This is a genomic window from Halorubrum cibi, assembly GCF_900182635.1.
GTDB lineage: Archaea > Halobacteriota > Halobacteria > Halobacteriales > Haloferacaceae > Halorubrum > Halorubrum cibi.
Genome location: NZ_FXTD01000002.1, coordinates 167,789 through 278,965, shown reverse-complemented (window position 1 = coordinate 278,965; position 111,177 = coordinate 167,789). Strand labels below are relative to the sequence as shown.

The window sequence follows — 111,177 nt, the reverse complement described above, 5'->3', positions numbered from 1 at the left end:
TCGGCGCGTCCTCGAGCAGGTCGCCCTCCGGCGTCAACGGGATCTGCCCGGCCGTGAACACGAGCTCGCCGTTCGTCGTCGCCTGGCTGTACGCGCCGACCGCCTCCGGGGCCGCGTTCGTGTGAATGATGTCCGTCATGCGTCCGCCCTTCGGCCCGGACCACTAAGTGTGTCGGGGACGCGGCCGATCCGACCGCCGAGCATAATAGCGTTGAATGTTAACTATTATTACATGTCGGTGGTACTGCTCGCCGCGCTGCTGGCGGGGATGCTCCTGATCAACGTGGCGGTCGCGTGGACGCTCGCCCGCCGGAACCGCGGACCCGACGACGCGCCCGACGCGGAGGGGAGGCCGTCGAACGACGGTCACACCGGATTCGACGCACTCCTCGCCGAGGGGACCGCCCGAGACCCCTCCCCCGACGGCGACGACGCGTCGAGGCACGACCGTTCGCCGGCCGCCGCTCGCCCGTCGGCCGACGACCCGCCGCCGCTCGAGACCGACGAGGAGACGGTCGTCTGCGGGAACTGCGGCGCGAGAAACCGGACGGGGTACCGCTACTGCCGCTGGTGTGTGCGGTCCGCCCTCGTCGAGGACGGACGGGGTCGCGGTGACGCCGCCGGAGCCGCGCGTCGGCCGCTTTGAGCCGGCCGGCGCTACCTCACCGCTCCCGCTACCTCACCGCTCCCGCTTCGCCTCGCGCCCGAGGTGCTCCTCGACGGCCTCGACCTTCCGGTCGGCGGTCGTCTCGACGGTCCGCTTGTCGTCGATCTTCAGGAACGTGGAGACGCGGTCGCCCTCGACCGCTCGGTGTGCGGCCCCGACGGCGTCGAGGAGCGTGTCGACGTCGTCGGCCTCGATGGTGGTCCCCATCGGGTTCGTCTCGTAGCTCACGTCGAAGTCGTCGAGGGCGGCCACCGCCTCCGCGACCTCCTCGGCCATGCTCCCTTCGATCACCGGTGCGACGCTCAACAGGGCGACGACGGTCATGTGCGAGCGTACGTGCCTCGATGGAATAAAGGCCGCACCCGACTGCCGCGAAAACCGCATCCGCCCGCCACCGTCGGCGGCCCGCCTTCTCGCGCCCGCTTCGGCTACCCCTCGAGGGCGTCCCGCAGGAACGAGAGCTGATGGCCGACCGCCGGCTCGAAGTCCGCCCCGAACGGCGAGAAGTGGTCGGCGGGCATCGAGACGACGGTGCCGCGTCGGAGGTCCTCAGCCGCATCGCGGACCGACTCGATCGGGACGATCGAGTCGTCGGTGCCGGCCAGAAGCAGCGTCGGCGCGTGGATCTCCGCGAGCCGCTCGCCCGGTCGGTAGTTGACGAGCCGGAGGAGCGACCGGGCGGGCGTCTCGTTCCGCCAGGCCGACTCCCGGTCGACGAGGTCGAGGTAGCCGCGTTTCGTTCCCGGCTCGGTGATAGCCGCGAGTTCCGCGGTTTCGCCGACGATCGGGACGGATCGGCCGCGACCGACACGATGACCGAGCAGGTCTCGGAGGCCCGCGAGACCCGCGCGTGCGAGGTACTTGCCGCCGCGGTCGACGGCGGTCGACCGCGCGTCGAGAAGCGGCGTCACCGCGATCGCGGCGTCGACGTCCCGGCGCTCGGCCGCGAGCGTCAGGACGTGTCCCGCCGACAGCGACGCGCCCCAGAGGACCCGATCCCGACCGAGCGCGTCGACGCGGTCGAGGCGCTCGAGCGCGCCCGCGTAGTCGGCCCGCTGGCGGCCCGAATGGACCAGTTGGGAGTCGCCCTCGGAGTCGCCGAACCCGCGGTAATCGAAGCTGAACGCGGCGTAGCCGGCGTCCGCGAACCGCTCGGCGATCGCCGGGTAACCGAAGCTCCGCTCCGCACCGAGCCCCGGTCCCATGACGATCGCCGGCGGATCGTCGTCCTCGCCGCTCGGGAGGTACAGGGTCCCCCGGCAGGTCTCGCCGCCGACGTCGAAGGCGAGCCCACGCGTCGAGAAGCGTTCTCTCGGCGGCCGGGCGAGCCGCCGCTGGGCGCGGTTCATCGGGTCGCGTCGAGTCACGGCGTCCGGTCCCCCTCGGATCCCTCGCCGTTTCGGTCGTCGCCGCCGTCCGCCTCGGCGACGTGCGTGAGCGTTTCGAGAACGCGCGTCGAGAACTCGGTCTCGGTCAGCTCGTCCGCGAGGAGCCCCTCGAACCAGGCGGGCTCGGCGCTCCACGTCCCGAGCGGGTCCCCGGGTGACCGAACCACGGTCGCCTCAACGCGGACGGGGTCCCACGCGTCCGCCTCCGCGCGGTCGATGAGCGCGTTGAGCGCCCGACCGATCTCGCGGCGGTGGACCTCGCGTCCCGGAAACGCGGTCATGTACGTCACCTCGAGGGGGTCGCCGACGTCGATCGACTCGACGCTTACGCCGTAGCTCCGGAGGGTCGGTTCGACCCCGCTCGTCGGCTCGTCGTCGCTCATACCTGACGGTCGTCGGGGCGGGATAAATCGGTACCGGCGCGCCGCTCCGGGATCGATTCGGACGAGAGGTCCGTCGGAAAGCCGCTGGCGGGGGTCGTCGGTTACGACGACCGATATCGGGTCTGTCAGAGGCACACGATTGTCCCGTGCGGCCGAGTTCGAGTACTCGATCCCGGGGGATAAACGCTCGGTGAACGATGTTTCAGTCATCCGCCTTACAGGCGGGAGCCCCCCGATCGACGCGGCCGCCGGCGAGCGCCCGTCCGCGAGATCGCCGTCGAGTGCGCCCGTGTGTCTCCGACATGATTTATACTCCTTCCGGGGGAACGGCCGGTATGCTCCGGGCCGCGCTGGCGACGCCGCTTCGATCCGAGGACGCGGCCGGAACGCTGGTCATCGGGACGGTACTGACGCTTCTCGCGTGGACTCTCACACCGATTTGGGTGATCGGGACGCTCTCCGCGCCCGTTCTCGTCCTGGCCGCGCCGCTCGCGCTCGCGCCGACGTTCGTCGGTCGCGGATACCTCCTGCGAGTGGTCGCCGTCGGGATCGAGACGGTCGACGAGACCGAGACCGTGACCGGGTCTAGGATCGGGTCCGCGGCGGACGTCTCCCCGCAGGCCCCGCCCTTCGTTCGCTGGGGGCGACTCTACCGCGACGGGGTCGCGTCCGCGCTGCTCACCGTCGCGTACCTCCTCCCGCTCGTCGTCGGGCTGGCCGCCGTCGGGGTCGCGGGCGCGTTCGTCGAACTCGGTCGCGTGGATCCGACGCCGCTCGCGGAGTCGATCGCGGGGGCCGACTCGGGGGGCACCGCCGGCGTCGAAGCGGGCGTGCCGACCGTCGCCCCGGTCTACGGGATCGTCGGCGCGTTCGTCGCCGTCGTCTCGCTCGCGTACCTCGTCGCGTTCGCGTACGTCAGGCCGGCGGCGCTCGCCGCACTCGCCGCGGGGGGCCGGCTCCGCGACGGACTCCGACCGACCGCGGTCGGCCGCGTCGCGCTTTCGGGCGAGTACGCGGTCGCGTGGTCGCTGGCGATGGTCACGCTGCTCACGGGGTACGTCCTCGCGGGGCCGTTCGTCCCCCTTCTCGTCGGGATCGGCGGCGTCTTCGCGGTTCGGATCGTCGTCCACACGTTGTACGGACTCGGGGCGGGGGACGTGGTCAACCACGCTCGATTACGGACTCCCGTCGACGACGAGGACGGCGTCGCCGATTCGGAGGCCTCGATCGAGCCGAGCGCTGTATTCGCCGAGCCGTCGGAGGGACGCGGATCGGTCCGTCCGGAGGCCGATCCGGCGGTCCAGACCGGACGGTCCGTTCCCCGGGGGATCGCGACCCCGCCTCCCGAGGAAGTCGGCACGGTCGCTCTCGATTCCCTGGTTGAGGGTGCCGGCGACGGCAACGGTGACGGCAAAGGGGGCGACCCCCTCGCCGACCGCGACGACGACGATCTCCCGGACGACGGTACGGTCGACGAGTTTGACTGGGGGACGTGACTCGTCGTCGTCGCGGTCCCGCTGGCGATCCGTCGAGAACGGAAGCCAAGAGTTGATACCGTCCCGATCGAACCCCGGGTATGCGAATCTCCGAGCGGGGCTACGGCGAGGAGGGCCGGGAACGGCTCACGCTCGTCCCCGAGAACGTCGACGACCTCTGGCACCTCGCGCACGTCCTCGAACCGGGCGACCGGGTCGAGGGCGACACCACCCGGCGGATCCAGCGGGACGACGACCGGATGCGGGACACGGGCGGCCAGCGCGAGCACATCTTCGTGACGCTGGAGGTCGACGACGTCGAGTTCGCGCGCTTCGCCAACCGGCTCCGCGTCTCGGGCGTCATCGTCGCCTGCTCGCGGGAGGACCAGCTCAACGCCCACCACACGATAAACGTCGAGGAACACGACGAGATCACGGTCGAGAAGCACTTCAAGCCGGACCAGACCGAGCGGCTGGAGGAGGCGACCGAGGCCGCGGAGAACCCCGACGTCGCCATCGCGACCGTCGAGGAGGGCGCGGCGTACGTCCACACGGTCCAACAGTACGGCACCGAGGAGTACGCCTCGTTCACGAAGCCGACGGGCAAAGGAGAGTTCTCCCGGCCGCGCGAGGAGCTGTTCGCCGAACTCGCCGAGGCGCTCTCGCACCTTGACGCCGACGCCGTGATCCTCGCGGGTCCGGGGTTCACGAAGCAGGACGCCCGTGACTACATCGCCGAGGAGTACCGCGACCTCGCCGACCGGATCAGCGTCGTCGACACGTCGGCGGCCGGCGACCGCGGCGTCCACGAGGTACTCAAACGGGGCGCGGTCGACGAGGTACAAAAGGAGACGCGGATCTCCAAGGAGGCGAACCTCATCGACGAGCTCACGGAGAACATCGCCACGGGGGCGAAGGCCACCTACGGCCCCGAGGACGTGGCGGAGGCCGCGGAGTTCGGCGCGATCGAGACGCTGCTCGTCGTCGACGACCGGCTCCGGACCGAACGTCAGGGAGAGGGCGACTGGGGGATCGACGTCAACGAGGTGATCGAGTCCGTCGAGCGACAGGGCGGCGACGTGGTCGTCTTCTCGGCGGAGTTCGGTCCGGGCGAGCAGCTCTCGAACCTCGGTGGTATCGCCGCCGTCCTCCGGTACCGGCTCCAGTAGCGGCCGCGGGCGGCGCGGTTCCCTATCGTCCCGTGAGCGCCTCGCTCGCCGGCGCGAACTCGATCGTCTCCCCGAGCCCGTCCTCGCGTGCGCGCTCGTAGAGCATGTGGGCGGCCGCGACAGTCTCGATGCCCGTCCCGCCGGAGTCGAAGACGGTCACCTCCTCGTCTCCCGTCCGGCCCGGACGGGTACCGGCGACGACGTCGCCGAGTTCGACGGCGGCGTGTCCCTCGTCGACGAGCCCGGCCTCCCGCGCCGCGAGGAACGAGCCGGCGTCGCGCGTGGCACGGTCGGACAGGTCGGGAATGTACGTCGCACGCGCGACCAGCTCGGGCGGGAGCTCGTTCTTTCCCGGAGCGTACTGGCCCATCGCCGTGACGTGGGTACCGGCCTCCACGTCGTTGTCGTCGATGACCGGGTCGCTCGAGGTCGTCGCCGTGATCACCACGTCCGCATCCGAGAGCGCCTCGCTCGCGCTCGCGACCGCGCGCACGTCGGCGTCGAGCCGGTCGTCGAACTCCGCCGCGAACGACTCGCGGTTCTCGGCCGTCGGTGAGAAGACCCGGACCGCCTCGAACGGGCGGACGGTGGCGGCCGCGCGGAGCTGACCGCGCGCCTGCGACCCACTCCCGATCACGGCGATCTCCGTCGCGTCCTCGCGGGCGAGCGCGTCGACGGCGACCGCGCCCGCGGCGCCCGTCTTGAACGGGTTCATCGACGCGCCGTCGATCAGCGCGAGCGGCTCGCCGGAGTCCGCGTCGAAGAGCGGCGTCATGAACCACGCGTCCCGCTCGCCGAAGCCGGCCGAGTAGGTGTACCCGCCCATCGCGCCCGTCTCGGGGAGGAGCGCGACGTAGGTCGTGAGCATTCCCGGCGGGTCCTCGCTGCCGAGTTTCGTCCGCGGTTCCGCCGGCGCGCCCTCGCCGATCTGTCGGTACCCCTCCCGGACGGCCGCGACGTAGTCGGCCGGCTCAGCGAGGTCGTCCACGTCGTCGCTCGTGAGAAACAGCGTATCGGTCACGTCCCACCCGTGGGGCGGGAGCAACTAAACGATACAGGACGCGGTGATCAGTCCGAGCCCGGTCCGGCGAGGGGACTGGTATCGGACGGCGATCCGGTTCCGGAGGGCGAACCGGTCGCGGTCCGGGTCGCGTCGCCGAGGGGAGCCCGCACGAACATCGCGTGGCCCATGAGCGCCAGCGCGACGCCCGCGCCCACGGGGACGGCCGCCGTCAACGACAGTCCGACCAGATTCAGGAAGGCAGTCACGCCGATCAGGGCGGCCGGGATCAGTCCGAGGACGTAGTCATAGTACCTACTCATAATCCGCGTGGGCGTACGAACCAGATCGACATAATTCTTTGGTGTGCCCAAGGCGTGACACCTCTCGTGAAACGAGAGAACCACTCTATAACTTATCGGAGGCGACAACGACCGCGGCTCCGCGGGCGCTTCCGAAGCCCCGGCCGCGGCCCCTTCCGAAGCCCCGGCCGCGGCCCCTTCCGTTCGCCCGCAACCACGCGGTACCGCTCTCTCACCTCGGGCCATTCGTGTCGATACCCACTCACGTCCCGCCGATCCCCGTTTCGTTTTAGAATATCCGAACGAATATTTATAGATCCGAAAACGAGGTTGTTATTGCCGAATCTCTCCCCGGACAGTAGCCACTTTTTTATTTGTGCTCGAGAACGTGATCGTGAAGCCGAATGCCTGAAGACTCTACTCACGAAACGGGTATCTCCGACGTCGTCGCGTCGGAATCTCCCGTGACGACGAACTCCGGAGCGTCCGCGTTCGACGACCAGAACCGAACGGAGGTTGCTCGATAATGGCGGACACCACGCAGGATTGGTGGCCGAACCAGTTGGAGCTGGATCTCCTCGACGAGCACGCCGGCAACCCCGGGCCGCTCGACGAGGAGTTCGACTACGCCGAGGCGTTCGAGGAACTCGACCTCGACGCGGTGAAGGCGGACATCGAGGAGGTAATGACCACGTCACAGGACTGGTGGCCGGCCGACTACGGCCACTACGGGCCGCTCTTCATCCGGATGGCGTGGCACAGCGCCGGCACCTACAGAACGCACGACGGCCGCGGCGGCGCGGCCGGCGGACGACAGCGGCTCCCCCCGCTCAACAGCTGGCCGGACAACGTCAACCTCGACAAGGCACGGCGACTGCTCTGGCCGGTCAAACGGAAGTACGGTCGAAAGCTCTCGTGGGCCGACCTGATCGTCCTCACCGGGAACGTCGCCCTCGAGTCGATGGGCTTCGAGACGTTCGGCTTCGCCGGCGGCCGCGAGGACGAGTTCAAGCCCGACGACGCCGTCGACTGGGGTCCAGAGGACGAGTGGGAATCGACCTCGGCGGAGCGCTTCGAGGAGGACGGCCGCCTCGACGACGCCCTCGGGAACACCGTCATGGGGCTGATCTACGTGAACCCGGAGGGCCCGAACGGCGAACCGGACCTCGAGGGGTCCGCGGCGAACATCCGCGACACCTTCAGCCACATGGCGATGGACGACAAGGAGACGGTCGCGCTCATCGCCGGCGGCCACACCTTCGGGAAGGTCCACGGCGCCGACTCCGGCGACAACCTCGGACTGGAGCCCGAGGACGCCCCGATCGACCTCCAGGGACTCGGGTGGGACAACGAGTTCGGTGAGGGGAAAGGTCCCGACACGATCACCAGCGGGATCGAGGGGCCGTGGAACGCCACGCCGACTTCGTGGGACCTGAGCTACGTCAACAACCTGCTCAGCTACGAGTGGGAACCGGAGAAGGGTCCCGGCGGCGCGTGGCAGTGGACCACGAAGAACGACGAGCTCGACGACGCCGCCCCCGGCGTTCAGGACCCCGCGGACAAGGAGGACGTGATGATGCTGACGACGGACGTCGCGTTGAAACACGACGACGACTTCCGGGCCGTCTTGGAGGAGTTCCGTGACGACCCCGATGAGTTCCAGGCGTCGTTCGCGCGGGCGTGGTACAAGCTCATCCACCGCGACATGGGTCCGCCGGAGCGGTTCCTCGGCCCCGAGGTCCCCGACGAGACGATGCTCTGGCAGGACCCGCTTCCCGACGTCGACTACGAGGTCGTCGGCGAGGCGGAGGTCGCCGAGCTCGAGGACCTGATCGCCGACTCCGACCTCTCGGTCTCCGAGCGGGTCGAGACCGCGTGGGCGTCCGCGTCCACGTTCCGCCACAGCGACAAGCGCGGCGGCGCGAACGGTGCGCGGGTCCGCCTCGAGCCCCAGCGGAGCTGGGAGGTCAACGACCCCGACGGGCTGGAATCCGTACTGGAGACGTACGAGGAGATCCGGGCGGAGTTCAACGACTCGCGCGACGACGACGTGCGGGTGTCGCTCGCCGACCTGATCGTCCTCGGCGGCAATCTCGCGGTCGAGGAGGCCGCCGCGGCCGCCGGCCACGACGTCGACGTCCCGTTCGAGCCGGGGCGCGTCGACGCCACGCAGGAGGAGACGGACGAGGAGTCCTTCGAGGTGCTCGAACCGAAGGTCGACGCCGTCCGCAACTACCTCGGCGAGGACCTGCCTCACGAGCCGGAACACGAGATGGTCGACAGAGCGGAGCTGCTGAAGCTGTCCGTCCCCGAGCTGACGGCGCTCGTCGGCGGCATGCGCGTCCTCGACGCGAACTACGACGGCTCCGACCGCGGCGTGTTCACCGACGAGCCGGAGACGCTGACGAACGACTTCTTCGTCAACCTGCTCGACTTCGACCGCGACTGGGTGCCCGTCGACGAGGAGGAGGAGGTCTTCGAGCTTCGCGACCCCGAGACCGGCGAGGTCGACTGGACCGCGACCCGGCTCGACCTGATCTTCGGGTCGAACTCCCGTCTCCGCGCCGTATCCGAGGTCTACGGTGCCGAGGACGGTGAGGAGCAGTTCGTTCGGGACTTCGCCGACGCGTGGAGCGAGGTCATGAAGCTCGACCGCTTCGACCTCGAGTGAGGGGTCCGTAGCCGACGGGGCCACTCCTCGGCAACGCCGGCCGATTGACGTACCGTTTTCCCCGGATCTCGCGATGGACCGATAGATGTTCGAACGCCTCGGGTTCGATTCCGTGCCGCGTGAGACCGCCCTCGTGGTCGGGCTCGTGAGCGGGTCGCACGTCGTGAATCACCTGTATCTCGTGTTGTTCCCGCCGATCCTGGGGACGCTGGCCGCCGACTTCGACGTGGGGTTAGCCGCGTTAGGGGTCGCGATGGGCGTCCAGGCGTTCGTCAACACCGCCTTACAGCTTCCGTACGGCTACCTCTCCGACAACTACGACCGCGTGGTCACGCTCGCGCTCTGTCTCGGTCTCGGCGCGCTCGGCGCGGGGGTCCTCGCGATCGCGCCCACCTTCGAGGTCCTCCTGGTCGGGCAGGCGGTACTGGGTGCGGGGATCGCCGGTCACCACCCGTCACACTTCCCGCTGCTTTCCGACGCCAGCAGCGCCGAGTTGCGCGGGAAGGCCTACAGCGCCCACGGCTTCGCCGGGAATATCGGGTTCGCCGCGCCGCCCGTGGTCATCCTCGGCGTCACGGCGCTGCCGGGCGCGACGTGGCGACACGCCTTCGGGCTCATCGCCGTGTTCGGGGCGGTTTACGGAGCGATCGCCTGCTACGTGCTCGCCAGACACGTGAGCGACGAGGTGACGCGGCCGAACACCGGAGCCATCGACGCCGACGACGCGCGAACGGAGGCGACGTCCCGCGTCGGCCGCGTTCGAGAGGAGATCCGGGCTCTCGGCGCGTCGCGGCCGATCCTCGGGCTCGGCGTGATCGCGCTTCTCGCCTCGACGGCGTTCTGGGGCGTCTCCTCGTACCTCGTGGTGTTCTTGGAGGAGGGATACGGCGTCGCCTCCGGGATCGCGAGCCTCTCGCTCACGGCGATGTTCGTCGCGGGTGCGGCCCTGATCATCGCCGGCGGCGTGTTGGCCGACCGGTTTCGGCCGGGCCCGATCCTCGCGGTCGCGTACCTGCTCGTCGGCGTCGCCGTCTTCGCGCTGGCGTCGATGGCCGCGCCGCCGCTCGTCGCGCTCGGGATCGGCGTGCTCGCCGGAAGCCTCGGCAGCCTCGGGCTGCCCGCCCGCGACAAGCTCGCCGACCTGCTGTCGTCGCGGGGCGACATCGGCCGGAACTTCGCGGTCGTGACGATCGGGATCATGATCGGGAACACGGTCGCACCGCCCCTCTTCGGCGCCCTCATCGAGTCGAGCGGCTACCGCGGAACGTTCGCGCTCGTCGGCGTCTTCGCCGTGCTCGCGGCGGTCGCGACGGTCGCGATCGTGGCTCGCTACCGCGACGGGATCCGGGACGGCGCGGCGGCGGCCGCGGCGGGGGAGTGACCCGCGGGTCGGCGTCGTCGACGGCAGCGGCGCACCGCCTCACCACGCCGGAACGAGAAGCAGCGCGACGGTGAGCGAGATGAAGACCAGTTTCAACGCCGTGTTGACCGCGATCACCTTCGTCCCGAACGACGCCCCCCAGATCCCGTACTGGAACGGGATCGAGCGCCGGAACGTCGAGACGGCGAAGGAGAGAATGCCGCCGATGAGCAGGGTCGCGACCGCGGTCCGCGGCGTGAACGTCCCGTCGAGCAGCGGCTGGATGGCGACCGCGCCGGCGGTCGTGTCGAGGGTGTACACCGCGATCACGGGGACCGCCGCGCTCGGCAGACCGAGCGCCCCCGTGATCGGCTCCGCGACCGCCGTCAGCGACTCCACGTCGTAGTTGGCCACGAACGCGATCACGAGCGTGTACACGACCGCCAGCCGGGGGACGATCCGCCGGAGCGTCGACCACGACTTCACGGCGGCCTCGCGGACGCGCTCGCGGCTCGGTCGGTCGTCCTCGTCGGGGCCGGCGGCGTCGACGTCGGCGAGCGCCGACCGGTCCACGTTGCGCTCGGAGACGAGGACCCCTCCGAGGAGCACGCCCGTGACCGTGATCGCGAGCGCGATTCCGGCGCGCGCGGAGACGTACAGGACGCCCGTGGTCGCCCCGAGGATCGGGATCAGGACGGGGACGTAGTAGGTGAACACGTGCTGGACGAACCCGAAGAACGTGTTGATGACGACGGCGACGAGCGTCGCGCGGTCGTCGAGCAGCCCCGACTCGCGGTACTCCGCGAGCGTGGCGTAGCCCGCGGTCGTCGACGCCGCGGTCGTGAGGATCGCGGTTCCCACCTCGTCCGGGAGGTTCGCGGGCCGCGTGAGGTACCCCGAGAGCCCGGCCACGTACCGGATCAGCCCGAACGCGACCGCGACGTTCGCGGCGAACACCCCGGCGGCGATGAACGCGGCGATCCGCGCGAGCCGCGGCAGAACTTCGGCGAACAGCCCCGCGAATTCGGCGACGACCGATTGCACTCGCGGGGGTACGTCCCGGTCGGGCAAATGACCGTCGGAAGTGCCGCCGATCGACGACGGTTCATCGAACCGATCCTCCGCGCGGCTTATGGTTCCCCGCCGAGAAGCCCCCCGCGATGGCACCCGCCGAGGACGACATCTCGATCGAGGAGAAACGCGTGTACGCGGGTTCCGCAGGCCGAACGGACGCCTACGTCGCGACCGAAACCGGCGTCGTCCGGGTCGCGATCTCCGGCGACAAGGTCGGCGAGTTCGAGCTGGCGACCCGCGACCCCGCCCGCGACGTCGCCGTCCTCGCGCGGACCGACGCCGCCGACGTTCTCGCGGTCGCGACCGAGGACGGCCTCCTCGTCGCCTCGATGGACGGTGACCGCGCCGGCGACGGCTCCGCCCCCTCGCCCGCCGGAGTCGGCTCCGCAGTCGCGGTCGGCGTCCACGACGGGGCGTTCCTCGCGGCCGACGCGGAGGGGGAGATCCACCGGATCGCCCTCGACGGCGCCCCCGACGCCGATCTCGACGCGGCTGCGGGACTCGACGCGACCCGGATCGGTGACGTGAACGACCCGCGCGCGATCGACGGGCCGCTGGTCGCCGCGAGCGACGGGGTTCACCGGGTCGTCGGGGCGCCGAACCGCGGGAGCGACGCTCTCACGCTCGAGTCCGTCGGGCTCGAGGACGCTCGCGACGTCGCGGGCGCGGGGGTCCCGCTGGCCGCGACCGCGGACGGGCTCTACTGGCTCGGGAACGGTTGGATGTCGGCGAGCGACGGGGACGCGACCGGCGTCGCCGCCGACGGGGACGGCCACGCCCTCGCGGTGGTCGACGGCGACCTCCTCGTTCGCGACGGTACGAGAGACGGTGAAGACGGAAGCGCCGGCGACGCCGGCTGGGACGCCGATTCCTGGCGCGTCACGGACCTTCCGGTCGAGGAGCGACCCGTCGCGCTCGGGTACGGACCCGGCGTGTCGATCGCGGTCACCGACGCCGGGACGCTGTGTGTCGACGCGGGCGACGGGTGGCGACACCAGGTCCTCGGCGTTCGCGGGGTCGCGGGCGTCGCGCTGGCGGCCGTGGAATGAACTCGACGACGCTCGTTCAGGGGGTCGGCAGCGCGACCTCCTCGCCGTCGGCGTAGACGGTCGGGTCCCTGATGATCCCGTCGAGGTGGAGCGGCGCGTCGGTCTCCCCGCCGATCCCGGCGTCGTCGCCGATGGCGACGTGGACCGTTCCGGCCGCCTTCTCGTCGAGGAGGACGGAGCCGACCAGCGCCTCGACGCCGACGTTGGTGCCGATCCCGAGTTCCGCGAGGTTGTAGGCGGCGTCGCCGACTTCCTCGGCGGCGGCCTCCACGTCGGCGCGGATCGCGTCGTCCTCGATGACGGTGACCAGTCCGTCCTCGACCTCGAAGGCGAGTTCCTGGCCCTCCTCGAGCAGCCCGTGGGGCATCATCGTCCCGTCGACGACGTAGGTGCCGGTCGCGGTCTCGGGCGCGATGAACACCTCGCCGGCCGGCAGGTTCGAGAAGTCGCCGGGCTCGTGGACCATCCCCGTGTCCGCATGCCACTCGCGGTCGCCGAGCCCGAACGTGACGTCGGTCCCTGACGGCGACGTGACCCGGACTTCCTCGGCGTCGCCGACCGCGTCGAGCACGCGGTCGCAGGCCTCGTCGATGGCGGCGTAGTCGGCGTCGAGCCCGGTGACGAACACGCCCTCCGTGATCCCCGGAAGCGTCGCGCCGCGGGAGCCGGCCTCGCAGGCCGCCCCGCGGGCGCGGGTGTGGCTCAGGCTCTTCGTCGTCGGCGCACAGAAGACGTCGCTTTCGCGCATCGCGGCGGCGACGGGGGCGGGGGGCTCGGTCCCGTGCTGCTCGCTCGGCGGGTACCGAAGCAGCGTCGCGTCGTCGGTCGCCGCGGTCGCGGCCGCGTACAGCGCCTCGCCGATCGGCTCGCGCTCGTCGTCGGTGACGACGACGACCGACTCGTCCGCGCCGACGTTCAGACACTGTCCGATGGCGGTTCGAGCCGCCTCCGCGAGGTGTTCGCTCATGTCCCGTCATGAGTCGGCGCGGGCGTTAGTCCTTGTCATCCGGGTCGAGAACGACCGCGGCGATTACTCTATTATTACTCGATTACGTAACAAGGTTGTATTGCTTCGTCGTCCCGAATTAACGGAGTCGTTACTCACGGCGTAGTTAATTTCTATAGAAAAACCTCGAAACAATTATAGCGCCACACGGTGGACGTAAAGATATGATACGCGTGGGCGTCAACGGCTACGGGACGATCGGGAAACGCGTCGCGGACGCGGTCACGGCCCAGCCCGACATGGAACTCGTGGGCGTCACGAAGACCAAACCGAACTACGAGGCGGAGGCCGCGATCCGCCGCGGATACGACCTCTACGCTGCGATCGCCGACCGCGCGACCGAGTTCGAGGCCGCGGGCGTCGAGACCGCCGGCACCCTCTCCGATCTCCTCGAGGCCGTCGACGTCGTCGTCGACTGTACGCCCTCCGGGATCGGCGCACGGAACCGCTCGGTCTACGCGGCACACGACACGCCCGCGATCTTCCAGGGCGGCGAGGACGCCGACGTCGCCGACGCCTCCTTCAACGCCCGGACGAGTTTCGAGGCGGCTCGCGGGGCCGACACCCTGCGCGTCGTCTCGTGTAACACCACGGGGCTCGCTCGTCTGCTCGCGCCGCTGGACGAAGCGTACGGGGTCGAGAAGGCCCGCGTCACGTTGGTCCGACGCGGTGGCGACCCGAGCGAGACCGGCCGCGGCCCGATAAACGACGTGGTGCCCGACCCGACGACGGTCCCCTCTCACCACGGTCCGGACGTGAACACCGTCCTGCCGGGCGTCGCCGTCGACACCGCCGCGTTGAAGGTGCCGGTGACCGCGATGCACACCCACAGCGTCAACGTCACGCTCCGCCAGGCTCCCACCACCGAGGCGGTCCGCGACCTGCTCGCCGACGAATCCCGGATCTTCACCATCCCCGAGGCGGCCGGCATCGACGGGGCCGGAAAACTGAAGGAGTACGCGATGGACCGCGGTCGCCCCCGCGGTGACCTCTGGGAGAACTGCGTCTGGGAGGAGTCGATCAACGTCTCCGGACGCGACTTGTACCTCTTCGAGAACGTCCACCAGGAGGCGGACGTGGTCCCCGAGAACGTCGACGCGATCCGCGCGCTGACCACGGACCTCTCCGCGTCGGAATCGGTGGAACGAACGAACGAGGCGCTCGGCGTCGGGCTGGAGAGCCTCCTCTCGTCCGGCGACGACGCCCGCGATCCGATCACCGCTGACGACTGACGCCCGCGATCTCCCGTTTCGGTTCCGCCCTCTCGTTTCGGCCCCCTACCGCGACCGCTTTGACTCCCCGTCCGTCGGCGTCGCCACGAGGTACGTCCGGCCGCCGCGACGCTCGAGGTGGACCTCGCCACCGGCGACCCGGTTCGACCGGATCCGGTCGGCGATGCGGTCGGTTCGACACTCCGTGACGTCCACGCGCGTCGGCGACGCGTACCGCGGCCGATCCTCCGATGACACGCTCATACCTCCGAGTTCGCACGCGACGCCCCTATAACCGAGCCAACCGCGGAGTGAAACTGAAAGTGAAGCGCTCTCGGACGGTCGCGGCCGGGAAACCGGTTCGACGGTCGGGTCGCCTAGCCGCCTACGCGAACCGCTCCGGCGGCCAGCGGGGTTCGGCCGCCCGCTCGTAGGCGTACCCGAGCTCGAGGAGCCGGGGTTCGGCGAACGGCCGGCCGAGGAGTTCGAACCCGACCGGGAGCTCCTCGCCGTCGGCGGCGGCGAACCCGGCGGGCAACACGATCGAGGGGAGCCCAGTGTGTGCCGAGAGCTCACAGCGCATCTCCGAGAAGGGCTGGTGGTCGGGCATCTCGACCGGCAGCGCCATCGAGGGCGGGTACAACAGCGCGTCGAGGTCCTCGGCGACCAGCCGGTTCACCGTCTCGGTCCGGATCGTCTCGCGCCGCGCGAGCGCCCGCTGGTACTCGAGGTCGTCGTCCACCCCCTCGGCCACGCCGAGGATCCCCCCGTCCAGCACGCGCTCCTCGACGCTCGGGGCCATCGTCCCGCTCTCGGCCAGCTCCCGCAGCGAGTCGACGGGCGTCCCGTCGCGCGCCGCGAGGTACGCGTCGTAGTCGCGCTCGAACTCCTTGCCGACGACCCGCGCGGAGTCGAGGAACTCGCCGTCGACGACCTCGACGGGGTCGACGAGGGTCGCGCCCGCCGCCTCGAGTTCTCCCATCGCGGACTCGATCACGGTCTCGATCGCCTCGGCGGTGTCCGCCGCCGGGTTTCCCGGATCGGACACCTCGAAGAGGTCGCGCGCGACGCCGATCCGCGCGCCCTCCAACCCCTCCGCGTCGAGGTGCGCCGCGTACCCCTCCTCCGGCACCTCGCCGACGCCGAGTGCGGTGACCGGATCGGCCGGGTCGTACCCGACCATCGTCTCGAGCGTCCGCGCCGCGTCGGCGACCGTTCGGGTGATCGGTCCCGCGGTGTCCTGCGTCGCCGACAGCGGAACGATCCCGGTGCGGCTCACCAACCCCCGCGTGGGTCGGAGCCCGACGAGGCTCGTGAACGCCGGCGGCGAACGCACCGACGAACAGGTGTCAGTCCCGGTGCCCACCGCCGCGAGGTTGCTCGCGATCGCCGCGGCGGTCCCGCCGCTCGAGCCCGAGGGCCGCCGGTCGAGCGCGTAGGGGTTCCGCGTCTCGCCGCCGAGCGAGCTCACGGAGTCGACCCCGAAGGAGAGCTCCTGGAGGTTCGTCTTCGCGAGGATCACCGCGCCGGCCTCCCGGAGCCGCTCGACGACGAACGCGTCCTCGTCGGGGACGAACTCCGCGAAGAGTTCCGATCCCGCCGTCGTCGGCATGTCGGCCGTGTCGTGGTTGTCCTTGATCGCCGTCGGGACCCCGTGGAGCGGCCCGACGGCCCCGTCAGCCTCGAATCGGTCATCCAACTCTCGAGCGCGTTCGAGCGCGTCCTCGTTCACCGTCAGGACGGCGTTGAGGTCGTCGGCGTGTTCTTCGATCCGGTCGAGGTACGCCTCGGCCAGTTCCTCGGCCGTCAGCGTCTCCGCCTCGAAGGCGTCGTGTATCTCAGCGACCGTCGCCTCCAGCAGGTCGAAGTCGTCGTCGGTCGGTCGGTCGGTCATCCCCTGAAGCCGACTGATCGAGCACGGATAGTGTTTTCGCCGATTCGTTCGATCGGCTCACACACTCTCCGGGGTTCTATTACGATCCCGAACGCGCCGAGGAACTCCTCGATGACGCCGGCTACACCGGCGATCCGCGGTTCGAAGCGACGATCCTGGCGCTTCCGGAAGACCAGCGTGAACTCACGGTCGTTCAGGAACAGCTCAGCGAGGTCGGCATCGAGATCGAACTCGACATCCAACAGCAGTCGTCCTACTGGGACAACACCTACCGGTACGAGCAGCTCCTGACGGCGTACGGCGGCGCGTCGGACGTCGACCCGTGGATGTCCGATTTCAAACAGTTCGGCTACCCGAACGAGGAGACGACGGAGGGCGCCTGGCAGCGTGGACTCTACTTCAACGAGGAGTACAGCGAACTGCTCAACGAGGCGAACGCGACGCCGGACCTCGAGGGACGCGCGGAGGTGTATCAGGACGTCAACGAGAAGTTCATCGAGGACGCCGTGTTCATCACGACGGTGTTCCCGCTGAACCCGAAGGCGCTCGGTGAGGGCGTCTCGGGAGTGGGAACCCAGGGAGGGCTGAGTAACTTCCATTACGCCTCGCTGGATGGATGAGTAGCGCACCACCCGTGACGCCCGCAGACGTCCCTACCGTGACTCGAAACGAATCGGAGGACATCGAGGGAGGTGACCGCTCGTGGGGTTGAAACAATACCTGCTCAAGCGGTTGATACACTCCGTGTTCGTCATGTTCTTCGTCGTCACGGTGGTGTTCTTCGCGGTCCGATCGGTCCCGGGCGATCCGGCCCGGCTGATGCTCGGCGGCGACGCGGATCCGGCGGCTCTCGAAGCGCTTCGACAGGAGTTGGGACTGAATCAGCCGCTGTACGTCCAGTACTTCCAGTGGCTTCGACGACTCCTCACGGGTAACTTCGGCGAGTCTATCCGGACGGGAGAGCCCGTTCTCGGTTCTCTCAGCCAGGTCGCGGGACCGACGCTCAGCATCGCGGCACTCGGCATGGCGATCGCGCTCATGATAGCGATCCCGACGGGGATCCTCAGCTCGGTCAAGCGCTACGAGATAGAGGACTACGTGTCGACGACGATCGCGTTCTTCGGGATCAGCATGCCCGCGTTCTGGATCGGCATCGTCCTGATCCTCGTGATCGGCGTGAACGTCGATCCCATACCGACCTTCGGATACACGCCGATCGAGGAGGGAATCAGTCCCTGGTTCAGATCGATCATCCTACCCGCGTTCGCCGTCGGCTTCCCGTACGGCGGGATCTTGATGCGGATGATGCGCTCGTCGATGCTCGAAGTGCTCAACGAGGACTACATGCGGACCGCGCGCGCGAAGGGGCTCACCTCGAACCTCGTGCTGTTCAAACACGAGCTACAGAACGCGTTGAGCCCGGTCGTCACGCTCGCGGGCATCTTCCTCGCTGTCGTCCTCGGCGGCGTCGTCGCCGTCGAGATCGTCTTCGGGATCCGCGGGCTCGGCCGCCTCCTCATCGGATCGATCAACCGGCGGGACTTCCCGCTGATCCAGGGTACGGTGCTGATTATCTCCTTCGTGTTCGTTCTCGCGAACATCGTCGTCGACCTCCTGTATACGATGATCAACCCACGAATCAAGTACGGCGGTGATGAGTAACGATGTCGAGCCGTTTCGACACCGATGGCGGTCGCGTGTTCGGTATTCGAACCGACCTCATCGAACAGTTCATCGACACGGTCAACCGGGACCTGAAGGCCAAGATCGGCGTGGTGATCGTCACGCTGTTCGTCATCGCGGCGATCTTCGCGCCGGAGCTGGCGCCGTACGACCCGATGGCACAGGACTTCACTCCGCTTCAGGCGCCCGCGCTCTCGAGCGAGACGCCCCTCGGGACCGACTCGTTCGGCCGGGACCTGCTGTCCCGGTTGATGTACGGCGCGCGGATCAGCCTCGGCGTCGGATTGGGTGCCGTCCTGTTCGGCGCGGTCACCGGCGTCCTCCTCGGACTGGTCGCCGGGTTCTACGGCGGCTGGATCGACGACCTCCTGATGCGGAGCGTCGACGTCATGTGGGCGTTCCCGTGGCTGCTCATCGCCATCATGCTCGTCGCGATCTTCGGACAGGGAGTCTGGAACGTCATCATCGCGGTCGGGTTCGCGTACATCGACGACTTCGCGCGGATCACCCGCGGTGAGGTCCTCTCCATCCGCGAGGAGGAGTACGTGCTCGCCGCGGAGAGCATCGGACTCGGAAACTCCGAGATCATCTTCGAGGAGGTGTTCCCGAACACCGTCGCCCCGATCATCGTCCAGTTCACCGTGCTCGTGGCTCGCGCCATGCTGGCGGAAGCGACGCTCTCGTTCCTCGGACTCGGCGTGAAACCGTCGACGCCGACGTGGGGTGCGCTGTTGGGCCAGGGTCGTGACTTCATCACGACGGCGTGGTGGATCTCGATACTCCTTGGACTTCTAATCATGATAACTGTACTTGGCATAAACCTCTTCGGAGACGCGTTGCGGGACGCATTCGACGTCAGGGAGGTGGATAGCGAATGAACCAGTCGCTGTTGGACGTGCGCGGACTCACGACGTCCTTCGAGACCGGGCAGGGACGGCTCACCGCCGTCGACGACGTCTCCTTCAGCATCGAGGAGGGAGAGGTGTTCGGCGTCGTGGGCGAGTCCGGCTCCGGAAAGAGCGTCACGGCGTTGTCGGTGATGCGACTCCTCGACGACGCCGGAACGGTCGAGGCGGACGAGGTGCGGTTCGACGGCACCGACCTGCTCTCGTTGAGCGAGTCCGAGATGCGCTCGGTCCGCGGCGGGGAGATCAGCATGATCTTCCAAGACCCGATGACGAGTCTGAACCCGGTGATGACGATCGGCGAGCAGATCGCCGAGGTCGTCCGCCACCACGGCGACACCGGCGAGCGGGCCGGATTCTGGAGCGAGATGCGCCGGAAGTACGTCACCGGCACCTCGACGGAGAGCCGTTCCTGGCAGCGCGCGATCGAGCTCTTAGAGACCGTCGGGATCCCCGAGCCCGAACAGCGGGCGACGGAGTATCCCCACCAGCTCTCGGGCGGAATGCGCCAGCGCGTCGTCATCGCGCAGGCGCTCGCGGTCGAACCGGATCTGATCATCGCCGACGAGCCCGTCTCAGCGCTGGACGTGAGCGTTCAAGCGCAGATCATCAACCTGATGAAGCGCTCCAGGACAAGTACGGTCTCTCGTACGTGTTCATCGCGCACGACCTCAGCGTCGTCAAACACATCAGCGACCGTGTCGCCGTGATGTACCTGGGAAAGATCGTCGAGCAGGGGCGGAAGGAGGACATCTTCGGGAACCCCCAACACCCGTACACCCGGGCGCTCCTCCACTCGATCCCTCGAGTGGACGGAAAACGGAAACGCCACGAGTCGCTGTTGGAGGGGAACCCGCCGAGTCCGATCGACCCGCCGTCCGGGTGTCGGTTCCGCACCCGTTGTCCGGAGTATCTCGGGGACGAGTGTGCCGACACGGAACCCGAACTCCGGGCGGTCGCGGGCGAATCGGGTACCGTCGCTCCACCGGAACGCGTCGAGGCGATATCCACCGACGGGGAGTCCTCCGACGAGCACGCGATCGCCTGTCACTGGCTGGGGAAATCCAGCGAACGACGCGCGGATCAAGACCCGATGTCGTGACTCCGTCTCCGCTCTGAAGTCGGCGACCGGAGACGCCGCGTCACTTTTCGCGCCCGCTATCGCCGGAGTCCGGCCTCCTCGTCGTCCTCGACGAACCGGACGGTGAAGTAGTCGTAGCCGCCGTAAGCCGCCTCCAGCGCGCCCATCCACCAGTTCCAGCGTTCGACGAGCGAGGAGCCCTCGGGCGCGTCCGAGAGGTGCCGGATCACGCCGGGGACGCTCAGCGCGTGTCCGCGATCGGTGGAGGGCTTCCCGGCGTCGGCGAGGTCGTTGGCGGCCCGGGCGATCACGCGCCGCTCTGCGGGAGTCCCCCCGAACTCCTCGGCCAACGTCCGTTCCAACCGCTTGCGATCCATGGTTTCGGTACGGTGTGCGGCTATTTGAGTCGTCCGGTGAGGGTGATCTCCCGCGTCGTCGTCCCTGTTCCGTCGACGGGTCACAGCCGCGCCGCGAGCGCCAAGAACAGCAGGGTGAACGGCGCGGAGAGCAGACCCAACGCGATCCCACCGCCGTCCGCGCCGGCGATCGACATCGCCAGCCCGACGACGAGCGAGCTGCTCCCGAGGATCGCGAGTGTGACCCGCTCGGGCACACTCGCCCGATCGGGGCCCGGAGAGCGGGCGAGAACGCCGTCGAGTGCGTCCTCGACCGCGTCGGCCCGCTCCCTCGGGACGAACAGCCACGGTGTCGACCGATACCAGGCATTCCCCCGGTACGCCAACAGGAACAGCGTCGTCCACGGCAGGTCGATCCGGCGGGTCCGGACCACGGATTCGAGGTCGTCGGACCGGGTCCGATCGTGCGTGTGGTCCGTCCGCTCGACGACGCGCTCTGCGGGATCGAGTCGGACCGACGTTCCCTTCGACCCGGCGAGGGTCGGCAGGAACCAGATCAGGGGAAAGAGGTAGAACAGCCCGATCTCGGCCGGCGAGGGTCCCCACACCCAGAGCGCGCCGAACGGGACCGCACCCGCGAGCACCCACGCGGGCCGGATCGACTCCCGCGAGAGCGAGTAGTCGCCGACCGCCGACCGGACCTTCGATCGAGCCTCTTCAGTCGACTGGTCGTAGGCGATCAGCAGGTAGAGAAGCGAGAACGGGCCGCCGACGAGGAGGAGCACCGCGAGCACCCACAGATCGCTTCCCCCGCCGAACCCGCCGCCGGTCGCCGCGGTCCAGACCGCCTCCGTCACGCCGACGGCGACGATCCCGGCGACGAGGAGGATTCCGACCGCGACGACGAGACTCACGCCGAGCGCGACCGACCGGAGCCGATCGTGTCGTACCGGTCCCCACTCGATCGGGTCGGATACCGGATCCGGTTCGGTCGTCGTCCGGGAGTCCGCACCACTGGTCGACTCGACGACCGCGTCGGTCGCGTCCGCCGTGTCGGTCGATTCGGCCGACTCGACCGTCTCGACCGACTCCCCGGCGGAACCGCTCTCGGAGGGCATCTCGGGTCTCGGTAGACGTGGCGCGCTGTTAAACCTGACCGCCGGACGGGCCGGCGACGGCTATTCGACCGTCTCGGCGGGCGCGGTCGCCTCTGGCGGCTCCGCCGGCTCGACGTTCCCGAGCCGGAGCGCGTTGCCGGTGACGCCGAGGCTCATCCCCATGTCGCCGACGATGACCGCCATCGCGACGGTGACGTAGCCGAACGGCGCGCCCGCGGCGAGCAGCGCCTTCACGGCCAGTGACGCGCCGATGTTCGTCCGGATCGTCCGCCCGGCGCGCACCGAGAGGTCGATCACGTACGGGAGCCGGGTCAGGTCGTCGGCCATGAGCGCCACGTCCGCGGTCTCGAGGGCGGTGTCGGTGCCGGCCGCGCCCATCGCGATCCCGACGTCGGCGGCCGCCAGCGCGGGGGCGTCGTTGATCCCGTCGCCGACCATCGCGACCCCGCCGTCGCTCTCCGCGCCGATCTCGCGGACCGCATCGACTTTCTCCTCCGGGAGCAGTTCGGCGCGAACCTCGTCGACGCCGACCGCCTCGCCGATCGCGCGGGCGGTCCGCTCGTTGTCGCCGGTGAGCATCACGACGCGCTCGATCCCGAGCGCGTGGAGCCGGTCGACCGCCCACGCCGCCTCCGGTCGGACGGTGTCGGCGACCGCGATGACGCCCTCCAGCCGCTCCTCGGTGCCGACGAGGACGACCGTCTTGCCCGCGGCCTGGAGCCGCGGGATCGTCTCGCCGGCGAGATCGAGGTACTCCCCGTGCTCGCAGGGCTCGGGCTCGTCGATCCCGTCGGTATCGCTCGTCTCCGCAACCCTCTCGAGGACCCCGCCGTCGGTCCTGACGTGGGCGTGACCCAGATCGAAGCCGAGGTCCTCGAACAGCGACGGATTGCCGGCGTAGTGGGCCACTCCGTCGATCTCGGCTCGAACGCCCTTCCCGGCGAGCGCCTCGAAACCGGTCACATCTCGGTCGGCGTCGTCTCTCTCGGCGTCGATCTCGTCGCGCTCCTCGCCGTACGCCACGATCGCCTCCGCGACGGGGTGTTCGCTCCGTCGCTCCAGAGCGGTCGCACGCGCGAGGAGGTCGTCGGTGTCGGTCCCGCCGAGCGGGACGGCGTCGGTGACCGCGAGGTCGCCGGTCGTGAGCGTCCCCGTCTTGTCGACGGCGACGGCGTCGACGTCGCCCGCGGCCTCCAGGTGTTCGCCGCCCTTGATCAGGACGCCGTTGCGCGCGGCGGCGGTGACCCCCGAAACGACGCTGACGGGCGTCGAGATGACGAACGCGCACGGACACGCGATCACGAGCAGGGTGAGCCCGCGGACGAACCACGTCTCGGCGGGGCCGCCGACGAAGACGGTGCCGAGGACGATCGTCGCGATCGCGGCGGTCACGACGAGCGGGGTGTAGACGCCCGCGAACCGGTCGACGAACCTCTCGGCGCGGGTCTCCTCGCCGTCCGCGGCCTCGACGAGTTCGACCACCTTCGCGATGGTGGACTCCTCGGCGGGCACGGTCGCCTCGACCTCGAGGTAGCCCGCCTCGTTGATCGAGCCGGCGTACACCTCGTCGCCCGGCTCCTTCTCCGCGGGTACCGACTCGCCCGTGATCGGTGACTCGTCGACGGCTCCCGATCCCTCGCGGACGACCCCGTCGAGGGGGACGCGCTCGCCGGGCCGGACGGCGAGTCGCTCGCCGACCGCGACCGCCGCGGTCGGCACGGTCTCCTCCGCGCCGTTCCGGATCACGACCGCCTCGTCGGGCGAGAGCTCCATCAGCTCGCGCAACGAGGTGCGCGCGCGGTCGATCGAGAAGCGCTCCAACAGCTCCGCGGTCGAGAACAGCACCGCCAGCGTCGCCGCCTCGAACGGGAGGTCGATGAGCAGCGCCGCGACCACCCCGATCGACATCAGGAGGTCGATGTCGAGGCTCAGTCCTCGCAGCGAGTAGTAGCCGTTCCGGAGGATCGGCGGGGCCGCGGCCGCGATCCCGAGCAGGTACGCGATCGACGCGCCGGAGGCCTCCCACGGGCCGACGACGCCGACGCCCTCGCCGACCGTCGCGAAGACGGGGTTCACTCCGGGGAGGAGCCACTCGAGGACGAGCCCGACCGCGAGGAAGACGCCGCCGATCGCGGTCGCGATCGCACGGGGACTCCGCCACAGGTCGTCGGCGACCGCGTCGGCGTCCGCGTCGGCGACGGCGTAGCCCGCGCCCTCGACCGCCGCGACGATCGCGTCGGCGTCGAGGACCGCCGGGTCGTGGGTTACGACCACGACCCCGGTGGTCGGCCGCGTGTCGACCGCGAGGACGCCCGCGCGGTCGAGCGCCCCCTCGACTTTCCCCGCACAGGACGCACAGTCCATGTCGGGGACGGTGAGTCGGAGTTCGGCGCCGGTGGCGTCGGAACCGGTGGCGCCGGCGGCGTCGGCTTCGGGCTCGTCGCCCTCGGAGCCGGCCGTCCCGTTTCGTTCGTTCATTGGTGACGCCTAACCGACCGACGGTTATTAATCCACCTGCCATCCTACGCCATTTATTTATAAGTAGTTCACAATTATCGGTGATGTTTTAATAAATTAGGCACGGCGACCGCGAGTATTTATTCGTCGGTCGGCTATCGTCGGACATGACCGATTGGCGCGCGGTCGGCTACGGGTTCGTCGTCATGGTGATCGCCGGGTTGCTGGCGACGTTCGCGCCCGTGGTCGGGCACGTGGGTGCGGGACTGATCGGCGGCTTCGTCGCGGGCTACGTCGCCGGCGGCGGCCTGCTCTCCGGCACGTGGCACGGCCTGCTCGCCGGCTCCGTGAGCGGGATCGTGGTCACGCTGCTGCTCGCGGCGTTCGGGGGCCTCGTCGGGCTCGCCGGCGGCCCGCTCGGCGGACTGCTCGGCGGCGCTGGCGTTCTCGTCGTCGGGCTCTTCCTCACGTTCCTGTTCGCGATCGACTCCGCGCTCGCGGGCGCGATCGGCGGCGTCCTCGGGGAGTGAAGTCCGGAACGGTGCTCCGTCGGATCTTTCGAGAATTGATTCATGCGGTGGCGTGAGGTGCGGATGCGGGGCGGTCGAGAGGGGTGGGACGCAAAGGGGCAGCCGGGAGGCGGGGGCTTCGGAGATGCCCCCTCGTACCCACGTCTCTCGCTTCGTCCCGTCGAGCGACGTCGAATACTCTACCGTCTCACTCCCGGTCGAGGTACTCCTGTTGGATCGCGACGACCTCGCTTGAGTCCTCGCAGTCGGCGTACCGCCGGAGGGGTTCCTCGTTGAGTTCGAGGAACGTCTCACCCCACGTGAACTTCGCCATGACCCGCTCGGCGTGATCCGGTTCGCCGAGGATCGAGAGCGCGGCCGCGAACGCCTCGACGGTCGTGAGCCGCATCGGCCGGCCGAAGTTCACGGGGTTTCCGGCGACGAGGTACGGGAGCGCGCGGTGCTCGCCCGGTAGGGTGAACTGCTTCTCGCCCGCCGACTCCCACGAGCAGTCGAGCGCGACGAGCGCCTCCTCGCGGGCGAGGTCGGCGTCCGCCGGCGAGAGCGCCCGCTCGGCGTGCGGGTTGAGGACGACCCCGTACGGGGTGGAACGGTCCGATCGATGGAGTTCCGCGAGATCGAAGCGCGCGAGCTTCCGGGCCGTACACTTGTCGGGGTCGTCGTCACCCTCGTACCGGACGTGGAGGTCCACAAGTACGAGATCGGCGGAGTCGTTTATAAGGTGTGCGGAGCGGGAGAGCACGGTCACATCTCGAGAGGGAGACGAGGGTGAGAGACACGTCTAAAGCCCCAACCGCTCGGCTGTACACGAGTGCTAGCGCGGTGACGATCTCCAAAGCCCCAGCCGTGAGGCGGGCGCACGCTCGCTGTGCGCTTCGGTCGTTCGCTTCGCTCACTCTCTCCAGTGCTTGCGTCGCCTGCGCCCGCCTCACGGCTGCCCCTTCGAGTCCCACCCCGCACAGCACCGCCCCGCACAGCACCGCCCCGCACCTCACGCCTCCCCAGCCTCGTCGACTGTCCTCCGCTTCGCTCCGGCCAGTCGACTCCCTCGTGCGGGCGGCTCGCACCGCTTCGCGGTGCTCGCCGGCGCACGCCACCGCGTCTGTTTGTATGTTCTTCTGTCGCCGGATCCGGTTCACTGGGTACCGTCAAGCGCCCCCGGTACCGGCGGGGTTTTTCTTCGCCGACGCGCAGGATGGCGTATGGAGCTGTTCGCCGTCCCGGACCTCCCGGAGATCCGGAAGGGAGACGACCTCGCGGCCATGGTCGACGAGCGCGTCGACCTCCGCGAGGACGACGTCGTCGTCGTGGCCAGCACCGTCGTCTCCAAGGCCGAGGGGCGCACCTTCGACCTCGACGACTTCCTGGCGAGCCCGCGGGCCCGAGAGATCGCGGACCGGCTCTCCGAGATATCCGGCGAGGAGAAGGACCCCCGGTTCGCGCAGGCCGTCCTCGAGGAGTCGACGGAGCTGATCATGGAGGCCCCGTTCCTGCTCACGGCGACCCGCTTCGGCCACGTCGGCGTCAACGCGGGCATCGACCGGTCGAACGTCCCCGGCGGCGACCTGCTGTTGCTCCCGGAGCGTCCCTCCGAGAGCGCGGCGCGGATACGCGAGGGGCTCGCGGCCGACCGCGTGATCGTCACCGACACCTGCGGCCGACCGTTCCGCCACGGCCAGCGCGGGGTCGCGATCGGCTGGGACGGCATGCCGGCGAGCCGCGACTGGCGCGGCGAGCACGACCGCGACGGCCGCGAGATGGGCGTCACCGTCCAGAACGTGATCGACGAGCTCGCGTCGGCCGCCAACCTCGTGGCCGGCGAGGGCGACGGCGGCACCCCCGTGATCGTCGTCCGCGACTGGGCGTTCGGCGACCACGACGGCTCGGACAGTCACTTCCGCGAGGTCGAGGGCGACTTCGTCCGGCAGGCACTGCGCGACTGGAACTACGAGGCGTAGCCACGCGACACCACCAATGCTCGGCATCGAACTCACCCCCGAACACGACCCGAACCGCATCGTCGACCTCGGCGTCCGCGCCGAGGACGCCGGCTACGACGCCGTCTACTCGACGTGTCACTACAACAACCGCGACCCGTGGGCGGTCCTCTCGCGGCTCGCGACCGCCACGGAGTCAGTCCGGCTCGGCCCCGGCGTCGCCAACCCCTACGAGACCCATCCCGTGACGCTCGCCTCGCAGGTCGCCACCCTCGACGAACTGTCAGATGGGCGCGCCGTCTTCGGGATCGGACCCGGCGACCCCTCGACGCTGCGGAACCTCGGCCTCGAGGACGAGCGCGGGCTCCGCTCCGTCCTGGAGGCGTTCAAGACCGCTCAAAAATTATGGGCCGGCGAGCGCGTCGACCACGAGGGGACCTTCGACGCCAGCGAGGCGGGACTCAACTACGAGCCCCCGCAGGGCGCGTCGATTCCGGTCCACGTCGGCGGCGAGGGGCCGCACATGTGTCGGATGGCGGCGAAACACGCCGACGGCCTGCTGTACAACGGCTCGCACCCGAAGGACCTCGCGTGGGCCCGCGAGCAGGTCGACGACGGGCTCTCCGACCGGCCCGACTCGCGGGGCGACTTCGATCTGATCGCCTACGCCGCCGTCTCGGTCGCCGAGGACGGCGAGGCGGCCCGCGAGGCGGCCCGTCCCCCGGTCGCGTTCATCGCCGGCGGCGCGGCCCCGCCCGTCCTGAAGCGCCACGGGATCGACCGCGACGCCGCCGCGGCGATCGGCGAGCACGTCTCCGCCGGCGACTTCTCCGCCGCCTTCGAGCGGGTGACCCCCGAGATGATCGACGCGTTCTGTATGGCGGGGACGCCCGAAACCGTCCACGATCGTGCGAGCGCGGTGGCAGAACACGCGGACGGACTGGTCGTCGGGTCGCCGCTCGGCCCGGACCTCGAGGCCGGCGTCGACCTCGCCGCAGACGCCGTCGGCGGCCCGTTTTGACCCCGCCGGATTCTCACGGTTCGAAAATCGAGAATCGAGCCTGATAACCTCGGGGTGAGGTTCATTACCCGGTTCCGTCGAACGTCCCGTATGTCGACCGCACGACAGCGACGCGCCGGGATCCGGGACCGGTACGAGTCGCTCCTCTGGGGAACGATGGACCGGCTGGGGATCTCGAAGTCGATGGAGCGGAAGATCGTCACCGCGGTCGGGATCCAGTTCCTCGTCACCGTCGCGATCTTCCTCACGCCGTTCCTGTTCGCCGGCCCGCTCTCGTACGTCGTCTCGGGAGCCCTGTTCCTCGGCGCGATCGTGGCGATCTACAACACCCTCCTCATCGTGCGACGCGACTTCGTCGCTCCGCTCCGAGAGCTGGAGACCGGCGCGGACGCGATAGCGGCCGGGGACGTCGGCGGTGGCGGAGGTGAGGCGGGAGCCGGAACTATCGGAGACGCCGGCACCGCGCTCGCCGGCAGCGATCAGCCCGACGAGATCGGCAGCCTCGTGAACTCCTTCACCGAGGTCCAGCGCTACCTCGGAACCGTGTCGTCGCAGGCGGAGGCGCTCGCCGCTCAGGCGTTCGACGACCCCGCGCTCGAGGAGGAGGTTCCCGGCTCCTTCGGCGAGTCGCTCTCGGAGATGGCAGCGAACCTCGAGGCGTACACGACGGAGCTCGAGTCGCTCGTCGACGCCTTCGGAGATGCCGCGGAGCGCGCACAGGACGGAGACCTCACGGCGACGATCGACGCCGACGCGCTGGCGACCGACCGGCAGCGCTACGCCGAGCTCGTCGGGAACTACAACCGGCTCGTCGCCACGCTCGGCGGGACCGTCGGCGACGTCCAGTCGTTCACCGGCGACGTCGCGGCCGCGAGCGACGACGTCCGGGCGAGCATGGACGAGGTAGACCGCGCGAGCGAGGAGGTCGCCCGCTCGGTCCAGGAGATATCGGACGGCGCGGCCGCCCAGACCGACCAGTTGGAGGCGGTCTCCGGCGAGATGAGCACGCTGTCGGCGACCGTCGAGGAGATCGCGGCGTCGGCGGACGACGCCGCCGAAACCGCCCGCGGCGCGGCCGACCGCGGGCGCGCGGGCCGAGAGGAGGCCGCGGAGGCGATCGCGGAGCTGGAGACGCTCGAGACGCGGATCGCGGCGGTGTCCGCCGCGGTGGCGGACCTCGTCGACCGGGTCGGCGAGATCGACGAGATAGCCTCCGTGATAGACGGGATCGCGGAGGAGACGAACCTGCTCGCGCTCAACGCCTCGATCGAGGCCGCGCGGGCGAACGGCTCCGGGAACGGGTTCGCGGTCGTCGCCGACGAGGTAAAGTCGCTCGCGGAGGAGACCCGCGGGGAGGCGGCCGAGATCTCCGGGCGGATCGAGGAGGTCCAGGCGGCCTCCGAGGAGGCCGCCGGCGACGTGGAGGCGATGGAGTCGCAGGTGGCGGAAAGCGTCGACACGATCGAGTCCACCCTCCGCGAGTTCGAGGAGGTCGTCGAGGGCGTGACGACGGTCGACGAGACGGTCCAGGAGATAAGCGACGCGACCGACGACCAGGCTCGGACGACACAGGAGGTCGTGGACATGGTCGACGACATCGCGGCGGTCAGCGGGCAGACCGCGACGGAGGCAGAAACCGTCGCGGCTGCGGCCGAGGAACAGACGGCGACGGTCTCGGAAGTGACCCGACACGTCCACGCACTCGCCGATCGGTCCGCCGAACTGCTGGCGACGCTCGACGAGTTCACGGTGCCCACGGAGACGACGGAACCGGAGACGAAGATCGCGGCGGCGGAGGGGGAGACGACGGAACCGGAGACGAAGATCGCGGCGGCGGAGGGGGAGACGACGAAACGGGCGGAACCGCAGTCGACCTCGAGCGACGACTGATCGCGGAGCAGTCGAAAACGGACCGGACGTCAAAAACGGACCGGACGTCGAAAACGGACCGATTCGACGCCAGCGGATCGCCCGGTCTCGGCGATCCGGACGCTTCCCGACGTCTACTCGCTCCGCCCGCGGCCGCCGAGCGACGGGAGTTTCACGCCGATCTCGCCGAGGAGCGCGCCGACCGCCGCGTAGCCGAACGCGGCCACGGAGGCGACGATCAATACCTGTCCGACGACGACGAGAAGCGCCGAGAGCGGGTCGCCTGCGCCGAGGATCAGGTCGTTCGCGAAGATGTCGACGAACCGGCCGACGTCGCCGACCAGCCGGGAGACGAAGTCGATGAGCGCGATCATGGCCGGACGTTGGTCGGGGGGGTACTTGGGGTTTTAGTTCGCGAGTCGAGCCCGCACGGACCGACACCGATCGCCCTCGGCTCGTCAGTCGAGCCGGATTCACCGAACCGAACGCCTTACACCCGGCCGACTCTGACGGGTTCGACATGAACACGGTGCTGTGGGTCCTGACGGGGGTCCTCGCGTACACGGCGGCCATGACGTGGCTCCGGAACCGGGGGATCCTCCCGGACTCCGTGCGGGTCTCCGGCCCGCTCACGACCCTCCACACCCGTCGCGGGCGGATGTTCCTCGAGCGACTGGCCCGACCGCGGCGGTTCTGGCGCGCGGTCGCGAACCTCGGGCTCGGCGGCGCGCTCGTCGCGATGGTCGGCTCGTTCGTCCTCATCGTCTCCTCGGGGCTCTCCGCGCTGTCGGCCACGCAGCCGTCGGCGATCCAGCAGCCGCAGAACTTCCTCATCATCCCCGGCGTCAACGACTTCCTCCCGCTGTCGGTCGCGCCCGAGATCGTCGGCGGGCTCGCGATCGCCATGGTCGTCCACGAGGGGGCACACGGACTGCTCTGTCGGGTCGAGGACATCGAGATCGACTCGATGGGGCTCGTCTTCCTCGCGGTCCTCCCCGTCGGCGCGTTCGTCGAGCCGGACGAGGAGGCGACCCGGGAGGCGTCCCGCGGCGCGCGCGCCCGGATGTTCGCCGCCGGCGTCACCGCGAACGTCGTCCTCACGGTCGTCGTCTTCGCGCTGCTCTTCGGTCCGGTCGTCGGCGCGATGGGCGTCGCGCCCGGCTACGCGGTCGGCGAGGTGAACCCCGGATCGCCGGCCGCGGCTGCCGACCTGACGCGGGGCGACCGGATCGTTGAGGTCGCCGGCGAGCCGGTCGCGGACGCCGCCGAGTTCGAGTCCGCGCTCTCGGACGCCGACGCGGACGTCTCGATGCTCGTCGACGACGGCGACGGGGAGCGCGAGGTCACCGTCGAACGGGAGCTACAGGCGATCGGGTCCGCCGGCGGCAACCCCTTCGGCGTCACGGTGGCGGAGGACCCGACCGTCGTCACCGCCGTGAACGGCGAGCCGGTGCGGACCGAGGGCGAATTCCTCGCCGCGGTCGGCGACGACGAGCGTGCGACCGTGGAACTCGAGGGGGTCGACGGCTCGAACGCCACCGAGGTGGAGGCTCCGATCGGCGCGTACGCCGTCGGCGTCCAGGAGGACGGCCCGATCCACGACGCGGGTGCGGCGGTCGGCGAGCCGCTCACGATCGTGGAGATCGACGGCGACCGGATCCGCGACGACGACGCGCTCGCGTCGACGCTTCGGGAACGAGAGCCCGGAACGACCGTCGAGGTGGTCGCGTACACCGCCGACGACGAGCGCGTCCCCTACGACGTGGAACTCGACGCCCACCCGAACCGCGAGGGCGGGTTCATCGGGGTGAGCGTCTTCCCGGGCACGAGCGGGCTCGCGCTCGACGACGTCGGCGTCTCGGAGTACCCTGCCGGCGCGTACCTCGAATTGCTCGGGGGCGACGGCGGCGAGGGCGCGCTCGACGGCGTCGCGCTCGGCGGACTCGCGGACTCCGCGCTCGGGCTCGTCTTCGTCACGCTGATCCTCCCGCTCGGCAGCCTGTTCGGGCTGCCGTTCAACTTCGCCGGGTTCGCCGGCGGGATCACCAACTTCTACGTCCTCGAGGGCGGGCTCGCGTTCCTCGGCGGCGGGGCGTTCCTGCTCGCGAACCTGCTGTTCTGGACCGGCTGGATCAACATCCAGCTCGCGCTGTTCAACTGCCTCCCGGCGTTCCCGCTCGACGGCGGCCGGATCCTCCGGATGGTCGCGGAGGCGGTCGTGAGCCGGCTCCCGATCGGCGACCGGCACGCGGCAGTCCGGACGATCACGGTCTCCTCCGGGCTGGTCATGCTCTTCGGGCTGGTGTCGATGGTGTTCGGCAACCAGATCCTCTCGGCGCTCGGGCTGATCTGACCGGCCGCCGCGGGGACCGTCGGCCCGTTTCGAAGCCCCGTCGCCGACGAGGTCAACAGCAACGTCGGCCGCAGGGGAAACCGGTTTCTCCGCGGGGGGACACGGTGGCGTATGAGCCACTCGCGAACCGTCGAGATCGAGGGACACATCATCGACAGCGGGACGATGCAGCGGTGTTTCGGCGCGGTGATGGACCTCGGTGGGTCCTTCGACGTCGAGCAGTTCGACGTGGGGACCCACGAGGAGGCCGAGTCGTACTGCCGGATGCGCGTCTCCGCCGACGACGAGGGGACGCTCCAGGCCATCCTCCACGAGCTCCACCAGAACGGCGCGGTGTTGGAGGACCCCTCGGACGTGGCGCTCGTCGCCGCCCCCGACGACAAGGTCGTCCCCCCGGACTTCTACTCGACGACGAACCACCCGACCGAGGTGCGGTACGACGGCGAGTGGATCGACGTCGAGCAGATCGAGATGGACTGCGCGCTGATCGTCGACCCCGACGGTCCCGACGGGGAGCCGCGGGCGTACACCAAGGTGCTCAACGCCGTCGAGGAGGGCGACCTCGTCGCGACCGACGAGTCGGGCATCCGGGTGAACCCGCCGGAGCGTCCCCGCGGGTCCGGCGGCGCGTTCGGGTTCATGCAAGGGGGCGTCTCCTCCGAGCGCCCCTCGGAGTCGACGATCCGCGAGGTGGCCGCGGAGCTGCGTGAGGTGAAGGCGGCGGGCGGGAACGTGATGGTCGTCGCCGGGCCCGCGGTGATCCACTCGGGCGCGGGCGACGCGCTCGCGGACCTCGTCGAGGCCGGCTACGTCGACTCGCTGTCGGCGGGCAACGGCTTCGCGACCCACGACCTGGAACGCTCCCTGTACGGCACCTCGCTCGGGATGGACGTCGAGACGCTCGAACACCCGCGGAAGGGGCACAAACACCACATCTGGACCATCTCGGAGATAATCCGCGCCGGCGGGATCGAGGCCGCGGTCGAGGAGGGGATCGTCACGGAGGGCGTGATGTATCAGTGCGTGCGAAACGACGTCGACACCGTGCTCGCGGGGTCGATCCGCGACGACGGCCCGCTGCCCGACACGGTCACGGACGCGGTGGAGGCCCAGGACGCGATCCGCGACCAGGCCCACGACGCCGACATCGTGTTGATGCTCGCGACCCTGCTCCACTCGGTCGCGGTCGGGAACTGTCTCCCGTCGACGACGAAGACCGTCTGCGTCGACATCAACCCCGCCACCGTCACGCAGCTTCTCGATCGCGGCTCCGCGCAGGCGGTCGGCATGGTCACCGACATCGGCACGTTCGTGCCCACGCTCGCGGAGTTCGTGCTGGAGGGCGACGAGGACGCGGCGGTCGCGGAGGCGGGTGAGAACGCGTGAGCATCGAGCTCCGCCCCTACGACGCGACGACCGACGCCGACGCGCTCTACGAGCTGAAGGTCGCCTTCGAGCGCGGGCTCGGCGAGAACACCGGCGGCGACGACAAGGCGGCGACGTATGCGGGAAAGCTCACCGACGAGTACCGCGAGGCGTGGCTCGCGTGGGTCGACCGCTGCGTCGCAGACGAGCCGCGCTGCGTGACCGTCGCGGTGGACGGATCGAGTGACTCCTCCCTCGTCGGCTACGTCTTCTGTCTCCCCGAGCGGCTGGCGTTCATATGGGACGCCGCCGTCATCAACGAGCTCTACCTCGCTCCCGATCACCGGGGAACCGGCGTCGCCGACGACCTCATGGACGCCGCGCTCGAGCTCGCCGCCGACCAGGACCTCCCGCTCGACCGGCTCGTACTCGACGTCGACCCGAAAAACGAGCGCGCACAGGCATTCTACGCGCGCCACGGCTTCGAGTCGTGGGGAGAGATGGTCGCCCGGCCGGTCGGGGAGAACGTCGACTGAGCGGCGTGGACGGAGCGCGGTCGTGACCGATCGCCGCCGCCCGAAGGCTATTGGCTCGCGACCGCGAAGAACGGGCGTGACCGACACCACGCGCGAGTGGACCCTGGCCGAACGGCCCCGCGGCGAGCCGGACCTCGACTGTTTCGACCTCCGAGAGCGCGATCGCCCGGAGCCGGACCCCGGCGACCTCCTCGTCCGCGTCCGCTACCTCTCCGTCGACCCGTACATGCGCGGTCGGATGCGCGACGCGGAGTCGTACGCGGAGCCGTGGGCGGTCGGCGACGCGCTGAAGGGCGGGATCGTCGGCGAGGTCGTTTCGAGCGCCGACGACCGCTACGACGCCGGTGACCTCGTCACCGGCAACGGGACGTGGGGCGACCACGCACTCTTAGACGCCGACGAGGTCGCCCCCGTCGACCCGTCGGTGGCGGACCCGCCGGCGTACCTCGGCGTGCTGGGGATGCCCGGGCGGACGGCGTACTTCGGCCTGCTCGAGGTGGGCGAGCCGAAGCCGGGCGACACGGTCGTCGTCTCCGGCGCGGCGGGCGCGGTCGGCTCCGTCGTGGGCCAGATCGCGAAGCTGAACGGCTGTCGGGTCGTCGGCTTCGCGGGCTCCGACGAGAAGACGGAGTGGCTCACGGAGGACCTCGGCTTCGACGCCGCGATCAACTACCGGACCGCCGAGGACTACGGCGCGGCGCTCGCCGAGGCCGCCCCCGACGGCGTGGACGTCTACTTCGACAACGTCGGCGGCCCGATCACGGACGCCGTGTTCGGGGAACTCAACCTCGACGCGCGGGTCGCCGTCTGCGGCCAGATCGCCCACTACAACGACGAGGAGACGCCGACGGGGCCGCGGAAGCTCCCCCTCCTCATCGCCCCGCGCGCGAGGGTCCAGGGGCTCTTGGTGAGCGACTACGCCACCCGGTTCGGCGAGGCCGCGGAGCGGCTCGCGGGCTGGGTCGCCGACGGCGATATTGAGCACCGCGAGACCGTCGTCGAGGGACTGGAGAACGCTCCGGACGCCTTCCTCGGGCTCTTCTCCGGGGACAACGTCGGGAAGCAGGTCGTGCGGGTCTCGTCGCCGGAGTGATCAGGCGAAGGGCTCCCGATCGGGCCGCGATCGTCCACGTATCGATGGCTTCGCGGGGCCCTCCGTGGGAGAAGTGCTGCTTCAGTTACTCAGGTCTGCCCGATTCACATGCGGTGGCGTCGCCGGCTTCAAGCGAGAGCTTCGCTCTCGCCCTGCGCCTGCGAGCGCCCGAGAGGGCGCGAGCAGCACGCGAGGGACGCGGTGAGCGCTCGGAGAGCGCGAACCGCGAGGCTGGGGAGGCGTGAGGTGCGGTGCTGTGCTGGGCGGGATTCAAAGGGGCAGCCGCGAGGACGAACTCCGCCGACGTAAGCACTGGAGGGAGCGAACGAAGTGAGCGACCGAAGCGCGCAGCGAGGCGCAGGAGTCCTCGCGGCTGGGGCTTTGGAGGAGTTCCCCGCGCAGGCACCAGAGTATAGCCGAGCGGCTGGGCTTTGGCGGTGTTCACCGCGTCAACGACGACCTCCGAGCGAACTGCTCCGCCGGGCACACACTCACGCCGCGATCGCCCACAGTCCGACGGCGACGAACACGGCCGCAGCGAGGAGCGGGAACGTGGCCCGCCACAGCCGCGAGAGCGCGAGCCCACGAACCGACCGGTCGGTGATCATGAGATCACCCGTGAGCCCGAGGCTCCCTCCCTCCTCACGCTCGACCCGTCCCGCGACGAGGTACGTCTCCCCGGGATCGATCCGGCGTTCGACGTAGCGACGAGCGCCGAAGAAGGGGATCGCCGCGATCCAGCCGGCGACGGGACCGAGCCCTTCGCGGGCGTCGACGAACTGGCGGATCCGGTCCGGAAGCGTTTCCTTCGCGCCGACGCCGACGACCGTCGACGCCGTGTCGAGCGCGAACCGCCGCGGCGACGGGCGGACGGCGAGACGCCCGTTCGACCCGTCCGGGCCCTCCAGCGCGAACGACCTCGTCGCGACCCCGTCGTCGAGGCGGGCGTCGAGCCACGGGATCCCGACCGCGAACGGCTGTCGTTCGGTCACCTCGAACTCGAATCCGAGGCAGTCGGATCCGGTGAACGGTGCCGAGACCGTCTCTCCCGCGGCGCGGGCGGTTCCGCGGACCGCCACGAACTCCCCGTCGTCGGCGTCCGTCACCGCCTCGGGTCGCCGAACCTCGGCTCGAAGGAGCCGCGGGAGCACCGCGAGCGGCCGGAGCCCGTACCACGCCATCGCGAGGCCGAGCCCGGCGAAGAGGGCCCCGAGGAGAGTTAGATACATCGGCTGGTGGCGGGGGAGTGCGGGAGCGTCGTAGCGGACGCGCGTGTGGATCGTCGATTCGTGGGTCGAGTCGTGGAGGGGATCACGTCGAGCGGTTCGGACGGGTCGGTGATAAACATCCACGACGCCGTGTCGGTTTTTCCCCCCGAAACTATTGCGTCCGGTTCCGTTGACGGACCATGGGACGCGTCAACGAGGCCGAGTTGGAGTGGACCGAGACCGATCGCGGCGAGGCACGGTTCAAGCGGAAACAGTTGGGCGAAGCGGCCGGCGGCGACGCACTCGGATGTAGCCTGTACGAGTTGCCCGCGGGTCACAAGTCGTGGCCGTTCCACTACCACACCGCGAACGAGGAGGCGATCTACGTCCTCGAGGGAACCGGATCGATCCGGCTGGCGACGGGGACCGACGATCCGGACGACGAGGTCCACGACCTCACGCCGGGTACGTACGTCGCGCTCCCGGCCGACGAGTCCGGGGGCCACCGGGTGATCAACGACTCCGAGGGGGTCCTCCGCTACCTCGCCGTCTCGACGATGGTCGAGCCGGACGTAACTGTCTATCCCGACTCGGAGACGTTCGGCGTGTTCGTGGGATCGCCGCCGGGCGGGCGGGAGGAACGCTCGCTGGAGGGGTACTACGACGCCGACGCGGACGTCGGCTACTGGGACGGAGAGTAGCGGAAGGTGGAACGCGACCTGGGGAGAGCGACGACCCGCGGAGAGTCACGACACGGGAACGCTCGACAGGAGTTATGTCGGTCGCGGCGGAACCTCCGGATATGCGTTACCTCATAGCCACCGACGGGTCCACGCTGGGTGACGAAGCGGTCCGGTACGCCGCGCGTCAGGCGGTCGCGTTCGACGCCACGCTCGTGATCGCGCACGTGCTGACGCCGGACTCCGAACTGATCGACGGCATGCTCGTCCTCCCGGGCGAGGAGGCGGCCGTCGAGGAGGGCGAGCGCGTCCTCGAGAACGCGCGGTCGGTCGCAGTCGACGTCGCCGACGGAGAAGGCGCCGAGATCGACGTCGAGACGCAGTTACTCACCGGCCGCCCGGCGGACGCGATCACGGAGTTCGCGGACGAGACCGCTGCCGACGCGATCTACGTCGGTCACCGCGGCCTCTCCGAGGAGCGCGAACAGGTCGTCGGCAGCGTCGCGAAGAGCGTCGTCGACAAGGCGGTCGTCCCGGTGACGGTCATACGATGACGGTCCTCCGATGACGGCCCTCCGGTGATCTCCGAAGGGCCGCCTCGAGTCTCCGAAACCGAAATCTACACCGACGCCACCGTGAGGACCGTCGATAGGCTTTAGTCCGTGGCGTCGGTAATGTACGGTATGGACAAGAACGTCGGCAGCACGGACAAGCTCGTCAGGACGCTCATCGGTGCTGTGCTGGGAACGGCCTCGCTCGCGACGGTCGCCGGAGCCGGACCGCTTCCGGCGATCGCGTCGCCGGTCCTCGGCGTCGTCTCGCTCGTCATGCTCGCCACCGCCGCGACCGGAACGTGCGGGTTGTACTCACTTCTCGGGATCGACACCTGTTCCGTTTCGCCCGGCGAGACGCGCTGATCGTCTCGCCCGCCGAACCGTTCACTCCCAGGCGTCGGGACCGAAATCCGGGTGGACCCGCCGGTCGTACCGCTCGATCCCGTCGATCCGTTCGAGTTCCTCGTCGGTTAGATCGAGGCCGCGGCTCGCCCAGTTGTCGGCGATGTGGTCCGCGCTCGTGGCCTTCGGGATCGCCGTTACGCCCCTCTCGCGGAGCCACGCCAGGCTGACCTGCGCCGCGCTCGCGCCGTGATCGGCGGCTATCTCCCCGATCACGTCGTCGTCGAACACCGCGCCGCGCGCGAGCGGTGAGTAGCCGACGATCTCGTATCCGTGCTCTTCAGCGTGCTCGCGAAGCTCCGTCTGTTTACAGAACGGGTGCGTCTCGACCTGGTTCGCGAACACCGGCGCGTCGAGGACGTCCATGGCCCGCTCGACGTGGTCGGGCTCGAAGTTCGAGACGCCGATCCGGTCTATCAGCCCGCGGTCGCGAAGCTCGTCGAACGCCGGGAGCGTCTCCTCGGGGTCGTACGCGCCGGCCGGCCAGTGGACGTACAGGAGATCGACGGCGTCGACGCCGAGCTTCTCGAGGCTCTCCTCGGTCGTCTCGATGACGTCCTCGTACGCGAGATTGGAGATCCACACCTTGGTGGCGAGGAAGACGTCCTCGCGGTCGACGTCGGCGGCGGCGATCCCCTCGCCGACGGCCGCCTCGTTGCCGTACGCCTGCGCGGTGTCGACGTGTCGGTACCCCGCCTCGAGGGCAGTCTCGACGCTGTCGGCGCACTGCTCGGGGTTCTCGTTCTCCCAGGTGCCGAGCCCGAGGACCGGCATCCCGTTCGTTCGAGTCACGCCGTCGGCCGACTGCTCCGAAGAAGGCATGGATCGAGGTGGGTGCCCGAGCGACTAATGGGTTCGGAAACCGGCTCGAAGTCCGCCTCGAACCGCGAGATCACGCCCCGATCTCGACCTCCTCGGGGACGAACGACTCGAGGTCCAGCCGCTCTATCGTGGCCGCCTCCGGGACGCCCGCCTCGGTCCAGCCGCGGATGTCGTAGTACTCCTCGAGCATCGTCTCGAACTCCGCCTCGGTGACCCGGTTGCCGTCGGCGGGACCGCCCGACTCCAGCGGCCGCGTCAGCCGTTCGGGGAGGCTGTCGTCGTCCCGTCCGAACCCCTCGCGCAGGTTGAACAGTCGAGTCATCGTCCACGCCCGCTCGCCGACCGTCTCGAGGTCGTCGACGGTCAGGTCGTAGCCGAACCGCTGGAGCCACTCGGCGACGCGCTCGTAGTCGTAGGCGGTGAAGTCGCACGCGACCATGCTGAACGAGAGCGCGCCCTCGTTCTGTTCGTCGACGACGGCCGCCGCGTGGCCCTCGGTGTCGAACGGGTCGCGCTCCCCGCCGAGCGCGTCCGACCCGATCGGGAAGGCGCGCTGGTGACACCCGCCGCGGTCGGAGGTCGCGTACGCGAGCGCCATGCTGAGCGAGGCGCGCGGGTCGTACGCCGGCAGCTCCATCCCCTTCACCTCGACCGCGGCCTCGCGGGCCTCGGGGGCGTCCGGGCAGAGGCGCTCGGCCGCGCCGACGGTCCCCTCCGCGAGCGCGTCGCCGATCCCCTCGCGGTGGGCGACCTGCTCGACCACCCGTGCGGCCGTCTCGGCGTCGCCGAACTCGATGTCGAAGTCGACGAGTCCCCGCTCGCTCGCCTCCATCAGCCACGAGATCACGTTCCCCAGCGTGATCGTGTCCATCCCGAGTCGATCGGCGCGATCCGCGAGCTCCGTCACGCCGGTCACGTCGGTCACGTCGGTGTTCGCGCCCATCATCCCGATCGTCTCGTACTCCGGGCCCCACGCGACGCTGGCGTCTGGGAACGCCCCGTCGACGTCCGTACCGGCGAAGTCGGTGACGTGCCCGCAGGCGACCGGACAGTTGTAACAGGAGTCGGGCCGCCGGTGGCCCGGCTCGAAGGCGTCGATGTTGAGCGTCTCGACGTCGTCTATCGTCCCCTCCGTCCAGTTGTGCGAGGGGAGCGCGCCGACCTCTTGGGTCCAGTCGACGATGAGCTGGGTGCCGCCCTCCCGCGCCCACTCGACCTCCGCGTCGTTGCCGAGCCGTCGCATGTGATCGATCCGGAGGTCCTGGAGCGCCCCGTCGTCCGGCTTCGTCCCGCTCGCGACCACCGCCTTGAGGTTCTTGCTGCCCATCACCGCGCCGACGCCGCCGCGGCCGGCGTGGTGTGAGGCCTCGTCGCTCGAGATCGTCGCGAACTTCACCTCGTTCTCGCCCGCCGGCCCGATCGCGGCGACCTTGGTGTCGCGGTCGGCGAACTCCCGGGCCGTCTCGCGAGCGTCGTGGCTCCCCCACAGGTGGTCGGCGTCCTCGATCGAGACCTCCCCGTCGTCGACGCGGAGCAGGACCGGCTCGTCGGCGCTACCCTCGAAGACGACGCCGAGGTAACTCGGCATCGCGAACCGGAACATCGAGGGGAAGTGCCCGCCGGAGTACGAGTCGACGAACGCGCCCGTCAGCGGCGACTTGGTCACCACGCCGTACCGCGAGGTGCCGGGCGCGTGTCCCGTGAGCGGACCGAACATGAAAAAGAGGGGATTCTCCGGGGAGAGCGGATCCGTTCCGGGCGGCAGCTCGTCGAGGAGCATCGCGGCCCCGAGCCCCTTCCCGGAGACGAACGCGTTCCGGTACGTCTCGGGGACCTCCTCGGTCTCGACGGTTCGTTCCGAGAGGTTCACCCGGAGCAGGTGACGCATCTCGCTCGGTACGCTGCCGGTCGTGGCCCCGTCCGTCGTGGTTGCCATTGACACGACATCAGCCCGATCGTACAAAAACGTGTGCGGCGAGGCGGTTCGGGCCGGTACCTCGTTGCGGTCCCGAAGGCCTCCGCTCGCGTTCCACGTGAAGACTCCGCTCACGGACCGTGTGAACCGTGTTCATGGGCGCTGAGCGCGATGAATCACAAAGCCCTTCTTCATCGCACCCGGTATCGTAAGCGAATGAGCGACTTCCCCGAGGCGATCGACGTCGACTACGCGGACGGCGAGGGCGAGGACCCGAGCGACTACCCGTCGCTCCAGCACAAGATCGAGAAGGCGATCGAGGTCACCCGGCGCGGCCTCGAGCAGTACGACAACCCCGCGGTCATGTGGACCGGCGGGAAGGACTCGACGCTCACGCTGTACTTCATCAACGAGGTGGCCGAGCAGTTCGGCTACGACAAGCCCACCGCGGTGTTCATCGACCACTTCCAGCACTTCGAGGAGATCACCGACTTCGTCGAGCACTGGGCCGACGAGTGGGATATCGACTTAGTGTACGCCCGAAACGACGACGTCGGGGCGTACGTCGATGAACACGGCCTCGAGCCGGGCGACGACGTTCCGGTCTCGGCGCTCTCAGAGCACAACCAACGCCACGTCCGGGAGATCCTCGAGTACGAGGAGGAGACGTTCCCGTTCCTGCTCGACACCTACGTCGGCAACCACCTGCTGAAGACGGTCGCGCTCAACGACGCCTTAGAGGAGTACGACATCGACGGCGTGATCTCGGGAGTCCGCTGGGACGAACAGGAGGCGCGCGCGGACGAGACGTTCTTCTCGCCGCGACACGACCCCGACATCTACCCGCCGCACGACCGGATCCAGCCCATCCTCCAGTTCGACGAGCGCGACGTGTGGGACGCGTTCTGGCAGGTCGTCGTCCCCGAGACGGTCGAGGGCTTCCCCGAGGAGGGGTACGTCCCGGAGTCCGCCGACGACCTCCCCGAGGGCGTCGAGCAGTCCGACGTGCCGATCTCGCCGAAGTACTTCGCCGGGTTCCGCTCGCTCGGCAGCGAGGTCAGCACGGAGAAGACCACCGAGGAGCCCGCCTGGCTCCAGGACCTCGAGAACACCACCGAGCGCGCCGGCCGCGCCCAGGACAAGGAGGACCTGATGGAGCGGCTCCGCGACCTCGGCTACATGTAGGACAGCCGGCGATCGATATCGCGCCGTCGGACGCACGACGCCGTCACAGGTCTCCGCCGTCCGTGCCGTCTCCGACGTGTTTTTCCACCGTGAGGGCGACTCTCGGGTATCATGGGCCTGTTCGATCGACTCCGCGGCGACGACGACCCGCGCGTCGTCTTCCTCGGCATCGACGGCGTACCGTACGACCTCGTCGCCGACCACCCCGACGTCTTCGAGAACCTCCACCGCATCGCCGACGAGGGAACCGGCGGCCGGATCTCCAGTATCGTTCCGCCCGAATCGAGCGCCTGCTGGCCGAGCCTCACCACCGGCGTCAACCCCGGAAAGACGGGCGTGTACGGCTTCCAGGACCGCGAGATCGGCTCCGATGAGACGTACGTTCCGATGGGCAAACACGTCCGGGCGACCCGGGTCTGGGACCGCGTGACCGCGGACGGCGGCGACGCGACCGTGCTCAACGTCCCCGTGACGTTCCCGCCGCAGGAGGACGTACAGCGGATGGTCTCGGGCTTCCTCTCGCCCTCCATCGAGCACGCCTCGAGCGACGCCGAGGTCCAGTCCGTCTTAGAGGACCACGACTACGTCATCGACGTCGACGCGAAGCTCGGCCACGACGAGGACAAGTCAGCGTTCCTCGAGAACGCCCACGACACGCTCGACGCCCGCTACGAGGTCTTCGACCACTACCTCTCCGCGGACGACTGGGACCTGTTTTTCGGCGTGTTCATGACGACCGACAGGATCAACCACTTCCTCTTCGGCGACTACGCGAACGACACCGACGACGCGGACGCGTTCCTCGAGTTCTACCGCTCGCTCGACGACTACGTCGGTCGGATCTACGACGACCTCCCCGAGGACGTCTCGCTCGTGATCGCCTCCGACCACGGGTTCACGGAGCTGGTCCACGAGGTGAACTGTAACGAGTGGCTCGCGCGGAACGGTTACTTGGATTACGACGGCGACGACCCCGACGAGCTCGCCGACATCTCTCCCGACACCGAGGTCTTCTCCTTCATTCCCGGTCGGTTCTTCGTCAACCTCGAAGGCCGGGAACCGGACGGTGCGGTGCCGGACGAGGAGTACGAGGCGGTCCGCGACCGGCTGATCGACGACTTGGAGTCGATGACCGGCCCCGACGGCTCGCCCGTCTGCGCGCAGATCCACAGGGGCGAGGACGTCTTCGACGGCCCGGCCGACGACATCGCGCCCGACGTGGTCGTCGTTCCCGAGGACGGCTTCGACCTGAAGTCCGGGTTCGGGCGCAAGGAGTCGGTGTTCAGTCAGGGGCCGCGAAACGGGATGCATAAGTTCTCGAACGCGTGCCTGTTCACCGACGACGACCGGGTCGCGATCGACGACGTGGACCTCTTCGATCTGACGCCGACGCTGCTCGAGATGCTCGAGGTCGACGCGGAGTCGGCCGACTTCGACGGGCGGAGCCTGCTCCGCTCGTAGACTCTCGAGACGTTCGGAACGCCTCGCCGACCGGGAGTCACCGGAGGTCGTCGAGCAGGTCGCGAACCCGTCGCTCTCCCTCCGCCGGGTCGTACCCCTCCATTCGGAGGTGTGCGAGCGGGGCGACGTACGGGTTTCGCTCCCAGTGTGCCCACACTTCCGTGGTTCCATCGGACGCGGGAAACAGCCGCACGTGGAGCTGGTGGTCGCCGGTCAGCCCGTCCGGCCGCCGGACGAAGCTGCCCACCTCGTGGACGCGATCGCCGTCGCGGTCGTACGCGTGAAAGTACGCGCGCACGAGCTCCGAGAAGCCGGCGCGGGGCAGTCGTCGTCGCGCCACCGCGGGCGGAACCGGAAGCGTTCCGACGTACTCGTCGGCGGGCGGCGGGAGGACCCGGACGTGGTTCGGAACGTCGTCGGGGAGCCGTGCGAGGAGCCGCCCCGCGGCGAGTCTGACGCGCCAGAAGCCGACGGCACGCCCCGCCAGAAACGCGACGACGGGAACGACGGCCGCCACGAACGCGAGCAGGGGTCGGCGTCGCGGGCGCATCGGACTCAGTTGTATCCGCGCCAGCGGCGGCCGCACTCCTTGCATTTAAAGAACCGAGTCGGCGGCTCGTCGGCCGCGCCGGTCTGTTTGATGGTGTACCACGCCTCGTCGTGGCCGCACGCCTCACAGACGACGTCGGTGGCGGTGGGTTTCCCCTCGAAGTTCGCCCCCTCCTCCGTCTCGATCAGCTCCTCGCCGGTCTGTTCGGTCGTCGACTCGAACCGTTCGGCGAGCTCCTCGTCGCGCTCGGTCGTCGCCCCGCAGTCGTCGTTTCGACACACCATCACGCCGTCCCGCGAGACCATCATCGAGCCGCAGTCGTCACAGAACTGCATTTCCTCGCGATACGCCCCCGACGGCCTTATGCTCCCCGTTGGTCGCCCGGCTTCCCGCGTCACTCGTCGAGCCGTCCGTGCCGATCGAAGCGAGGACCGTCGTCGGTCACCATCGGGCAGTCGCGGACCCGGAACTCCTCGAAGCCGAGCGCCTCGAGTATCGAGGCGTCCTCGTGGGTACAGGCGGTCTCAGGCGGGTCCGCGAAGTACGGACAGCGGTGACAGTACGTCCGCTTGTCGACGACGCGGTCGGTCGCTTCGCGCGGGGCCGCGGCCGACGCTCCGTCGGTTCCGTCGAGGTCGCTCACGTCCTCGTCCAGCGCCTCCCAGACGCCGTCGACGTCGACCTCGTCGACCTCCATCCGGTCGAAGAGGTCGGCGTCGTCCGCCGGGGACGCCCCCTCGCCTTCGAGCGCCGAGAAGGGGTCCGCGCCGACCCCGTCCGCCTCGTCGGGCCGAGTAAAGGGGTCCGTCTCGTGCTCGTCGTCGATCTCCTCGAAGGGATCGGCGTCCGTCCGATCGGTCGAGTCGTCCGTTCGATCGCCGGGACCGTCGCTCATCGTTCGCCCCGGTCACGTTCGTTGCCCTCCGGATCCTCGCGGATCCCCTCTCCCTCACGGCGGATCCCCTCCCCGTCACGACCATCTTCCTTTCCATCCCGGCGAGTCTCCTCTCCATCCCGTTCTCCCTCGTCGGCGTTCGAGGCGACGTCGCCCTCGAGCGCCGGCCTGTCGTCGACGGTCAGCGTCGACCGCCGGAAGAACCGATCCGCCGGGTCGAGGTCGTCGAACCGGGCCTCACAGTAGGGGCATTCGGGCTCCGAGAGCAGCGAGAGTCGGACCCCGTTCCCGCACTCGGCGCAATCGGCCTTTTTGACCCCGTGGCGGTTCGCCGTCCGGCGGATCGAATCAAGCCGCTCGCGGTCGGCGCGCTCGCGTCGAACCGTCCGGAGTTCCCGCTGTGCCCTGACGACCGCGCTCGCGACCCGCGAGAGCTTCTCCGAGCGGTCCTCGCCCGCCGCCGCGAGGTCCTCGAGACGGTCTTCGGCCGTGGAGAGGCGTTCCTCGGTAGTCGAGAGCCGGTCCTCCGCGTCCGCGACTCGATCGTCGGTATCCGAGATCCGGCCTTCGGCGCTCGCGACGCGGTCGTCGATCGCCCCGACGTTCGTCTCGAGGTCCGTCACCGTCGCGTCGACCCGATCGAGGGCCTCCTCGACCGACTCGACCCGCGTCTCCACGCCGTCGAGCCGCTCGGCGGCGGCCGTCACGTCGGCCGCGACCGTCTCCAGCCGGTCGGCCGTTTCGGGGTGTTCGTGGTCCGTCCCGGCCTTCCCTTCCAGATCACGGTAGAGTCGGACGAACCGCTCCCGGAGGTCCTCGACGTCCTCGTCGACGGCCGAGTCGAGTGACTCGAGGTCCGATCGCAGCGATCCGACGGATTCCTCCAGTCGATCGGTCGTCTCCCGGAGGTCGGCGAGCGCCGTGCGGACCTCCTCGACCTCCTCGGCGGTCGTCACGCCGCGGCCGTCGACCTCGGTGTCCTCGGCGTCCTCGGCGTCGACTTCGGGATCTCCGATGTCGACTTCCGAACTCCCGTCGGTGGCGCTCTCGATCGCGTCCTCGACGGCCCCCCCTCCGTCGGAGTCACTCATCGCGATACCCCTGCATCTACGCCACGTTCGGCGGCGAGACTTAAGTAACCTGTCGCGTGGTTCTCCGGATCGATACTCGCCGCTCACCGGATCTTCCGGACGTCGCTGATGTCGAACCCGCCGTCGTGGACCTCCGTCTCGAACCGGACGATGTTCTCCTCCTCGAGCCGCGAGAGGACGCCGCGGAACTCCCGGACGAACATGGTCCGGGCGCGTTTCGACCCGCCGCTCTCCCAGGTGAACTGGAGGGTCCCGCCCGCGGCGTCCATCAGCGTCCCGAACTCGCGGTCGGTGAGCGCGTCCTCGTTGACCAACACCAGTATCAGCCCCTGCCACCCGGTGGCGGCCTTCTTCAGTCCCTTCATCACCATCGCGACGTCGCTCCACTCCATGTCGTCGGAGGCGGCGGAGACGAGGTCGGTCACGGAGTCGATACAGACCACGTTGCCGGCGGCGTGTTCGGTCAGGTAATCGCCGAAGGCGGTGAGCACGTCGTCGTAGCGCCCGTGATCGCTCAGGTCCGCGATCGTCGTCGTCTCGCCCTCGTACCACTCCCGCGGGATCGGGCTGAGTTGGAAGAACTCCGGCGAGAGGTCGCGGAACTCGATCCCCTCGGCGGCGGCGTCGACGACCTCCTCGGCCAGCGTGTACCCCATCTCCCTCGTCAGCGCCGCCTCGCCGGCGGTAAACGAGAGGTAGTGGACCTCCGGCGGTATCGTCGCGTCGCCGGGGAGGTCGCCGTAGTAGAGGTCGAACAGCTCCTCGTCGGTCCGCCCGAGGGCGTTCATCGCCGCGCTCGTGTAGAGGAACTCCCGAGCGCCGGCCCCCGACTCGCCGGCGAGCAGCACCACGCTTCCGGGCGGCGCGCCGCCTTCCAGGATCGAATCCAGTCGGGCGACGCCGAACGGGACACTCGACATACCTCGGTACCGGTCGCGGGCCCGCTTAGTGTTGTCCCTCGTGGCGGCCGCGACCGGAGCCGTCCGGATCGCCGGCCGCGCCATCCGGACCGTCCGCGTCGCCCGCTCCCGCCCGAACTCGCGCCCCCTCGTTCTCGGCTCGGACGACGGCGACGCTTCCGCCGACGCCCGCCGCCTCGAGCGCGCGTTCGCCGGCCTCCCTCGCCGCGTCGACGCGGTCCGCGTCGGTGACCCCGTAGACCGCGGGTCCCCAGGAGGACTGCCCGGCCCCGAAGACCGCCGGCGACGCCGACAGCGACGCCACCACGTCGCCGACGGGCGGGCGGTAGACGCCGCCCTGCTCGTCGGCGTACCACGCGCCGTTGAGCCGCCCGACGGACGCGACGGCCGCGCCGAACGCCTCCGCGCGCCCCCTCGCGATAGCGGGCAGCACCCGACGGGTGACGATCCCGGCGATCCGGTCGGCGAGTCCCGGCTCCGCTCGCTCGACCGCCGTCCGCATCGAGGCGTCCTCGCTCTCCCCGTTCCGGCCCGGCTCCGCGTCCGGTCGGACGAGCAGGAACCGCCAGTCCTCGGGAACCGCGTGGCGCGCGGCGACCGGCGGGACGGTCCACTCCCCGTCGGCCGGCCGGTCCGTCGTGAACCGTGCGGTCGGGTGTCCGGCGTCGAGGACGAACCCGCCCGACTCGAAGGCCGCGACGCCGATCCCCGAGCGACCGCCCCGGCCCAGCGCCGGGGCGCGCTCGCGGATCGCGGGATCCCGACCGTGCGCCCGCGAGATCGCCGCGAGCGTCGTCGCGGCCAGTTGCGTGCCGCTTCCCAGCCCCGCGTGTCGCGGGAGCGACGACCGCACCGTGACCGCCGCTCCCGGAACGTCGAGGAGGCTCGCGGCGGTCGCGGCGTACTCGCGGACGTCGGCGCGAACGTCGTCTCGGACGCCGTCGCGGGTCTCCACGCTGCTCGCCGTCGCGCCGACTCCGTCGCCGAGCGCGCCCTCCTCGACCGTCACCGTCACCGACTCCGCAGGAACCGCCTCGACGGTCACTCGCGGCTCCGCGAGCGCCAGCCCGAGCGCGCCGTACAGGCGCTCGTGTGAGAGACTGAGGTTACAGAAGCCGAAGTGGAGCCGCGCCCCGGCGCTCGCGAGTGCCATCGTCGTCCCCGCTTCGATCCGGACGTATAAAAGGAACCGAGACGGGGGCGAAAACCGCCTTCTCGATCACGAATCGACCGTGCGGTGGCGCGTGCCCCCGAGCGCCCGACGGGGCGCGAGGGGACCGCGCGAGGGAGGTCGAGGTGACCCGCCAGCGGTTTCGGCGGGTCGCCGAGACCGAGGCTGGGGAGGCGTGAGGCGCGGTTGTGGTTGCGGCGAGCGTTCACCGCGGCGAGCGTTCACCGCGGCGAGTGCTTCACTCCTCCCAGTCCGGGTTCGGTCGCGGCGGCGCGAACACGTCGAACCCCTCGACAGGAACGTCGCCCTCGTTGACCGCCGCGTGCGGCTCTCCGCCGGGGATCGCGAACGTGTCGCCGGCGTGGACCGTCCGCTCCTCGCCGTCGACGACGAAGGTGAGCGCGCCGGCCGTGACCGTCCCCACCTGCTCGTGCGGGTGGTCGTGTTCGGGGACCTCCGCGCCCGGTTCGATGTAGAAGCGCTGGATGCTCGCCTCCTCGCCCGCGGCCCCCTGCGTGAGGTGAACGCCCGGGACCGCCTCCGTCGACTCGACCTCGTCGGATGACGCGATGTCCATACGACCCACCGCGACGCGGCGTCACTTAAACACGCGGGGCGGAGGGGCGAACGAGAGGAGCGGATGAGACGGGGGTTCCCGCCGGATCGCTCGGGGACGTTCACGGGAACGGGTGGTACTCCCGGTCGATCGCCGGCTCGAATCCCATCGACCGGGGGACTTCGCGGGCACGCTCGCCGAAGAACGGGTCGCCGGTGAAGAGCGGCTGCGCGCCGGGAACGAGGACGCGGACCGCCTCGAAGCCGAGCACCGCCACGTCGCGGGGGGTCGTGCGCGCGACGACGGGGTCGAGCCCGACCGATCGTACGCGGTCGACGACCGCCTCGAGTTCGTCGACGCCGCCGTCACCGCTTCCGGAGTCGGATTCGCCGTCCGCCCCGCTCCCGAGGTCGGGCTCGTCCAGGGTCGCAGCCGGAACAGTCGCATCGGGGTCGAAGAACTCCCGGGTCGCGTCCGGGAAGTCGGCGTGGCGGCCGATCGCGGCCCCCTGCTCGCCGGCGGTCTCCCGTCCCATCGATCGGAGCTCCGTCCAGTTCTGAAGCGCCTCCGCGACCGCGTTCCGAGTCGCGGCGACCGGGTCGAGGTTCGCGCCGGACCCGGCGGCGAAGCGCGGCCACTCGCCGTCGCGGTGGACGGCGGCGGCGACGACGGGGACGTCGACGTCGGTCGTGACGAGCAGCGTCGACACCGAGAGCGACTCCGCGCGGGCGCGCTTCTCGAGCCGATCGACGACCGGGTCGTCGACCTCGAGTCCGAGCGGCTCCGTCGTCGAGTACCAGGTCGTCATCGTGGCGTCCCGTTCGATCGTCTCGTACAGCCCCGACAGCGCCGCCTCCGCACCGGTGTTGCCGAGGCCGAGCCCGGTCGTGATCGCGGGGCGGTACCGGCGTTCCGGCGGCGGGAAGTGAACGAACTCCGCGGGGAGGCTGACGAGGGTCTCGGAGCCCGGCGACGGATCGCCGTTCCCCGGCGTCGACCTCGTCGACCCGATCAACCGCTCTCCCTTCGTCCACGCGAGCTCGTCCCCCGACGAGTACGCCTCGGCGTCGTCGGGGCGGACGAACGCGTCCGGCGTCACCGGATTCGGAACGTCGGCCTCGGTCGCGGTCGCGAACGACGCCGCCCGGTAGACGCCCGCGGCGTAGCGCTCGAGCCCCTCGCCGAGCGCCTTCATGAACGCGGCGTCCCAGTCGTCGTCGGCCCCGGCGGCGAACTCCGCGGCGCGGACGTCCGAAAAGGACGTGGTGTCCGCGACGTGCGAGACGTAGTATGGAACCGGGAACGACTCGCGTTCGCCCACTTCGCCGATCGGTCCGATCCGGGGATCGACCCCCCGCTCCGCGCGCTCTAACGCCGCCGACACCGACCGGGTCTCGCCGCCGAGCGGGAGCGCCGCGCCGGGTTCGGAGCCGCAGCCACAGCCGGGGACCGGGAGCAGGGACCGGGTCGGCCCGGGGACCTCCCGGACCGTGTCGCCGACCGGCTCACCTGCGAGCAGCCGGATCGCCGTCCGGCCGGCGACGGCGCCGGCGTACCGCACCGCGGAGCGCGTCCCCTGCGGCGCGTCCGTCGCCTCCGGGCCGCCGCTTTCGACCCGCTTCCTGAGGCAGTCGTAACACACGTCCTCGAGGACCGTCACCGCGGCGTCGACGTCAGCGAGCGGGGTCCCGCCGACTCCGCCCACCTCGACGGCGATCCAGCGGTCGAGCAGGTCGTTCGCGGCGTCGAACGCCGCCGACCCGGTCGTGTCGACGACGACGGCGAGGTCGAACCCGTCGAGCAGCGACGGCTCGACCGACATCACGTTCACGTCGACGTCGGCGAGCGCGGCCTCGACCGCCTCGACCGCGGGGCCGTCGCCGACCAGTCCGATGTCCATGTGCGGTCGACGGGAAGGAAGGAAAAAAAGCCCGCGGGGACGGGGATGACGGGAGAACGGCGAAGGGGCGAGGACGTGATCGCGGCGGGGAAGACAGTGACGACTACGCGAGCAGTTCGGCGGCCACGGCGGCGAACTCCTCGGCGTCGACGCCGACCAGCCGGTCGTCGCCGAGCTTGAGTCGGAGTCGCGGTCGGCCGACGTCGATCGGGACCTTCTCGGTGTCGATGACGCCGACGTCCTCGAGCCGCGTTTTCGTCCGGGAGAACGTCGCCTTCGAGGCGATCCCCACGTCCTCGCCCCACTTCGAGATGTCGTACAACAGGACGTCGTTGCGCGCGGCGACGAGGAGCGAGACGGTCACCTCGTCGAGCCCGACGTCGTTCCCGCTCGCGCTCTCCAGGGACGCGAGCACGTCGTCGAAGTCGTCGCGAACGTCCTCACCGATGTCCGCCGCCATCGTCTCGCGAACGCGGCTGATCGACGGCGTGCGGAGCGCGTACTCCTCGGCGTCCTCGAACGCGGCGCGGTGCGTCTCGAACACCTCGGAGACGAACGTCTCGTCCGTCGTCGAGAGGGCGGCGACGCGGTCGCCGGCGCTCACGAGCGCGACGACCTTCGACTCGGAGACGAAGAGCGCGTTCTCGACGTCCTCGGGGAGAACGCGGAGCGTCAACGCTCCGGATTCGAGGAGGTCCGCGGCCTTCGACGCGACGAGGAAGTCGTCCATGACGTCCTTCAGGACGCGCTCGTGGGCGAGCATCGACATCTCCGGGAGGTCGTCTCGATCGACGGCCGCGTCCACGAGCGAGACGATCGTCGACGCCGGCGGGTCGATCACGAACAGTTCCTCGTCCGAACCCGCGAACGCCGCGTCGAGGACGTCTTCCACGTCCGATTCCAATAAATTCGACACCATCTATCTCCTCGTATACAATCCGGATATCTATTTAATATTAACGGGATTTAGAGAGCGAACAACGCGTCCTGGGGGCTTCTACCCGATGAAATCGACTGATCCGGTGATATGGACGATCCTGGCGCTCCCGATCGCGGACGAACAGGCTTAATGTGTCGTCGGACGCGACGAGGAGTATGGACAACGAGAACCTCCGGGCGGTCGACCCGGCGGTGGCGGACGCGCTGGACGGCGAGCGAACGAGACAGGAGGAGACCCTCGCGATGATCGCGAGCGAGAACCACGTCAGTGAGGCCGTCCTGGAGGCGCAGGGGAGCGTCCTCACGAACAAGTACGCCGAGGGGTACCCCGGCGCGCGCTACTACGCCGGCTGTGAGTACGCCGACGAGGTCGAGGAGCTCGCGATCGAGCGGGCGACGGAGCTGTGGGGGGCCGACCACGTCAACGTCCAGCCCCACTCGGGGACGCAGGCGAACCAGGCGGTGTACTACTCGGTGCTCGAGCCGGGCGACAAGATCCTCTCGCTCGATCTGAACCACGGCGGGCACCTCTCGCACGGCCACCCGGCGAACTTCACCGGCCAGATCTACGAGGTCGAGCAGTACGAGGTCGACCCCGAGACCGGCTACATCGACTACGAGGACCTGCGCGAGACCGCGGAGGCGTTCGATCCCGACATCGTCGTCTCCGGCTACTCCGCGTACCCGCGGACGGTCGACTGGGAGGCGATCCAGGCCGCGGCCGACGCCGTCGACGCCTACCACCTCGCCGACATCGCGCACATCACCGGGCTCGTCGCCGCCGGCGTCCACCCCTCGCCGGTCGGGATCGCCGACTTCGTCACCGGCTCGACCCACAAGACGATCCGCGCCGGCCGCGGCGGGATCGTGATGTGCGACGAGGAGTTCGCCGACGACGTCGACAAGGCCGTCTTCCCCGGCGGGCAGGGCGGGCCGCTGATGCACAATGTCGCCGGGAAGGCCGTCGGGTTCAAGGAGGCGCTCGAGCCCGAGTTCGAGGAGTACGCGCAAGCCGTCATCGACAACGCCGAGACCCTCGCGGAGACGCTTCAGGGCCACGGGCTCTCCTTGGTCTCCGGCGGCACCGACAACCACCTCGTGTTGGTCGACCTCCGCGAGTCGCACCCCGATCTCTCGGGCGGCGACGCAGAGGACGCGCTCGCGGCCGCGAACATCGTGCTCAACGGGAACACGGTGCCCGACGAGACGCGCTCGCCCTTCGACCCCTCCGGGATCCGCGCCGGCACCGCCGGCCTCACGACCCGCGGATTCGACGCCGACGCGATGGAGGAGGTCGGCGACCTGATCTACCGCGTGATCGACGACGCCGACAGCGAGGACGTGATCTACGAGGTCGGCGAGCGCGTCGTCGAGCTCTGTCGGGAGTACCCGCTGTACGAGTGAGCCGCCGGTCGGACGGGGGAGCGGCGGTTTCGCCCGGCCGACGCGGATCCGTACGTACAAAGTAGGGTCGGTTCCGACGGGGTCGTATGGACGACCAGTCGTTTCTGGCCCGGCGTCTCGATCGCGCGGCCGCGCCGCTTGCGGTCGGCGACGTCCTCGTGTTGCTGGCGCTTCTGACCGTCGGAACGCTCAGTCACAGGTCGGCCGAATTCCTCGCGAACGAGCCGACCTACCTGCTCGGCGTGTGGGCTCCCTTCCTGATCGGGTGGGTCCTCCTCGCGCCGCTCGTCGGCGCGTACTCCGCCGGCGCGGCGGAGACGGCGAAGTCGTCGGTCCCGCTCGTCGTGCGCTCGTGGGTTCCCGCGGCCGCCGTCGGGTTCGTGCTGCGCGAGTTCGTCTTCCGCGGCGGGGTCGCGCCCACCTTCGTCGCGGTCATCCTCGTGACCGGTGCGATCGCGCTCGGCGGGTGGCGAGCGATCTACTTCCGGCTTCGGTAGCCCAATTTCCGCTTCTCGGCCTCGTTTCTCTTCCCGCCTCCGTTTCCGCTTCTCGGCCTCGTTCCTCCTTCTCGTCCTCGCTCCCTCCACTCCGTTCGCTCCGGAAACCGCCTCTCGAAAACCCCGCTCTCATCACCCCGACGACCGTCGGTTTGATGACGAGCCGAACGAACCCTTCGAGCACGCGTCCCATGCGAGTGTTCAGGTCGCCGGAGAGCCGCCGACGGGCCGTCCTCGTGGCGGCCGTCACGGTGATCGCCTTCGTCGGGCTCTACGCGTTCGTCCGCGAGTACGCCCCGTTCCTCACCGACGGAGCCGAGTTCCGGACGTTCATCGCGGGATACGGGCCGCTCGCACCTCTCGTCTTCGTCGCCGTTCAGGCCGCACAGGTGGTCGTGGCACCGATCCCCGGGCAGGTGATCGGCTTCGCGGGAGGGTACCTGTTCGGCCCGGTCCTCGGGCTCGTCTACAGCCTCCTCGGGGTCACGATCGGGAGCTCGATCGCGTTCTGGTTGTCCCGTCGATACGGTCGGCCGTTCGTCGAGGCCGTCGTTCGGACGGAGACGATGGACCGCTTCGATACGTTCGCGTTCGAGGCCGGGCTGCCGAGCATGTTCGTCGCGTTCCTCGTTCCCGGGATACCCGACGACGTCCTCTGTTTCACCGGCGGATTGACGGAGATCGACCTCCGGAAGCTGGTCGTCGTCATGGTCGTCGGCCGAACGCCCGCGTACGTCGTCGTCACCCTGTCCGGGTCGAGCCTCGCGAAGGGCGAGGTTCGGATCTCGCTCGTCCTGTTGACGGTGCTTTTCGGGTCCACCGTGGTCGGATACCTCTTTCGTGACCGGATCTTGACCGCCCTGGAACGCACCGGATGAACCGGCCCCGACGGCCCGTCAGCTTTTACCGCGCCGGGGGTGCTACGTGGGGTATGCCAAAGTACTCGACGGGCGACGGAGGCGGCGACGACGGCGGCGGTGCCTGCGAGCTCTGCGGACGCGAGACGGCGAACCTCCAACGGGCGAACGTCGCGGGCGCGCGCCTGCTCGTCTGTTCGAACTGCCGCCCGCACGACGACTCGAGACGAGGGTCGGGCGGCGGCGGTGGAGGCGGTGGCGGTGGCGGCGGAGGCGGCTCCGGCGGCGGAAGCGGCTCCGGCAGCCCCGGCGGCGCGGACGGGAGCGACGGCCCGCGCAGCCGCACGCAGGAGATCGCCAACAAGCAGGCGAAGATGTACGACGCCGCGACCGGTGACTCCTCCCACTGGGAGGAGGAGGGAACGAGCTACGAGGAGGACCGGCTCCCGTACCTCGTCTCGGGGTACGGCGACGTGACGACCGAGGCCCGCCAGGAGGCGGGTCTCACCGTCGAAGAGCTGGCCGCGGAGCTCGGGATCGACGAGGACGACCTGCTCGCGATCGAGGACGGGCGGGCGGCGACCGCCGGCGTCGGCGGCTCGGTCGTCCGCGCGGTTGCGGATCGCCTCGACGTGACGCTCGTCGACGAATGAACGCGATCAAGGACAGCGTCCACGGCCACGTCCGGCTGGATCCGGTCGCGGCCGAGCTGATCGACACGCCGGCGTTCCAGCGGCTGCGCCACATCAAACAGCTGTCCACGGTCCGGCTCGTTTATCCCTCCGCAAACCACACCCGCTTCGAGCACAGTCTCGGCGTCTACCACCTCGCCCGGCAGGCGCTCGACGGGCTCGATCTGGACCCCGACACCGCCGCGCACCTCCGGGCGGCCGCGCTGCTCCACGACGTGGGACACGGTCCGTACGGCCACCAGACCGAGGGGATCATCCGGCGACGAACGGGCCGGGACCACGACGACGTCGAGTGGCTCCTGACCGACCCCGAACGGGAGGTCACCCGCGTCCTCGAGCGCAACGGCCTCGATCCGGATCGCGTGGCGGCGCTGATCGCGGGCGAGGGCGGCGTCGGAGCGATCGTCTCGGGCGAATTGGACGTCGACCGCATGGACTACCTCGTGCGCGACGCCCACCACACGGGCGTCCCCTACGGCACCGTCGACACCGGGCGGCTGGTGAACGAGCTCCGGCTCGTCGAGGGCGGGAGCGGACGGGGCGACGGCGGACGTGGACGGGACGTCCGAGTGGGAGACTCCGACCCCGCGAGCGCCGACCTCGTGCTCGCCGAAGGGAACGTCGCCACCGCGGAGAGCCTGCTTTTAGCCCGGTCGCTGATGAACGCGGTCGTCTACCGCCACCACGTCTCCCGCGTGGCCGGCGCGATGCTCGAACGCGCCTGCGAGCGCTACCTCGACCGGACCGAAACGGACGTCGAGCGCTTCCGACGGATGGCCGACCACGACCTGCTCGTCGAACTCCGCGAGCACGTCCCGGATATCGGCCGGCGGATCGAGCGGCGCGACCTCTACAAGCGGGCGGTCTGGGCCGGACTCGCCGAGGTCCCCGCGGGCACCGTCGACGCCGATCACGGGGCGGCGCTCGCGGCCGAACGCGAGATCGCCGAGCGGGCCGGTGTCGACTCCGAAAGGGTCGTCGTCGACGTCCCGTCGCGACCGGGTCTCAAGGAATCCGGCTCCGCCGTCGTCGTCGACGGGATCACTCAGCGGCTGTCGGACGCCTCCGAGCTCGTCGCCGGGATCCGGGCGGCGGAGCGCAGTCGGTGGCGGCTCGGCGTGTACTGTCCCGTCGAGGACGTGAGCGCGGTTCGCGGCGCGGCCCGTGACGTGTTGGGACTCCGCGTCGCCGAGTGACCTGAGAGCGGTCGGATCCGCTCACCACGCTCACTCGGGAGTCGGCTTCGGGACCGCGAACACGGGGAGGTCACTCGAGAGGATCACGTCCTGGGTGACGCTCCCGAACACGGCCTTCCCGCTCGGGCGACGTTTCCGACCGGAGACGCAGATCGCGTCGGCGTCGACGTCGGCGGCTGCCTCGACGATCTCGGTTTCGGGATCGCCGCTCGCCTCGTGGTGGGCGACCGACACGCCCGCGTCCTCGAGCGCCTCGCGGGCGCGTCTGACCGCCGCGAGCTGGTTGACCGACGCCCCCTCGGGGTTGTCCGTGAACACGTGACAGAGGTGTGCTGTCAGGCCGTCTTTCGCGCCGGGGAGATCCGCGACGGCGCGCGCCTGGGCGGTCGCTCGCGCCTCGTCGTCGTCGATGGCGATGAGCACGTCGTACATGGCACACGATCGTTCGGGTTAGGTAATAAATCGTGGTACTCGTCGGGGGTTCACGTCACCGAATCCGCTCCTCGGGCGGTCCGCAACTCCGGACGCCCGCGTTTTTAACCGATCCCGACGAAGGACGCGCATGACCACGGTCAAGGACACCGTCCACGACCACATCGAGATCGACGGCGTCGGCGCGGCGCTGCTCGACACGCCGGCCGTTCAGCGGCTGCGACACGTCAAACAGCTCGGTACCGTCCGGCTCGTCTACCCCTCCGCGAACCACACCCGCTTCGAGCACAGTCTCGGCGTCTACCACCTCGCCCGACAGGCGCTCGATCACCTCGGGATCGGCGGCCGGCAGGCCGACCGGATCGAGGCGGCCGCGATGCTCCACGACGTGGGACACGGCCCGTTCAGCCACAACCTCGAGTCGCTCACCCACCGCCGGACCGGGAAGTACCACGACGACGTCGAGGAACTGCTCGACGGCGGCGAGGTGGGCGCGATCCTCCGCGAGCACGACCTCGATCCCGATCGTGTCGCCGGGATCGTCGCCGGCGAGGGCACGTACGCCGGCCTCGTCTCGGGCGAATTGGACGTCGACCGCATGGACTATCTCGTGCGCGACGCCTACCACACGGGCGTCCCCTACGGCACCATCGACACCGAACGGTTCGTCCGGGAGCTCACCTTCGTGGAGGGTGTCGAATCCGGGGGAGACTCGCCCACGCTCGTCCTGGACGAGGGGAACGTCCAGACGGCGGAGAGCCTCCTCCTGGCCCGGGCGTTGATGAACCCGGTCGTCTACACCCACCACGTGGCACGGATCTCGAAGGCGATGCTCCGACGGGCGGCCGCGGACCTCCTCGAGGCGACCGCGACGACCGCGGCCGAGCTTCGCCGGATGGACGATCACGACTTCCTGGCGGCGGTCCGCGACTGTCCGGCGACGGCGGAGATATCGCGGCGGTACGACGAGCGCGACCTCTACAAGCGGGCGGTATGGGCGGAGTACGGCGACGTCCCCGACCGCGTCCACGACGCCGACCACGCGACCGAGCTGGCGCTCGAACGCGAGATCGCCGAGGAGGCCGGCGTCGCCCGCGAGGACGTGATCCTCGACGTACCGCCGGAGCCCTCGATGCGCGAGTCGACCGCACGGGTGACGGTCAACGGCGAGGTCCGGCGGCTCGAGCGGCAGTCGCCGCTCGTCTCCGCGCTGCGGGTCGCCCAGCGAAACCAGTGGCGGCTCGGCGTGTACGCCCCCGACTCGGCGACCGATCGGGTCGGGCGGGCGGCCGCCGAGGTACTCGGGCTCGATCCCGACGCGCTCGTGATCGAGGTCCGGAAGGCGATGCCGACGACGCTCGACGAGTTCTGATCCGTCGTCGCGGGAGGAACGACCACCGCGACAATCCCGTCGATCGCGACCGCCGCGACCACCCCGTCGATCGCGACCGCCGCGACCTCCGTGACCGCCGAACCGTCCCGGTACGTTTTATGTTCGGGACGGAGACGCCGGCGTATGGACATCGAAGGGACCGTCCTCCGCGGCCCCGACTTCGAGCCCGTCGAGGGACGCGTCGTCGTCGAGGGGGACGAGATCGCCGCGATCGAGGAACGGGAGACCGAGAGCGACGCCGTGATCCTCCCGGCGTTCGTGAACGCGCACACCCACATCGGCGACTCGATCGCCAAGGAGGCGGGCGCGGGGCTCTCGCTCGACGAACTGGTCGCGCCGCCGGACGGGCTGAAACACCGCCTGCTGCGCGCGGCGAGCCACGAGGAGAAGGTGGCCGCGATGGCGCGGACCCTCCGGTACATGGAGTCGACGGGGACGGGGACCTTCCTCGAGTTCCGCGAGGGCGGCGTCGACGGGGTTCGCGCGCTTCGGGACGCGCTCGCGGGCGACGGGGTCGACTTCGGCGAACGGGACCTCGAGGCGGTGGTGCTCGGTCGCGACGACCCCGACGTGCTCCCGGTCGCGGACGGCTACGGGGCGTCGGGCGCTCGCGACGCCGACTTCGGGGCGGTCCGCGAGGCGACCCGCGAGGCGGGCAAGCTGTTCGGCATCCACGCGGGCGAGCGCGACGCCGAGGACATCGACCCGGCGATGGACCTCGATCCGGACTTCCTCGTCCACATGGTCCACGCGGAGGGTGACCACCTCGACCGGCTCGCGGAGACGGGGACGCCCGTCGCCGTCTGTCCGCGGTCGAACCTCGTGACGAACGTCGGCGTGCCGCCGATCCGCGAGCTCGCCGAGCGGACGACCGTCGCGCTCGGTACCGACAACGTCATGCTGGACTCGCCGTCGATGTTCCGCGAGATGGAGTTCGCGGCGAAGCTCTCCGATCTCCCCGCCCGCGAGGTGCTCCGGATGGCGACGCTGAACGGGGCGGCGATCGCAGGGCTCGACTGCGGCGCGATCGAGCCGGGACGGCGGGCGGACCTGCTCGTGCTCGACGGCGACTCCGACAACCTCGCGGGCGCGCGGGACGTCGTTCGAGCGGTCGTGCGTCGTGCGGGGAGCGCGGACGTCTCTCGGGTCGTTCTCGGCGGCGAGACGGTTCACCGGGCGTGACGCCGGTCGGGAACCCGTCGCGCTCGCGTCGGGGGAGCGCGCCGGAGAGAAATCGTTTAGTCGCTGGATCGACCCGGTGAGTCCATGCACGCGATCACGCAGTCCGGGTGGGTCGAGGTCATCTCCGGCTCGATGTTCTCCGGGAAGACCGAGGAGCTCCTCCGTCGGCTGCGGCGCGCGGAGATCGCCGGCCAGTCGGTGACCGTCTACAAGCCCGCGGTCGACGACCGCTACGGCGAGACCACGATAGGCACCCACAACGGCCGGCAGTGGGACGCGACCGTCGTCGACAACGACGGGGACGGCCCGCTGGAGATCCTGGAGCGTCCGGACGCCGAGGTCGTCGCGATCGACGAGGCCAACTTCTTCTCGGACGCGCTCGTCGAGGTCTGTAACGCGCTCGCCGACCGAGGATCGCGGGTTATCGTCTCGGGGACGGACCAGACGTTCCGCGGCGAGCCGTTCGAACCGCTGCCCCGACTCATGGCGACCGCCGAGTACGTCGACAAGCTCCGGGCGATCTGTACGGTGTGCGGCGAGCCCGCCACCCGGAACCAGCGGCTCATCGAGGGTGAACCCGCCCACGCCGAGGACCCGACGATCCTCGTCGGCGCGGAGGAGTCCTACGAGGCCCGGTGTCGCGACTGTCACGTGCTCCGGACCGGCGAACGGGAAGAGCGGAGCGAGCGCCCCGGGCGGGTCGGCGGGGAGAGCGCGGTCGACGACTGACTCGGGTGTCCCCTCGGGCGTCGATCACCCCTTGATGTTACACACCGGGAACGTGCGGGCGACCGTGTCGCCGATGCCGAGTTCGTCGCTGACACGGACCACCTCGTCGACGTCCTTGTACACGCCGGGGGCCTCCTCGGCGACGGTCGCGCCCGACTGGGCTTTCACGTAGATCGCCTGTTCGCGCTCGAGGTCGTCCTGTACGTCGCCGCCCCAGAACTCCTGTTTCGCCTGTGTCCGGCTCATCAGCCGGCCGGCCCCGTGGGCCGTGGAGCCGAACGAGACCGACATCGACTCCGCGCCGCCGCGGAGCACGTACGACCCAGCGCCCATGCTGCCGGGGATGATAACGGGCTGGCCGACGGAGCGGTACGCCTCGGGGACCTCCTCGCGGCCCGCGGGAAACGCGCGCGTCGCCCCCTTGCGATGGACGTACAGCTCGCGGTCGGCGCGGTCGACCGCGTCCTCGGCGACGGTGGGACGGCCGTCGGGGCCGACGGGGACCTCGTGGGTCTCCTTCTTACCGATGTTGTGGGCCACGTCGTACAAAAGCTCCATCCCGAGGTCGTCGATCGGATCGGCGTCGAAGACGTCGCCGAACACCTCGCGCGTCCGGTGGGTGATGAGCTGGCGATTCACCCACGCGAAGTTGATACACGCGCCCATCGCGCCGTAGTACTCCTCGGCCAGCTCGGACCCGGCGGGCGCGGCCGCGAGCTCCTTGTCCGGTAGCGACTCGAGGAGATCGGCGTGCTCCCGCTCGATCCGCCGGAGGTAGTCGTTACACGTCTGGTGGCCGAGCCCGCGGCTCCCGCAGTGGATCAGGACGACGATCTGCCCCTCCGAGAGCCCGTACGCCTCGGCGACCTCCTCGCGGAAGACGTCGGTGACGCGCTGGACCTCGAGGAAGTGGTTGCCGGAGCCGAGCGAACCCATCTGGTTGCGCCCCCGATCCGTGGCCTTCTGGGAGACGTACTCCGGCTTGGCGTCCGGCCGTCGCCCCTCGTCCTCGCAGTGCGCCAGGTCGCTCTCGATCCCGTACCCCTCCGAGACCGCCCACTCGACGCCGCGGGAGAGCGCGCCCTCGATCGCGTCGGAGTCGCCGTCGATCACGCCGCCGCCGCCGAGCCCTGACGGGATCGCCTCGAAGAGCGCGTCGACGAGTTCGGCCTCGCGGCCGCGGACGTCGTCGTAGGTCAGCGAGGTGCGGACCATCCTGACTCCGCAATTTATGTCGTACCCGATAGCTCCGGGAGAGATACACCCGGTGCGGGCGTCGATCGCGCCGACGCCGCCGACGGGGAACCCGTACCCCTGGTGGCCGTCGGGCATACACAGCGCGGGCTCGACCATCCCGGGGAGGTGCGTCGCGTTCTTGAGCTGTCGGAGGGTGTCGTCCTCGCCGATCTCCTCGAGGAGCGCCTCGCTGGCGAGCACCCGCGCCGGGACGTTCATATCGCCCTCGCGCGGTATCTCCCAGACGTGCTCTCGAAGCTTCTCGAGGCGGATCCCGTCGAACTCGCGCGTGGTCATGCGCGGAGGTTCGACGGCGGGGGGGAAGGGCGTTACGTGTGGTCGGCGACGGAACCGTCCGTCGGTGGCACGCCGCCCCCGTTCCGGTTCAGACGTCGAAGACGACGTAGGCGTACCACCCGTCGTCGCGACGTTCGAGCGTCATCTCGGAGTACGTGACCGCCTTGATCTCCCTTGCGGCCACCGCATCGAGGGGCACGCCGCGAGCGCCGGCCTCGACGATGTACGTCGGCTCGTCCTCGTCGTCGGGACCGATCGAATCGGGTTCGATCACTCGACACTCGTGGTCCGCGGGGAGAACGAGCCGCACGTCGCGCTCGTAGATCAGGCGATCGAGGTAGTCGAAGAGCAGCGCCTCGCGGCTCTCGGCAGCCTCCCGGAGAGTGAACCGCTCGCCCCCCTCCGCGGGGACCGACTCACAGCTCGCGGCGGTCAGTCCGTCCGCGACCGCTGCGAAAAGCGCCGAGAGACTCGGGGCGGTCGCCTCGACGGCGACGTCGGCCGTGTGATCCCGGAGTTCGTAGCTCACGGTCCGTCGTTTCGGGCGGGGTCGGTTTCGGTGTTGTCATCGTCGTCGAGCGCCGCCTCGTCGCTCGGATCGGGCGGGTCGAACCGCTCGTCGAGCCGGCCGGTCACGGACAGCTGGCGCAGCTCCTTGCCGGAGAGGCCCGTCGTCCCATCAGTTCCCTCGGCCTCTCCGGTCGCGTCCTCGAGTGCGACCCCGCTCGTCACCAACGCCCGGATCCCCTGTTCGACGGTCAGGTCGACGTCGACTATCCGCGATTCGGGAACGAAAACGACGTGTCCGCCCATCACCGGGTTCGGAGCCATCGGCATGAAGAGCGTCCGCATCGCTTCGCCGTCGGACGGATCGGCGACGGCCTCGGGCGTCTCGCTCGTGACGAACGCCAGGGTGTACGTTCCCTCGGTGGGGAACTCGACGAGGACGACCTCTCGGAAGTTCCCGCCGTCGGACTCCAGCATCACGTCGCTCATCTGTCTGAACCCCTCGTAGACGGAGCCGATGCCGGGAACCCGTTCCATCGCGACGTCGACGTAATCGACCGCGATCTCCCCGTATCGGGTGGATTCGACGGCCAGCCCGATGAGGACGATCGACGCGACGAAAACGACCGGCGTCGCGACCTCGATCAACAGCTCGCGTCCGACACGCCCGACGACCGGTAGCGTGAACTCGGGGAAGACGAGCACGAGCGCCGAGGAGAACGCGTCGAGGTAGTCGTACACCGCGTTGAACGCGATCGTGAGCACCACGAGCGTGATGACGAGCGGGACGATCACGGCGACGCCCGTGAGGAACGCCTGTCGGAGTCGCCCGCGACCCGATAACGATTCGCCGGCCATGGCGGAGACACGGCGGAGTCCGTCAAAACGCTTCGGTACGCTTCGGTCAGTCGATCGAAACGACGCGAGATCGGTTCGCGGCCGGTGGAGTTATATTCCACAGGCGTGTTACGTTTTCCCAGTGAGCGTCAACGTGGAGCGACGGACGGACCCGCCCGGCGATTCCGAACACGTCCTCGAGGCGTGGGAACTCAAAGAGCGGATCCACCGGGTCGACGGCGTCCTCCGTCAGCGACGCGGGTTCTTCACCGACGCCTATCGCCGGTCCACCACGCACCTCATACTCGAGGACGACGAAGTGATCGCATTCGCCTCGGTTCGCCGGGACGGCTACGTGCTCTTTCTCGCCGTCGACCCCGACCACCGCGGACGCGGGCTGGCCGAGCGACTGATCGCCGACGTCGCCGAGGAGTATCAGTCCGTCTCGTGTCACGCGCGGAGCACCAACGAGCGGGCGCTCGGCTTCTACGAACATATCGGCTTCGAGGTGAAACGCCGGATCGACGGCTACTACGAGGACGGCGGCGACGCCTACTACCTCACGCTGGGGCCGAACAGCCTCCGCGAACGGCTCTCGGAGTTCGTCCGCGGGTAGGAATATCTACGACCGTCCCTCGTCCCGCTAAGTACCCGAACCGACACGCATTAGCGCCCGCCGCGAGGAGACGCGAACATGACCGATCCCACAGTCGAGGACCTCCTCGAGCGCGTCCGCGAGGGCGACGTGCGGCTCCACGAGCTGGACGACCACGTCGACGCCGGGACGGCCGCGACCGTTCGCCGTCGGCTGGTCGCCGACGAGTCCGGGGCCGACCTCGACGTCGTCGGCGAGTACGCCTTCGACGCGGCCGCCGCCGACCCGAACATCGACAACATGATCGGCGGGGTCCAGGTTCCGCTCGGCGTCGCGGGACCGGTGGCCGTCGACGGCGGCGCGTTCGACGGCGACCGGTACCTGCCGATGGCGACGACCGAAGGGGCCTTGGTCGCCTCCGTCAACCGCGGCTGTTCGGTCATCGACGCGGCGGGGGGCGCGACGGCCCGCGTCACGAAGAGCGGGATGACCCGCGCACCCGTCTTCCGCGTGGCCGACGTGGCGGAGGCGGAGGCGCTCGTCGAGTGGGTCCGCGACAACGAGGACCGGCTCCGCGAGGCCGCCGAATCGACGACGAGCCACGGCGAGCTGCTCGGCGTCACGCCCTACGTCGTCGGCAACAACGTCTACCTGCGGTTCCGCTTCGACACGAAGGACGCGATGGGGATGAACATGGTCACCATCGCGACCGGCGAGGCCTGCGACGTCGTCGAGGCGGAGACCGACGCGGAGCTGGTCGCGCTCTCGGGGAACCTCTGTTCGGACAAGAAGCCCGCCGCGGTCAACGCGGTCGAGGGACGGGGGCGGTCGGTGACCGCCGACGTCGAGATCCCCCGCGAGGTCGTCGAGGAGCGGCTCCACACGACGCCGGTGGCGATAGCCGAGATCAACACGCGCAAGAACCACGTCGGATCCGCGAAGGCGGGCTCGCTCGGCTTCAACGCCCACGTCGCCAACGCGGTGGCGGCGATGTTCCTCGCGACCGGCCAGGACGCGGCCCAGGTCGTCGAGGGGTCGAACGCGATCACCACGGCCGAGGCGACCGCCGACGGCGACCTCTACGTCTCGGTGTCGATCGCGAGCCTCGAGGTCGGGACGGTCGGTGGCGGCACGAAGCTCCCGACGCAGGCGGCCGGCCTCGACGTGCTCGGCGTCCGCGGCGGCGGCGACCCCGCCGGCAGCAACGCCGACGCGCTCGCGGAGGCGATCGCGGTCGGCGCGCTCGCCGGCGAGCTCTCGCTTCTCGCCGCGCTCGGGTCGAGACACCTGGCGTCGGCGCACGCGGACTTGGGCCGGTAGTCGGGCGGAAGGGCCGGTCCGTTCAGTCCGTTCAGCCCTCGTCGCCGTCCTCGATCGCCCGCGCCGCCGCCAGCACGTCCTCGTGGAGGCGACCGTTGGAGGCGACGAGCCCGACCGAGTCGTGTCGCCAGCGGTTCCCCTCGAGATCCGTCACCCGTCCTCCGGCCTGTCGGACCATGAAGACGCCCGCGACGGAGTCCCAGGGGTTCGCGCGGAGGTTCGAGATCGTCCCCTCCAACCCGCCGGCGGCGACCGTCGGGAGGACGACCTGTGCCGCGCCGAGCCGACGCATGTCGCCGAACCGAGTCACGATCGCCTCGCAGGCGTTCGCGTACTCCCCTCTGGAGTCGTGATCCCACCACAGCGTCGGGTCGACGGTCCCGCGTCGGGGCTCGGCCGCGTCGCTGACGGACAGCCGCTCGCCGTTGCGGTACGCGCCGTCGTCGTCGGCGGTGTAAACGTCCTCGAGGGCGGGACATACCGTCGCGGCTGCGACCGGCTCGCCGTCGACGACGGCCGCCACCGCCGTCCCCCACACGCGGATCTCGCGGACGAAGTTGTGCGTGCCGTCGATGGGGTCGATCACCCACGCAGGCCCCTCGTCGGGCACGCGCTTGCGGGCGTCCTCCTCCTCGCCGACGACGGCGTCGTTCGGGAACGACTCGCGGATCGTCTCGATGACGGCGCGCTGGGCGGCCCGGTCGGCCTCGGTCACCACGTCGTCCTCGCCTTTCGACTCCACGTCGATGTCGGTCCGGAAGGCGTCGCTCGCGATTCGGGCACCCGCCCGCGCGGCCCGCTCGGCCAGCGCGGCCCGCTCGTCTACGTCGGTCATGGCCCGGATCCGACCTCCGGACGCGTATAAACGTCGATCCGGCGACCCGGGGCGGTCCGACGAACGCCTGGCCGACGGCGAATCCGTCGCCGGGACCGACTCCCGGACTGGTGCCGGGGTCGACGCCGGATCCGACCCTGGCAGTATTAACTCAGTTCCGAATCCGAGTACAGTTAAGTGCGTCGAGCGAGGACGTACGCATATGAGACCCGAGGAAGCGGTCCGGCAGCTGGAATACGCCATCGACGCCTCGCTCGACGAGATCGGTCAGCGCGCCGCCGCCGGCTACCGGCCGACGTTCGAGCGTGTCGCCGACCGCGCCGACGGGGCCGCCGTCTACACGCTGGCCGGCGAGCTCGCCGACGAGGTCGTCTGCGGCGACTGCCCGACTCCCGCCGAGGCGAACGAGGCGGCGGAGCGCGTGCTCGCCGATCGGGCGTACACCGACGGCGGCGCGTAGTCGACGCGATCCGAGTCCCGACGCTTCGTTTCTCCGGATTTCCTCCCTCGAGCCCGTCGTCTCCCGGTCCGTCTCGGTTTCCGGATCGTTCTCGATTTTCGGATCGTTCTCGTGTCCCCGAACCTCCTCGCTTTCCGGATTCCCTTCCGAACGTTCGTTCCGGGCTCCGTTTCCCGTCCGCCCCGTCACCGCGGGGCGCGCCGAACGAGGAACAGCGTGGCGAGCACGATGGCGACGAGTACCGCGAGTCCGGCGAAGTCCGCGGGGTCGAACGCGGCCGGTTCCGTCCGCTCCGCCCGTCCCGGTTCGACCGAGGGATCGGTGCCGTCGGCGCTCCCGCCGCCGTCCGACACCGACTCATCTCCGACGGACCCCGTCCCGCGAGTCGGTTCCGGTTCCGGAGCGGTGCCGTCGGATCCCGACTCAGTCCCGGAGTCCGCGTCTGCCCCGTCGACCGGACCCGTCCCGCCGTCGGATGCGGTCTCGGTCGAGCCGGGACTCGACTCCTCCGAGTTCGGCTCGGACTCCCGCACCGCGAGCGAGGCGACCGTCGCGGGGGTGTCCAGCCGATCGTCGTCGAGGACGAGATCGTACGCGCCCGGTTCGTCGAGGCGCAGGGTCACGTTCCGGGTGAGCGCCCCGCCCGGCGCGACGTCCACGGAGAGGGGGCCATCCGCGAGCGCGTCGACCGCAGTTCCGTCGTCGTCGACCGCCCGGACCGCAACCTGCTCGTCGCTCGCGGGGACCGGACCGACGTTCGAGAGGGTCACCTCGAGGGTGATCGCATCCCCGGGCGCGACCGTTTCGGCGGATACAGTCGCGTCGACGGCCTCGAGCGCGGGGCGCCGGGCACCGATCGCGAACGCGGAGAAGCCGTCCGATTCGACCGCGAGCCGGACCGCCTCGTCGGTCTCGGCGATCACTCTCGTCGCGGTCAGTTCCCAGTCGTCGCCCTCGTCTCCGCCCTCGTCGGTCTCGTGATAGGCGGCGAGTCGCTCGGGCTCGACGCCGTCTTCCCGGAGGCGGTCACGGTCCACGATCACCTCCGCGGTCGCCGTCTCGATCGGCTGATCGGGCTCCGCGAAGGAGACCGCGTAGTAGCCGAGCGGGTCGACCCCGGGGCGGTCCACGGGCGCGACCGACCCCGGATGCCCCTCGCTTCCCTCGACCGAGAACTCCACGTCGTCCGGGCGGTTCCGGACGAACGACAGCCGGTCGAGCCGGACCGCGGGGTCGCCCATCTCGAGTCCCTCCAGGTCGACCGCGGTCTCCGAACCCACCGCGACCGAGTACACCTCGACCTCGCGGGCGTCCGGAGCCGGTGAATCCACGAAGACCGTGGGGTCGGACGAGGCGTCATCGTCGTCTCCGTCATCGCCGTCTCCACCACTCCCGCCGCCCTCCTGCGTCATCGCCTGTGGTTCGGCGGGACGGGCGTGAACCGAGACCTCGTCGAGGACACGGTCGCCCGGCATCAGGTCGGCGACGCGGGTGTCGATCCTGACACCTACCGGGACGATCTCGTCCTCGGACGTCAGGAGCGCCGGTTCCCCGTCGCTTTCGGCCGGCTGGCCCTCGATCACGAACGTCACCGCCTGCGAGTCGTGTTCGATCCAGACCTCGGCGGGTTCGCTGCCGTTGTAGACGACGTAGAAGAGGTCGTCCTCGACGCTGACTGCGTCGACGTTGACGCCCCCGGTGTCGAGACGGGGGTTGTCCTCGGTGACGTCGACGACGAGTTCGCCGTCCTCGTCGAGGAAGGTGTACGGGTTGTCGCCGGGCTGGAGGGCGACGTCGTCGTTGAGGGGGTCGGTGGGGCCGTCGAGGACGACCGCGCCGGTGGAGGTTACGAGTGCGGTCGCTCCGATGAGGACGAGTAGCATCGTCGATCCACGGGGCGACATTGCGAGAAAGGGAACGGGCCATGGGTACCAAAGTAATCGGTCCTCGATGGAGCATCGAGGAATGCTCGGGATGCTTCGTAGCCAGTGTCGTCTCGAGATCCGTAGATCGCGTGTCGTCGGTATCGTAGTCATGGCGACGATCGTCGGCACGACCGACGGTAGCGTGGTTGTGTTCGTCGAGGAGTCATCAACCCGTCTCCGGGGCGGGGATCTGACGGCTACTGACGCCTCTGAGAACGAGTGAACTTCGAAGACGGGATACGATTAAAATAAAACGCGTCTGTTAGACGGCGGTCGCCGAGAGACTCAGGCTCCCCGAGATCTCGTCCGCCGTCGTGCCTTCCAGCGCGTTGACGATGAACGACAGTCCGATCGACTCACCGGTAGCCAGTTTCGTATCGAGCTGACCGGTTATCGGACTCGTCGCGATCCCCTCTCGTGTACCGTTTCCACCTTGGGAAGACTGTAGCTCGAAGGCGTATTCGGTGTTGCCGTCGATATCGTCGTTCAGTTCGAAGTCGATCGTGACAGAGAGATCTTCCGCGGATTGGTTCACGACGGCGAGTGCGGATTCGAGGGAATCCTGGCCGTCACTCATATCGGCAGGATCGTCGTCCGTGACCACGGAGAACGTGTCTCCCGTGATATCCTCTACGTCGTCGTCACTGACGAACGCCCCGAACTGGTAGACAGAACTGACGTTCACGCCGGGATCGTCGTCACCGATCGAGATCGTCAGTTCGCCGCCTTCGGTCATCCGAACGCCCGAAATCGCTTCGTTCGCGACCAATCCGACCAGCCCGTCGCTGTCGTCGACGACTTCGATCTGCGCCTGCCGGGAGACCTCCGCGGCGCTGAACGCGCCGGTTCCGGAAGCGAACGCTCCCGTACCGGCCAGCGCTCCCAGCCCGACTACGACATCACGTCGGTTCATGGTTGAATCCCTGTAGTAGAGTTACTGATCAGCGGTGGTGAAATCGTCGTGACTCCCCGCGCGAACAACAATATTACCACCCAGATCGTCATCCGTCTCCGCGTCATCGACGACGACGAGGAGGCTGATTTTGACGTCCTTCCCCGAATCGACATCCGTCGAGTAATCAGTGTCATCGGAGTAGATGATACTCGCCTCCCGGTCATCGGGCGTCGCCGACGCGATAAGTGAACTCGTCTGCTCCGGGTCACCGCTCCCTTCCTCGTACTGAGACACCATGTACACTTCAGCTTCCGACGGGAAGTCCGAGTTGGTCTCGTACTCCACTTCGATCGCTTGGTCCGACCCGGACTGGTTGAGCAGTCTGAAGGCGTAGTAGTCCTCAATATCGCTGTCCGTGTCGATCGCGACGTCCTCGACGGTGGTGTCCAGCGTCGGGTTTCCGGGGACTTCGTCGAGATTTCCGATTCCCCCGAGTCCGCCGACTTGGTACTTCGAGTTCGGATTGACACCGTCTCCGGGCCCATCCACGTCGAAATCGATGACGAGTTCGTTCCCGTTGGCACCTCCATCATTCGAGACGAGTTGGCTGGTACCTGCTTCGAGACCGATCAGCCCGTCCGTGTCATCCACGACCTCAATATTCGCTTTCCGGCCATCGAGTTCCGCGGCGGTGAACGCCCCGGTACCCATCGCGGCCGCGCTTCCTGAAGCCAATGCACCCAGTCCGATCACGAATTTGCGACGTTCCATGTCGTATCTCACCTGTGTTCACACACCCCCGCGCTCGGACGGCCGGGCCGGGAGTGCTTGGATGTCACATACGGGGGGAGGTACTTCGTTATGAGATCCTCGACATGTTCGCGAGGCTGTCTCGTCGGTTCCTCGAGGCGGACTCGTTGTGGCCCAAGCGCCCCTCGTGGTCTCATCGAGCGGGTCCTGCGGGCCGTGTAGGACCCCCATACCGATCGTTAGGGACTGTTTATACACGATCGACGATCAGCGAGGGAACCAGTATGGATTCCATACGTCCGTTCAACCTCTCCTCTCTCGAGCGACGAGAGACTCCATCTATTGATAGATCTGATAAATTAACAGATAAATTATCCAACTACTTTATGGTATCACCTCCCACACGCTACAAGCGAAATCAACCGGTTCGGAGGTCGGGGGACCGTCGGCCGGGAAAGGAAGGAGGTTTCCACACCAATGCTATCAGCTCTCGACACGACTGCCGGATCGAACGCGAACGGAGGTGAACTGTCTCAAGACGAGATATTCGACGTGCTCTCGAACCGCAGACGACGGTTCGTGATCCACGCGCTCAAACGCACGGAGGAACCGCTCGACGTCTCCGAACTCTCCACGCACGTCACCGCCTGGGAGGTCGGCGTCGAGCCGGAGGAGGTGACGTACGAGGACCGCCGGAACGTGTACAGCACGCTCCAGCGCACCCACCTCCCGAAGCTGGAGGAGAAGGACATCGTCACCGTCGACGACGAGAACCTCGTCAGGGCCACACCGACGCTGGAGAACCTCGACATCTACGTCGAGGTGTTGGGAAGCAGGGAGATCCCCTGGAGTCTCTACTACGTCGGACTCGCTGGCGTCGCCGTCTCGTTGCTTCTCGCGGTCGCGACCGACACGCCGGGGTTCGCCGCGCTCGCCCCGCTCGACGTTGGGATCTTCACGGTGACCGTCTTCGGCGTGTCGTCGATCGTCCACCACGTCGTCGGCCGACGCACCCGCCTCGGCAACACGGAGAGGCCGCCGGAACTCCGAACGCGCGAATGAGTCCACGGGACCGCCAATGAACGTGATCACCCGAACGCCGCCGGCCCGCACGAGCGCCCTGCGTACCCTGAGCGTCCTGCTCGCGTTCACGGCGGCGGTCGGGCTGGTGTTCGGCACCGCGGGCTTCTCCGCGATGGAGGCCGATCGCGGACTCGCGGTCAACGTGACCGACGACGAGAACGCGTACCTCGGCTACGAGCCGATCGCGAACGCGACCGGCAGCGGAGAGCCGACCGCGGTGGTCGAGTACCGAAACCGGTTCGGCGACTCCCTCGATCGGTTCGACGTCGACGTCTCGATCGCGAACGCCGAGCACGTCGACGCGTCGATCGAATCGACGACCGCGCCCGACGAACTCGGTGAGGGTAACGCGAGCCCGGTGACCGTCACCCTGTCCTGTTCCGCCGAAGCGGACGTCGAACTCTCCTTCGAGGCGGACGGGAGCGGTGGCGGGACGAGCGTCTCGCTGGAACGGACCCACACCGTGACGTGTCTCTCGCCCGCCGATCAGATCACTGTCGACTTCGTCGGCAAGGGCAACGGAAACGGTAACGCCCGGATCAACGGTCCGGAGCGGTATTACCCGCTCGACGTCGAAGTGGTAACGAATCAGGGAATTCAGAACACTACCGTTCACGCCCCGGGCGGGAAGGTGCGGAACGGAGGACACGTCTCGGGACGGATCCAGATGGTTCGGATCCCCGAGTACGGGATCGAAAAGCGCGCTCCCGACCCTTCCGCGGGTTAACGACTCGACTGCGGCGTACGCACGCTCCCGTCGAACCGGTTCCGCCTACAACTCCATTCGTTCGCCTAACACCGGTGCGCTCGCGTCGAACCCGTCCGCCCGGAGGTCCTCGGCGAAGGCTTCACACCGGTCGCCGTGATTCACCAGCACCCGCGCGTCGCGGTAGTCGTCGAGGAACGACTCCAGTCCCCCGCGGTCCGCGTGCGCGGAGAAGTCGAAGGAATCGATCCGCGCGCTGACGGGACGGACCCGCCCGTTCAGCTCCATCCGGCCACGTTCCTGTAGCTCCCGACCGGGCGTCCCCTCGACCTGGTAGCCCGTCAGCGTCACCGCGTTCGTCGGGTTCGCCCGGATCGCCGGGAGGTACGAGCGGACCGGCCCGCCGGCGAGCATCCCGCTCGTGGTGATCACGAGGGCGTTGTCGCCGGCGATCCGCTCGCGCCGGCCGTCCCGCCCCGTCACGAACCGCGCCGCCCCCTTCGCCCGTCGGAGGGCCTCGGGGTCGCGGAGGAACTCCGGGTGCCGGCGGAGCAGCCGCGTCACCTCCTTTCCCATCCCGTCGACGTAGGGCGACAGGTCGTTCGCGGCGGCGACGAGCATCAGTTCCTGGGTCCGGCCGATCGCGAACGCGGGCGCGACGACGGTGCCGCCCTCCCAGATCGTCGTCCGCACGCGATCGGCCCAGCGCGCCTCGACCGCCGCGCGCTCCTCGTGGGTCACGTCCGCGTAAGTCGATTCGCAGATCACGACGTCGGCGTCGGGCCGCGCCGTCGTCCCCGACACCAGCCGCTGATCGTCGGTGTGGAAGTCGCCGGTGTACAGCAGGCGGGTGTCGCCGTCGTCCACGAGCACGTGCGCCGATCCGGGGACGTGGCCGGCGTTGAGGAGCGTCACCTCGTATCCGCCGCCGTCGACCCCCTCGGCGACCGAGAACGGCTCTCCGTAGCCGTGGCGTACCTCCACCTCGCCGAGCCGCGCGACGTGTTCCTCGGAGAAGGGACAGAGCGGGCTGTTCCCGTGGAGCTTCAGCGTGTCGCGTGCGAGGACCCGCGCGAGGTCGGCGGTCGGCGGCGTCCAGTGGATCGGCGGTCGCCGGTTGCCCTTCAACAGCGCCGGCACCGCGCCGACGTGGTCGAGGTGGCCGTGCGAGACCACGACCGCGTCGGGCTCGGGCTCGCGGATCGGGTACCGCGGCGGGTCGGCCGTCAGCAGGCCGTAGTCGAGGAGCAGCGAGTCGTCGACGAGGATCGCGCTCCGGCCGACCTCGCGGGCCCCGCCGAGGAACTCGACGTCCATGGCGTCCGTAGCCCACGACCCCGTTAGTGTCCGTCGGTCCCGCCGCCACCGAGGACTGGAAGCGGACGGACCAGCGGCAGGGGGCCGACGAGCCACACCCACGCCGCGAGCATGAGCGCGCCCGGCAGCTCCGGCAGTGCGAGCCCCGTCACCGGCCAGAATCCCGCGAGGAACGTCGCCCAGACGGCGACGTGGACCGGGACGAACGCGAGCGCGACCCGGCCGGTACGGTCTCCCCACCGCGCCAGCCCGTCGATCCCGAAGGCGACCGTGACGAGCAGGTAGAACGCGACCGCCGCCGGACCGTGGAGCGGACGGGTGAGGTCGAAGACGCCGACGCCGGCCATCGCGACCATCGCGAACGCGAAGACGACCGCCCGAAGTCGGCCCACGGCGATCGACGCGCTCTCCCGCTCGCGGACCCACAGCCCAGCCGCGTAGCCGATCCCGGCGAGCCCGCCGAGGATCAGTCCACCGTTGAAGACCGGAGCGCTCCGTTCGCGGGTCCCGAGGTTCGAGAGCGCGTCGGTCGTCCACGAGAACGTCGGGTCGAGACGTATCGCGAGGGCGATCCCGCCCAGCGCGGCGAGCGTCGCTATCGCGCCGAGGAGGCGGGCGGCGGTCGGAGACGGGTCCTCGATCGGCCCGCCCGCCGGTCGGCCGTCGTCCATGATCGAACACTGTCCGACGACGTGTTAAAAGTCGGCTCGGTGGTGGAGCGTGAGGAGCGGCCTGGTGTCGGAGCGGTCCGGTGCCGGCGTCACTCGATCCGCTCGGCGGCGTCCCGCTCGACGAGCGGCGTCGCGTTCGCGGCGGGGAGCGTGACGACGTCCTCGCTCACGAGGTCGTACTCGCGCTCGTCGACGCCGAATATCTCGCCGACGTCGCGGGTGATCCTGACCGTCTCGCGGTCGATCGTCGGCGCGTCGGCGTCGGCCGTCGACGACGACTCGTCCTCGGACGGGTCCGGTCCGTTCGCCGACGACGACGGCTCCCCGTCGACCGATCCGGCCGCACCCGGCGCGCCGGGTGGCGCGGGATCGGGATCCACTGGCGTCGGGCCGCCGTCGGTGCTCGCGGCACCGGGTTCCGCGTCGGTCGCGGGCGCGTTCGACTCGGTCGGATCGGCCAGATCGGAGCGAGGGCCGCCGTCGGTCGATCCCGTCGGAGCGCCGCCCATCGCTCCCGCAAGCACGTCCGAGGACGGGTCGGCTTCCGGTGGGACCGGTTCGTCCGCCTCCGGCGGGACGGCGTCTTCCGCCTCCCGCGGATCCGGGTCGCCGGCGGTTTCCGGACTCGGAGACGAGTCGGGCGTTCCCGTCGACTCGCCGGCGGCGTCGCCGTTTTCGGAGGCCGGAGCTGTCTCGTCGCCTCCCGCGGACGGCGGATCGCCGGCCAGCGTCGCGAGCACCTCGGACTTGTTCTCGCGGATGCGGGCGACGAGGTCGTCGAAGAGCGCGCGCTCCTGGGTCGTCATCCCCTCCGTCTCGACGGACATCTCCGCCGCCGCGAACGACGCGAGCTTGACCACCTTGCCGACGCGCCGTTCGTACAGCGCCTCCGCGACCTCCTCGGCGGTCTCGAGCTCGTCGGACATCCGCCGGACGTCGTCGTCCGAGAAGGGGTTTTCGACCTGCTCCGCGCGCCGGTCGCGCGCGGCACGCAGGTCGGAGACGTACGCGGCGACGTCGTCGTAGAAGGCGTCCCGCAGGTGCTGGAGGCTGTCCTTGCGGCGTTCCTTCGCCTGTACCGAGCGCAGTTCGTCCAGATTCATCGTTCGGGGGCCTTCCGCGCCTCGCCGCGGGCCATCAGGAAGACGCCCGCGAACTCGGGTACGGTGTTCTCGCCGGCTTGGACTGAGACCCTCTTGCCGTTTAATTCTACCGTCGCGTTCTCGTCGACCTCGACCCGGATGTCGCGGCCGATGAAGCGGTCGGGGACCGCGTCTCGGAGCGGGTCGAACGCGTCGAGTTCGTCGCGTGCGATGGGCGTGACGACGAGTGCCGACCCGCCGTGAAGCGTTCCGGGCAGGCGGATGAGCCGGCGCGTGTCCGTCGTCACCGGCTCGTCGATCGGGGCGGCGTCGGTCGCGGCCACGCGGGCGGCGAGCGCGGAGACGAGCCGGCGCACGCCCGGCCCGCCGGCCTCGACGTTCCCCTCGCGGACCGCGTCGGGATTGCGGTCGAACGCGCCCAGTATCGTCTTCGCGCGGCCCTCGCCGATCCCGTCGAGCTCCATGAGCCGCTCGCGGGCCTCCGCGTCGTCCATCTCGCGCAGGTCGTCGGCGTACTCGACGAGTGCCTCGTGGACGCGCGCGCCCCACCCGCCCTCGGTGCGGAGCACGCGTTTCGTCGTTCCGCGGTCGGAGACGGTGCGGATCAGCCCGTCGACGTCGAGGTCTATCGCGCGGACATAGTCGACGACCTCCCGGCGCGCCTCGCTTCCCAGTTCCCGGACCGACTCGTCGCGGACGTGGACGTGGTAGCCGCGTCCGCCGGAGAAGACGACCGAGAGGTCCTCGAACGCGAAGTCGTTCTCGAGGAAATCGAGCAGCCGCAGGAGGGCCTCCTTACACGCCTCGAGCATCTCCCGGTAGGTCGCCTCCTCCGGGTCGACGGCCGGGAGGTGGTCGGCGTCGAGGTCGAAGACGAGGTCGGCCGAGCGCCACCCCTTCTTCGACATGGTCGACGCGCCCGGATCGTCGTACCTGGCGGCCGAGAAGTACGCGTGTCGCGGGGCGTTGTCGGAAAAGAACGTGTCGAGGTCGCCCAGGTCGTACGTCGACTGGTGGCGGACCATCGTCGTGCCCGCACCGGGCGTCCACGGGATGTGTCCCCACTCGCGGAGGTGGGCGTCAGGCGGCGGCGACAGCGAGATCTCCCGGTAGTAGTCGCCGAACCGACCCCGGAGGTACTCGCGCGTCCGATCGTCCATCGTTCCACCCAGTATCCGCGGTCGCCGTATAGGCGTGTCGCTCGCGGTCGAGCCGATCCGAACCCGGAGCGACCACAACCCTTTGAGTCGGGCTCTCCTACCGCTCGGTATGCGCTCCGAAGAGGAGGTCCGCGAGCAGTACGAGTTCCTGCGCGAGGAGTTGGCCGACGAGGACATGTCCCACCGCGGGGTCGAGGAGCTTTTCACCCACTACAAGCGCGCGCTCGGATGGGTGTTGGAAGAGGAACACATGTGAGTCGCGCTCGATAGGTTTATTACTATCAACCCAATACTGTCAGGTGACGCTTCGTCTGGAGGGCCGAAGCGTCAGCGGGGACCAATTTCGAACGCGCGCCTCACGCGGCTTTTTTCCGCGTGGGGCCTGCGTTCGTTCTCGACGATCGAACTTCGAGCCATCGGCTCGCCGACGCGCTCCGTTCGGTTCGCGGTGATCTTCTCGACTTCGTCGAATTCGTATCGATTCTCGAACACACTTCGAGCGCCGAAAAACGCCGTCTATACCGAACTGATAGTATATCATTTGACAGTACTGAACGGCTCACATCGGTGCGATACGTGTCGGATGCTTCCGTATTCGGGATCGGATGTAACGGTATATTTATTTATTTTCCACGTATATATCCGTCCAGCCGCATGTACGACCTCACAGGTTTCCAGCGCGACTTGCTCTACGTGATCGCCGGCCTCGAGGAGCCGCACGGACTGGCGATAAAGGACGAGCTGGAGGACTACTACGAAAAGGAGATCCATCACGGCCGGCTCTATCCGAACCTCGATACGCTCGTCGAGAAGGGTCTCGTCGAGAAGGGACAACGCGACCGCCGAACGAACTACTACACGCTCACCCGCCGCGGACGTCGCGAGATCGACGCCCGCACGGAGTGGGAAACGACGTACATCGAGCACTGACGGACCCTTTCTCCCGATCCGAACTCTCGACGTTTTCGATCTCGACCCTCCTCCCATGGTAGCCCCCTCTTTTTTCGCGGTCGGGTGACACCCTAGTGTATGGACCGTGACACGGTAACACCCGAAGTGACCGAATTCCCGGGAGAGCGAGCCCAGGAGTGGGTCGATTACCACCACCGATCGGCGGCACCGAGCACGTACGTCTACGAGTTCGTCTGGGACCGCACCGCGCCCGCGACGGGTCCCTTCTGTACCGACGTCGACGGAAACGTCCTCATGGACTTCACGAGCCACGTCGCCGCCGCGCCGCTCGGGTACAACAACCCGCTCATCACCGAGCCGATGGAGGAGTTCGGGATCGTCGATCCGACGAAGATCGCGGGTCAAGACTTCTACGTCTCCGACGGCAAGCCGCCGGGTGAGGCGACTCCCGGCCCCGCCGACCTCATGGACCGACTCACCGACATCACTTCCCACTACGACATGGACACCGTCTTCCTCTCGAACTCGGGGGCGGAGGCGGTCGAGAACGCGATCAAGATCTCCTACGACGACGCGGACGGCGCGAAGTACGCGATCACCTTCGAGGGCGCCTTCCACGGCCGGACGCTCGGGGCGCTCTCGCTCAATCGCTCGAAGTCCGTCTACCGGCGGGACTTCCCCGAGATGAGCGGCGTCCACGACGCGCCGTTCTGTGACGACCGGACGTGCTCGGCCGACACCTGTTCGTGCGGCTTCTTCGCCGACGGCGAATCGCGACTGCGCCAGAAGCTCGACCCGAAGACCGGCCACATCGACCCCGACGAGGTCGCGTACCTCATCATGGAGCCGATCCAGGGCGAGGGCGGCTACCGGTTCCCATCGGAGGCGTTCACGGACGAGATCGCCGACCTCGTCGAGGAACACGACATCACGCTCATCGCCGATGAGATCCAGTCCGGGCTCGGCCGCACCGGCGAGATGTGGGGTGCGGACAACTACGCGATCGAGCCCGACGTGATCACGAGCGCGAAGGGGCTCCGCGTCGGCGCGACCGTCTCCCGCTCGGACGTCTTCCCCGAGGAGACCGGCCGGATCTCCTCGACGTGGGGGGCCGGCGACGTCGTCGGCGCGCTCCAGGGGTCGCTCACGATCGACGCCATCCGCGAGGAGGGGCTCATGGAGAACGCGAGCGAGCGCGGCCGGCAGTTCCTCGAGGTCATGCGCGACGCCGACCCCGAGGGCGTCGTCGACGTGCGCGGCAAGGGCCTGATGCTCGCCGTCGAGTTCGACACTACGGACCGCCGCGACGAGGTCGTCGACCGGGCGGTCCAACACGGCCTTCTCACCCTCGCGTGCGGCCAGAAGGTGATCCGGATCCTCCCGCCGCTCGACGTCACCGAGCGCGAGATCGAGCTCGGCTGCGAGCTGTTGACGGCCGCGATCGCCGACGTCGCCTGAGGTACCCGATTTACCTCGGCGAGACGGACCATCACGGATAAACCGCCCGCCGCCCGACGGAGCGTATGACCGATCCCGACGAGACCGTGGTCTCCGGGCTCGCCGACGGCGACGATCCCTCCCTCCCGGCGGATCCCGAGGCGGTCCGCGACGCGCTCCGCGAGTGGTACGAGACGGACCACCGGGAGTTCCCCTGGCGGCGGACGACGGACCCCTACGAGATCCTCGTCAGCGAGGTGATGAGCCAGCAGACCCAGCTCGACCGGGTCGTCCCCGCGTGGGAGGACTTCCTCGAGCGCTGGCCGACCGCGGCCGACCTCGCCGCGGCCGACCAGAGCGACGTGGTCGCCTTCTGGTCGGACCACTCGCTCGGGTACAACAACCGCGCGACGTACCTCCACGAGGCGGCGACGCAGGTCGAAACCGAGTACGGCGGGGCGTTCCCCGACTCTCCCGACGAGCTACGGGAGCTGATGGGCGTCGGCCCCTACACCGCCAACGCGGTGGCGTCGTTCGCGTTCAACAACGGCGACGCGGTCGTCGACACCAACGTGAAACGCGTCCTCCACCGCGCCTTCGACGTTCCGGACGACGACGACGCCTTCGAACGGGTCGCCTCCCACGTCATGCCCGCCGGCGAGTCCCGAATCTGGAACAACGCGATCATGGAACTCGGCGGCGTCGCGTGCGGGAAGAAACCCCGGTGTGACGAGGCCGGCTGCCCGTGGCGCGAGTGGTGTCACGCGTACCAGACCGGCGACTTCACCGCGCCCGACGTTCCCACTCAGCCGAGCTTCGAGGGAAGCCGTCGACAGTTCCGCGGTCGGATCGTTCGACTCCTCGGCGAACACGACGAGATGGACCTGGACGCGCTCGGCCACCGGATCCGCGTGGACTACACGCCCGACGGCGAGCACGGACGGGAGTGGCTCCGCGGGCTGCTTTCGGACCTCGCCGACGACGGTCTCGTCAGGATCGAGGAACGGGACGATCAGATAACGGCTCGCCTCCGGTAGTGCGATCCGGACGCGTCGAACGGATTCTGAGACGTCGCGGGCGAGCAACGATGGGAGTAACCGATCGTCGTTTCATAACCTTCGTTGGATCCGGTTATAGGAACCGTATTTAATTATTCATTCTCGATTCCCATGGAAAGACATAGATGCGGAGAGCGGGACCTCCGTCCATGGACGTGGTCGATCCCGCGACCGGCGAGACGGTCGAGACGTACGAGGAGGACGACGCGGCGGACGTCGAAGACGCGCTTGACCGCGCGGAGGCGGCCTTCGACTCCTGGCGCGAGCGACCGCGACGTGAACGCGAGGAGCTGCTCGTCTCCGCCGCCGAGATCCTCCGTGACCGGAAGTCCGAGTACGCCGAGCTCATGACTCGGGAGATGGGCAAGCCGATCGAGCAGGCGGAAGGCGAGATCGAGAAGTGCGCATGGGTGTGTGAACACTACGCCGAGTTCGCGAGCGCCTACCTCGAGGACGAGTACCACCCGAGCCCGCCCGGCTCGGAGGTGAAGACCTCCTACGAGCCGCTCGGGCCCGTCCTCGCCGTGATGCCGTGGAATTTCCCGTTCTGGCAGGTGTTCCGCTTCGCCGCGCCGAACCTCGTCGCCGGCAACGTCGGCCTGCTGAAACACGCCTCGAACGTCCCCGGCTGTGCGCTCGCCATCGAGGAGGTGCTCCGCGACGCCGGCTTCCCGGAAGACGCCTTCCAGACGCTTCTCATCCCGTCGGACCTCGTCGAGGACGCCATCGACGACGACCGGGTGAAGGCGACGACGCTCACGGGCAGCGGTCCCGCAGGGAGCGCGGTCGCCTCGGCGTCCGGGAAGCGGATCAAGAAGTCCGTCCTCGAGCTCGGCGGTAGCGACCCGTTCGTGGTCCTCGACGACGCCGACCTCGAGACGACGATCGAGGAGGGCGTGTGGGCGCGCAACCAGAACTCCGGGCAGTCGTGTATCGCCGCGAAACGCTTCGTCGTCCACGACGACGTCTACGACGAGTTCGTCTCGGGGCTCGTCGAGGGGGCCGAAGCGCTGACCGTGGGCGACCCGACCGACCGCGACACCGAGGTGGGGCCACAGGCCAGCGCCGACCTGATGGCGGAGCTTCACGACCAGGTCGAACGGAGCGTCGAGGCCGGCGCGACCCTCGAGACGGGCGGGGAGCCGCTCGACCGCGACGGGGCCTTCTACCCGCCGACGGTGCTGACGGACGTCCCGGACGACGCCCCCGCCGCCAGGGACGAACTGTTCGGTCCCGTGGCGGCCGTCTTCCGCGTCGACGACGAGGAAGAAGCCATCGAGCGGGCCAACGACACGCGCTTCGGGCTCGGCGGGAGCGTCTGGACGACCGACCGGGAGCGCGGCGAGCGGCTCGCCCACGAGATCGACGCCGGCTGCGTCTACGTCAACCGCGTCGTCGCCTCCGACCCGCGGGTTCCGTTCGGGGGCGTCGGGATCTCGGGATTCGGCCGGGAGCTCTCGGAGGCGGGAATCAAGGAGTTCGTGAACCGGAAGACGGTCTGGGTCCAGTGAACCGGCGCGATCGGCTCTGAGTCGCGACGGAACCGTCACTCGTTTAGCGTCGGAACCGAACGGTCCAGTATGAGCGAGACCTTGGAGTCGGACCTCTATCAACGGACGAAGGCGCTCTTGGAGCCCGGCGACGTCGAACTCGTCGGCTGTATCGTCCACACGGAATTGTCGAGTCAGGAGGACCTCGAGATGCACGAACTCACCGTCGACGCCAACGAGGTCATCGCCGACCACGCCGGGAAGGGCGAGACGTACATCGAGGCGGGCAACGACGACACCGACTTCTCCTCGAACCAGTTCCAGGGGCGCACCCTCGACGAGGAGGCGTTCGTCTGGGAGTGTCAACAGCTCCTGCGTGAGGGCACCTTCGACGTGGTGTTCTACTACGAGGTCGGCGTCGATCAGGAGGCACTCGCCGCCGACCTGACCGATCTCGACGGCGTCGACCGCGTGACGCAGGTGCCCTGACTCCTCTTCCTCCCGTGAGCGACACCGTCCTGATACCGGGCGGCCGCGACGTGCGTGCCAGCCTCGACCGCGCCGCGATCGACGGAACCCGGTCGGACGCGGTCGTCGTCGCCTGTCCCCCTCACCCGCGTCACGGGGGCCACCGCGGGGACGAGCGCCTCGTCGCCGTCAGCGGCGCGCTCACCGACTCCGACGTCGACTGTCTCCGGTTCGATTACGGCGAGTACGACGGGGGGTACGGCGAGTGTACCGACGCCGACGGCGCCGTCGGCTGGGCGCTCGATCGATACGACCGGGTCGGGCTGTTCGGCTACTCGTTCGGCGGCACCGTCGCGCTCGTCACGGCCGCGAGCCGACCGGAACTCTCCGGCGTCTTCGCGCTCGCACCGACCGATCGGCTCGCGACCGACGTCGACGCGGTCGCCGCACTCGACGCTCTCCGGGCCGGGGACGTTCCCGTTCGGATCGGGTACGCGACCCGCGACTCGACGGCCGACTGGAAACCGGTGGTCGAACGGGCGAGAGCGCTGGGGATCGAGACCGTCTCCTTCGAATCCGACCACTTCTTCGTCGGGCGGTCCGCCGACGTCGGCGAGGCGGTTTCGGCGTTCTTCCGACCGCACTCGTGAGCGCGTTCGACGTCGTCTCGGAAACGCCCCGTCGTCGACTGTAGAGTTTTGTACCTCGCGTGCGTTGCGGGTGACATGAACGGAGATCCACCGGAATCAGACGCCGACGATTCGCTCTCGCGGCTCGGCCGGGTCGCGCTCGGACTCGGGCTCGCGCTTCAGGCCTCCGAGGACTTCCGCGACATGGAGGACACGGTCGCCTACGCCGACTCCGCGGGCGTTCCGCTCCCCGAGATTGCGGCCCCGATGGCCTCCGGCACGATGGTCATCGCCGGGCTCGGGATCGCGCTCTGGCGACTCCCTCGGATCGCGACCGGCGCGGCCGCCGCCTTCCTCGCGGTCGTCACGGCGACGATGCACGACTTCTGGAACGCCGACGAGGACGACCGCGGCGGCGAGCGGCTGGCCTTCTTCGGAAACCTGGCGATGCTCGGCGGAGTGTTCGTCTTCCTGCGACGGGCGTACCGGTCCGACTGAGCGAGCGCTCGCGCCCGTAGTTTTATTTCTCCACGCTGTGTGAATACGAATACACACGAAACCGATCATGTCCCACGACACTACCGCCGCCGACACGTCGCCGCTCGCGTTCGTGCCTCGCCGCCGGGTCGTCGCGGCGATCGCCGACGACGCGGTCGAATCGGTGACGGACCTCCGACCGCGCGGCCGCGCGGAGGAGATCGAAGCCGCGCTCCGTGAGACCCATCTCCCCGCGCTCGAGGAGGCGGGATACATCGAATGGGACCCGGAGACCGGCGAGATCGAACCCGGGCCGAACTTCTCCGAGGCCGCGGACCACGTCGCCGACCTCCCGATCCACGACCCGGAGTCCGCCGACGACTGATCGACGACTGCTCGACGACCGATCGAGGCGCCGACCTTCGGACCCTGACCTCAGCCGTCGAGGAACCGATCACGTTCCGCCAGCGCGAAGTCGGTCCCGTAGCGCTCGACGAGAGGCTCGGTCGCCGATCCGAGCGCGCGCATACACGCCGCCGTCGAGACGTACTCCAGCTCGTCTGCGACCGACTCCCACGGACGGCCCTGTAACACCTTCCGGACGAGCAGCCGCTCCTCGCGGTCGTCGAGGTCGACGTCGAAGCCGGTTTCCGTGTCGGTCGGTGCACCTCCGCCTCCGGTCAGCGTCGCGATCGCGAGGTCGCGGAACGCGCCGGGCGCGACGTCGTACATTCCCGGCCCGAACGACGCCGCGACGACGGCCCGCCACTCGTGGTCGGTGAGATCGACCGACACCGGCGCGGAACACGCCGCGAGGACGCCGCGAGCCGCGTCGGCGTCGACGTCGCGATGGGCGTCAGACAGGGCGTCGCGCTCGCGGTCTCGGAAGGCGATCGCGTGCCGATCGAGCAGGGCTTTCCCGGCGTCGCTCTCCGGCCGAAGCATGATCGCGGAGTGCTCTCCGGAGGCGTCGTTGCGGGTCGTCGAGAGGTGGACGCTCCGGTAGCCCGCCCGCCGCCAGAACCGGAGGAGCCGTGGGGTGGCACCGAAACCGACCGAGAAGTGGTCGACTTCCTCGTCGAACTCGTCGTGGACTTCCTCGAGTAGGCGCGAGCCGATTCCGCGGCCGCGGAGCGCGTGATGGACCGCGATTCGAACGGTTCGGAGCCCTCGAGACTCGGCGGCGGACTCGTCGCGGAGCTGGCTCGTGAGCACGTCCGGCACCATGTTGCCGCGGACGCGCTCGCCCTCGTACATCCCCGCCCGAGTCTCCGGGTCGAGCCCGCCCTCCCGCGCCAGCAACGCGACTGCGACGACTCGATCGCCCGAAACGAGCGCGCGCGCGACGAGGTTCGGGGCGTCGAGCAGCCGCGCGAGGTCGTTCGGCTCCGTTCGGTAGTGGGCGGCCACGAGCAGCCCGAACGCCTCGCCCAGCAGGGTCTCGTCCGAGAGCAACTCGTCGGGCGGAAGTGTCCGGTAACCGACGTCCGCGACGGTCGTCCCCGCAACCGCCTCCGGGACCGACGGGCGGGCGTCGAGCAACAGCGCGCGCGCGATCCACGACTCCACCGGGTCGTCGCGGGCGTACCGGATCGGCTCGTCGAGGCGGACGTCACGGACCGCGAATTCGCTCTCCGCGAGCCGGTCGCGAAAGCGCACCGAGAAGCCGCGGCCGGCCCCTTCGTAGCCGTGGACGGTCGTACAGAACGCGACCGCGGGCGCGGAGAGGAACCGCTCGAGCAGTCGAACCGGCAGCGCCGCCGCCTCGTCGACGACGACGCAGTCCGGGTCGTCGGGGAGCTCGGCCGCGGCCGCCGGCGGGAGGAATCGGACGCGACCGCCGTCGGCGACGCGGATCGTTCGGTCGTCCTCGACGTCGTCCGCGCCCGCACCGACGACCTCACGCGCACGAGCGAACACCTCCGCGGCGTTGCGGAAGGCGGGGGCGGTGACGAGCACGTCGTGGCCGGCGAGCGCGAGCGCGCCCGCGGCGAGTCCGGCCGCGCTCGATTTCCCGCGGCCGCGATCGGACTCGATCACGACCGCCGACCCCGGCGTCGCGAGCGACTCCAGTGCCCGGACCCCGCGCGACTGGTCGGCGGTGAGACACGCCTCGTACACCGCCGCTGGAAACGTCGCGGTCGCGGGGCGTCCCGGCGGCGACCGCGCGCGCGCCGCCGGCGGATCGGTGAGGCCGTCGCGACGGATCGTGGCCTCCGATCCGGTCGTTCCCGATCTGGTCGCTCCCGGTCCGGTCGCTCCGGATTCCGCCTCGCCCAGATCGACGACCGCGACGCCGGGGTGCGTCCGGATCGTCCCGACCAGCCGTTCGCGGAACCGCCCCGTCACGTCCGCGAGCGCGAACGGCGGGACCGCGAGCGACTCGTCGAAGCCGTCCCGACGCTCCGGCCAGTCCTCGAGCGGAGGGGTCAAGAGGACGAGCAGCCCGCCGCCGTCCACCGCGCCCGCGGCCCGCCCCAGCGCGTTCGGGACGAACCGGCCGTGACAGTCGAGGACGACGACCTCACGCGTGCGGCCGAGGAGTTCGTCCGCGGCCCGCGGGGCGACCCGCTCGAACCGAAATCCCTCGCGGGTCGAGACGATCGAGACGCGTTCGTCGTCGACACCGACCGCCTCGATCGCGTCGTAGGCGGCGTCGATTCCGCGGTCGCGATCGCCGGCGAGCACGAGGAGCCGCCGCTGGTTCGCCCGCTCGGCCTCGCGCTTCAGGTCTCTCGCCAGCTCCCCGATCATTCGACGGCCCTTCTCGGGCGCGGGGGATGTGTGTTGCCTTCCGGATCGCGGTCGGCGTGGGAGACGACCGTCGTCGTCTCCGCCGAGGGGAGGCTTCCGCTGAGGCGGGACGCTTACGACGCCGGGGGCCTTCTCTCCGACCATGCCCACGGTCACGCTCATCGGCTCGCGGCTCGCGGACGCCGGCCGCGAGTTCGTTTACGAGGGGGAGTCGCCCGACTGCGCGGGCTGTCCCTACCGGAGCCAGTGTCTCAACCTCTCGGTCGGGACCCGGTACCGGGTCACGGACGTGCGCGAGAACGCGCAGACGCTCGACTGCGCCGTCCACGACGCCGGCGTCCGCGCGGTCGAGGTCGAGCCCGCGCCGGTCCCCGCCAACGTCCCCTCGAAGGGCGCGTACGCCGGGAGCCGGGCGTCGCTCGCGGGACCGTGTCCGCACACCGAGTGCCCGAGCCACGAGTACTGCGTCCCCGACGGGGCGGACTTCGACGAGGAGCGCCGGATCGAGCGGGTGCTCGGGGACCCGCCGCACGACTCCTGCGCGCTCGACCGGGAGCTGACGCTCGTGGAGTTCAAAGCCGAGGAGGAGTGATCCCCGCTACAGCGCGGTGACCGCCTCGAGCGTGATTCGGATCGCGCGCTCGACGTTGTCTCTCGCCTTCTCGGGGAGTTCGTCATCGGAGTCGGCGCCCTTCTGGGTTCCCGCGACGAGGTTGCCGTCGACGGTACAGATCGCGCCGGCGGCGAGGCCCTTCCGGCGGGCGAGCGAGAAGACCGTCGCGGCCTCCATCTCGATCGCCAGCAGGTTCGCGTCCTCCCAGTCGACGACGTACTCGTCGCTCTCGTTGTAGAAGGCGTCGTCGGAGACGATGGGGCCGACGTGGACCTCCTCGCCGTTCGCCTCCGCGCCGTCGACGAGCGCGGAGAGCACGTCGTAGTCCGGGACCGCCGGGTACTCGACGGACTCGTAGCGCTTGCTCGTCCCCTCCTCCTTGGCCGCGCCGGTCGCGACGACCATGTCGCCGACCTCCATGTCGGCTTGGAGCGCGCCGCAGGTGCCACACCGGAGGAACGTCTCGACGCCGACGCGCGAGAGTTCCTCGACGGCGATGGCCGCGGAGGGACAGCCGATCCCGGTCGAGCAGATCGTGAGGTCGACGCCCTCGTAGCTCGCGTTGACGACCTTGTACTCGCGGTTTTCGGCGACGAGTTCGCTGTCGTCACACAGGTCCGCGATCCGGTCGACGCGGCCGGGGTCGCCCGGCACGATCGCGATCTCGTGGACGTCGCCCTCCTCCACCAGCAGGTGCGGCTGTTTCGCCATACGACCGGAGACACTCGCCGCGCGCAAAAACGACCCGGTACTCGGCGGGGATCATGCCCGCGATCACGATCGGATCGAGATTTGATATACCGATATAGAATGTATGATCGGCGGATCGGCCGGATCGGTGCCGACCGAATCGAGTCGAGGTGTCGTACCGAGAGTGGTTATCACGCGTGAGGCGCGGCTGCGGGATTTTATAAGTATTCGCGACCCAGGGTGGGCAATGAGTTTCAGACACGACCGTCGGGGCCAGTCGGTCGTGGTGGGGACGGTGATCCTCTTCGGCTTCCTGATCCTCGCGATGGCGACGTATCAGGTCCAATTCGTGCCGATGGAGAACGAGGAGATCGAATTCGAACACAGCCAGCAGGTGGAAGGTGAATTCTTAGAGTTGCGAAATTCCTTGTTGTCTGCCAGCACGATCGGTGATTCGAGACCCGTCTCACTTCAATTGGGGACTCGATATCCACCCCGGACGTTCTTTTTGAATCCACCACCTGTCTCGGGATCGTTATCAACGAGTGACTCACGTGAGCTACGGATCGAGAACGCTGACGTAACCGAAGACGGGAATACGGAGAGTTTCTGGACAAATGGGCCGAACAACGACGCCGGAAACCTCACATTCAACACCAGCTTGATTCGATATTCGGCGAACTATAACGAGATCCAAGGAAGTCCGAATCTGCTATATGAGCATTCTCTCGTCGTTGCGGAATTCGATGAAACCGCACTCGGACGCTCCGGACAGTCGATAGTTCGTAATGAACAGCGTGTCGTGATGATCCCACTGCTTGATGGAGAACTCTCGGAGAACGGTATTGATCAGCAGACTATCGATCCAAGGACCCTCTCAGCGAGTCAACGAACAGTCACACTGACGCGAGAAGACCCTACAGAACCATTAGAGATCGTTCTTCCAACGAGTATCTCCGAAGATCAGCAACTCGCTCGACTTACAAACGAATGGGATGATCGGATTGACAACGGTACTGCTAGCATAACCTCGAACGATAACATTCGACTGACAATCAACGCTGAATCGTACGAACTCAGGATTGGGAAGGTTGGTGTTGGTTCCGAGATCTCCGTTGAAGACGAATCGAACGGATACATCGTACGAATTCCGGAAAGTGGGACCACCATCATCGAAGTTCGTGATCGATATAATAATCCGGTTACGGATGCGACAGTGAATGTTTATGACAGTACGAACTCTGTAGCTCCCGAGCAGACGCTTCAGACAGATTCAAACGGCCGGATTCGTTCCGAGAGTGGAACAGTATTCACTATAAATGGTGTTGGCGCTGATGGTGCGGGCGGAAAAGATTACGAGAGAATCGTTATCTCTCCAGAGACATCTGAGATGGGAGGAAACGTTTCGGGTCCAAAAGTAAACAATACAATGATTTCTCCAGTGAACATCTCACGTGGAGAACCGTTTGATCTCACCGCTACGATAAGTAGTGTTGGACAGAGATCATTGATTCGAAGTGGGACTCCCATTCAAGCCGCAGAAATCATTGCCGAACACGAGAACGGAACATCATATCCTATCTCAATTACTGAGGATCCTGACACTACTGGGCGTGTATATACTTTATTTGAAACCGTTTCCACTGACTCTTGGGAAGTTGGTGAGTACGATCTGACCGTTCGCGGTCAGGATGCTAGCGGTCGCTGGACTGATGAATCGGAGGTCGGAACTGCCAGTCTGACGATTACCGAACCTACCAACGGAGAGCAGATCACTGAGTTCATCTCAGTCTTTGTCTCGAATATGGTCGAAAATTCAAATACTGAGAGCCAGACGTTCACCTTCTCGTTGAACGGTGACCTAGCAGAGGGCGAGGAAGTAGTGATCAACCTCGATGATCCGCAGGACGGTGCTGGTCCTCCGGGCAGTCGTGAGATCCAATACAACAGCGCAACCGTGACGGTGGACTCCGGGACGGGAACTGCCGAGATATCTGCTGGTGGCCCCAATGCGGAGGTAGTCTATACTGCGGGATCGGGCGGTGATCCGGGTGGAACCCAAATACAAATCACCGTTAACAGCGTGAATACCGGTGATATCGCGGGTGAACAGTATGATGTCATATTTGAACACCCAGCCACTGGGACGACGACATCAACCACGTTCGGCATCGCGTCCACAGCCGGAGATCGATCCGTGAGCGGTACCGTTAATGGAAACCTCTTTTCCACGGGTTCGCTAACTGTCGCACAGGACGGTGTCATTGAGGGGAATGCGGGTGCGAACGGAGATGTCACACTGAATCTTCGTTCGGAGGTGGACGGAACCGTCACGAGCGGCGGATCGATGACCGTCGGCCAAGATGCGGTCGTCGGAGGGGGGATCGATGCGAACGGAGATGTCACACTGAATCTTCGTTCGGAGGTGGACGGAACCGTCACGAGCGGCGGATCGATGACCGTCGGCCAAGATGCGGTCGTCGGAGGCGGAATCGATGTACGAGGTGACGTGACGATGAATCTCCGTTCGGAAGTGGGTGGAACCCTCACGAGCAACGGAGCGGTGACGCTCGGACAGAACTCGGATGTCAGAGGCGATGTTGTCGCCGGCAGCGACGTGACCGTCGGACAGCAGGCTACCGTTCAGGGAAGCGTGACCACTGATGGCCAAGTCTCTCTCGGCCAGTCGAGCACCATCGGAGGCGATGTATTCGTTGACACTGCCGGCGACATCAGTTGTGGTCAGAGTTCTACGATCAACGGGCAGGCCTGTTCCACGTACGTGAACGAGAATTATTAGCATCGCCAATATTCGACAACCGACGTAACACCCTATCGACACACCCATAAGCCCACCTCGTGAACGACCGTCCATGACCGCAGTGGGGATCGACGCCATCGAGATCCGATCCGGAAAGCTCAAACTCGACTTGCCGGGCACGTTCGCCCCGCAGAAGGGCGACGACCCGGAGAAGTACACGAAGGGGCTGGGGCTCACGAACTCCTCGTTCCCGGACGTCTACGAGGACATCGTCACCATGGGCGCGAATGCGGCCAAGCGCCTAATGGACCGCAAGGGGCTTGAGCCCGACGACATCGGGCGGATCGACGTCGCCACGGAGTCCGCGTTCGACCACTCGAAGCCCGTCTCGACGTACATCGCGGGCTGTCTGGAGAAGGTGTACGACGGCGACTTCGTCCACGCCAACAAGGGCGAGCGCAAGTTCGCCTGCGTCGCCGGCACGCAGGCCGTCGACGACGCGTACAACTGGATCCGAGCGGGGCGGAACCGCGGCCGGGCGGCGCTCGTGATCGCGACCGACACCGCGCTGTACGCCCGCGGCGACCCCGGCGAGGCGACCCAGGGCGCTGGCGCGGTCGCGATGCTCATCGCCGAGGACCCGAACCTCGTTGAGCTCTCGAACGACCAGGGGTACGGCTCGAAGGACGAGACGGACTTCCTGAAGCCGAACCAGCAGTTCCCCAGCGTCGACGGCAAGCGCTCGATGAAGGTGTACCTCTCGCGAATGCGCGAGGCGCTCGAGGACTACGAGTCGGTCGCGGGGAAGATCGAGCTCGACGACTTCGCGTACGCCCCGTTCCACACCCCGTTCCCGGGGATGGTCCGGAAGGCCGCCCTGCTCGCGTACCGCCACGTGATCCGCGACACCGAGTACGAGGACGACCTCGCCGGCGAGATCGGCCGCCAGCCGCGCGAGGACGAGTACGACGACCGCGAGGCCTACGAGGAGGCGATCCGCGAGTACATGGACGAGCTGAAGACGACGGAGCAGTACCGGACGTGGTACGACGACGCCGTCGAGCCGACGCTGGGGCTCTCCCGAGAGGTCGGCAACTGGTACACGTCCTCCGTTCACGTCGCCCGCGTGAGCGCCCTGCGCGACGCGCTCGAGCGCGACCGCGACTTCGTCGGGGAGACGCTGCTCGTCGCCTCCTACGGCTCCGGCGCGCAGGCCGAGATCCACGCCGAGACGGTCCGTGAGGGGTGGCGTTCGGAAGTCGACGCGCTCGACATCGACGACCAACTCGAGGACCGATACGACCTCTCGTGGGAGGAGTACGAGGACGTCCACGACATCCACGAGTACGACAAGGACCTCGACCGCGAGATCGAGGAGTTCACCGCTCCCGAAGCCGAGTTCGTCTTTACCGGCTGGGGCCGGATGAACGAGCGGAAATACGAGTACGTCGAGTAACGTCCCGGCGAGCCATCGTCTTCCCCGTTCTCCGTGAAAACGGCTCACACGACGGCTCTCGAATACGATGGGTTTAAACGACCTTGGGCTGAATTCTCCCCTAATGGTAACCATCTACGACGTGCCGGCGGACGCCCTCATCGAGGCCGTCGCGGCGCGACTCGAGGACCGGATCGACGAGCCCGATTGGGTGGAGTTCACCAAGACCGGCGCGGGCAAGGAGCTCCCGCCCGAGCAGGACGACTTCTGGTACGTCCGCTCGGCGAGCCTCCTCCGCAAGGTCGCCCAGAACGAGCCGATCGGCATCGAACGGCTCGCCACCGAGTACGGCTCGAAGAAGCGCGGCTCCAACCGATACATCGTTCGTCCCGGCGAGCACGAGAGCGGCTCCCGCAAGCTCATCCGCGCGTCGCTTCAGGCGCTCGAGGAGGAGGGACTCGTCACCACCGCCGCCGGCGAGGGTCGCCGAGTGTCCGACGAGGGCGAGGCGTTCCTCTCGGAAGTCGCGAGCGAGGTCTTCGAGAACCTCGACCGGCCGGAACTCGAACGCTACGCCTGAGTTCGCTTTCTTCTCTCCGTTTTCGTCCGTTCGTCTCGCCGTGAGCCTCCGGCTCGTCGGCCTCCTTCGTCCCGCGGCGTGGAACCGTCGCTCGGAACTTGATCGGTGTGTATACTTCATACTGCTATATCGAATATACTACTGGCCGGAGATCCGGCGACTACCGTGAGAGGAGACGTCAACCGGTGTTCTTCATTCCGGCCGCGATCCCGTTGACGGTGAGTCTGAGGGTCCGTTCCTCCGCTTCGGTCCGATGAGTCCGGCCGAGCAGGTCGACCTGGAGCAGGTTGAGCGGGTCGACGTAGGGGTTCCGCCGATCGAGGCTTTCCGCGAGCCACTCGCGCCGGACGAGTTCGTCGCGATCGCTGATCGCGAGCACGAGTTCACGCCCGCGTTCGTACTCCTCGACGAGCTTCGGGAAGAACCTCTCGCGGAGGTCGTCATCGGCCAGGTCGGCGTACTCCGCGGCGATCTCCGGCTCCGTTCGCGCGAGCGCGAGCGCGGCGTTGTCGAGGGTCGTCCGGAAGAACGGCCACTCCTCGTACATCTCCCGGAGCGTCTCTAAGCCGGCCTCCTCTCCCGCGTCCTCGAGATAGGCGTCGAGCCCGGTCCCCAGCGCGTACCAGCCGGGGAGGATGAGCCGGGTCTGCGTCCACGAGAACACCCACGGGATCGCCCGGAGGTCCTCGACGGTTCGCTCCCCACTTCGGGAGGCGGGCCGGGAACCGAGATTGAGGTCTTCGACGACGGAGATCGGCGTCGCCTGTCCGAAGTAGGAGACGAATCCGTCGGCGTTTAGCAGATCGCGGTAGGCGCTTCGAGCGGCCGGCACCATCGTCTCCATCGCGTCCACCCACTCGTCTGGAACGTCCTCCGTCGGCTCCTCGTCGGCCTCGTGGCGGGCGCGGATCTGCGCGTCGAGCATCTGCTCGAGTTCCCTCTCGGCGATCCGGTGGTTGGCGTACTTCTCGGCTATCGCCTCGCCCTGCTCCGTGAACTTCACCTGACCCGTGACCGTCTCGTTCGGGAGCGCGAGCAGCGCCTCGTTCATCGGACCGCCGCCCCGCGAGATGGACCCGCCGCGACCGTGGAACAGCCGGAGGGTGACCTCCTCCTCGCGGCAGAAGCTCGCGAGCCGGCGCTGGTTCCTGTAGAGGTCCCAGTTGGCCGCGAGAAAGCCGTTCTCCTTGTTCGAGTCGGAGTAGCCGAGCATGACCTCCTGGATCTCCCCTCTGGTCTCGAGGGCGGTGCCGTACGCCTCGTTCTCGAAGAGCGTGCCGAGGATCCGCTCCGCACCGTTGAGCGCGGACTCCGTCTCCAGGAGGGGGACGACGTCGAGTCCGCAGTGGTCCGGCAGGGAGACGACGCCGACCTGGTCGGCCAAGAAGAGCACCTCGAGGACGTGGCTCGGCTCCTCCGTCATCGAGATACAGTAGGTGTCTATCGCCTGCGTGCCGTACTCCGCCTGCCAGTCGGCGAGTTCGCGGAAGCGGCGGAACACGCGCTCCGTCGTCTCCGAGACGTCGCCGGGGTCCTCCGCGTCGACGACGGGCTCGGATTGGAGGATCGCCCCGGTGAGGAAGTCGGTGCGCGCCTCCTCGTCCATCTCGCGGTAGTCGACGCCCTCGGCCGCGACCGCCTCGGCGACCGCCTCGGTGTGGTTCTCGCGGTGGTCCCTGAGATCGAGCGACGCGAGGACGAACCCGAACGTGTCGACCTGGCGGCGGAGCGGCTCGATGAACGAGGTGCGGACCGCGTCGTTGCGGTCGACCGAGAGCGACTCCGCGACGACCTCGAGGTCCGCGAGGAACGCGTCGCCGTCGGGATACCCGCCCGGCCGCACGTCGTCGACGCGGTCGAGCCGCTCGCGCATCAGCTTCAGCTTCTGACGGTACGGCTCGTCGGGGTACCGCTCGCGGGCCTCCTTCACCACGGTCGGGAAGCGCTCGGCGTCCGCCGCGAGCGACTCCCGAAGGGGACCGTCTATCGCGTACCGGTCCCCGTCTTGACTCAACACCGCCGAGAGCCGTTTACACCGGTCCCGATACTTCTCGACGGCTATCTCGCGTTGCCGTTCGAGCGTCTCCGCCGTCACCTCGGGCGTGACGAACGGGTTGCCGTCGCGGTCGGATCCCGCCCACGACCGGAACTCGAAGAGCTTGGGACAGTCTACGGCCTCGTACTCGCTCGAGATGGTCTCCTCGAACTCCTCGTAGGCGTCGCCGACCACGTCGAACAGCGTGTTCTCGAGGTACCACTGGACGTTTCGGGCCTCGTCTTCGGGCTCCGGACGACGCTGGCGCACCTGTCTGGTCCCCCAGAGGCTCGTCACCTCGGCGGTGACGTCGCGCCAGACGGCGTTCCGCTCCCGGTCGGTCATGTCGCGTTCGTCCAGCTCCTCGAGGTGGGTCGCGATCGATCGGAGCTTCGCCTTGACCGTCGCCCGCCGCGCCTCGGTCGGATGGGCGGTGAACGTCGGCTCGATGAGCACGTCCGCGAGCAGGTCCTCGAACTCCTCGGCGTCGACGCCGGCCTCGGCGAGTCCCGAGACGGTCGCCTCGAGGGAGTCGTGTAACGAGCCGTCGGCGTCCGCGTTCCTGACCGCGCGGACGCGCTCGCGCTCCTCGGCGAGGTTGATCAGCTCGAAGTACGTCGTGAACGCGCGCGCGACGACGTCCTCGCGAGGTCCAGAGAGCCCGTCGATCGTCTCCTCGAGGGCGTCGCGGCTCGAGGCGTCGCCCCGGCGGTACGCTATCGCGTCGGTCCGGAGGTCCTCGACCGTCTCGTAGGCCGCCGTCGAAGTCTGTGCCGCGAGGACGTCGCCGAGCAGCGCGCCGAGCTCGCGGACGTCCGTTCGCACGCTCCGATTGTGCAACTCCATACCACACACGCTTCGGTCGGTTCCGGTTAAAACTGCCGTATCCCCGAACGTTTGCCTCGGATCCGAGTGAACGCTCACGATCGTTTGCGAGGGACGGCCCGCCGCGACTCCGTCGAAGCCCACGAGCCGAGCCGGGGAGAACCGGCGGGTTCGTCACCCTTTTTACCGGTCCATCCCGAACCGATCGTATGAGCATGTCCGACAAGTACCCGGCCGAGTCCGGGCGGCGGCGCTTCGTCAAGGGCGTCGTCGGCGGCGCGGCGCTCGCGGGGGTCGGCGCGACCGGGTCGGTGACGGTGAACACCCTGACGACCGCCGGCGGCGTCGGCGGCGGGCAGACCACGGCGATGACGATCGCCAAGGTGACCGGTCCGGCACCGCGCGGCCTCCCGCAGATCCCGGTGCGCGTCACCGACGAGGGGTACATCGAGGGGATCTGGCCCGAGGTCCAGACCATCGAGCAGAACGGGGTGGAGATCGAGGTCGCCCAAGAACAGCTCGGCGGCCGCACGTACTCCGGCGCGTGGTTCCAGTACTGCGGCGTGGAGTCACAGGAGAACGTGGCGCCGAACTTCGAGTCGGACAACCTCTTCCGCGCGGAGACGGGCCAGTACGAGTGGCAGGACGACACGTACGAGGGGGGCGACCGGATCCACGTCGACGATTTCCAGGACTACGACTCGTGGGGCAACGGCGTCGGCAACGACGGCGTCGGGAAGCCCGCGGCCGTGACGTGGCGCTCCGAGGACGCCGACTCGTCGCTCAACGCGACGGTCATCCGCTCGACGCGGATCGAGGAGGCCGCCCAGGAGGACGAGTGGATCGAGGCCTCGACCGACCAGGGGTTCATGGCGTACCTCAACGTCTGTACGCACTTCTGTTGTATCCCCGGCTACAAGCAGCTCGAGGAGTCCTCCCGCTACGGCGTCGGAGACGGCACCTACTGCGTCTGTCACCAGTCCGGCTACGACCCGTTCACGCTCGAGCAGGCGCTGTTCGTCGCGCGGCCGCGCCCGGAAGACTAGACCGCACGGTCGATCGATCCACCACGTTCATTCTCAGACGCGCCACGACCTTCCGCCCAGACGTTGCGTCATCGGACGACTCGGAGCGAGTCGCTTTTCCCTCGTTCACTCGAACTCCGTCCATGAGCAACCACGACGAGTCCTCCGAGGGACGCGACGGCGGGGACCGCGACGGCGACGAGCACGACGAGTTCGCCGCCGAACTCGAGCGCGCCAGCGACCTCCTCGACGACGACGGGATCGAGGCGGTCCACGTCGGCGTCGTCCGCGACGGCGAGGTGGACACCACGTTCGCCCAGCGAACCGCCGACGACCCCGAGTCCGAGGGGTTGCGTGCGCTCGCGCTGCTCGCGGCGCACGTCCAACTGGTCGCCGACGAGGCGGGTGTCGAGGCATCCACCGTCGCCGCCGACGCCGCGACGCTCGCGGGGCAGGTCGAGCGGATCCCCGCCGGCACCGACGACCTGCCCGAGGAATAGCCCGATCGACCGGTCGGTTAGCGTTCCGCGTCTTCGGGAGTCCGCCGCTCTTCGGTTCGAGTCGGAGCAGGCTCGGAGTCGTCCCCGTCGCCGACGCGGATCCGGTAGAGCTGGTGGGTCACGCCCGCGAGCGCGACGAACAGCACCGCGAGGTTGAACGCCGCGAGCGCGATCGGATGGTAAGCGGGGTCGAGCCAGGTCCGGATCGCCCTCCCGGTCTGGCTGTAGAAGCTCCAGCCCGCGATCAGCGCGAGCAACACCAGGGCGGCGAGCCCGATCCGATCGAGCAGCCCGCGGAGGTCGTCCGAGGAGAGCCGGGAGAGCCGCGACCCGCGCTCCTCGGACGGTTCGGGATCGTCCTCCGCGGTGCCCCCGTCCGGAGCGGTCGCGGGGGCGGTCGCCGGTTCGGTCGCGGGGGCGGTCGCCGGTTCGGTCGTCGTCGAGGCGGTCTCCGTTCCGTCTGGGGTGTCAGTCATGGCGTCGGTGTTCCGTGAGTCGCTGGTGTTCCGTGAGTCGCTGGCGTCGTTCGGCGCGTCAGTGGGATCCTCCGCCGGCGCGTTGAGGTGATCGTCGCTCATGACGACCTCCGTGCGAGGAGCGCCGCGGCGAGGAGTCCGGCGAGCGCGACGAGGGCGCCGAAGCCGGGCGTACTGTCGTCGGTGCTCCCGTCCGCGCGATCCGGTGCGCCGTCGTCGACCCCGCCGTCGAGGCCGCCGTCGCCGGTCTCCTCGGTGAAGTCCTCGATCTCAAAGGAGACGTCCCGGACCGTCTCGTTCGCGGTGATCCGCTCTTGCGGATCGAGGTTGGCCACGCCCTGCGTCTCGTCTATCAGGACGTCGTCGTCGAAGAGCGCGGCGTCGACGTAGTAGTTGTAGCCGTCGGGGGCCTCAAGCGTCGTGGTCACCGTGGCGGTGCGACCCGGACGCACCGACCCGACCGTCTCGGTCGCCTCGTCGGCGATCACGTTCGACTCCGCCTGTCGGAGCAGCAGCCGGAGATCGATCTCCTCGGAGGCGTCGTCGCCGCGGTTCGTGACCGACACCGACACCGACAGCGTCGCCGTCTCCTCCGTCGTCTCGGCCACGCTCACGGCGACCGTCGGCCAGACGTTCCCGTCGGAGAACTCGACCGGGGAGTCCGCGTACGTCGGCGTGAGCGCCGAGACGCCGGCGACCCGCGTGGTCCGTTCGCTCCGCCGCTCGCCGTCGGCGTAGACCACCGTTTCGAGGCGATACCCGCCCTCTCGATCCACGTCGAGGCTGCCGTTCACGGTCGTCTCCCCCTCGCGGTCGACGTCGCCGACGTCGACGATCGTCTCGTCGACGAGCAACCCGGAGTCAGCGTCGATCGCGCGGTGGCGAACGGTGACGTTCTCGACGGTCGATCCTCGATGTTCGAGGTCGACGAGGAGGTTCAGCGTCGCCGTCTCTCCGCGGATCTCGCCGGGAGCGACGACGACGTCCGCGAGAGCGATCTGTCCGGGACGCTCCGCGTCCGCTCGCGGGTCGTCGACGGCGTCGGGGACCGCGACGATCCCGACCGCGCCCGCGAGCACGACCGCGGCGGCGATCGCCAGGAGGGTGTTTCGCGTGTCCATGCGCTGACGATCCGGGCCCGGGGGTAAGTGCTTTGTCCGATTCGAACCGGATCCGTCGGAGTCACAGCGTCCGGTACCGCCCCCGCGACTCCGAGAGCTCCCCGCGGCGGGTCAGCTTCTCCAGGAGATCGCGTGCGGCGTCGGCCGGGACGCCGTGCTCGGTCGCGTACGCGACGATCTCCTCCTCGGTCGGCTCGGCCGCCTCCTCGACCGCGTCTCGAACGATCTCCTTCCGCGACGGCGTCGACCCCGCGTTCCCCTCCGCGCGCGATCCGGCGTCGAACACCGCGTCGGCGTCGAGTCCGGAGGCCTCGAGATACTCGCGGTCGTCGACGCCGGCGTCCTCGACGGCGCGTTCGAGTTCCGCGACATGGTCGACCGCCGCGAAGGCCTCCGAGTCGCCCCGTTTCTTCGCGAGCAGGGCCGCACGCGCCTCGCGGGCCGCGTCGCGGTCCTCGGACTCGAAGAAGCGTTTGAGCTTCGCGGTCCGGTGGGTCTTCTCACACCGCGAGCACCGGGCCGTCTCGCTCGCTCGCGGGTCGCGAACGAGCCAGAGGTTACCGCACCGGCTACAGCCGACGACCGCGTACATGCCCGGCCGTTCGCCGGCCTCCGATTTGAACCCTCGGCTCCGGACTCGGCGCCGCTCCGGGGTGGCGAGTCGGATCAGGTCTCGTCGGCGTTCGAAGAACCGCCCGCTCCGCTCGCTCCGCCCGATTCGTCGGTTTCGTCGGGGCCGCCCGCAGCGGGATCGTCGGGCAACGATATCAGGTTCTCCCGACCGAGCCGGAGCTTCTCGACCCGTCCCTCGTCCGCCATCGCCGAGAGGAGCTGGGAGACCTTCGCGTCCGACCACCCCGTCTCCCCGACGATGTCCGCCTGTCGCATCCGCCCGCCGTTCCGATCGAGCAGGCGCTCGACGCGCTCCTCGTCGGAGAGCAGCGAGAGGTCTTCCTCGGGTTCCGCGTCCTCGCCCTCGGCGGCGGGATCACCGCCGTTCTGCGCGTCCGAGCCGCCCCCGTCCTCGCCGACCGCCGAGGTTCCGGCCGCCGCTCCCGAGTCGGGGCCGCTCGATCCGCCGACGGAGTTCGGTTCGCCGCCGGAATCGAACCGTCGATAACCGATGAGCCCGCCGGCGATGACGAGAGCGGCGAGGACGATCGCGGCCGCCAGAAGCGTCCACGGCGGCGTTTCACCGGTCTCCGGCACCGACGTCGGCGAGTACACGACCGCCACGCGGTCGTCGTCGGCGAACACTCGCGGTCCCTCGATGACCACCGAGTTGTCCTCGAGTCTCACGTTCGCGCCCGGCGTCCCCGAGACGGAGAACCCCTCCGGCGTGGTCACCTCGATCGTCTGGCCGGATTGAAGCGACCGGAGCCAGGTCCCGTTCTCGGTGGTCGTCAACGCGTCGCCCAACACGAGGTACTCGCCGTCCTCCGCGAGGAAGTCCGTCCAGACGAACGTCAACCGTAGCTCTCCGGCCGCGGCGACGTTCTCGTCGTCGACGTCGCCGTCTGTTCCTCCCTCTCCATCACCGCCGGTCCCGTCGGTCTCGTTCCCCGTTCCGGGATCCTCGATGACCGCGAACTCGCGCTCGACGTCCACCACCGACATCTCGCGGTCGGCGTTCCGACTCGCCTCCTCGGCGAACCGCTCGAACAGCGCCGGCGACGGCCCCACCTCCCCGTCCACGAACCGCTCCCCGACGGCCTCGAACGCGGCGGTTCGGTTCGGATCGGCGAACTCGTATCGAACGACGACCTCCCACCGCGCGTCGCGGTTCGGTTGTAAGTCGATCCGTACCCGCGTCTCTCCCGTCGGCACGGTCGCCCCCTCGACCTGCGCTGCCGTACCGGTCTCTATCGAGCTCGAGTGCGTCGAATCCGGCGGTGACGGGTGGATGGAGGGTGCGGTTTCCCCGACGACGATCCCCGATCCGGCCACGAGGGCAACGGCGAGGAACGCGACGAGGAGAACGCGGGTCGCGGGATTCCGCATGTAGTTCGGGGGCACTCGCGCCCCGGGCAAAACGCTTTCTATAGCCGGCCTCTCCACTCGCCGAGAACCGCACCGGCGGCGGATCCTCGCCGCCGCAGACGGTGGATCTCGTGTCGTGACGGCGACGGGTTCCATCCCGTCGGCCGTACCGAGGCCGCAGCCGAGTTGGGGTGGGTTTTTCACCCTCGCCGGAGAAGCCGACGACGATGAGAGCCCTCTCGGTCGTCTTCGCCGTTCTCCTCCTCGTCTCCTCGATCGCCGCGGGGATCGCCCCTGCCGGGGCGTCGACCGACGTTCGGTCCGCGTCGTCGCCCGCCGTCGCCGGGTCCGACTCCGGTTGGACGGGATCGATCGGTCCGGGAACCGCGCCGGCCTCGACGCACGGCGAGAACTTCACGCTCCGCGTGTTGTCGACGCCGCCCGGCGTCGAGCCGCGGGTCGCGAGCCACCGGCGCGGCGTCAACCTCGGCACGTCCCTCGAACTTGCGGTCGGCGACTCGGACGCGGCCCTCCGCACGGAAACGGCGGTACGGCGCATCGAATCCGCCGAGACGAACGCCGAGCGGCAGCGACGCATCCTCTCCGCGATAAACGAGGTCGAACAGAACGAGGTGAGCCTCGACAGTCGACAGACGACGGCGATCAACGCACACGCCTCGGGAGAGCTGACCGACCGCGAACTCCTCGACGAGCTGGTTCGGATCGCGGCGCTCGCACGCGAATACGACGCCCGGCTCGACACGCTCTCCGAGCTCGCCGAGGAGACGGACGGGTTCAACACGCCGGACCGCGTTAGCGCGCTTCAGGTCCGGCTTCAGGTGTACGACGGTCCAGTCCGGCGGATCGCGCTCGAGACGGTCCGCGGCGATCGGACGGGAACCGAGATCCACGTCCAGTCGAGTTCGAACGCGCTGGTCCTCGCCGCGATCGACGGCGACCAATACGTCAGGGAGGCGTTCCGGCGCGATCGGTGGGACCGCGGTGGCGACGACCTCGGAAGCGAAGCCGCGATCAACGCGACGATCGAGAGCTACCCGGAGACGACCGACCTCCGGGAGCCGAACGCGCTCGGTGCGGGGGCGGTCCAGCGGATCACCGTCGACCACGACTTCGGGAGCCTCCGGACGTTCGTCAGCGGCGGCACGGAGCGGGTGTTCCTCGAACACCAGCGGATGTCCCTCTCGGCGTTCCCCGACACGGAGTCCGTGTCGACGTCGGAGGACGGGTTCAACGTCACCGTCAACCGGACGTACCCCGGTGGACCGGTGACCGTCTCGGTCCTCGATCCGGCCACGGGCGACCCGCTCGAGGGGATCACGGTGACGAAGAGCTCCGGCGGCAGTCCGAGCGAGACGATCGGGAACACCGACGAGGACGGCGTGGTTCGGACGCTCTCGCCGGCCGGTCCGTACCGGATCACCGTGGTTGACGAGCCGCGAGTCGCCGTGATCGACGACATCGACCCCATCGAGACGCCGCGGGTGACGGACGACGTCGCGGGCGACTCCGAGTCGGACGGCGACGAGTGACCGCCGTCGGCGGCGACCCCTTTTATCCGATCACGAACCAGACGGCCCGTGCCGTCCCGAACTCCAGTACACGCGTCGAACACGTCCGCTCCGCACCGCTCGGCGCGCGCGCTCGCTCCGCTCGCCGGGCTGCTTCTCGTCGCGATGACCGTCGTTCTCGCGGCCGGCGTCACGGCCGCGACGACGATCGGTTCGCCCGCCGAACCGGCCCCGACCGCCGTGATCTCGATGGAAGTCGAGGGGGATCGGATCGCGCTCACCCACGACGGCGGCGATCCGATCCCCGTCGACGATCTGTCCGTCCGCGTCAGCGTGAACGGAGAGCCGCTGGCGCGTCAGCCGCCAGTGCCGTTCTTCTCCGCGGCGGGCTTCAGGCCCGGACCGACCGGGGCGTTCAACGCCGCGAGCGGCGACGAGTGGATCGTCGGCGGGTCGGCGTCGTTTCGGATCGCCGGGACGAACGATCCCCACGTCGCTCCCGGCGATCGAATCGAAGTGCGGCTCGCCGTTCGCGAGCAACCGATCGCGACGCTGGAGGCGACGGCCCGTCCGGGATGAGCGCCCGGTTCGGGACGCGTCGGGGACTCCCGCGACAACTTCCTTTTCTGGGCTCCGCGTGACGACCTACTCCTCGGGGACCCGCGCGACGGTCGTGATCGCCCGCGGACTCCGGGGGGTCGCGCGCTGGATGTGGTGTTCGAACGTCTCGTAGCCGGCCTCCTCGAACATGCGATCGGCCTCGTCCTCGTCGTAAAACAGCATGATCGCGTCGGCGACGCGCTGGAGGACGCGGTTGTGCGGGTAGTCGGGACCGACGACGAGCACCTGTCCGCCCGGCTTCGCGACGCGCCGGAGCTCCCTGAGTCCCTCGACGGGGTTCGGCCAGTACTCGATCGAGCCGGACGACCAGACCACGTCGAAGGCGTCGTCGCGGAAGGGGAGCCGCTCCGCGTCGCCCCGGTAGAAGTTCACCCGGTCGCGCTTGCCGAACTTCTCGAAGGCCTTCTCCATCTGGTGAACGCTCTGATCGAGGCCGTGGACGTCCTCGGCGTGTTCCAACAGCCCCTCGGTACCGAATCCCGTTCCACACCCCACGTCGAGTACGCGGTCGTCCTCGCCGAACTCCAGCCACGAGAGCGCCTCCGAGCGCATCTCGTCGTTCCAGTTGAACCGGTTCACCCGGTCGTACACCTTCGAGAGGTACTTGTAGAACAGCCGGGCGTTCGACTTGTCCTCGAGGATCCCCATTGCTCGCCGATTGGGGAGCCGACCCCATAACGACACGGATCCGTCCGGGTCGGCGATTCCGCCTCGACGACGGATCTGATTCCGCCTCGACGACGGATCCGATTCCGACCGGCTTATCCGACGACCGGCCGTTCCGTCCGTATGAACCCGACGACGACCGGGCGGTTTCGGGTCCACGACCGCCGGTCACGACCCGTCGACGGCGGCGACGGTCCACCCGAGTTCGTTCTCGTCGAACTGCCCGAGGGGCCGGTCGACCCGACCGATCCGGACGCGGCGGAGGCGTACGACCCGCTGTACGCGACGGCAACCGGCTACGAGGGTGAACTCGGCGATCGGATCGCCGACCTCGATCCCGGCACCGTCGTCGACGCGACGCTGGCGTGGGAGGACGGCACCGCGAGATTCGCCGAAGTAACGGTCGTCCGCGAGAGTCGATTCCGGTTCGGCGACGACGTTCAGGGGATGTTCGAGGCGGCCGTCGACGCGTGGCGTGGGATCCGCGCCGACGGCGAGGCGGTGGGGTCGGTCACGACGCGCTCGACCGACGGCGAGCCGAACGGCGCGCTCTACCTGTTCGCCGACGGCCCCGGAACCGACACGTTCGCGGAGCTTCGAGCCGCCCGGATCCCGGTGGAACCGCTCGTGGATCGAGTCAACGAGAACCGGGCGGACGACGCGCCCCGCGAGGTGTTCGTGCTCCGGCCCGCCGCACACGAGTTCGTCGCCGTCTACGTCGTCTTCGAGCGCGACGGGATGCTCGCGCGGACGGTTCGAGACACCTACGGACTCGGAGACGGATTGGCTTCGGGGCTTGAATCGACGGACATCGACACGATCGAAACGCCCGGTTTCGAGCGATCTGAACCCGACGACGGCAACACGTCGGGCGAGCCGAACGGACGAGACCGCGACGAGGGTCCGAAGTTCGATCCGACCGATCGACTGTGAACCGCCGTTCCCGTTCCGACGGCTCTTTGCGAGTGTAGCGGTTAGGAGGCGTCGTGAGCGACGATACGACGGACAAACCTCCGATGCTCGTCCTGCTCGAATCGCTGGCGTTCTATCGGAACGTCCGCATCGGGGTCGTGATCGGGACGTCGTTGGCGGCGCTGCTGTATCTCACGCGTGCGCTGGAACTCCTCGGGCCGCTCGTGGAGGTCCGCGAGTACCCGGTGGTCGGTCCCGGCGTCTGGTTCGCGTTCTTGGCGTTCGTGTTCGCGGCCACGTCGGCGCTTCTGGTCGCGATAGCGCTCACCGTGTTCGAAGCGGTTCGGGGGGCCCGATCGGTCGGGCGTGAGGGGCGGAACTAATCGGCCGTACAGGAGGCATCCCGATCTCCGCTCGTGAACTCCTGGGCGGGCTCGGTGAGCTTATAGAGGTTCTGGCGGGCGTCCGCGAAGTAGACGTCCTCGTCGACGACGTCGATCCCCTCGAGCCGCTCGAGGGCGTAGCGGACGGTCCGGGCCGACAGCATCGATTCTTGAACGATCCCTTTCTGTGTCAGTGGTCCGTTGTATTCGAGTACCTTGAAGACGAGTTTGGCGCTCGGCGGGAGGTCGTCGAGACCCTCCGTTTGGGTTCCAGCCATCGCTACGAACCGAAACCGTACACGGGCATAAATGTTGATACAAAACCCCCGATCCGGAGCGGTTAACCGGTATTTATTGCTGGATCCTTGGACATGATTCGGAGTATTTTGCCGTCAAACGCCGCTAGACTGACCAGTCAGTCAGCGTTCGATCCTCGCGCGCGATCAGCACACGGGTCGGCTCGACGGGCTGGTCGAATCGGGTGCGATCGGTTTCGATAGATCCCCCAATCGGATAATCTATGATCTGACAATTTCGGCCGTTGATACGTAGGTGAGACGAGTCCGAACGATCGGGGGCCGATCGGTAGAACGGCGGGTGGAATGTGAGCGGAACGGTGGACGGAATACCAACGGAACGGCGGGTCGAATACGAGCGGAACGAACGGTTTTTCACGGGCGCTCGCGGATCCGTACGTATGAGCGACGAATCGGGGATCTCCGGGCACGCCCGGAGCGTGGTCGTCACCACGATCTGCTGTCTCGCGGGGATCGCCGCAGGCGTGGTGTCGGCCGCCTACGTCGGGACCGATCCCGCCGCCGCCGCCGACACGATGGCGCTCGTGGTGCTCGGCGCGTTCGTGTTCCTCCAGTACCCAGTGTACAGCGTCTTCGGGGTCGACATCACCGACTTCGGCGTCAAGGACAACTTCTACGTGGCGTTCATGACGTTCACGCTGTGGTTCATCAGCTACACCGTGCTTCTCACCTCGGCGGTGACGTTCTGAGATGGCCGACGACAGCATCGCGGTCGTGGACCTGGATCGGTGCCAGCCGGATCGCTGTAACTACGAGTGTGCCAACTACTGTCCGCCCAACCGGACGGGAAAGGAGTGTATCACCGAGCGCGGCGAGGACGCCGACGAGGGCGACCCCGACCAGATCCGGATCTCCGAGGAGATCTGTCTCGGCGAGACCTGCGGCATCTGCGTCGAGAAGTGTCCGTTCGACGCGATCGAGATCATCAACCTCCCCTCCGAGCTGGAGGAGGAACCCGTCCACCGGTACGGCGAGAACGCGTTCGCGCTGTACGGGCTCCCGACCCCCGAGCCCGGCAAGGTCACCGGCATCCTGGGTCCCAACGGGATCGGGAAGTCGACGGCGGTCCACGCGCTCGCCGGCGAGCGGGTCCCGAACCTCGGCGACCACGAGACGGAGCCCGACTGGGAGCGGGTCCTCGACCGCTTCCGCGGCACGGGCCTCCAGAACTACCTCGCCGCGCTCGAGGCCGGCGACGTCACCGTCTCCCGGAAGCCGCAGTACGTCGACCAGATCCCCAAGCAGTTCGACGGCAACACCCGCGAGCTCCTTGAGCGGACCGACGAGCGCGGCGCGCTCGACGACCTCATCGACCGGCTCAACATCCGGCCGGTGATGGACCAGGACATCGACTCGATCTCCGGCGGCGAGCTCCAACGCGTCGCCATTGCGGCGTGTCTGGCTCGTGACGCCGACTTCTACTTCCTCGACGAGATCACGCCGTACCTCGACATCGGACAGCGGATGGTCGCGGCGCGACTCATCCAGGAGCTGGCGAACGAGCCCGAGTCGGATCGGTCGATGCTCGTGGTCGAACACGACCTCGCGATCCTCGACCTCCTGGCCGACACCCTCCACGTCGCGTACGGGGAGCCGGGCGCGTACGGGGTCATCACGGACCCCAAGTCGGTTCGAAACGGGATCAACGAGTATCTCAAGGGGTACCTCGACAACGAGAACATGCGGATCCGGCCCTCCGCCATCACCTTCGAGGAGCACGCCCCGCGGGCCACCTCGAAGGGGACGCCGCTCGTGGAGTACCCGGATCTGGAGAAGTCCTACGGCGAGGGCGAGTTCGGGCTCCGCGTCGAGGGCGGAACGATACACGAGGGGGAGGTGCTCGGGGTCGTCGGCCCCAACGGGATCGGGAAGTCGACGCTCGCGAAGCTGTTCGCCGGCTCGCTGGAGCCGGATACGGGCAGCCTCGAGTTCGAACTCGACATCGCGTACAAGCCCCAGTACATCGAGATCGACCAGCCGATGCGGGTCGACGCGTTCCTCTCCTCGATCACCGACGAGTTCGGTAGCTCCTACTGGAACACGGAGGTCGCCCAGCCGCTCCAGCTCGACCGGATCATGGAACAGGACCTCACGGACCTGTCGGGCGGGGAGCGCCAGCGCGTCGCCATCGCGGCGTGTCTCTCGGAGGACGCCGACCTCTACTTACTCGACGAGCCGTCAGCGCACCTCGACGTCGAACAGCGGGTGCGCGCGACGACCGCGATCCGCCGGTACGCGGAGAACCACGACGCGACCGTGATGGTGATCGATCACGACATCTACATGATCGACCTGCTCGCGGACCGCCTGATGGTGTTCGACGGCGAGCCGGCCGAGCGCGGTCGCGCGACCCGTCCACAGGAGATGCGCGAGGGGATGAACGACTTCCTCGCGGACCTGGACATCACCTTCCGGCGCGACGAGCGGACCGGTCGCCCCCGGATCAACAAGCCGGACTCACAGAAGGACCGTCAACAGAAGCGCGACGGCGAGTACTACTACGCGCCCTAGGAAGCGATCCGGATCCAGCTCACCGCTCGTCGTCGACGCCGACCACCATCGTGGGAACCGTCCCGCCGCGTTGGACCCGTGTCGGGAGCGGTTCGGGGTGGACGAGTCGGTCCAGCCCGGTCCGACGGGCCGATCCGAGCACGACGAGGTCGACGCCGTGAGCGTCGGCGAAATCCAGCACCTCCTCGTGGGCGGTGCCGTAGCGGAACCACTTCTCGACGTCGACGCCGCGCTCGAGGCCGCGGGCCTCGGCGGCCTCGACGGCGGCCTCGCCCTCGCGCCGCTCGACCACCATGTCCCACGCCTCGGTCGTGTCGACGACGTACAGCGCGTCCACGGTCGCGCCGTGTGCGGCCGCGAGGTCGATCCCCGACTCGACGGCCGCCTCGCCGCGTTCGGTGCCGTCCGTGACGATCAACACTCGCTCGAAGAGGCCGGTGACGGCCGGTGTAGGACTGCTGCCGTCGTCCGGCTCGTCGACCGAGTTTGGGAGCTCCGATCGCTCGTCGGCATCGCGGTCGCGATCGACCGCGTCGAATCCCGTTCCCTCGGGGGTCCTGGCGGTCGGCTCTGCTCCGTGGCGGCTCGTGTCGGGGTCGATGTCTGCTGACATGGTCGGTGGTCGACGAGCCGTCCGGAGGACGCTCGCCCGTTCTACCGTACGATCCGCTCCCGGCTCACTTAACGATTTTCGACAGGATAGACGATTATCATTATCTATCCCGGCTCAGTTCCTGATAGATGATTATATTCGGATAGTAGGCGATCGTACGTTTTGATATTCTAACGAGATCTGAACATCTCCGATTCGGATCCGGATTCAATGGCGACCGTCCGTACGGGATCGGCTCCGAACCAGATTCGTACGGGATCGCTCCGAACGTGATCGGTCCGGCTACGTTCCGGACGTGATCGGTTCTGCCGCGATCCCGCACTCGGTGGTGATCGTCCGTACCGAAGCGATTAAGCGATGAACCCGCTAACCTCGAGATATGCGACACCTCATCGTCCGCGGCGACCCCGGCATTCGTCGGGACGCGATCATCGAGTACGAGGGCGAGGAGCTGGTCTGTTTCGGGATCAGCACGCAGGGCGGGTGGCACGGCCCCGACGAGCCGCAGCTCTGGTGTACCGTCGGCACTCCGGACGAGCGGGAGGCCTACGACAAACGCGAGTACGTTCCCCACTGGCTCGACGTCGACACGGTCGACGCCGAGGCGCTCGACGTGATCAAAGCGAAGGGCGACCTCTCGGTCTAGCGGCCGTCACTCACGCTCCGACTTTTTTTTACACCGGCGGGTCCGCGAGCCACGCCTCGACCGCCCCGGCCATCGCGCCGCGCCGGTGTATCGTCCCGTTCTCGGGGTCGACGACCGTGCTCTCGGCACCCGAGGTCTCGCCGCCGTCGATCACGGCCGCGACTCGGTCGCGCACCCGCTCGTCGAGGTCGGTGACGCGGGTGACGCTGCCGTTCCCGGAGACGTTCGCGCTGGTGGCGGTCAGCGGTCCCGTCTCCTCGAGCAGCGCGCGTGCCACCGGGTGGTCGGGGACGCGCACGCCGACGCGGTCGCGGCCGCCGGTCAGCACGTCGGGGACCGATTGGTCCCGCTCGACGACGACCGTCACCGGCCCCGGCAGGAACGCCCGCATGAACGCGGTCGCGAGCGCGGTCGGCCGGGTGTGGTTCGACGCGGCGTCGACGCTCGCGATGCCGAGCGAGAGCGGGTCGTCGCGGTCGCGGCCCTTCGTCTCGAAGGCCCGCTCGACCGCGATCGGGTCGAGGGCGTCCGCGCCCAATCCGTATACCGTCTCCGTCGGGTAGACGACGAGCTCGCCGGCCGCGACCGCGTCCGCGGCCCGGCGGAGCGTCTCGCGGTCTCCCCCGTTGCTCTCGTCGGCGTCGAGTCCGTCGTCCTCGGTACCCGTGTCGGCGTCGTCGGTCACGGGTCGTCGTAGGCGGTCGGATCGAAAAAGGATAGCGGGTCGGGTCGTTCGGGGGGCGTTTCGGGACCGCGTGGCCACGTCCTCACTCGAGGAGGTCATCGATCGCCGACTCGACCGCGTCGTAGTCGGGGAACGAGGGGTGCTCGCTCCCGACCCAGGCGTACCGGACGACGCGGTCGTCGTCGAGCAGGAAGACCGCTGGTCGCGCCTCCGTGACTCCCGCCATTCCGTCGATGTCGTGGGCGACGCCGTACGACTCGATCACTTCCGCGCTCGGGTCCGAGAAGACTTTCACGCCCTCACCCCGCTCGGCGAGCAGGTCCTTGTGCTCGTACGGCGAGGAGATCGAGACGCCGTAGACGGGGAGTCTGTCCGACCACCCGCGGTCGTCGATCTCGTTGTAGACGTACGTCGTCTGGAACGCGCCGTCCATCGGGTGGAAGACGAGAAGCGTCGGTCCGTCCACGATCTCCGACAGCGAGCGGTCCTCCCAGAACTCCTCGTCGACCAGCGGCCGAGTGAACTCCGGGGCGGTCCCCCCTGCCGTCACGTGGTCCGTCTCGGGGAGTTCGACGACGTCGAACTCGGGCATCAGGCGCCCCCCGCCGCGCCGGCGTCCTCGTAGGTTCCCTCGAGGTACTCCACGATGTTCGCGCTCTCGGACATGGTCACGCCCGTCTCCCGGTCGACGATCGCCGGAACGCTCCGCGCGCCGGAGACGCGCTTGACGACGTTCCGATCGGAGTGCATCGGCTCGACGTACCGCGACCGGTACTCGAGACCGAGGCGGTCGAGCGTTCGCACGACCCGCTCGCAGTACGGACACGCCTGTAGTCGGTACAGGGTGATCTGTGGATCCGTCATGTTCCCCGCTTCGGTCGCGGGAAGTGTAACCGTGTCGGCCGCGGCACGGCGGGGCGGGCGCACTCGGCGTTCGACGATTTCTCGTCTCGCCCGCGACCGGGGGTGTTCGAAGGTAACCCTTTAACTGCGTGCCCACGGAAATGGGGCGATAATGGGCTTATCGCCAAGCGTGCTGACAGTCGGTTCGCTCCAGTTACCGGTGATGGGGGACACCACTGTCGCCCTCCTCGGCGCACTCACGATCCTCGTGTTGATCGCGCTGTCGGCTTTCTTCTCGTCTTCGGAGATCGCGTTGTTCTCGCTTCCGCAACATCGGATCGACAGCCTGGTCGAGGACGGCGTCCCCGGAGCGGACACGGTACGGGCGCTGAAGAGCGACCCCCACCGCCTGCTCATCACCATCCTCGTCGGAAACAACATGGTCAACGTCGCGATGTCGTCCATCTCGACGGGACTCCTCGTCTATCTCGGATTCGGGCAGGGACAGGCCGTCACCATCGCCACGTTCGGGATCACGGCGCTCGTGCTCCTGTTCGGCGAGAGCGCGCCGAAGTCGTACGCCGTCGAGAACACCGAGTCGTGGTCGCTCCGGATCGCCCGTCCGCTGAAGCTCTCGGAGTACGTCCTCTTTCCGCTCGTCGTCCTCTTCGATTACCTGACGCGCGTCGTCAACAAGGTTACCGGCGGCCGGTCGGCGATCGAGACCTCCTACGTCACCCGCGACGAGATCCAGGACATCATCGAGACGGGCGAGCGAGAGGGCGTCATCGAGGAGGAGGAACGCGAGATGCTCGACCGCATCTTCCGGTTCAACAACACCATCGCCAAGGAGGTGATGACGCCCCGACTCGACGTCACCGCGGTCGCGAAGGAGTCGAGCGTCGAGGAGGCCATCGAGACGTGTATCCACGCCGACCACGAGCGCGTTCCGGTCTTCGAGGGGAACCTCGATAACATCGTCGGCGTCGTCACGGTCCGAGATCTGGTCCGCGAACTGCGCTACTCCGAGGGGGAGCCGTCGCTCGCGCGCGTGGTGAAACCCACGCTTCACGTCCCGGAGTCGAAGAACGCCGACGAGCTGCTCGCGGAGATGCAGGAGAACCGCCTCCAGATGGTAACCGTCATCGACGAGTTCGGGACGACGGAGGGGATCATCACCCTAGAGGACATGGCCGAGGAGATCGTCGGCGAGATCCTGGAGGGAGACGAGGACGCCCCCGTCGAGTTCCTCGAGGACAACGTCGCGCTCGTTCGAGGCGAGGTCAACATCGACGAAGTCAACGAGATCCTCGGTATCGACCTCCCGGAGGGCGAGGAGTTCGAGACGCTCGCCGGCTTCGTGTTCAACCGCGCGGGCCGGCTCGTCGAGGAGGGCGAGCAGATCGAGTTCGACGGCGTCCGGATCCGCATCGAACGGGTCGACAACACGCGGATCATGAAGGCTCGAGTCACGGTCCTCGAGGAGACGAGCGAGGCGTCGACCGCCGACGCGGACGAGCTACAGGCCGACGAGGCGGACTGACGCGACCGGCGACGCACCGACACGGACGAGGACGGCGAACGTCGATCGAATCCGCGTCGTCGGTCGTGTCCGATATTCGTCACGTCGTCACAAAATCACACGGCGTACGCGCGCGCGGCGGAGACGAGCGCCCTCCGGTAGGCGCTCTCGCTCGGATCCGGCCCGAGATCCAGAAATCGACGTTTGAAGCCGTCGACGTCGACGTCCGCGGCGTCGCTCTCGGCCGCGCGCGCGAGGTCGTACAGGCGGTGGCTCGGCTCCGCGAGGTCGTGTCGTTCGACGAGCGCCAGCGCGAACGCCGCGTTCACCGCCGTGATGTCCGGGTCGGCCCCGGCGGTCACCGGCGGCGATCCGGTCCGGTTCGGGTCGGGTCGATCCGCGACGGCCGTCGCCAGCGTGGACTCGAGGAAGCCGACCAGCTTGCCGGCCGGCGCGACGGAGAGCGTGATGTCGTCGGCGTAGATGTCCTTCATGTGGTTCGCGATCTGATAACAGTGCGCGAGCTTGCGTCGCTCGATGGTCTCGCCGGCGAGACCGAGGTACAGCGCCTCCTCGGTCGACTGGAGGTGTGAGGCGTGGCCCTCCTCGTAGCGGGCCATGTGCGAGAGCTCGTGGACCGCCAGCTCGCGAGCCATCGCGCTCGTGGCGGCGCGTCGGGAGACGTTGAGGACGTGGTGGTCGGCGTAGTGCCCGGCCCACGTCCGCTCGTCGGGGTCGTCTCGAACCTTGACGTAGACGGGATCCTCGAGCGAGAACTCGGTTTCGAACAGATCGGCGGCGCCGAGAAACGGGTCGGGGGGAACGTCCCCCTGTACGCGGAGATCCATGCTTACCGTTACCACGGTGTGGGGTGGTAAATCCCTTGCGGCGTCCACGCTTATGTTCTCGCCCGCCCTTCTCACGGGCATGAACGCGTACGCGGCCTACTCCGACGGTCTCCGCGTCGTCGACTTTGATACGGGACGCGTCGAGACCCGTCTCGACGGGCGACGGGTGGAGTGCGTGACGATCCACCGGGAGGCCCCCGAGCGCGTGTTCGCGGGGACGTTCGACGACGGGCTCTACCGCTCTGTCGACGCGGGCGAGTCGTTCGAACGGATCGCCGGAGACGCGCTCGGTCCCGAGGGAACCGGCCCGGACGCGGTCACCGCCCTCGCGACGAGCCCGCACGATCCGGAAACGACGTGGATCGGCACCGAACCCTCGCGGCTCTACCGGACCGCGGACGGCGGCGGATCGGTCGAGCACGTCGCGGGAGTCACCGACGTCCCCTCCGCGTCGGAGTGGTCGTTCCCGCCCCGTCCGGACACCCATCACGTCCGGTGGATCGAGCCCTGTCCAGACGATCCCGAGCGGTGGTA

Annotated in this window: 115 protein-coding genes and 1 pseudogene (2 of these 116 only partly in view); 63 read left to right on the top strand and 53 right to left on the bottom strand. The window is 68.7% G+C overall.

Annotated elements, in window-relative coordinates; all coding sequences use genetic code 11:
* A protein-coding gene (locus FN829_RS03970) for a Rid family detoxifying hydrolase (protein WP_142985704.1) crosses the window boundary here: on the bottom strand, positions 1 to 139 show its 5' portion. Its footprint begins 242 nt before the window's first position; 139 of the gene's 381 nt are visible here — the first part of the coding sequence; its start codon is at positions 137 to 139; its stop codon lies beyond the left edge, outside the window.
* Positions 140 to 232: 93 nt separating this feature from the next.
* On the opposite strand from FN829_RS03970, the gene FN829_RS03965 reads away from it, so the two are divergent.
* A complete protein-coding gene (locus FN829_RS03965) occupies positions 233 to 646 on the top strand; it encodes a DUF7577 domain-containing protein (protein WP_142985703.1) in 414 nt (137 codons plus the stop codon).
* Between the two features lie 33 nt (positions 647 to 679).
* Here FN829_RS03965 and FN829_RS03960 read toward each other — a convergent pair whose 3' ends face one another.
* The 3 genes from FN829_RS03960 to FN829_RS03950 all read right to left on the bottom strand — a co-directional run bounded on the left by FN829_RS03960 (position 680) and on the right by FN829_RS03950 (position 2,438).
* A complete protein-coding gene (locus FN829_RS03960; RefSeq protein WP_142985702.1) occupies positions 680 to 991 on the bottom strand; it encodes an MTH1187 family thiamine-binding protein in 312 nt (103 codons plus the stop codon).
* 104 nt (positions 992 to 1,095) lie between these two features.
* Complete coding sequence (locus FN829_RS03955; protein WP_142985701.1) at positions 1,096 to 2,034, bottom strand: alpha/beta hydrolase; 939 nt, start codon at positions 2,032 to 2,034, stop codon at positions 1,096 to 1,098.
* On the bottom strand, positions 2,031 to 2,438 hold the full coding sequence (locus FN829_RS03950; RefSeq protein WP_142985700.1) for a hypothetical protein: 408 nt from the start codon (positions 2,436 to 2,438) through the stop codon (positions 2,031 to 2,033). The genes FN829_RS03955 and FN829_RS03950 overlap by 4 nt, the downstream gene beginning before the upstream one ends.
* A 335-nt stretch (positions 2,439 to 2,773) precedes the next feature.
* Here FN829_RS03950 and FN829_RS03945 point away from each other — a divergent pair, with 335 nt between their 5' ends.
* On the top strand, positions 2,774 to 3,934 hold the full coding sequence (locus tag FN829_RS03945) for a DUF4013 domain-containing protein (RefSeq protein ID WP_185955672.1): 1,161 nt from the start codon (positions 2,774 to 2,776) through the stop codon (positions 3,932 to 3,934).
* 80 nt (positions 3,935 to 4,014) lie between these two features.
* Complete coding sequence (locus FN829_RS03940) at positions 4,015 to 5,082, top strand: mRNA surveillance protein pelota (protein WP_142985698.1); 1,068 nt, start codon at positions 4,015 to 4,017, stop codon at positions 5,080 to 5,082.
* Between the two features lie 22 nt (positions 5,083 to 5,104).
* Here the strand turns inward: FN829_RS03940 and FN829_RS03935 are convergent, their stop codons facing one another.
* Positions 5,105 to 6,103: an ornithine cyclodeaminase family protein gene (locus FN829_RS03935; protein ID WP_142985697.1), complete on the bottom strand. Its 999-nt coding sequence runs from the start codon at positions 6,101 to 6,103 to the stop codon at positions 5,105 to 5,107.
* Positions 6,104 to 6,150: 47 nt separating this feature from the next.
* Entirely contained in the window at positions 6,151 to 6,405 is a 255-nt protein-coding gene (locus FN829_RS03930) for a hypothetical protein (protein WP_142985696.1), read from the bottom strand.
* A gap of 505 nt (positions 6,406 to 6,910) precedes the next feature.
* On the opposite strand from FN829_RS03930, the gene katG reads away from it, so the two are divergent.
* Positions 6,911 to 9,055 (top strand): catalase/peroxidase HPI, encoded by a 2,145-nt coding sequence (gene katG / locus FN829_RS03925; protein ID WP_142985695.1) that lies wholly within the window; start codon positions 6,911 to 6,913, stop codon positions 9,053 to 9,055.
* A gap of 85 nt (positions 9,056 to 9,140) precedes the next feature.
* A complete protein-coding gene (locus tag FN829_RS03920) occupies positions 9,141 to 10,436 on the top strand; it encodes an MFS transporter (RefSeq protein ID WP_142985694.1) in 1,296 nt (431 codons plus the stop codon).
* 39 nt (positions 10,437 to 10,475) lie between these two features.
* Here FN829_RS03920 and FN829_RS03915 read toward each other — a convergent pair whose 3' ends face one another.
* Positions 10,476 to 11,459 carry a nucleoside recognition protein gene (locus FN829_RS03915; protein WP_142985693.1) on the bottom strand — a complete coding sequence of 328 codons (984 nt, stop codon included), beginning with the start codon at positions 11,457 to 11,459 and terminating at the stop codon, positions 10,476 to 10,478.
* Positions 11,460 to 11,575: 116 nt separating this feature from the next.
* Here FN829_RS03915 and FN829_RS03910 point away from each other — a divergent pair, with 116 nt between their 5' ends.
* Positions 11,576 to 12,538, top strand: coding sequence for an HVO_0234 family beta-propeller protein (locus FN829_RS03910; RefSeq protein WP_142985692.1), 963 nt, complete (start codon positions 11,576 to 11,578; stop codon positions 12,536 to 12,538).
* Positions 12,539 to 12,554: 16 nt separating this feature from the next.
* Here the strand turns inward: FN829_RS03910 and FN829_RS03905 are convergent, their stop codons facing one another.
* Entirely contained in the window at positions 12,555 to 13,505 is a 951-nt protein-coding gene (locus FN829_RS03905; RefSeq protein ID WP_142985691.1) for an aminopeptidase, read from the bottom strand.
* A gap of 203 nt (positions 13,506 to 13,708) precedes the next feature.
* On the opposite strand from FN829_RS03905, the gene FN829_RS03900 reads away from it, so the two are divergent.
* Positions 13,709 to 14,776 (top strand): type II glyceraldehyde-3-phosphate dehydrogenase, encoded by a 1,068-nt coding sequence (locus tag FN829_RS03900; protein ID WP_142985690.1) that lies wholly within the window; start codon positions 13,709 to 13,711, stop codon positions 14,774 to 14,776.
* 45 nt (positions 14,777 to 14,821) lie between these two features.
* Here the strand turns inward: FN829_RS03900 and FN829_RS03895 are convergent, their stop codons facing one another.
* Complete coding sequence (locus FN829_RS03895; RefSeq protein ID WP_142985689.1) at positions 14,822 to 15,019, bottom strand: hypothetical protein; 198 nt, start codon at positions 15,017 to 15,019, stop codon at positions 14,822 to 14,824.
* Positions 15,020 to 15,140: 121 nt separating this feature from the next.
* Entirely contained in the window at positions 15,141 to 16,649 is a 1,509-nt protein-coding gene (locus FN829_RS03890) for an amidase (RefSeq protein WP_142985688.1), read from the bottom strand.
* Positions 16,650 to 16,771: 122 nt separating this feature from the next.
* On the opposite strand from FN829_RS03890, the pseudogene FN829_RS16415 reads away from it, so the two are divergent.
* From FN829_RS16415 to FN829_RS16125, 6 genes and pseudogenes are all read left to right on the top strand, one after another.
* Positions 16,772 to 16,897: pseudogene (locus FN829_RS16415) on the top strand (hypothetical protein); the annotation flags it as partial.
* Between the two features lie 78 nt (positions 16,898 to 16,975).
* A complete protein-coding gene (locus tag FN829_RS16130; RefSeq protein ID WP_246066436.1) occupies positions 16,976 to 17,269 on the top strand; it encodes a hypothetical protein in 294 nt (97 codons plus the stop codon).
* An 82-nt stretch (positions 17,270 to 17,351) separates the two neighbouring features.
* Positions 17,352 to 18,311, top strand: coding sequence for an ABC transporter permease (locus FN829_RS03880; RefSeq protein ID WP_185955671.1), 960 nt, complete (start codon positions 17,352 to 17,354; stop codon positions 18,309 to 18,311).
* Between the two features lie 2 nt (positions 18,312 to 18,313).
* Complete coding sequence (locus tag FN829_RS03875) at positions 18,314 to 19,210, top strand: ABC transporter permease (protein WP_142985687.1); 897 nt, start codon at positions 18,314 to 18,316, stop codon at positions 19,208 to 19,210.
* Positions 19,207 to 19,947 carry an ABC transporter ATP-binding protein gene (locus tag FN829_RS03870; RefSeq protein ID WP_246066435.1) on the top strand — a complete coding sequence of 247 codons (741 nt, stop codon included), beginning with the start codon at positions 19,207 to 19,209 and terminating at the stop codon, positions 19,945 to 19,947. Before FN829_RS03875 ends, FN829_RS03870 begins: the two co-directional genes overlap by 4 nt.
* Positions 19,947 to 20,339: an oligopeptide/dipeptide ABC transporter ATP-binding protein gene (locus FN829_RS16125; protein WP_246066434.1), complete on the top strand. Its 393-nt coding sequence runs from the start codon at positions 19,947 to 19,949 to the stop codon at positions 20,337 to 20,339. The genes FN829_RS03870 and FN829_RS16125 overlap by 1 nt, the downstream gene beginning before the upstream one ends.
* Before the next feature lie 56 nt (positions 20,340 to 20,395).
* Here FN829_RS16125 and FN829_RS03865 read toward each other — a convergent pair whose 3' ends face one another.
* The 3 genes from FN829_RS03865 to FN829_RS03855 all read right to left on the bottom strand — a co-directional run bounded on the left by FN829_RS03865 (position 20,396) and on the right by FN829_RS03855 (position 24,270).
* Complete coding sequence (locus FN829_RS03865) at positions 20,396 to 20,695, bottom strand: hypothetical protein (protein ID WP_142985686.1); 300 nt, start codon at positions 20,693 to 20,695, stop codon at positions 20,396 to 20,398.
* An 80-nt stretch (positions 20,696 to 20,775) separates the two neighbouring features.
* Positions 20,776 to 21,792, bottom strand: coding sequence for a hypothetical protein (locus tag FN829_RS03860; RefSeq protein WP_142985685.1), 1,017 nt, complete (start codon positions 21,790 to 21,792; stop codon positions 20,776 to 20,778).
* A 60-nt stretch (positions 21,793 to 21,852) separates the two neighbouring features.
* Positions 21,853 to 24,270, bottom strand: a complete 2,418-nt coding sequence (locus FN829_RS03855; RefSeq protein WP_142985684.1) for a heavy metal translocating P-type ATPase — start codon at positions 24,268 to 24,270, stop codon at positions 21,853 to 21,855.
* A gap of 146 nt (positions 24,271 to 24,416) precedes the next feature.
* Between FN829_RS03855 and FN829_RS03850 the strand changes: the two genes are divergently transcribed.
* The gene (locus tag FN829_RS03850) at positions 24,417 to 24,779 is read left to right on the top strand and encodes a DUF5518 domain-containing protein (protein WP_142985683.1); all 363 of its coding nucleotides are present in this window, start codon (positions 24,417 to 24,419) and stop codon (positions 24,777 to 24,779) included.
* A 187-nt stretch (positions 24,780 to 24,966) separates the two neighbouring features.
* Here FN829_RS03850 and FN829_RS03845 read toward each other — a convergent pair whose 3' ends face one another.
* The gene (locus tag FN829_RS03845; RefSeq protein ID WP_142985682.1) at positions 24,967 to 25,470 is read right to left on the bottom strand and encodes a DUF367 family protein; all 504 of its coding nucleotides are present in this window, start codon (positions 25,468 to 25,470) and stop codon (positions 24,967 to 24,969) included.
* Between the two features lie 511 nt (positions 25,471 to 25,981).
* Between FN829_RS03845 and FN829_RS03840 the strand changes: the two genes are divergently transcribed.
* The 3 genes from FN829_RS03840 to FN829_RS03830 all read left to right on the top strand — a co-directional run bounded on the left by FN829_RS03840 (position 25,982) and on the right by FN829_RS03830 (position 29,627).
* Complete coding sequence (locus tag FN829_RS03840; RefSeq protein WP_142985681.1) at positions 25,982 to 26,737, top strand: coenzyme F420-0:L-glutamate ligase; 756 nt, start codon at positions 25,982 to 25,984, stop codon at positions 26,735 to 26,737.
* A 16-nt stretch (positions 26,738 to 26,753) separates the two neighbouring features.
* Positions 26,754 to 27,737 (top strand): 5,10-methylenetetrahydromethanopterin reductase, encoded by a 984-nt coding sequence (locus tag FN829_RS03835; protein WP_142985680.1) that lies wholly within the window; start codon positions 26,754 to 26,756, stop codon positions 27,735 to 27,737.
* A 156-nt stretch (positions 27,738 to 27,893) separates the two neighbouring features.
* Positions 27,894 to 29,627, top strand: coding sequence for a methyl-accepting chemotaxis protein (locus FN829_RS03830; RefSeq protein ID WP_142985781.1), 1,734 nt, complete (start codon positions 27,894 to 27,896; stop codon positions 29,625 to 29,627).
* A 113-nt stretch (positions 29,628 to 29,740) separates the two neighbouring features.
* On the opposite strand, the gene FN829_RS03825 is transcribed toward FN829_RS03830, so the two are convergent.
* Complete coding sequence (locus FN829_RS03825) at positions 29,741 to 29,980, bottom strand: hypothetical protein (RefSeq protein ID WP_142985679.1); 240 nt, start codon at positions 29,978 to 29,980, stop codon at positions 29,741 to 29,743.
* A 146-nt stretch (positions 29,981 to 30,126) separates the two neighbouring features.
* Between FN829_RS03825 and FN829_RS03820 the strand changes: the two genes are divergently transcribed.
* The 4 genes from FN829_RS03820 to FN829_RS03805 all read left to right on the top strand — a co-directional run bounded on the left by FN829_RS03820 (position 30,127) and on the right by FN829_RS03805 (position 34,953).
* Positions 30,127 to 31,959: a site-2 protease family protein gene (locus tag FN829_RS03820; protein ID WP_142985678.1), complete on the top strand. Its 1,833-nt coding sequence runs from the start codon at positions 30,127 to 30,129 to the stop codon at positions 31,957 to 31,959.
* Between the two features lie 111 nt (positions 31,960 to 32,070).
* Entirely contained in the window at positions 32,071 to 33,345 is a 1,275-nt protein-coding gene (locus tag FN829_RS03815; protein ID WP_142985677.1) for an ornithine cyclodeaminase, read from the top strand.
* On the top strand, positions 33,342 to 33,860 hold the full coding sequence (locus FN829_RS03810) for a GNAT family N-acetyltransferase (RefSeq protein ID WP_142985676.1): 519 nt from the start codon (positions 33,342 to 33,344) through the stop codon (positions 33,858 to 33,860). The genes FN829_RS03815 and FN829_RS03810 overlap by 4 nt, the downstream gene beginning before the upstream one ends.
* 76 nt (positions 33,861 to 33,936) lie before the next feature.
* A complete protein-coding gene (locus FN829_RS03805; RefSeq protein ID WP_142985675.1) occupies positions 33,937 to 34,953 on the top strand; it encodes an NADP-dependent oxidoreductase in 1,017 nt (338 codons plus the stop codon).
* Between the two features lie 491 nt (positions 34,954 to 35,444).
* On the opposite strand, the gene FN829_RS03800 is transcribed toward FN829_RS03805, so the two are convergent.
* Positions 35,445 to 36,305: an OB-fold nucleic acid binding domain-containing protein gene (locus FN829_RS03800; RefSeq protein ID WP_142985674.1), complete on the bottom strand. Its 861-nt coding sequence runs from the start codon at positions 36,303 to 36,305 to the stop codon at positions 35,445 to 35,447.
* 56 nt (positions 36,306 to 36,361) lie between these two features.
* Here FN829_RS03800 and FN829_RS03795 point away from each other — a divergent pair, with 56 nt between their 5' ends.
* The 3 genes from FN829_RS03795 (at position 36,362) to FN829_RS03785 (ending at position 37,758) form a co-directional block, all read left to right on the top strand.
* Positions 36,362 to 36,862, top strand: coding sequence for a cupin domain-containing protein (locus tag FN829_RS03795; protein WP_142985673.1), 501 nt, complete (start codon positions 36,362 to 36,364; stop codon positions 36,860 to 36,862).
* A gap of 101 nt (positions 36,863 to 36,963) precedes the next feature.
* On the top strand, positions 36,964 to 37,395 hold the full coding sequence (locus FN829_RS03790) for a universal stress protein (RefSeq protein ID WP_142985672.1): 432 nt from the start codon (positions 36,964 to 36,966) through the stop codon (positions 37,393 to 37,395).
* A 129-nt stretch (positions 37,396 to 37,524) separates the two neighbouring features.
* A complete protein-coding gene (locus FN829_RS03785; protein WP_142985671.1) occupies positions 37,525 to 37,758 on the top strand; it encodes a YgaP family membrane protein in 234 nt (77 codons plus the stop codon).
* A gap of 21 nt (positions 37,759 to 37,779) precedes the next feature.
* Here FN829_RS03785 and FN829_RS03780 read toward each other — a convergent pair whose 3' ends face one another.
* On the bottom strand, positions 37,780 to 38,571 hold the full coding sequence (locus FN829_RS03780; RefSeq protein WP_142985780.1) for an aldo/keto reductase: 792 nt from the start codon (positions 38,569 to 38,571) through the stop codon (positions 37,780 to 37,782).
* Positions 38,572 to 38,689: 118 nt separating this feature from the next.
* Complete coding sequence (locus FN829_RS03775; RefSeq protein ID WP_142985670.1) at positions 38,690 to 40,555, bottom strand: aldehyde ferredoxin oxidoreductase family protein; 1,866 nt, start codon at positions 40,553 to 40,555, stop codon at positions 38,690 to 38,692.
* A 195-nt stretch (positions 40,556 to 40,750) separates the two neighbouring features.
* Between FN829_RS03775 and FN829_RS03770 the strand changes: the two genes are divergently transcribed.
* Positions 40,751 to 41,719: a phosphoadenosine phosphosulfate reductase family protein gene (locus tag FN829_RS03770; RefSeq protein WP_142985669.1), complete on the top strand. Its 969-nt coding sequence runs from the start codon at positions 40,751 to 40,753 to the stop codon at positions 41,717 to 41,719.
* Between the two features lie 111 nt (positions 41,720 to 41,830).
* On the top strand, positions 41,831 to 43,180 hold the full coding sequence (locus FN829_RS03765; protein ID WP_142985668.1) for an alkaline phosphatase family protein: 1,350 nt from the start codon (positions 41,831 to 41,833) through the stop codon (positions 43,178 to 43,180).
* A 37-nt stretch (positions 43,181 to 43,217) separates the two neighbouring features.
* On the opposite strand, the gene FN829_RS03760 is transcribed toward FN829_RS03765, so the two are convergent.
* The 9 genes from FN829_RS03760 to tbsP form a co-directional block, all read right to left on the bottom strand.
* Positions 43,218 to 43,730, bottom strand: a complete 513-nt coding sequence (locus FN829_RS03760; RefSeq protein WP_142985667.1) for a hypothetical protein — start codon at positions 43,728 to 43,730, stop codon at positions 43,218 to 43,220.
* 5 nt (positions 43,731 to 43,735) lie between these two features.
* A complete protein-coding gene (locus FN829_RS03755) occupies positions 43,736 to 44,065 on the bottom strand; it encodes a transcription factor S (RefSeq protein WP_142985666.1) in 330 nt (109 codons plus the stop codon).
* Between the two features lie 59 nt (positions 44,066 to 44,124).
* Positions 44,125 to 44,625: a hypothetical protein gene (locus FN829_RS03750; protein WP_142985665.1), complete on the bottom strand. Its 501-nt coding sequence runs from the start codon at positions 44,623 to 44,625 to the stop codon at positions 44,125 to 44,127.
* On the bottom strand, positions 44,622 to 45,716 hold the full coding sequence (locus tag FN829_RS03745) for a hypothetical protein (RefSeq protein ID WP_142985664.1): 1,095 nt from the start codon (positions 45,714 to 45,716) through the stop codon (positions 44,622 to 44,624). The genes FN829_RS03750 and FN829_RS03745 overlap by 4 nt, the downstream gene beginning before the upstream one ends.
* An 83-nt stretch (positions 45,717 to 45,799) precedes the next feature.
* Positions 45,800 to 46,636, bottom strand: coding sequence for an RAD55 family ATPase (locus FN829_RS03740; RefSeq protein ID WP_142985663.1), 837 nt, complete (start codon positions 46,634 to 46,636; stop codon positions 45,800 to 45,802).
* 25 nt (positions 46,637 to 46,661) lie between these two features.
* The gene (locus FN829_RS03735; protein ID WP_142985662.1) at positions 46,662 to 47,789 is read right to left on the bottom strand and encodes a beta-ribofuranosylaminobenzene 5'-phosphate synthase family protein; all 1,128 of its coding nucleotides are present in this window, start codon (positions 47,787 to 47,789) and stop codon (positions 46,662 to 46,664) included.
* Positions 47,790 to 48,045: 256 nt separating this feature from the next.
* Complete coding sequence (locus FN829_RS03730) at positions 48,046 to 48,384, bottom strand: cupin domain-containing protein (RefSeq protein ID WP_142985661.1); 339 nt, start codon at positions 48,382 to 48,384, stop codon at positions 48,046 to 48,048.
* 100 nt (positions 48,385 to 48,484) lie between these two features.
* A complete protein-coding gene (locus FN829_RS03725; protein WP_142985660.1) occupies positions 48,485 to 50,263 on the bottom strand; it encodes a YcaO-like family protein in 1,779 nt (592 codons plus the stop codon).
* A 103-nt stretch (positions 50,264 to 50,366) separates the two neighbouring features.
* A complete protein-coding gene (gene tbsP / locus FN829_RS03720) occupies positions 50,367 to 51,182 on the bottom strand; it encodes a transcriptional regulator TbsP (protein WP_142985659.1) in 816 nt (271 codons plus the stop codon).
* A gap of 176 nt (positions 51,183 to 51,358) precedes the next feature.
* On the opposite strand from tbsP, the gene glyA reads away from it, so the two are divergent.
* The 5 genes from glyA to FN829_RS03695 all read left to right on the top strand — a co-directional run bounded on the left by glyA (position 51,359) and on the right by FN829_RS03695 (position 55,848).
* On the top strand, positions 51,359 to 52,606 hold the full coding sequence (glyA, locus tag FN829_RS03715) for a serine hydroxymethyltransferase (RefSeq protein WP_142985658.1): 1,248 nt from the start codon (positions 51,359 to 51,361) through the stop codon (positions 52,604 to 52,606).
* Positions 52,607 to 52,692: 86 nt separating this feature from the next.
* A complete protein-coding gene (locus FN829_RS03710) occupies positions 52,693 to 53,103 on the top strand; it encodes a DUF3054 domain-containing protein (protein ID WP_142985657.1) in 411 nt (136 codons plus the stop codon).
* 191 nt (positions 53,104 to 53,294) lie between these two features.
* Complete coding sequence (locus tag FN829_RS03705) at positions 53,295 to 53,981, top strand: TVP38/TMEM64 family protein (protein ID WP_185955670.1); 687 nt, start codon at positions 53,295 to 53,297, stop codon at positions 53,979 to 53,981.
* 53 nt (positions 53,982 to 54,034) lie between these two features.
* Positions 54,035 to 54,613, top strand: a complete 579-nt coding sequence (locus tag FN829_RS03700; protein ID WP_142985655.1) for a helix-turn-helix domain-containing protein — start codon at positions 54,035 to 54,037, stop codon at positions 54,611 to 54,613.
* Positions 54,610 to 55,848: an HD domain-containing protein gene (locus FN829_RS03695; RefSeq protein WP_142985654.1), complete on the top strand. Its 1,239-nt coding sequence runs from the start codon at positions 54,610 to 54,612 to the stop codon at positions 55,846 to 55,848. Before FN829_RS03700 ends, FN829_RS03695 begins: the two co-directional genes overlap by 4 nt.
* 30 nt (positions 55,849 to 55,878) lie before the next feature.
* On the opposite strand, the gene FN829_RS03690 is transcribed toward FN829_RS03695, so the two are convergent.
* Entirely contained in the window at positions 55,879 to 56,280 is a 402-nt protein-coding gene (locus FN829_RS03690; RefSeq protein ID WP_142985653.1) for a universal stress protein, read from the bottom strand.
* Positions 56,281 to 56,410: 130 nt separating this feature from the next.
* On the opposite strand from FN829_RS03690, the gene FN829_RS03685 reads away from it, so the two are divergent.
* The 3 genes from FN829_RS03685 to FN829_RS03670 all read left to right on the top strand — a co-directional run bounded on the left by FN829_RS03685 (position 56,411) and on the right by FN829_RS03670 (position 59,584).
* Positions 56,411 to 57,652, top strand: coding sequence for an HD domain-containing protein (locus tag FN829_RS03685; protein ID WP_142985652.1), 1,242 nt, complete (start codon positions 56,411 to 56,413; stop codon positions 57,650 to 57,652).
* Positions 57,653 to 57,796: 144 nt separating this feature from the next.
* Complete coding sequence (locus FN829_RS03675) at positions 57,797 to 58,855, top strand: amidohydrolase family protein (protein ID WP_142985651.1); 1,059 nt, start codon at positions 57,797 to 57,799, stop codon at positions 58,853 to 58,855.
* Between the two features lie 84 nt (positions 58,856 to 58,939).
* Positions 58,940 to 59,584, top strand: coding sequence for a thymidine kinase (locus FN829_RS03670; RefSeq protein WP_142985650.1), 645 nt, complete (start codon positions 58,940 to 58,942; stop codon positions 59,582 to 59,584).
* A gap of 24 nt (positions 59,585 to 59,608) precedes the next feature.
* Here the strand turns inward: FN829_RS03670 and FN829_RS03665 are convergent, their stop codons facing one another.
* The 3 genes from FN829_RS03665 to FN829_RS03655 all read right to left on the bottom strand — a co-directional run bounded on the left by FN829_RS03665 (position 59,609) and on the right by FN829_RS03655 (position 62,482).
* On the bottom strand, positions 59,609 to 61,117 hold the full coding sequence (locus tag FN829_RS03665) for an RtcB family protein (RefSeq protein ID WP_142985649.1): 1,509 nt from the start codon (positions 61,115 to 61,117) through the stop codon (positions 59,609 to 59,611).
* An 88-nt stretch (positions 61,118 to 61,205) separates the two neighbouring features.
* A complete protein-coding gene (locus FN829_RS03660; protein ID WP_142985648.1) occupies positions 61,206 to 61,646 on the bottom strand; it encodes an archease in 441 nt (146 codons plus the stop codon).
* Positions 61,643 to 62,482 (bottom strand): DUF502 domain-containing protein, encoded by an 840-nt coding sequence (locus FN829_RS03655; protein ID WP_142985647.1) that lies wholly within the window; start codon positions 62,480 to 62,482, stop codon positions 61,643 to 61,645. The genes FN829_RS03660 and FN829_RS03655 overlap by 4 nt, the downstream gene beginning before the upstream one ends.
* Positions 62,483 to 62,603: 121 nt before the next feature.
* Between FN829_RS03655 and FN829_RS03650 the strand changes: the two genes are divergently transcribed.
* Positions 62,604 to 63,077 carry a GNAT family N-acetyltransferase gene (locus FN829_RS03650; RefSeq protein WP_142985646.1) on the top strand — a complete coding sequence of 158 codons (474 nt, stop codon included), beginning with the start codon at positions 62,604 to 62,606 and terminating at the stop codon, positions 63,075 to 63,077.
* 78 nt (positions 63,078 to 63,155) lie between these two features.
* Positions 63,156 to 64,376: a hydroxymethylglutaryl-CoA reductase (NADPH) gene (gene hmgA / locus FN829_RS03645; protein ID WP_142985645.1), complete on the top strand. Its 1,221-nt coding sequence runs from the start codon at positions 63,156 to 63,158 to the stop codon at positions 64,374 to 64,376.
* A gap of 31 nt (positions 64,377 to 64,407) precedes the next feature.
* Here the strand turns inward: hmgA and FN829_RS03640 are convergent, their stop codons facing one another.
* A complete protein-coding gene (locus tag FN829_RS03640) occupies positions 64,408 to 65,211 on the bottom strand; it encodes an inositol monophosphatase family protein (RefSeq protein WP_142985644.1) in 804 nt (267 codons plus the stop codon).
* 202 nt (positions 65,212 to 65,413) lie between these two features.
* On the opposite strand from FN829_RS03640, the gene FN829_RS03635 reads away from it, so the two are divergent.
* Complete coding sequence (locus FN829_RS03635) at positions 65,414 to 65,671, top strand: hypothetical protein (protein ID WP_142985643.1); 258 nt, start codon at positions 65,414 to 65,416, stop codon at positions 65,669 to 65,671.
* Positions 65,672 to 65,856: 185 nt separating this feature from the next.
* Here the strand turns inward: FN829_RS03635 and FN829_RS03630 are convergent, their stop codons facing one another.
* The 3 genes from FN829_RS03630 to FN829_RS03620 form a co-directional block, all read right to left on the bottom strand.
* On the bottom strand, positions 65,857 to 67,554 hold the full coding sequence (locus tag FN829_RS03630; RefSeq protein ID WP_185955669.1) for a hypothetical protein: 1,698 nt from the start codon (positions 67,552 to 67,554) through the stop codon (positions 65,857 to 65,859).
* A gap of 304 nt (positions 67,555 to 67,858) precedes the next feature.
* Positions 67,859 to 68,509 (bottom strand): hypothetical protein, encoded by a 651-nt coding sequence (locus FN829_RS03625; protein WP_142985641.1) that lies wholly within the window; start codon positions 68,507 to 68,509, stop codon positions 67,859 to 67,861.
* Between the two features lie 21 nt (positions 68,510 to 68,530).
* Complete coding sequence (locus tag FN829_RS03620; protein ID WP_142985640.1) at positions 68,531 to 69,262, bottom strand: hypothetical protein; 732 nt, start codon at positions 69,260 to 69,262, stop codon at positions 68,531 to 68,533.
* A 456-nt stretch (positions 69,263 to 69,718) separates the two neighbouring features.
* Here FN829_RS03620 and FN829_RS03615 point away from each other — a divergent pair, with 456 nt between their 5' ends.
* Together FN829_RS03615 and FN829_RS03610 are read left to right on the top strand one after the other, a co-directional pair.
* On the top strand, positions 69,719 to 70,303 hold the full coding sequence (locus FN829_RS03615; RefSeq protein WP_142985639.1) for a DUF7344 domain-containing protein: 585 nt from the start codon (positions 69,719 to 69,721) through the stop codon (positions 70,301 to 70,303).
* A 16-nt stretch (positions 70,304 to 70,319) separates the two neighbouring features.
* Entirely contained in the window at positions 70,320 to 71,051 is a 732-nt protein-coding gene (locus FN829_RS03610; protein ID WP_142985638.1) for a hypothetical protein, read from the top strand.
* Between the two features lie 45 nt (positions 71,052 to 71,096).
* On the opposite strand, the gene FN829_RS03605 is transcribed toward FN829_RS03610, so the two are convergent.
* The 4 genes from FN829_RS03605 to priS form a co-directional block, all read right to left on the bottom strand.
* A complete protein-coding gene (locus FN829_RS03605) occupies positions 71,097 to 72,347 on the bottom strand; it encodes an MBL fold metallo-hydrolase (RefSeq protein ID WP_142985637.1) in 1,251 nt (416 codons plus the stop codon).
* A gap of 23 nt (positions 72,348 to 72,370) precedes the next feature.
* A complete protein-coding gene (locus FN829_RS03600; RefSeq protein ID WP_142985636.1) occupies positions 72,371 to 73,018 on the bottom strand; it encodes a DUF998 domain-containing protein in 648 nt (215 codons plus the stop codon).
* An 89-nt stretch (positions 73,019 to 73,107) separates the two neighbouring features.
* A complete protein-coding gene (locus FN829_RS03595; protein WP_142985635.1) occupies positions 73,108 to 74,121 on the bottom strand; it encodes a DNA replication complex subunit Gins51 in 1,014 nt (337 codons plus the stop codon).
* Complete coding sequence (gene priS / locus FN829_RS03590; RefSeq protein WP_142985634.1) at positions 74,118 to 75,281, bottom strand: DNA primase small subunit PriS; 1,164 nt, start codon at positions 75,279 to 75,281, stop codon at positions 74,118 to 74,120. The genes FN829_RS03595 and priS overlap by 4 nt, the downstream gene beginning before the upstream one ends.
* A gap of 109 nt (positions 75,282 to 75,390) precedes the next feature.
* On the opposite strand from priS, the gene FN829_RS15795 reads away from it, so the two are divergent.
* The 9 genes from FN829_RS15795 to FN829_RS03550 all read left to right on the top strand — a co-directional run bounded on the left by FN829_RS15795 (position 75,391) and on the right by FN829_RS03550 (position 82,137).
* Complete coding sequence (locus FN829_RS15795) at positions 75,391 to 75,537, top strand: hypothetical protein (protein WP_185955668.1); 147 nt, start codon at positions 75,391 to 75,393, stop codon at positions 75,535 to 75,537.
* A gap of 398 nt (positions 75,538 to 75,935) precedes the next feature.
* Positions 75,936 to 76,211: a PadR family transcriptional regulator gene (locus FN829_RS03585; protein WP_066411259.1), complete on the top strand. Its 276-nt coding sequence runs from the start codon at positions 75,936 to 75,938 to the stop codon at positions 76,209 to 76,211.
* Positions 76,212 to 76,310: 99 nt separating this feature from the next.
* Entirely contained in the window at positions 76,311 to 77,651 is a 1,341-nt protein-coding gene (locus FN829_RS03580) for an aminotransferase class III-fold pyridoxal phosphate-dependent enzyme (RefSeq protein WP_142985633.1), read from the top strand.
* A gap of 65 nt (positions 77,652 to 77,716) precedes the next feature.
* Positions 77,717 to 78,667, top strand: coding sequence for an A/G-specific adenine glycosylase (locus FN829_RS03575; protein WP_142985632.1), 951 nt, complete (start codon positions 77,717 to 77,719; stop codon positions 78,665 to 78,667).
* Positions 78,668 to 78,837: 170 nt separating this feature from the next.
* Positions 78,838 to 80,199, top strand: a complete 1,362-nt coding sequence (locus tag FN829_RS03570; RefSeq protein ID WP_142985631.1) for an NAD-dependent succinate-semialdehyde dehydrogenase — start codon at positions 78,838 to 78,840, stop codon at positions 80,197 to 80,199.
* 69 nt (positions 80,200 to 80,268) lie between these two features.
* Positions 80,269 to 80,667, top strand: a complete 399-nt coding sequence (locus FN829_RS03565) for a DUF5778 family protein (RefSeq protein ID WP_142985630.1) — start codon at positions 80,269 to 80,271, stop codon at positions 80,665 to 80,667.
* Positions 80,668 to 80,681: 14 nt separating this feature from the next.
* On the top strand, positions 80,682 to 81,296 hold the full coding sequence (locus FN829_RS03560) for an alpha/beta hydrolase (RefSeq protein ID WP_142985629.1): 615 nt from the start codon (positions 80,682 to 80,684) through the stop codon (positions 81,294 to 81,296).
* A 75-nt stretch (positions 81,297 to 81,371) separates the two neighbouring features.
* Positions 81,372 to 81,773 (top strand): DoxX family protein, encoded by a 402-nt coding sequence (locus tag FN829_RS03555; RefSeq protein WP_142985628.1) that lies wholly within the window; start codon positions 81,372 to 81,374, stop codon positions 81,771 to 81,773.
* 67 nt (positions 81,774 to 81,840) lie between these two features.
* Positions 81,841 to 82,137, top strand: a complete 297-nt coding sequence (locus tag FN829_RS03550; protein ID WP_142985627.1) for a DUF7344 domain-containing protein — start codon at positions 81,841 to 81,843, stop codon at positions 82,135 to 82,137.
* A gap of 50 nt (positions 82,138 to 82,187) precedes the next feature.
* Here the strand turns inward: FN829_RS03550 and tmcA are convergent, their stop codons facing one another.
* On the bottom strand, positions 82,188 to 84,506 hold the full coding sequence (tmcA, locus tag FN829_RS03545; RefSeq protein ID WP_142985626.1) for a tRNA(Met) cytidine acetyltransferase TmcA: 2,319 nt from the start codon (positions 84,504 to 84,506) through the stop codon (positions 82,188 to 82,190).
* Between the two features lie 142 nt (positions 84,507 to 84,648).
* Between tmcA and FN829_RS03540 the strand changes: the two genes are divergently transcribed.
* A complete protein-coding gene (locus FN829_RS03540; RefSeq protein WP_142985625.1) occupies positions 84,649 to 85,098 on the top strand; it encodes a UPF0179 family protein in 450 nt (149 codons plus the stop codon).
* Between the two features lie 6 nt (positions 85,099 to 85,104).
* Here FN829_RS03540 and FN829_RS03535 read toward each other — a convergent pair whose 3' ends face one another.
* Entirely contained in the window at positions 85,105 to 85,830 is a 726-nt protein-coding gene (locus tag FN829_RS03535; RefSeq protein ID WP_142985624.1) for a nucleoside phosphorylase, read from the bottom strand.
* A 226-nt stretch (positions 85,831 to 86,056) separates the two neighbouring features.
* Here FN829_RS03535 and FN829_RS03530 point away from each other — a divergent pair, with 226 nt between their 5' ends.
* From FN829_RS03530 to FN829_RS03520, 3 genes are all read left to right on the top strand, one after another.
* Complete coding sequence (locus FN829_RS03530) at positions 86,057 to 88,609, top strand: polymer-forming cytoskeletal protein (protein WP_142985623.1); 2,553 nt, start codon at positions 86,057 to 86,059, stop codon at positions 88,607 to 88,609.
* Positions 88,610 to 88,682: 73 nt separating this feature from the next.
* Positions 88,683 to 90,026 (top strand): hydroxymethylglutaryl-CoA synthase, encoded by a 1,344-nt coding sequence (hmgB, locus tag FN829_RS03525; protein ID WP_142985622.1) that lies wholly within the window; start codon positions 88,683 to 88,685, stop codon positions 90,024 to 90,026.
* A 103-nt stretch (positions 90,027 to 90,129) separates the two neighbouring features.
* Positions 90,130 to 90,585, top strand: coding sequence for a 30S ribosomal protein S19e (locus FN829_RS03520; protein ID WP_142985621.1), 456 nt, complete (start codon positions 90,130 to 90,132; stop codon positions 90,583 to 90,585).
* A gap of 178 nt (positions 90,586 to 90,763) precedes the next feature.
* Here FN829_RS03520 and ppc read toward each other — a convergent pair whose 3' ends face one another.
* Complete coding sequence (gene ppc, locus FN829_RS03515) at positions 90,764 to 93,466, bottom strand: phosphoenolpyruvate carboxylase (protein WP_142985620.1); 2,703 nt, start codon at positions 93,464 to 93,466, stop codon at positions 90,764 to 90,766.
* Positions 93,467 to 93,654: 188 nt separating this feature from the next.
* Here ppc and FN829_RS03510 point away from each other — a divergent pair, with 188 nt between their 5' ends.
* Both FN829_RS03510 and FN829_RS03505 read left to right on the top strand, forming a co-directional pair.
* The gene (locus FN829_RS03510) at positions 93,655 to 94,491 is read left to right on the top strand and encodes a ubiquinol-cytochrome c reductase iron-sulfur subunit (protein WP_142985619.1); all 837 of its coding nucleotides are present in this window, start codon (positions 93,655 to 93,657) and stop codon (positions 94,489 to 94,491) included.
* Between the two features lie 122 nt (positions 94,492 to 94,613).
* The gene (locus FN829_RS03505) at positions 94,614 to 94,970 is read left to right on the top strand and encodes a hypothetical protein (protein WP_142985618.1); all 357 of its coding nucleotides are present in this window, start codon (positions 94,614 to 94,616) and stop codon (positions 94,968 to 94,970) included.
* Positions 94,971 to 94,987: 17 nt separating this feature from the next.
* Here FN829_RS03505 and FN829_RS03500 read toward each other — a convergent pair whose 3' ends face one another.
* The 4 genes from FN829_RS03500 to FN829_RS03485 all read right to left on the bottom strand — a co-directional run bounded on the left by FN829_RS03500 (position 94,988) and on the right by FN829_RS03485 (position 98,568).
* Positions 94,988 to 95,548, bottom strand: a complete 561-nt coding sequence (locus FN829_RS03500; protein WP_142985617.1) for a hypothetical protein — start codon at positions 95,546 to 95,548, stop codon at positions 94,988 to 94,990.
* Complete coding sequence (locus FN829_RS03495; protein WP_142985616.1) at positions 95,545 to 96,567, bottom strand: DUF7490 domain-containing protein; 1,023 nt, start codon at positions 96,565 to 96,567, stop codon at positions 95,545 to 95,547. Before FN829_RS03495 ends, FN829_RS03500 begins: the two co-directional genes overlap by 4 nt.
* A gap of 61 nt (positions 96,568 to 96,628) precedes the next feature.
* Entirely contained in the window at positions 96,629 to 97,159 is a 531-nt protein-coding gene (locus FN829_RS03490; protein WP_142985615.1) for a DUF5817 family protein, read from the bottom strand.
* Between the two features lie 74 nt (positions 97,160 to 97,233).
* Positions 97,234 to 98,568, bottom strand: a complete 1,335-nt coding sequence (locus FN829_RS03485; protein WP_142985614.1) for a helix-turn-helix transcriptional regulator — start codon at positions 98,566 to 98,568, stop codon at positions 97,234 to 97,236.
* 206 nt (positions 98,569 to 98,774) lie between these two features.
* Here FN829_RS03485 and FN829_RS03480 point away from each other — a divergent pair, with 206 nt between their 5' ends.
* Complete coding sequence (locus FN829_RS03480; protein ID WP_142985613.1) at positions 98,775 to 100,097, top strand: DUF7094 domain-containing protein; 1,323 nt, start codon at positions 98,775 to 98,777, stop codon at positions 100,095 to 100,097.
* Positions 100,098 to 100,226: 129 nt separating this feature from the next.
* Entirely contained in the window at positions 100,227 to 100,655 is a 429-nt protein-coding gene (locus tag FN829_RS03475; protein WP_281286030.1) for a type IV pilin N-terminal domain-containing protein, read from the top strand.
* Positions 100,656 to 100,721: 66 nt separating this feature from the next.
* Here FN829_RS03475 and FN829_RS03470 read toward each other — a convergent pair whose 3' ends face one another.
* Positions 100,722 to 101,345 (bottom strand): methyltransferase domain-containing protein, encoded by a 624-nt coding sequence (locus tag FN829_RS03470; protein WP_142985612.1) that lies wholly within the window; start codon positions 101,343 to 101,345, stop codon positions 100,722 to 100,724.
* A 141-nt stretch (positions 101,346 to 101,486) separates the two neighbouring features.
* Between FN829_RS03470 and FN829_RS03465 the strand changes: the two genes are divergently transcribed.
* The gene (locus FN829_RS03465; RefSeq protein WP_142985611.1) at positions 101,487 to 102,296 is read left to right on the top strand and encodes a DUF6663 family protein; all 810 of its coding nucleotides are present in this window, start codon (positions 101,487 to 101,489) and stop codon (positions 102,294 to 102,296) included.
* 53 nt (positions 102,297 to 102,349) lie between these two features.
* Positions 102,350 to 102,658, top strand: coding sequence for a DUF7536 family protein (locus FN829_RS03460; RefSeq protein WP_449272319.1), 309 nt, complete (start codon positions 102,350 to 102,352; stop codon positions 102,656 to 102,658).
* Here the strand turns inward: FN829_RS03460 and FN829_RS03455 are convergent.
* Complete coding sequence (locus FN829_RS03455) at positions 102,655 to 102,936, bottom strand: MarR family transcriptional regulator (protein WP_142985610.1); 282 nt, start codon at positions 102,934 to 102,936, stop codon at positions 102,655 to 102,657. The two genes, FN829_RS03460 and FN829_RS03455, sit on opposite strands and share 4 nt — an antisense overlap.
* A 419-nt stretch (positions 102,937 to 103,355) precedes the next feature.
* Between FN829_RS03455 and FN829_RS03450 the strand changes: the two genes are divergently transcribed.
* On the top strand, positions 103,356 to 103,664 hold the full coding sequence (locus tag FN829_RS03450) for an EMC6-like membrane protein (protein WP_142985609.1): 309 nt from the start codon (positions 103,356 to 103,358) through the stop codon (positions 103,662 to 103,664).
* A gap of 1 nt (position 103,665) precedes the next feature.
* Entirely contained in the window at positions 103,666 to 105,486 is a 1,821-nt protein-coding gene (locus FN829_RS03445) for a ribosome biogenesis/translation initiation ATPase RLI (protein WP_142985608.1), read from the top strand.
* Positions 105,487 to 105,505: 19 nt separating this feature from the next.
* On the opposite strand, the gene FN829_RS03440 is transcribed toward FN829_RS03445, so the two are convergent.
* On the bottom strand, positions 105,506 to 106,099 hold the full coding sequence (locus tag FN829_RS03440; RefSeq protein ID WP_142985607.1) for a universal stress protein: 594 nt from the start codon (positions 106,097 to 106,099) through the stop codon (positions 105,506 to 105,508).
* A 379-nt stretch (positions 106,100 to 106,478) separates the two neighbouring features.
* Here FN829_RS03440 and FN829_RS03435 point away from each other — a divergent pair, with 379 nt between their 5' ends.
* Positions 106,479 to 106,745, top strand: a complete 267-nt coding sequence (locus FN829_RS03435; RefSeq protein ID WP_142985606.1) for an HAH_0734 family protein — start codon at positions 106,479 to 106,481, stop codon at positions 106,743 to 106,745.
* Positions 106,746 to 106,773: 28 nt separating this feature from the next.
* Here FN829_RS03435 and FN829_RS03430 read toward each other — a convergent pair whose 3' ends face one another.
* From FN829_RS03430 to FN829_RS03420, 3 genes are all read right to left on the bottom strand, one after another.
* The gene (locus tag FN829_RS03430) at positions 106,774 to 107,430 is read right to left on the bottom strand and encodes an L-threonylcarbamoyladenylate synthase (RefSeq protein WP_246066433.1); all 657 of its coding nucleotides are present in this window, start codon (positions 107,428 to 107,430) and stop codon (positions 106,774 to 106,776) included.
* Between the two features lie 82 nt (positions 107,431 to 107,512).
* Complete coding sequence (locus tag FN829_RS03425) at positions 107,513 to 108,022, bottom strand: redoxin domain-containing protein (protein WP_142985604.1); 510 nt, start codon at positions 108,020 to 108,022, stop codon at positions 107,513 to 107,515.
* Positions 108,022 to 108,294: a glutaredoxin family protein gene (locus FN829_RS03420; RefSeq protein ID WP_142985603.1), complete on the bottom strand. Its 273-nt coding sequence runs from the start codon at positions 108,292 to 108,294 to the stop codon at positions 108,022 to 108,024. Before FN829_RS03420 ends, FN829_RS03425 begins: the two co-directional genes overlap by 1 nt.
* A 151-nt stretch (positions 108,295 to 108,445) precedes the next feature.
* Here FN829_RS03420 and FN829_RS03415 point away from each other — a divergent pair, with 151 nt between their 5' ends.
* Positions 108,446 to 109,816, top strand: coding sequence for a hemolysin family protein (locus FN829_RS03415; protein ID WP_142985602.1), 1,371 nt, complete (start codon positions 108,446 to 108,448; stop codon positions 109,814 to 109,816).
* 95 nt (positions 109,817 to 109,911) lie between these two features.
* On the opposite strand, the gene FN829_RS03410 is transcribed toward FN829_RS03415, so the two are convergent.
* Positions 109,912 to 110,643: a DUF5781 family protein gene (locus FN829_RS03410; protein WP_142985601.1), complete on the bottom strand. Its 732-nt coding sequence runs from the start codon at positions 110,641 to 110,643 to the stop codon at positions 109,912 to 109,914.
* Positions 110,644 to 110,722: 79 nt separating this feature from the next.
* Here FN829_RS03410 and FN829_RS03405 point away from each other — a divergent pair, with 79 nt between their 5' ends.
* On the top strand, positions 110,723 to 111,177 hold the 5' end (the start) of the coding sequence (locus FN829_RS03405; protein ID WP_142985600.1) for a hypothetical protein. 574 nt of this gene lie beyond the right edge of the window; only the first 455 of its 1,029 coding nucleotides appear in the window; it begins with the start codon at positions 110,723 to 110,725; its stop codon lies beyond the right edge, outside the window.

Coding starts and splice junctions, on each gene's coding strand:
- FN829_RS03610 (WP_142985638.1), top strand. CDS start 70,320: ATGAACGTGATCACCCGAACGCCGCCGGCCCGCACGAGCGCCCTGCGT.
- FN829_RS03535 (WP_142985624.1), bottom strand. CDS start 85,830: ATGGCGAAACAGCCGCACCTGCTGGTGGAGGAGGGCGACGTCCACGAG.
- FN829_RS03480 (WP_142985613.1), top strand. CDS start 98,775: ATGAGAGCCCTCTCGGTCGTCTTCGCCGTTCTCCTCCTCGTCTCCTCG.
- FN829_RS03505 (WP_142985618.1), top strand. CDS start 94,614: ATGAGCAACCACGACGAGTCCTCCGAGGGACGCGACGGCGGGGACCGC.
- FN829_RS03950 (WP_142985700.1), bottom strand. CDS start 2,438: ATGAGCGACGACGAGCCGACGAGCGGGGTCGAACCGACCCTCCGGAGC.
- FN829_RS03625 (WP_142985641.1), bottom strand. CDS start 68,509: ATGAACCGACGTGATGTCGTAGTCGGGCTGGGAGCGCTGGCCGGTACG.
- FN829_RS03440 (WP_142985607.1), bottom strand. CDS start 106,099: ATGTCAGCAGACATCGACCCCGACACGAGCCGCCACGGAGCAGAGCCG.
- FN829_RS03740 (WP_142985663.1), bottom strand. CDS start 46,636: ATGTCGAGTGTCCCGTTCGGCGTCGCCCGACTGGATTCGATCCTGGAA.
- FN829_RS03465 (WP_142985611.1), top strand. CDS start 101,487: ATGAACCCGACGACGACCGGGCGGTTTCGGGTCCACGACCGCCGGTCA.
- tmcA (WP_142985626.1), bottom strand. CDS start 84,506: ATGATCGGGGAGCTGGCGAGAGACCTGAAGCGCGAGGCCGAGCGGGCG.
- FN829_RS03570 (WP_142985631.1), top strand. CDS start 78,838: ATGGACGTGGTCGATCCCGCGACCGGCGAGACGGTCGAGACGTACGAG.
- FN829_RS03600 (WP_142985636.1), bottom strand. CDS start 73,018: ATGGACGACGGCCGACCGGCGGGCGGGCCGATCGAGGACCCGTCTCCG.
- FN829_RS03890 (WP_142985688.1), bottom strand. CDS start 16,649: ATGACCGACCGACCGACCGACGACGACTTCGACCTGCTGGAGGCGACG.
- FN829_RS03940 (WP_142985698.1), top strand. CDS start 4,015: ATGCGAATCTCCGAGCGGGGCTACGGCGAGGAGGGCCGGGAACGGCTC.
- FN829_RS03905 (WP_142985691.1), bottom strand. CDS start 13,505: ATGAGCGAACACCTCGCGGAGGCGGCTCGAACCGCCATCGGACAGTGT.
- FN829_RS03855 (WP_142985684.1), bottom strand. CDS start 24,270: ATGAACGAACGAAACGGGACGGCCGGCTCCGAGGGCGACGAGCCCGAA.
- FN829_RS03960 (WP_142985702.1), bottom strand. CDS start 991: ATGACCGTCGTCGCCCTGTTGAGCGTCGCACCGGTGATCGAAGGGAGC.
- FN829_RS03510 (WP_142985619.1), top strand. CDS start 93,655: ATGAGCATGTCCGACAAGTACCCGGCCGAGTCCGGGCGGCGGCGCTTC.
- hmgA (WP_142985645.1), top strand. CDS start 63,156: ATGACCGATCCCACAGTCGAGGACCTCCTCGAGCGCGTCCGCGAGGGC.
- FN829_RS03725 (WP_142985660.1), bottom strand. CDS start 50,263: ATGGACATCGGACTGGTCGGCGACGGCCCCGCGGTCGAGGCGGTCGAG.
- FN829_RS16125 (WP_246066434.1), top strand. CDS start 19,947: ATGTACCTGGGAAAGATCGTCGAGCAGGGGCGGAAGGAGGACATCTTC.
- FN829_RS03565 (WP_142985630.1), top strand. CDS start 80,269: ATGAGCGAGACCTTGGAGTCGGACCTCTATCAACGGACGAAGGCGCTC.
- FN829_RS03710 (WP_142985657.1), top strand. CDS start 52,693: ATGGACGACCAGTCGTTTCTGGCCCGGCGTCTCGATCGCGCGGCCGCG.
- FN829_RS03700 (WP_142985655.1), top strand. CDS start 54,035: ATGCCAAAGTACTCGACGGGCGACGGAGGCGGCGACGACGGCGGCGGT.
- katG (WP_142985695.1), top strand. CDS start 6,911: ATGGCGGACACCACGCAGGATTGGTGGCCGAACCAGTTGGAGCTGGAT.
- tbsP (WP_142985659.1), bottom strand. CDS start 51,182: ATGGTGTCGAATTTATTGGAATCGGACGTGGAAGACGTCCTCGACGCG.
- FN829_RS03765 (WP_142985668.1), top strand. CDS start 41,831: ATGGGCCTGTTCGATCGACTCCGCGGCGACGACGACCCGCGCGTCGTC.
- FN829_RS03500 (WP_142985617.1), bottom strand. CDS start 95,548: ATGAGCGACGATCACCTCAACGCGCCGGCGGAGGATCCCACTGACGCG.
- FN829_RS03850 (WP_142985683.1), top strand. CDS start 24,417: ATGACCGATTGGCGCGCGGTCGGCTACGGGTTCGTCGTCATGGTGATC.
- FN829_RS03910 (WP_142985692.1), top strand. CDS start 11,576: ATGGCACCCGCCGAGGACGACATCTCGATCGAGGAGAAACGCGTGTAC.
- FN829_RS03705 (WP_185955670.1), top strand. CDS start 53,295: ATGCGAGTGTTCAGGTCGCCGGAGAGCCGCCGACGGGCCGTCCTCGTG.
- FN829_RS03685 (WP_142985652.1), top strand. CDS start 56,411: ATGACCACGGTCAAGGACACCGTCCACGACCACATCGAGATCGACGGC.
- FN829_RS16130 (WP_246066436.1), top strand. CDS start 16,976: ATGTCCGATTTCAAACAGTTCGGCTACCCGAACGAGGAGACGACGGAG.
- FN829_RS03760 (WP_142985667.1), bottom strand. CDS start 43,730: ATGCGCCCGCGACGCCGACCCCTGCTCGCGTTCGTGGCGGCCGTCGTT.
- FN829_RS03895 (WP_142985689.1), bottom strand. CDS start 15,019: ATGAGCGTGTCATCGGAGGATCGGCCGCGGTACGCGTCGCCGACGCGC.
- FN829_RS15795 (WP_185955668.1), top strand. CDS start 75,391: ATGCGCTCCGAAGAGGAGGTCCGCGAGCAGTACGAGTTCCTGCGCGAG.
- glyA (WP_142985658.1), top strand. CDS start 51,359: ATGGACAACGAGAACCTCCGGGCGGTCGACCCGGCGGTGGCGGACGCG.
- ppc (WP_142985620.1), bottom strand. CDS start 93,466: ATGGAGTTGCACAATCGGAGCGTGCGAACGGACGTCCGCGAGCTCGGC.
- FN829_RS03555 (WP_142985628.1), top strand. CDS start 81,372: ATGAACGGAGATCCACCGGAATCAGACGCCGACGATTCGCTCTCGCGG.
- FN829_RS03415 (WP_142985602.1), top strand. CDS start 108,446: ATGGGCTTATCGCCAAGCGTGCTGACAGTCGGTTCGCTCCAGTTACCG.
- FN829_RS03420 (WP_142985603.1), bottom strand. CDS start 108,294: ATGACGGATCCACAGATCACCCTGTACCGACTACAGGCGTGTCCGTAC.
- FN829_RS03930 (WP_142985696.1), bottom strand. CDS start 6,405: ATGAGTAGGTACTATGACTACGTCCTCGGACTGATCCCGGCCGCCCTG.
- FN829_RS03945 (WP_185955672.1), top strand. CDS start 2,774: ATGCTCCGGGCCGCGCTGGCGACGCCGCTTCGATCCGAGGACGCGGCC.
- FN829_RS03790 (WP_142985672.1), top strand. CDS start 36,964: ATGCGTTACCTCATAGCCACCGACGGGTCCACGCTGGGTGACGAAGCG.
- FN829_RS03470 (WP_142985612.1), bottom strand. CDS start 101,345: ATGGGGATCCTCGAGGACAAGTCGAACGCCCGGCTGTTCTACAAGTAC.
- FN829_RS03745 (WP_142985664.1), bottom strand. CDS start 45,716: ATGAGTGACTCCGACGGAGGGGGGGCCGTCGAGGACGCGATCGAGAGC.
- FN829_RS03780 (WP_142985780.1), bottom strand. CDS start 38,571: ATGCCGGTCCTCGGGCTCGGCACCTGGGAGAACGAGAACCCCGAGCAG.
- FN829_RS03585 (WP_066411259.1), top strand. CDS start 75,936: ATGTACGACCTCACAGGTTTCCAGCGCGACTTGCTCTACGTGATCGCC.
- FN829_RS03675 (WP_142985651.1), top strand. CDS start 57,797: ATGGACATCGAAGGGACCGTCCTCCGCGGCCCCGACTTCGAGCCCGTC.
- FN829_RS03750 (WP_142985665.1), bottom strand. CDS start 44,625: ATGAGCGACGGTCCCGGCGATCGAACGGACGACTCGACCGATCGGACG.
- FN829_RS03670 (WP_142985650.1), top strand. CDS start 58,940: ATGCACGCGATCACGCAGTCCGGGTGGGTCGAGGTCATCTCCGGCTCG.
- FN829_RS03640 (WP_142985644.1), bottom strand. CDS start 65,211: ATGACCGACGTAGACGAGCGGGCCGCGCTGGCCGAGCGGGCCGCGCGG.
- FN829_RS03835 (WP_142985680.1), top strand. CDS start 26,754: ATGCTCGGCATCGAACTCACCCCCGAACACGACCCGAACCGCATCGTC.
- FN829_RS03870 (WP_246066435.1), top strand. CDS start 19,207: ATGAACCAGTCGCTGTTGGACGTGCGCGGACTCACGACGTCCTTCGAG.
- FN829_RS03455 (WP_142985610.1), bottom strand. CDS start 102,936: ATGGCTGGAACCCAAACGGAGGGTCTCGACGACCTCCCGCCGAGCGCC.
- FN829_RS03730 (WP_142985661.1), bottom strand. CDS start 48,384: ATGGACATCGCGTCATCCGACGAGGTCGAGTCGACGGAGGCGGTCCCG.
- FN829_RS03490 (WP_142985615.1), bottom strand. CDS start 97,159: ATGTACGCGGTCGTCGGCTGTAGCCGGTGCGGTAACCTCTGGCTCGTT.
- FN829_RS03900 (WP_142985690.1), top strand. CDS start 13,709: ATGATACGCGTGGGCGTCAACGGCTACGGGACGATCGGGAAACGCGTC.
- FN829_RS03840 (WP_142985681.1), top strand. CDS start 25,982: ATGGAGCTGTTCGCCGTCCCGGACCTCCCGGAGATCCGGAAGGGAGAC.
- FN829_RS03655 (WP_142985647.1), bottom strand. CDS start 62,482: ATGGCCGGCGAATCGTTATCGGGTCGCGGGCGACTCCGACAGGCGTTC.
- FN829_RS03830 (WP_142985781.1), top strand. CDS start 27,894: ATGGACCGGCTGGGGATCTCGAAGTCGATGGAGCGGAAGATCGTCACC.
- FN829_RS03820 (WP_142985678.1), top strand. CDS start 30,127: ATGAACACGGTGCTGTGGGTCCTGACGGGGGTCCTCGCGTACACGGCG.
- FN829_RS03485 (WP_142985614.1), bottom strand. CDS start 98,568: ATGCGGAATCCCGCGACCCGCGTTCTCCTCGTCGCGTTCCTCGCCGTT.
- FN829_RS03865 (WP_142985686.1), bottom strand. CDS start 20,695: ATGGATCGCAAGCGGTTGGAACGGACGTTGGCCGAGGAGTTCGGGGGG.
- FN829_RS03920 (WP_142985694.1), top strand. CDS start 9,141: ATGTTCGAACGCCTCGGGTTCGATTCCGTGCCGCGTGAGACCGCCCTC.
- FN829_RS03540 (WP_142985625.1), top strand. CDS start 84,649: ATGCCCACGGTCACGCTCATCGGCTCGCGGCTCGCGGACGCCGGCCGC.
- FN829_RS03755 (WP_142985666.1), bottom strand. CDS start 44,065: ATGCAGTTCTGTGACGACTGCGGCTCGATGATGGTCTCGCGGGACGGC.
- FN829_RS03690 (WP_142985653.1), bottom strand. CDS start 56,280: ATGTACGACGTGCTCATCGCCATCGACGACGACGAGGCGCGAGCGACC.
- FN829_RS03875 (WP_142985687.1), top strand. CDS start 18,314: ATGTCGAGCCGTTTCGACACCGATGGCGGTCGCGTGTTCGGTATTCGA.
- FN829_RS03795 (WP_142985673.1), top strand. CDS start 36,362: ATGGGACGCGTCAACGAGGCCGAGTTGGAGTGGACCGAGACCGATCGC.
- FN829_RS03695 (WP_142985654.1), top strand. CDS start 54,610: ATGAACGCGATCAAGGACAGCGTCCACGGCCACGTCCGGCTGGATCCG.
- FN829_RS03620 (WP_142985640.1), bottom strand. CDS start 69,262: ATGGAACGTCGCAAATTCGTGATCGGACTGGGTGCATTGGCTTCAGGA.
- FN829_RS03575 (WP_142985632.1), top strand. CDS start 77,717: ATGACCGATCCCGACGAGACCGTGGTCTCCGGGCTCGCCGACGGCGAC.
- FN829_RS03580 (WP_142985633.1), top strand. CDS start 76,311: ATGGACCGTGACACGGTAACACCCGAAGTGACCGAATTCCCGGGAGAG.
- FN829_RS03425 (WP_142985604.1), bottom strand. CDS start 108,022: ATGCCCGAGTTCGACGTCGTCGAACTCCCCGAGACGGACCACGTGACG.
- FN829_RS03495 (WP_142985616.1), bottom strand. CDS start 96,567: ATGGACACGCGAAACACCCTCCTGGCGATCGCCGCCGCGGTCGTGCTC.
- FN829_RS03785 (WP_142985671.1), top strand. CDS start 37,525: ATGGACAAGAACGTCGGCAGCACGGACAAGCTCGTCAGGACGCTCATC.
- FN829_RS03775 (WP_142985670.1), bottom strand. CDS start 40,555: ATGGCAACCACGACGGACGGGGCCACGACCGGCAGCGTACCGAGCGAG.
- FN829_RS03595 (WP_142985635.1), bottom strand. CDS start 74,121: ATGAATCTGGACGAACTGCGCTCGGTACAGGCGAAGGAACGCCGCAAG.
- FN829_RS03630 (WP_185955669.1), bottom strand. CDS start 67,554: ATGCTACTCGTCCTCATCGGAGCGACCGCACTCGTAACCTCCACCGGC.
- FN829_RS03605 (WP_142985637.1), bottom strand. CDS start 72,347: ATGGACGTCGAGTTCCTCGGCGGGGCCCGCGAGGTCGGCCGGAGCGCG.
- FN829_RS03450 (WP_142985609.1), top strand. CDS start 103,356: ATGAGCGACGAATCGGGGATCTCCGGGCACGCCCGGAGCGTGGTCGTC.
- FN829_RS03815 (WP_142985677.1), top strand. CDS start 32,071: ATGAGCCACTCGCGAACCGTCGAGATCGAGGGACACATCATCGACAGC.
- FN829_RS03520 (WP_142985621.1), top strand. CDS start 90,130: ATGGTAACCATCTACGACGTGCCGGCGGACGCCCTCATCGAGGCCGTC.
- FN829_RS03735 (WP_142985662.1), bottom strand. CDS start 47,789: ATGGCACTCGCGAGCGCCGGGGCGCGGCTCCACTTCGGCTTCTGTAAC.
- FN829_RS03550 (WP_142985627.1), top strand. CDS start 81,841: ATGTCCCACGACACTACCGCCGCCGACACGTCGCCGCTCGCGTTCGTG.
- FN829_RS03615 (WP_142985639.1), top strand. CDS start 69,719: ATGCTATCAGCTCTCGACACGACTGCCGGATCGAACGCGAACGGAGGT.
- FN829_RS03530 (WP_142985623.1), top strand. CDS start 86,057: ATGAGTTTCAGACACGACCGTCGGGGCCAGTCGGTCGTGGTGGGGACG.
- FN829_RS03435 (WP_142985606.1), top strand. CDS start 106,479: ATGCGACACCTCATCGTCCGCGGCGACCCCGGCATTCGTCGGGACGCG.
- FN829_RS03445 (WP_142985608.1), top strand. CDS start 103,666: ATGGCCGACGACAGCATCGCGGTCGTGGACCTGGATCGGTGCCAGCCG.
- FN829_RS03770 (WP_142985669.1), top strand. CDS start 40,751: ATGAGCGACTTCCCCGAGGCGATCGACGTCGACTACGCGGACGGCGAG.
- priS (WP_142985634.1), bottom strand. CDS start 75,281: ATGGACGATCGGACGCGCGAGTACCTCCGGGGTCGGTTCGGCGACTAC.
- FN829_RS03635 (WP_142985643.1), top strand. CDS start 65,414: ATGAGACCCGAGGAAGCGGTCCGGCAGCTGGAATACGCCATCGACGCC.
- FN829_RS03665 (WP_142985649.1), bottom strand. CDS start 61,117: ATGACCACGCGCGAGTTCGACGGGATCCGCCTCGAGAAGCTTCGAGAG.
- FN829_RS03965 (WP_142985703.1), top strand. CDS start 233: ATGTCGGTGGTACTGCTCGCCGCGCTGCTGGCGGGGATGCTCCTGATC.
- FN829_RS03410 (WP_142985601.1), bottom strand. CDS start 110,643: ATGGATCTCCGCGTACAGGGGGACGTTCCCCCCGACCCGTTTCTCGGC.
- hmgB (WP_142985622.1), top strand. CDS start 88,683: ATGACCGCAGTGGGGATCGACGCCATCGAGATCCGATCCGGAAAGCTC.
- FN829_RS03825 (WP_142985679.1), bottom strand. CDS start 29,980: ATGATCGCGCTCATCGACTTCGTCTCCCGGCTGGTCGGCGACGTCGGC.
- FN829_RS03860 (WP_142985685.1), bottom strand. CDS start 21,792: ATGCCCTCCGAGAGCGGTTCCGCCGGGGAGTCGGTCGAGACGGTCGAG.